Annotated in this window: 108 protein-coding genes; 48 read left to right on the forward strand and 60 right to left on the reverse strand. The window is 64.2% G+C overall.

What is annotated here, in order from left to right; translation table 11 throughout:
- Positions 1-113 precede the first annotated feature (113 nt).
- Entirely contained in the window at positions 114-1,301 is a 1,188-nt protein-coding gene (tyrS, locus tag RMO95_RS11625; protein ID WP_310450798.1) for a tyrosine--tRNA ligase, read from the reverse strand.
- A gap of 130 nt (positions 1,302-1,431) precedes the next feature.
- Between tyrS and RMO95_RS11630 the strand changes: the two genes are divergently transcribed.
- The gene (locus RMO95_RS11630; protein WP_310450799.1) at positions 1,432-2,784 is read left to right on the forward strand and encodes a M23 family metallopeptidase; all 1,353 of its coding nucleotides are present in this window, start codon (positions 1,432-1,434) and stop codon (positions 2,782-2,784) included.
- A 1-nt stretch (position 2,785) separates the two neighbouring features.
- Positions 2,786-3,886: an anhydro-N-acetylmuramic acid kinase gene (locus tag RMO95_RS11635; protein WP_310450800.1), complete on the forward strand. Its 1,101-nt coding sequence runs from the start codon at positions 2,786-2,788 to the stop codon at positions 3,884-3,886.
- 81 nt (positions 3,887-3,967) lie between these two features.
- Here RMO95_RS11635 and erpA read toward each other — a convergent pair whose 3' ends face one another.
- The 9 genes from erpA to queC form a co-directional block, all read right to left on the reverse strand.
- Positions 3,968-4,318: an iron-sulfur cluster insertion protein ErpA gene (erpA, locus tag RMO95_RS11640; RefSeq protein WP_310450801.1), complete on the reverse strand. Its 351-nt coding sequence runs from the start codon at positions 4,316-4,318 to the stop codon at positions 3,968-3,970.
- Positions 4,319-4,392: 74 nt separating this feature from the next.
- Positions 4,393-4,794, reverse strand: a complete 402-nt coding sequence (locus RMO95_RS11645) for a polymer-forming cytoskeletal protein (protein WP_310450802.1) — start codon at positions 4,792-4,794, stop codon at positions 4,393-4,395.
- Positions 4,795-4,838: 44 nt separating this feature from the next.
- Positions 4,839-5,480 carry a DUF6776 family protein gene (locus tag RMO95_RS11650; RefSeq protein WP_310450803.1) on the reverse strand — a complete coding sequence of 214 codons (642 nt, stop codon included), beginning with the start codon at positions 5,478-5,480 and terminating at the stop codon, positions 4,839-4,841.
- Between the two features lie 89 nt (positions 5,481-5,569).
- Entirely contained in the window at positions 5,570-6,607 is a 1,038-nt protein-coding gene (gene argC, locus RMO95_RS11655) for an N-acetyl-gamma-glutamyl-phosphate reductase (protein ID WP_310450804.1), read from the reverse strand.
- Between the two features lie 250 nt (positions 6,608-6,857).
- Entirely contained in the window at positions 6,858-7,250 is a 393-nt protein-coding gene (gene rpsI / locus RMO95_RS11660) for a 30S ribosomal protein S9 (RefSeq protein ID WP_310450805.1), read from the reverse strand.
- A gap of 9 nt (positions 7,251-7,259) precedes the next feature.
- Complete coding sequence (gene rplM / locus RMO95_RS11665; RefSeq protein ID WP_310450806.1) at positions 7,260-7,688, reverse strand: 50S ribosomal protein L13; 429 nt, start codon at positions 7,686-7,688, stop codon at positions 7,260-7,262.
- A 232-nt stretch (positions 7,689-7,920) separates the two neighbouring features.
- On the reverse strand, positions 7,921-8,835 hold the full coding sequence (locus tag RMO95_RS11670) for a hypothetical protein (RefSeq protein WP_310450807.1): 915 nt from the start codon (positions 8,833-8,835) through the stop codon (positions 7,921-7,923).
- Between the two features lie 285 nt (positions 8,836-9,120).
- Entirely contained in the window at positions 9,121-10,221 is a 1,101-nt protein-coding gene (locus RMO95_RS11675) for a YeeE/YedE family protein (protein WP_310450808.1), read from the reverse strand.
- Positions 10,222-10,331: 110 nt separating this feature from the next.
- The gene (gene queC / locus RMO95_RS11680; protein ID WP_310450809.1) at positions 10,332-11,075 is read right to left on the reverse strand and encodes a 7-cyano-7-deazaguanine synthase QueC; all 744 of its coding nucleotides are present in this window, start codon (positions 11,073-11,075) and stop codon (positions 10,332-10,334) included.
- An 81-nt stretch (positions 11,076-11,156) separates the two neighbouring features.
- On the opposite strand from queC, the gene miaB reads away from it, so the two are divergent.
- The 5 genes from miaB to lnt are packed head-to-tail and all read left to right on the forward strand — an operon-like array spanning position 11,157 to position 16,273.
- On the forward strand, positions 11,157-12,509 hold the full coding sequence (gene miaB, locus RMO95_RS11685) for a tRNA (N6-isopentenyl adenosine(37)-C2)-methylthiotransferase MiaB (RefSeq protein WP_310450810.1): 1,353 nt from the start codon (positions 11,157-11,159) through the stop codon (positions 12,507-12,509).
- A 21-nt stretch (positions 12,510-12,530) separates the two neighbouring features.
- Positions 12,531-13,505 (forward strand): PhoH family protein, encoded by a 975-nt coding sequence (locus tag RMO95_RS11690; protein ID WP_409574947.1) that lies wholly within the window; start codon positions 12,531-12,533, stop codon positions 13,503-13,505.
- Positions 13,459-13,932, forward strand: a complete 474-nt coding sequence (ybeY, locus tag RMO95_RS11695) for an rRNA maturation RNase YbeY (protein ID WP_310450811.1) — start codon at positions 13,459-13,461, stop codon at positions 13,930-13,932. The genes RMO95_RS11690 and ybeY overlap by 47 nt, the downstream gene beginning before the upstream one ends.
- A gap of 2 nt (positions 13,933-13,934) precedes the next feature.
- The gene (locus RMO95_RS11700) at positions 13,935-14,789 is read left to right on the forward strand and encodes a transporter associated domain-containing protein (RefSeq protein ID WP_310450812.1); all 855 of its coding nucleotides are present in this window, start codon (positions 13,935-13,937) and stop codon (positions 14,787-14,789) included.
- Entirely contained in the window at positions 14,786-16,273 is a 1,488-nt protein-coding gene (gene lnt, locus RMO95_RS11705) for an apolipoprotein N-acyltransferase (RefSeq protein ID WP_310450813.1), read from the forward strand. The genes RMO95_RS11700 and lnt overlap by 4 nt, the downstream gene beginning before the upstream one ends.
- Here the strand turns inward: lnt and RMO95_RS11710 are convergent.
- Entirely contained in the window at positions 16,270-16,584 is a 315-nt protein-coding gene (locus RMO95_RS11710) for a hypothetical protein (protein WP_310450814.1), read from the reverse strand. The genes lnt and RMO95_RS11710 overlap by 4 nt on opposite strands.
- A gap of 132 nt (positions 16,585-16,716) precedes the next feature.
- Between RMO95_RS11710 and glyQ the strand changes: the two genes are divergently transcribed.
- From glyQ to gloA, 7 genes are all read left to right on the forward strand, one after another.
- Entirely contained in the window at positions 16,717-17,700 is a 984-nt protein-coding gene (gene glyQ, locus RMO95_RS11715) for a glycine--tRNA ligase subunit alpha (protein ID WP_310450815.1), read from the forward strand.
- Entirely contained in the window at positions 17,697-19,775 is a 2,079-nt protein-coding gene (gene glyS, locus RMO95_RS11720; RefSeq protein WP_310450816.1) for a glycine--tRNA ligase subunit beta, read from the forward strand. Before glyQ ends, glyS begins: the two co-directional genes overlap by 4 nt.
- Before the next feature lie 95 nt (positions 19,776-19,870).
- Entirely contained in the window at positions 19,871-20,404 is a 534-nt protein-coding gene (gene gmhB / locus RMO95_RS11725) for a D-glycero-beta-D-manno-heptose 1,7-bisphosphate 7-phosphatase (RefSeq protein ID WP_409574948.1), read from the forward strand.
- Entirely contained in the window at positions 20,404-21,132 is a 729-nt protein-coding gene (locus RMO95_RS11730) for a lysophospholipid acyltransferase family protein (protein WP_310450817.1), read from the forward strand. Before gmhB ends, RMO95_RS11730 begins: the two co-directional genes overlap by 1 nt.
- Positions 21,129-21,644, forward strand: a complete 516-nt coding sequence (locus RMO95_RS11735; protein ID WP_310450818.1) for a YgjP-like metallopeptidase domain-containing protein — start codon at positions 21,129-21,131, stop codon at positions 21,642-21,644. The genes RMO95_RS11730 and RMO95_RS11735 overlap by 4 nt, the downstream gene beginning before the upstream one ends.
- Before the next feature lie 8 nt (positions 21,645-21,652).
- A complete protein-coding gene (locus RMO95_RS11740) occupies positions 21,653-22,396 on the forward strand; it encodes a SprT family zinc-dependent metalloprotease (RefSeq protein ID WP_310450819.1) in 744 nt (247 codons plus the stop codon).
- A gap of 11 nt (positions 22,397-22,407) precedes the next feature.
- Entirely contained in the window at positions 22,408-22,794 is a 387-nt protein-coding gene (gene gloA, locus RMO95_RS11745; protein ID WP_310450820.1) for a lactoylglutathione lyase, read from the forward strand.
- A gap of 93 nt (positions 22,795-22,887) precedes the next feature.
- On the opposite strand, the gene RMO95_RS11750 is transcribed toward gloA, so the two are convergent.
- Positions 22,888-23,292: an HIT family protein gene (locus tag RMO95_RS11750; protein WP_310450821.1), complete on the reverse strand. Its 405-nt coding sequence runs from the start codon at positions 23,290-23,292 to the stop codon at positions 22,888-22,890.
- A 130-nt stretch (positions 23,293-23,422) separates the two neighbouring features.
- On the opposite strand from RMO95_RS11750, the gene RMO95_RS11755 reads away from it, so the two are divergent.
- A complete protein-coding gene (locus tag RMO95_RS11755; protein WP_310450822.1) occupies positions 23,423-24,205 on the forward strand; it encodes a class III extradiol ring-cleavage dioxygenase in 783 nt (260 codons plus the stop codon).
- 17 nt (positions 24,206-24,222) lie between these two features.
- Here RMO95_RS11755 and RMO95_RS11760 read toward each other — a convergent pair whose 3' ends face one another.
- From RMO95_RS11760 to RMO95_RS11815, 12 genes are all read right to left on the reverse strand, one after another.
- Complete coding sequence (locus tag RMO95_RS11760) at positions 24,223-24,405, reverse strand: hypothetical protein (protein ID WP_310450823.1); 183 nt, start codon at positions 24,403-24,405, stop codon at positions 24,223-24,225.
- A gap of 82 nt (positions 24,406-24,487) precedes the next feature.
- A complete protein-coding gene (locus RMO95_RS11765; protein WP_310450824.1) occupies positions 24,488-25,492 on the reverse strand; it encodes a hypothetical protein in 1,005 nt (334 codons plus the stop codon).
- 109 nt (positions 25,493-25,601) lie between these two features.
- On the reverse strand, positions 25,602-26,477 hold the full coding sequence (locus tag RMO95_RS11770) for an AEC family transporter (protein WP_310450825.1): 876 nt from the start codon (positions 26,475-26,477) through the stop codon (positions 25,602-25,604).
- Positions 26,478-26,482: 5 nt separating this feature from the next.
- Positions 26,483-27,808 carry an ATP-dependent protease ATPase subunit HslU gene (gene hslU, locus RMO95_RS11775; RefSeq protein WP_310450826.1) on the reverse strand — a complete coding sequence of 442 codons (1,326 nt, stop codon included), beginning with the start codon at positions 27,806-27,808 and terminating at the stop codon, positions 26,483-26,485.
- A 202-nt stretch (positions 27,809-28,010) separates the two neighbouring features.
- The gene (gene hslV, locus RMO95_RS11780) at positions 28,011-28,547 is read right to left on the reverse strand and encodes an ATP-dependent protease subunit HslV (protein WP_310450827.1); all 537 of its coding nucleotides are present in this window, start codon (positions 28,545-28,547) and stop codon (positions 28,011-28,013) included.
- A gap of 22 nt (positions 28,548-28,569) precedes the next feature.
- Positions 28,570-29,670 (reverse strand): STAS domain-containing protein, encoded by a 1,101-nt coding sequence (locus tag RMO95_RS11785; RefSeq protein WP_310450828.1) that lies wholly within the window; start codon positions 29,668-29,670, stop codon positions 28,570-28,572.
- A gap of 68 nt (positions 29,671-29,738) precedes the next feature.
- Entirely contained in the window at positions 29,739-30,524 is a 786-nt protein-coding gene (locus RMO95_RS11790) for a metal ABC transporter permease (RefSeq protein WP_310450829.1), read from the reverse strand.
- A gap of 378 nt (positions 30,525-30,902) precedes the next feature.
- The gene (locus RMO95_RS11795) at positions 30,903-31,793 is read right to left on the reverse strand and encodes a metal ABC transporter substrate-binding protein (RefSeq protein ID WP_310450830.1); all 891 of its coding nucleotides are present in this window, start codon (positions 31,791-31,793) and stop codon (positions 30,903-30,905) included.
- A 12-nt stretch (positions 31,794-31,805) separates the two neighbouring features.
- Positions 31,806-33,218, reverse strand: coding sequence for a TonB-dependent receptor (locus RMO95_RS11800; protein WP_310450831.1), 1,413 nt, complete (start codon positions 33,216-33,218; stop codon positions 31,806-31,808).
- A 72-nt stretch (positions 33,219-33,290) separates the two neighbouring features.
- Complete coding sequence (locus RMO95_RS11805) at positions 33,291-33,650, reverse strand: hypothetical protein (protein ID WP_310450832.1); 360 nt, start codon at positions 33,648-33,650, stop codon at positions 33,291-33,293.
- A 30-nt stretch (positions 33,651-33,680) separates the two neighbouring features.
- Positions 33,681-34,883, reverse strand: coding sequence for a class I SAM-dependent methyltransferase (locus RMO95_RS11810; RefSeq protein WP_310450833.1), 1,203 nt, complete (start codon positions 34,881-34,883; stop codon positions 33,681-33,683).
- 27 nt (positions 34,884-34,910) lie between these two features.
- The gene (locus RMO95_RS11815; RefSeq protein ID WP_310450834.1) at positions 34,911-35,804 is read right to left on the reverse strand and encodes a LysR family transcriptional regulator; all 894 of its coding nucleotides are present in this window, start codon (positions 35,802-35,804) and stop codon (positions 34,911-34,913) included.
- A 137-nt stretch (positions 35,805-35,941) separates the two neighbouring features.
- On the opposite strand from RMO95_RS11815, the gene RMO95_RS11820 reads away from it, so the two are divergent.
- Complete coding sequence (locus RMO95_RS11820; protein ID WP_310450835.1) at positions 35,942-36,139, forward strand: hypothetical protein; 198 nt, start codon at positions 35,942-35,944, stop codon at positions 36,137-36,139.
- Positions 36,140-36,145: 6 nt separating this feature from the next.
- On the opposite strand, the gene RMO95_RS11825 is transcribed toward RMO95_RS11820, so the two are convergent.
- Together RMO95_RS11825 and RMO95_RS11830 are read right to left on the reverse strand one after the other, a co-directional pair.
- A complete protein-coding gene (locus RMO95_RS11825) occupies positions 36,146-37,036 on the reverse strand; it encodes a DMT family transporter (RefSeq protein ID WP_310450836.1) in 891 nt (296 codons plus the stop codon).
- Positions 37,033-37,524: a flavin reductase family protein gene (locus tag RMO95_RS11830; RefSeq protein WP_310450837.1), complete on the reverse strand. Its 492-nt coding sequence runs from the start codon at positions 37,522-37,524 to the stop codon at positions 37,033-37,035. The genes RMO95_RS11825 and RMO95_RS11830 overlap by 4 nt, the downstream gene beginning before the upstream one ends.
- Before the next feature lie 59 nt (positions 37,525-37,583).
- On the opposite strand from RMO95_RS11830, the gene purT reads away from it, so the two are divergent.
- Together purT and mutY are read left to right on the forward strand one after the other, a co-directional pair.
- On the forward strand, positions 37,584-38,849 hold the full coding sequence (gene purT, locus RMO95_RS11835) for a formate-dependent phosphoribosylglycinamide formyltransferase (protein ID WP_310450838.1): 1,266 nt from the start codon (positions 37,584-37,586) through the stop codon (positions 38,847-38,849).
- Positions 38,850-38,853: 4 nt separating this feature from the next.
- Positions 38,854-39,921 carry an A/G-specific adenine glycosylase gene (mutY, locus tag RMO95_RS11840; RefSeq protein WP_310450839.1) on the forward strand — a complete coding sequence of 356 codons (1,068 nt, stop codon included), beginning with the start codon at positions 38,854-38,856 and terminating at the stop codon, positions 39,919-39,921.
- On the opposite strand, the gene RMO95_RS11845 is transcribed toward mutY, so the two are convergent.
- The 4 genes from RMO95_RS11845 to rapZ form a co-directional block, all read right to left on the reverse strand.
- Complete coding sequence (locus RMO95_RS11845; protein WP_310450840.1) at positions 39,879-40,490, reverse strand: LON peptidase substrate-binding domain-containing protein; 612 nt, start codon at positions 40,488-40,490, stop codon at positions 39,879-39,881. The genes mutY and RMO95_RS11845 overlap by 43 nt on opposite strands.
- Entirely contained in the window at positions 40,487-41,053 is a 567-nt protein-coding gene (locus RMO95_RS11850; RefSeq protein WP_310450841.1) for a Gx transporter family protein, read from the reverse strand. The genes RMO95_RS11845 and RMO95_RS11850 overlap by 4 nt, the downstream gene beginning before the upstream one ends.
- Positions 41,034-41,471 carry a NusG domain II-containing protein gene (locus RMO95_RS11855; RefSeq protein WP_310450842.1) on the reverse strand — a complete coding sequence of 146 codons (438 nt, stop codon included), beginning with the start codon at positions 41,469-41,471 and terminating at the stop codon, positions 41,034-41,036. The genes RMO95_RS11850 and RMO95_RS11855 overlap by 20 nt, the downstream gene beginning before the upstream one ends.
- 116 nt (positions 41,472-41,587) lie before the next feature.
- Positions 41,588-42,430, reverse strand: coding sequence for an RNase adapter RapZ (gene rapZ / locus RMO95_RS11860; protein WP_310450843.1), 843 nt, complete (start codon positions 42,428-42,430; stop codon positions 41,588-41,590).
- A 138-nt stretch (positions 42,431-42,568) separates the two neighbouring features.
- On the opposite strand from rapZ, the gene RMO95_RS11865 reads away from it, so the two are divergent.
- Positions 42,569-42,847, forward strand: coding sequence for a hypothetical protein (locus RMO95_RS11865; protein ID WP_310450844.1), 279 nt, complete (start codon positions 42,569-42,571; stop codon positions 42,845-42,847).
- A gap of 82 nt (positions 42,848-42,929) precedes the next feature.
- Here the strand turns inward: RMO95_RS11865 and RMO95_RS11870 are convergent, their stop codons facing one another.
- The gene (locus RMO95_RS11870) at positions 42,930-43,502 is read right to left on the reverse strand and encodes a nucleoside deaminase (protein WP_310450845.1); all 573 of its coding nucleotides are present in this window, start codon (positions 43,500-43,502) and stop codon (positions 42,930-42,932) included.
- Between the two features lie 57 nt (positions 43,503-43,559).
- Between RMO95_RS11870 and RMO95_RS11875 the strand changes: the two genes are divergently transcribed.
- The 10 genes from RMO95_RS11875 to RMO95_RS11920 all read left to right on the forward strand — a co-directional run bounded on the left by RMO95_RS11875 (position 43,560) and on the right by RMO95_RS11920 (position 54,774).
- Positions 43,560-43,841 carry an AbrB/MazE/SpoVT family DNA-binding domain-containing protein gene (locus RMO95_RS11875; protein ID WP_310450846.1) on the forward strand — a complete coding sequence of 94 codons (282 nt, stop codon included), beginning with the start codon at positions 43,560-43,562 and terminating at the stop codon, positions 43,839-43,841.
- On the forward strand, positions 43,841-44,263 hold the full coding sequence (locus RMO95_RS11880) for a type II toxin-antitoxin system VapC family toxin (RefSeq protein WP_310450847.1): 423 nt from the start codon (positions 43,841-43,843) through the stop codon (positions 44,261-44,263). Before RMO95_RS11875 ends, RMO95_RS11880 begins: the two co-directional genes overlap by 1 nt.
- A gap of 327 nt (positions 44,264-44,590) precedes the next feature.
- A complete protein-coding gene (locus tag RMO95_RS11885; RefSeq protein WP_310450848.1) occupies positions 44,591-47,071 on the forward strand; it encodes a class I SAM-dependent DNA methyltransferase in 2,481 nt (826 codons plus the stop codon).
- Complete coding sequence (locus RMO95_RS11890) at positions 47,062-48,342, forward strand: restriction endonuclease subunit S (RefSeq protein WP_310450849.1); 1,281 nt, start codon at positions 47,062-47,064, stop codon at positions 48,340-48,342. Before RMO95_RS11885 ends, RMO95_RS11890 begins: the two co-directional genes overlap by 10 nt.
- Positions 48,339-49,889, forward strand: coding sequence for an ATP-binding protein (locus RMO95_RS11895; protein ID WP_310450850.1), 1,551 nt, complete (start codon positions 48,339-48,341; stop codon positions 49,887-49,889). The genes RMO95_RS11890 and RMO95_RS11895 overlap by 4 nt, the downstream gene beginning before the upstream one ends.
- On the forward strand, positions 49,886-50,023 hold the full coding sequence (locus tag RMO95_RS11900; protein WP_310450851.1) for a hypothetical protein: 138 nt from the start codon (positions 49,886-49,888) through the stop codon (positions 50,021-50,023). The genes RMO95_RS11895 and RMO95_RS11900 overlap by 4 nt, the downstream gene beginning before the upstream one ends.
- Entirely contained in the window at positions 50,016-52,280 is a 2,265-nt protein-coding gene (locus RMO95_RS11905; RefSeq protein ID WP_310450852.1) for an HsdR family type I site-specific deoxyribonuclease, read from the forward strand. Before RMO95_RS11900 ends, RMO95_RS11905 begins: the two co-directional genes overlap by 8 nt.
- Positions 52,196-53,131, forward strand: coding sequence for a hypothetical protein (locus RMO95_RS11910; protein WP_310450853.1), 936 nt, complete (start codon positions 52,196-52,198; stop codon positions 53,129-53,131). Before RMO95_RS11905 ends, RMO95_RS11910 begins: the two co-directional genes overlap by 85 nt.
- The gene (locus tag RMO95_RS11915; RefSeq protein ID WP_310450854.1) at positions 53,128-53,847 is read left to right on the forward strand and encodes a SprT family zinc-dependent metalloprotease; all 720 of its coding nucleotides are present in this window, start codon (positions 53,128-53,130) and stop codon (positions 53,845-53,847) included. The genes RMO95_RS11910 and RMO95_RS11915 overlap by 4 nt, the downstream gene beginning before the upstream one ends.
- Positions 53,848-54,543: 696 nt before the next feature.
- Positions 54,544-54,774 carry a type II toxin-antitoxin system Phd/YefM family antitoxin gene (locus RMO95_RS11920; RefSeq protein ID WP_310450855.1) on the forward strand — a complete coding sequence of 77 codons (231 nt, stop codon included), beginning with the start codon at positions 54,544-54,546 and terminating at the stop codon, positions 54,772-54,774.
- A 144-nt stretch (positions 54,775-54,918) separates the two neighbouring features.
- On the opposite strand, the gene RMO95_RS11925 is transcribed toward RMO95_RS11920, so the two are convergent.
- Positions 54,919-55,143, reverse strand: coding sequence for a hypothetical protein (locus tag RMO95_RS11925; protein WP_310450856.1), 225 nt, complete (start codon positions 55,141-55,143; stop codon positions 54,919-54,921).
- Positions 55,144-55,351: 208 nt separating this feature from the next.
- Between RMO95_RS11925 and RMO95_RS11930 the strand changes: the two genes are divergently transcribed.
- Positions 55,352-56,182, forward strand: a complete 831-nt coding sequence (locus RMO95_RS11930; RefSeq protein ID WP_310450857.1) for a diguanylate cyclase — start codon at positions 55,352-55,354, stop codon at positions 56,180-56,182.
- Positions 56,183-56,185: 3 nt separating this feature from the next.
- Here the strand turns inward: RMO95_RS11930 and RMO95_RS11935 are convergent, their stop codons facing one another.
- From RMO95_RS11935 to RMO95_RS12025, 18 genes are all read right to left on the reverse strand, one after another.
- On the reverse strand, positions 56,186-57,115 hold the full coding sequence (locus RMO95_RS11935; protein ID WP_310450858.1) for an MBL fold metallo-hydrolase: 930 nt from the start codon (positions 57,113-57,115) through the stop codon (positions 56,186-56,188).
- The gene (locus RMO95_RS11940) at positions 57,102-57,302 is read right to left on the reverse strand and encodes a DUF1289 domain-containing protein (RefSeq protein ID WP_310450859.1); all 201 of its coding nucleotides are present in this window, start codon (positions 57,300-57,302) and stop codon (positions 57,102-57,104) included. The genes RMO95_RS11935 and RMO95_RS11940 overlap by 14 nt, the downstream gene beginning before the upstream one ends.
- Positions 57,303-57,330: 28 nt before the next feature.
- Positions 57,331-58,245 (reverse strand): hydroxymethylglutaryl-CoA lyase, encoded by a 915-nt coding sequence (locus tag RMO95_RS11945; RefSeq protein ID WP_310450860.1) that lies wholly within the window; start codon positions 58,243-58,245, stop codon positions 57,331-57,333.
- Between the two features lie 6 nt (positions 58,246-58,251).
- Positions 58,252-60,306 carry an acetyl/propionyl/methylcrotonyl-CoA carboxylase subunit alpha gene (locus tag RMO95_RS11950; protein ID WP_310450861.1) on the reverse strand — a complete coding sequence of 685 codons (2,055 nt, stop codon included), beginning with the start codon at positions 60,304-60,306 and terminating at the stop codon, positions 58,252-58,254.
- A 116-nt stretch (positions 60,307-60,422) separates the two neighbouring features.
- Positions 60,423-61,208, reverse strand: a complete 786-nt coding sequence (locus RMO95_RS11955; RefSeq protein WP_310450862.1) for an enoyl-CoA hydratase/isomerase family protein — start codon at positions 61,206-61,208, stop codon at positions 60,423-60,425.
- A 25-nt stretch (positions 61,209-61,233) separates the two neighbouring features.
- A complete protein-coding gene (locus RMO95_RS11960) occupies positions 61,234-62,853 on the reverse strand; it encodes a carboxyl transferase domain-containing protein (protein WP_310450863.1) in 1,620 nt (539 codons plus the stop codon).
- Positions 62,854-63,052: 199 nt separating this feature from the next.
- Positions 63,053-63,655 (reverse strand): 2-hydroxychromene-2-carboxylate isomerase, encoded by a 603-nt coding sequence (locus RMO95_RS11965; RefSeq protein WP_310450864.1) that lies wholly within the window; start codon positions 63,653-63,655, stop codon positions 63,053-63,055.
- The gene (locus RMO95_RS11970; RefSeq protein WP_310450865.1) at positions 63,652-64,302 is read right to left on the reverse strand and encodes a glutathione S-transferase; all 651 of its coding nucleotides are present in this window, start codon (positions 64,300-64,302) and stop codon (positions 63,652-63,654) included. The genes RMO95_RS11965 and RMO95_RS11970 overlap by 4 nt, the downstream gene beginning before the upstream one ends.
- Positions 64,303-64,317: 15 nt before the next feature.
- Complete coding sequence (locus RMO95_RS11975; protein ID WP_310450866.1) at positions 64,318-64,824, reverse strand: GNAT family N-acetyltransferase; 507 nt, start codon at positions 64,822-64,824, stop codon at positions 64,318-64,320.
- A 4-nt stretch (positions 64,825-64,828) separates the two neighbouring features.
- Positions 64,829-65,962 (reverse strand): acyl-CoA dehydrogenase, encoded by a 1,134-nt coding sequence (locus RMO95_RS11980; RefSeq protein WP_310450867.1) that lies wholly within the window; start codon positions 65,960-65,962, stop codon positions 64,829-64,831.
- 404 nt (positions 65,963-66,366) lie between these two features.
- Positions 66,367-67,224, reverse strand: a complete 858-nt coding sequence (locus tag RMO95_RS11985) for a crotonase/enoyl-CoA hydratase family protein (RefSeq protein WP_310450868.1) — start codon at positions 67,222-67,224, stop codon at positions 66,367-66,369.
- Positions 67,225-67,231: 7 nt separating this feature from the next.
- A complete protein-coding gene (locus RMO95_RS11990) occupies positions 67,232-68,428 on the reverse strand; it encodes an acetyl-CoA C-acetyltransferase (protein ID WP_310450869.1) in 1,197 nt (398 codons plus the stop codon).
- A gap of 290 nt (positions 68,429-68,718) precedes the next feature.
- The gene (gene can / locus RMO95_RS23125) at positions 68,719-69,897 is read right to left on the reverse strand and encodes a carbonate dehydratase (protein WP_409574949.1); all 1,179 of its coding nucleotides are present in this window, start codon (positions 69,895-69,897) and stop codon (positions 68,719-68,721) included.
- Positions 69,894-70,325: a thioesterase family protein gene (locus tag RMO95_RS12005; protein ID WP_310450870.1), complete on the reverse strand. Its 432-nt coding sequence runs from the start codon at positions 70,323-70,325 to the stop codon at positions 69,894-69,896. Before RMO95_RS12005 ends, can begins: the two co-directional genes overlap by 4 nt.
- 106 nt (positions 70,326-70,431) lie before the next feature.
- Entirely contained in the window at positions 70,432-70,965 is a 534-nt protein-coding gene (locus RMO95_RS12010; protein WP_310450871.1) for a PaaI family thioesterase, read from the reverse strand.
- Positions 70,965-72,143 carry an isovaleryl-CoA dehydrogenase gene (locus tag RMO95_RS12015; protein ID WP_310450872.1) on the reverse strand — a complete coding sequence of 393 codons (1,179 nt, stop codon included), beginning with the start codon at positions 72,141-72,143 and terminating at the stop codon, positions 70,965-70,967. Before RMO95_RS12015 ends, RMO95_RS12010 begins: the two co-directional genes overlap by 1 nt.
- The gene (locus RMO95_RS12020; RefSeq protein WP_310450873.1) at positions 72,143-72,616 is read right to left on the reverse strand and encodes a PaaI family thioesterase; all 474 of its coding nucleotides are present in this window, start codon (positions 72,614-72,616) and stop codon (positions 72,143-72,145) included. The genes RMO95_RS12015 and RMO95_RS12020 overlap by 1 nt, the downstream gene beginning before the upstream one ends.
- Positions 72,617-72,668: 52 nt before the next feature.
- Entirely contained in the window at positions 72,669-73,088 is a 420-nt protein-coding gene (locus RMO95_RS12025) for a MerR family DNA-binding transcriptional regulator (protein WP_310450874.1), read from the reverse strand.
- Between the two features lie 122 nt (positions 73,089-73,210).
- Here RMO95_RS12025 and RMO95_RS12030 point away from each other — a divergent pair, with 122 nt between their 5' ends.
- The 3 genes from RMO95_RS12030 (at position 73,211) to RMO95_RS12040 (ending at position 76,660) form a co-directional block, all read left to right on the forward strand.
- Positions 73,211-74,296: an MBL fold metallo-hydrolase gene (locus RMO95_RS12030; protein ID WP_310450875.1), complete on the forward strand. Its 1,086-nt coding sequence runs from the start codon at positions 73,211-73,213 to the stop codon at positions 74,294-74,296.
- Between the two features lie 14 nt (positions 74,297-74,310).
- Positions 74,311-76,119 (forward strand): class I poly(R)-hydroxyalkanoic acid synthase, encoded by a 1,809-nt coding sequence (locus RMO95_RS12035; RefSeq protein WP_310450876.1) that lies wholly within the window; start codon positions 74,311-74,313, stop codon positions 76,117-76,119.
- A gap of 91 nt (positions 76,120-76,210) precedes the next feature.
- On the forward strand, positions 76,211-76,660 hold the full coding sequence (locus RMO95_RS12040; protein WP_310450877.1) for a putative toxin-antitoxin system toxin component, PIN family: 450 nt from the start codon (positions 76,211-76,213) through the stop codon (positions 76,658-76,660).
- Positions 76,661-76,750: 90 nt separating this feature from the next.
- On the opposite strand, the gene RMO95_RS12045 is transcribed toward RMO95_RS12040, so the two are convergent.
- Entirely contained in the window at positions 76,751-77,620 is an 870-nt protein-coding gene (locus RMO95_RS12045) for a hypothetical protein (RefSeq protein ID WP_310450878.1), read from the reverse strand.
- Positions 77,621-77,652: 32 nt separating this feature from the next.
- On the reverse strand, positions 77,653-78,429 hold the full coding sequence (locus tag RMO95_RS12050) for a hypothetical protein (protein WP_310450879.1): 777 nt from the start codon (positions 78,427-78,429) through the stop codon (positions 77,653-77,655).
- A 240-nt stretch (positions 78,430-78,669) separates the two neighbouring features.
- On the opposite strand from RMO95_RS12050, the gene RMO95_RS12055 reads away from it, so the two are divergent.
- From RMO95_RS12055 to RMO95_RS12070, 4 genes are all read left to right on the forward strand, one after another.
- Positions 78,670-79,551 carry a DUF3365 domain-containing protein gene (locus tag RMO95_RS12055; RefSeq protein WP_310450880.1) on the forward strand — a complete coding sequence of 294 codons (882 nt, stop codon included), beginning with the start codon at positions 78,670-78,672 and terminating at the stop codon, positions 79,549-79,551.
- A 10-nt stretch (positions 79,552-79,561) separates the two neighbouring features.
- The gene (locus RMO95_RS12060) at positions 79,562-80,929 is read left to right on the forward strand and encodes a hypothetical protein (RefSeq protein WP_310450881.1); all 1,368 of its coding nucleotides are present in this window, start codon (positions 79,562-79,564) and stop codon (positions 80,927-80,929) included.
- A gap of 371 nt (positions 80,930-81,300) precedes the next feature.
- Positions 81,301-82,284: a DmsE family decaheme c-type cytochrome gene (locus tag RMO95_RS12065; RefSeq protein WP_310450882.1), complete on the forward strand. Its 984-nt coding sequence runs from the start codon at positions 81,301-81,303 to the stop codon at positions 82,282-82,284.
- A gap of 30 nt (positions 82,285-82,314) precedes the next feature.
- Positions 82,315-84,609, forward strand: a complete 2,295-nt coding sequence (locus RMO95_RS12070) for an MtrB/PioB family decaheme-associated outer membrane protein (RefSeq protein WP_310450883.1) — start codon at positions 82,315-82,317, stop codon at positions 84,607-84,609.
- Positions 84,610-84,816: 207 nt separating this feature from the next.
- Here RMO95_RS12070 and RMO95_RS12075 read toward each other — a convergent pair whose 3' ends face one another.
- The gene (locus RMO95_RS12075) at positions 84,817-85,179 is read right to left on the reverse strand and encodes a c-type cytochrome (protein ID WP_310450884.1); all 363 of its coding nucleotides are present in this window, start codon (positions 85,177-85,179) and stop codon (positions 84,817-84,819) included.
- A gap of 76 nt (positions 85,180-85,255) precedes the next feature.
- Between RMO95_RS12075 and RMO95_RS12080 the strand changes: the two genes are divergently transcribed.
- Entirely contained in the window at positions 85,256-86,314 is a 1,059-nt protein-coding gene (locus tag RMO95_RS12080; protein ID WP_310450885.1) for a tetratricopeptide repeat protein, read from the forward strand.
- Positions 86,315-86,354: 40 nt separating this feature from the next.
- The gene (locus tag RMO95_RS12085) at positions 86,355-87,323 is read left to right on the forward strand and encodes a ChaN family lipoprotein (RefSeq protein ID WP_310450886.1); all 969 of its coding nucleotides are present in this window, start codon (positions 86,355-86,357) and stop codon (positions 87,321-87,323) included.
- Positions 87,324-87,481: 158 nt separating this feature from the next.
- On the opposite strand, the gene amt is transcribed toward RMO95_RS12085, so the two are convergent.
- The 3 genes from amt to RMO95_RS12100 all read right to left on the reverse strand — a co-directional run bounded on the left by amt (position 87,482) and on the right by RMO95_RS12100 (position 90,295).
- Positions 87,482-88,981 carry an ammonium transporter gene (gene amt / locus RMO95_RS12090; protein WP_310450887.1) on the reverse strand — a complete coding sequence of 500 codons (1,500 nt, stop codon included), beginning with the start codon at positions 88,979-88,981 and terminating at the stop codon, positions 87,482-87,484.
- A 12-nt stretch (positions 88,982-88,993) separates the two neighbouring features.
- Entirely contained in the window at positions 88,994-89,332 is a 339-nt protein-coding gene (gene glnK / locus RMO95_RS12095) for a P-II family nitrogen regulator (protein WP_310450888.1), read from the reverse strand.
- Positions 89,333-89,461: 129 nt separating this feature from the next.
- Positions 89,462-90,295 carry a TorF family putative porin gene (locus RMO95_RS12100; RefSeq protein WP_310450889.1) on the reverse strand — a complete coding sequence of 278 codons (834 nt, stop codon included), beginning with the start codon at positions 90,293-90,295 and terminating at the stop codon, positions 89,462-89,464.
- 311 nt (positions 90,296-90,606) lie between these two features.
- Here RMO95_RS12100 and RMO95_RS12105 point away from each other — a divergent pair, with 311 nt between their 5' ends.
- The 5 genes from RMO95_RS12105 to RMO95_RS12125 all read left to right on the forward strand — a co-directional run bounded on the left by RMO95_RS12105 (position 90,607) and on the right by RMO95_RS12125 (position 97,507).
- Positions 90,607-90,870, forward strand: coding sequence for an accessory factor UbiK family protein (locus tag RMO95_RS12105; protein WP_310450890.1), 264 nt, complete (start codon positions 90,607-90,609; stop codon positions 90,868-90,870).
- An 8-nt stretch (positions 90,871-90,878) separates the two neighbouring features.
- Positions 90,879-92,402 (forward strand): YifB family Mg chelatase-like AAA ATPase, encoded by a 1,524-nt coding sequence (locus tag RMO95_RS12110; protein ID WP_310450891.1) that lies wholly within the window; start codon positions 90,879-90,881, stop codon positions 92,400-92,402.
- A 10-nt stretch (positions 92,403-92,412) separates the two neighbouring features.
- Entirely contained in the window at positions 92,413-94,794 is a 2,382-nt protein-coding gene (locus tag RMO95_RS12115) for a response regulator (protein ID WP_310450892.1), read from the forward strand.
- 36 nt (positions 94,795-94,830) lie between these two features.
- On the forward strand, positions 94,831-95,469 hold the full coding sequence (locus RMO95_RS12120; protein ID WP_310450893.1) for an MBL fold metallo-hydrolase: 639 nt from the start codon (positions 94,831-94,833) through the stop codon (positions 95,467-95,469).
- 196 nt (positions 95,470-95,665) lie between these two features.
- Entirely contained in the window at positions 95,666-97,507 is a 1,842-nt protein-coding gene (locus RMO95_RS12125; protein ID WP_310450894.1) for a hypothetical protein, read from the forward strand.
- Positions 97,508-97,543: 36 nt separating this feature from the next.
- On the opposite strand, the gene RMO95_RS12130 is transcribed toward RMO95_RS12125, so the two are convergent.
- Together RMO95_RS12130 and RMO95_RS12135 are read right to left on the reverse strand one after the other, a co-directional pair.
- Positions 97,544-98,803: an MFS transporter gene (locus RMO95_RS12130; protein ID WP_310450895.1), complete on the reverse strand. Its 1,260-nt coding sequence runs from the start codon at positions 98,801-98,803 to the stop codon at positions 97,544-97,546.
- Positions 98,804-98,842: 39 nt separating this feature from the next.
- Complete coding sequence (locus tag RMO95_RS12135) at positions 98,843-99,739, reverse strand: LysR family transcriptional regulator (protein WP_310450896.1); 897 nt, start codon at positions 99,737-99,739, stop codon at positions 98,843-98,845.
- A gap of 185 nt (positions 99,740-99,924) precedes the next feature.
- Between RMO95_RS12135 and RMO95_RS12140 the strand changes: the two genes are divergently transcribed.
- Together RMO95_RS12140 and RMO95_RS12145 are read left to right on the forward strand one after the other, a co-directional pair.
- Positions 99,925-100,500, forward strand: a complete 576-nt coding sequence (locus tag RMO95_RS12140; RefSeq protein WP_310450897.1) for a flavodoxin family protein — start codon at positions 99,925-99,927, stop codon at positions 100,498-100,500.
- Between the two features lie 26 nt (positions 100,501-100,526).
- Positions 100,527-101,246, forward strand: a complete 720-nt coding sequence (locus RMO95_RS12145) for a pirin family protein (RefSeq protein WP_310450898.1) — start codon at positions 100,527-100,529, stop codon at positions 101,244-101,246.
- A 44-nt stretch (positions 101,247-101,290) separates the two neighbouring features.
- Here the strand turns inward: RMO95_RS12145 and RMO95_RS12150 are convergent, their stop codons facing one another.
- Both RMO95_RS12150 and RMO95_RS12155 read right to left on the reverse strand, forming a co-directional pair.
- Positions 101,291-101,797: a hypothetical protein gene (locus RMO95_RS12150; RefSeq protein ID WP_310450899.1), complete on the reverse strand. Its 507-nt coding sequence runs from the start codon at positions 101,795-101,797 to the stop codon at positions 101,291-101,293.
- A complete protein-coding gene (locus RMO95_RS12155) occupies positions 101,794-102,054 on the reverse strand; it encodes a hypothetical protein (RefSeq protein ID WP_310450900.1) in 261 nt (86 codons plus the stop codon). Before RMO95_RS12155 ends, RMO95_RS12150 begins: the two co-directional genes overlap by 4 nt.
- Before the next feature lie 431 nt (positions 102,055-102,485).
- Between RMO95_RS12155 and RMO95_RS12160 the strand changes: the two genes are divergently transcribed.
- Both RMO95_RS12160 and RMO95_RS12165 read left to right on the forward strand, forming a co-directional pair.
- Complete coding sequence (locus tag RMO95_RS12160; RefSeq protein WP_310450901.1) at positions 102,486-104,597, forward strand: tetratricopeptide repeat protein; 2,112 nt, start codon at positions 102,486-102,488, stop codon at positions 104,595-104,597.
- Between the two features lie 231 nt (positions 104,598-104,828).
- Positions 104,829-105,350 (forward strand): methyltransferase domain-containing protein, encoded by a 522-nt coding sequence (locus tag RMO95_RS12165; protein ID WP_310450902.1) that lies wholly within the window; start codon positions 104,829-104,831, stop codon positions 105,348-105,350.
- Positions 105,351-106,406: the final 1,056 nt, after the last annotated feature.

Here is a 106,406-nt window from a genome sequence, read left to right on the forward strand (position 1 = left end):
AACTCCGCCTTGCTTTCACTTCCTTCAGCGGCTCCGCATGCAGCAGAGAGGGGCGCATTATACGGACCGTTTTTAGTTGGTCAATAGATTACGCAAAAAAAAATCGATGAATCTCAAATAAGGGTCACGCGCGCAAATTTTCGCTTACCCACCTGTAATACAACGCACCCCCCCGCACTCAGCGCCGCATTGCGATCGCCGACTTTCTCGCCATCAATCCTCACCCCGCCGCCATCGATCATGCGCAAGGCGTCCGAAGTGCTGGATGTCAGGCCGGCGGCCTTCAATACCTGCGCCAGCGAGCCTGCCGCAACGCTGATCTCGGGCATATCCTCGGGCAGCACGCCGCGCTGAAACCGCGCCTCGAACTCGGCGAGAGCGGCCTCGGCGTCCTTGGCCGAATGGAACCGGGTCACGATCTCCTGCGCCAGCAATACCTTGACGTCGCGCGGGTTGCGTCCCTCGGCCACTTCGCGCTTGAATCCGGCGATCTCGGCATTGGCACGAAACGAAAGCAGTTCGTAGTAGCGCCACATCAGTTCATCCGAGACCGACATCAACTTGCCGAAAATCTCGGTGGGCGATTCCGCAATGCCAATGTAATTGCCGAGAGATTTCGACATCTTGTTGACGCCGTCCAGTCCTTCCAGCAAAGGCATCATCAAGACGCATTGCGGCGCCTGGCCGTAATGCTTCTGCAATTCGCGGCCGACCAGCAGATTGAACTTCTGGTCGGTGCCGCCGAGTTCGACGTCTGCCTTCATGGCCACTGAATCGTAGCCCTGGCAGAGGGGATAGAGGAACTCATGAATGGCGATGGGTTGGCCGCCGGTGTAGCGTTTGGAGAAGTCGTCGCGTTCCAGCATGCGCGCCACGGTGTGGCGCGCAGCGAGCTTGATCATGCCGGCGGCACCGAGGGGTTCGAACCAGGTCGAGTTGAAGCAGACCTCGGTCTTCTGCGGATCGAGGATCTTGAACACCTGCTCCCGATAGGTATCGGCGTTCTCCAGTATTTGCTCGCGGGACAGCGGCGGTCGCGTCGTGTTCTTGCCGCTCGGGTCGCCGATCATTCCCGTGAAATCGCCGATCAGGAACATGACGTGATGGCCGAGGTCCTGAAAATGCCGCAACTTGTTGATCAGCACGGTATGCCCGAGATGAAGATCCGGCGCCGTGGGATCGAAGCCCGCCTTGACGCGAAGGGGACGTCCTGATTTCAGTTTTTCGACGAGTTCGGATTCGATCAGCAGTTCGTCCGCGCCACGCTTGATCAGTGCCAGTTGCGAGTCGATATCGACCATAGTGAGGTAACCCGGTTTGACGGAAGGGGGATATTTGCTACACTCACGCGACTTTTAGTTTCGGCTGTCGCTCGCTGACGCTTGCATTAGCCTTCTCTGAAACTGCGTTCTCAGTTATTCACCCATCCAATTGCAAAAAAACAAGAGCGGAATTTTAGCGCAACTCCTTGACTACCGAGTCGAACGGCCCGGGCATTTCTGGGTTGGTGCTGGCGTGCTGGGAGTTTCGCTCTTCAGCATGGTCGCCGCTTTCGGTACCGTGAACGACTCCCGTGTGGCGGACATCCCCCGCCAGCAAGTGGTCGAGCAACTGGCTCTGCCGCCTCTGACAGCAGCATCCGACGCCGATCAGAGCTTCCTGCGCGAAGACCGCGTGCAGCGCGGCGATACGGTAATGGACTTGCTGCAGCGGCTCGGGATCGACGATCCGGCTGCAGTCGGTTTTCTGAAAAGCAACACCACTGCCCAAAGCCTGTTCCGCCAGCTCAGCCCGGGCAAGAACCTGACGGTGCGAACCGGACCACAAGGTGAACTGCAGACCCTGGTCTTCCCGCTCAACGGCGGCAAGGACCAGGCCTTGGTGATCGAACGCCGGGCTGCACCGGATGGTGACCAATTCACGGCGTCGGAGCAGCCCCTGCCACTGGAAACCCAGGTGGTCATGAAAACTGCCGAGATTCGCTATTCCCTGTTCGGCGCTACAGACGCGGCAGGGATTCCCGACACGGTCGCGACGCAGCTGGCTGACATTTTTGGCGGCGACATCGATTTTCATCGCGACCTTCGCAAGGGCGATCGCTTTGCCGTCATCTACGAATCAGCGACCTATCTCGGCCGTGCCGTACGCAGCGGGCGCATCCTCGCCGCAGAGTTCGTCAATAATGGCAAGACCTTCCGCACCGCATGGTTCGCCGATCCTGCCGGCAGCGCAGGCAGCGGCGGATACTACACCGCCGACGGCAAGAACATCCGCAAGGCTTTCCTGCGCTCGCCCCTGGAATTCTCACGTATTACGTCCGGCTTCACTTCGGCGCGCTTCCATCCCGTCCTGCAGAAATGGCGCGCGCACAAGGGCGTCGATTACGGCGCTCCGACCGGCACCCGGGTCAAGGCCACCGGCGACGGCGTGGTTGAGTATGTCGGAGTGAAAGGTGGGTATGGCAAGGTCGTTATCCTGCGTCATCAGAATCGCTATACGACGCTTTACGGGCACCTCTCGGGCTTCGCGTCGGGCCTGCGCACAGGCAATCGCGTCGGCCAAGGCGATGTGATCGGCTTCGTCGGCGCCACTGGGCTGGCCAGCGGCCCGCACCTGCATTACGAGTTCCGCGTCAATGAAGTGCATCAGAATCCGTTGGCGATGGCCTTGCCCAGCGCGCCACCCTTGATGCCGCAACAGCTTGGCCTGTTCCGGGAACAAACCGCGGCTCATCTCGCCCGTATTGACCTGATTCGCGGATTCGACCTCGCCCAAGCCGACTGACATGGCATCGGCTGTGCCGCTGGTTGTGGGCTTGATGTCGGGAACCAGCCTCGACGGCATTGACGCCGCCCTGGTCGACTTCTCCCGCAGTCAACCGCGCACGCTTGCCACGTTCTGGCAGCCGTATTCCGACGCTATCCGCCAGCAGGCCCTGCGGCTACAGACCGCGCAACACGATGAAATCCACTCCGCCGCGCTGTTTGCCAACGAACTGGCTCGTTGCTACGCCGAGGCCGTCGGGCACCTCCTGACCAAAGCGGGGGTCGGCGCCGGGCAAGTTGCGGCCATAGGCTGTCACGGACAGACCATCCGGCATCAACCCGCCGCCGGCTACACTGTGCAGTTGAACAATCCGGCGCTGCTGGCCGAATTGACCGGAATTACTGTTGTAGCCGATTTCCGCAGCCGCGACATTGCCGCCGGCGGCCAGGGAGCCCCGCTGGTGCCGGCCTTTCATGCAGCGATATTCGGCGATCCCTCACGGCATCGGGTCATCCTGAACATCGGCGGCATCGCCAATCTGACCGATCTCAATCCCGGGCAAGCGGTGCGCGGCTTCGACAGCGGGCCCGGCAATCTGCTGATGGACGCCTGGATAGAACGCCACAAGGGACTGCGCTACGACGACGGCGGGCAGTGGGCCGAGCAGGGGCAGGTACTTCCCGAACTGCTGGACAACCTCCTCACTGACAGCTTTTTCGCCGCAAGCCCGCCCAAGAGTTGTGGCCGCGATGAGTTCAACCTGCCATGGATCGAGCGCCATCTTGCGGGCAGCGAACGGCCGGAGGACGTCCAGGCGACCCTGCTTGAACTCAGCGCCGTGTCTGCGGTCCGGGCTATCGATCGCTGGTGCGATAATCCCGTCGAACTCTTCGTCTGTGGCGGCGGCGCGCACAATCGGGCTCTGATGGCTCGACTGCAGCATCATCTGACGAATTGCCGTGTCGCCAGCACCAACTCTCTGGATCAAGCTGCCGACTGGGTAGAAGCGCTGGCCTTTGCCTGGTTGGCGTGGCGTACCCTGAACGGCGAAACGGGCAATCTACCCGAAGTCACGGGTGCCCGTGGGCCACGCATCCTGGGCGCCATCTATCGGCACTGATTCCGCACGTGACGGCAGGCGATGACGACAAAAGGCGCGGAGCCCACGGCCCCACGCCTTTTCTTGTCTATGGAACCCGAATCAGGCGGAGAAAGACGACCCGCAACCGCAGGTCGATTGAGCATTCGGATTCTTGATCACGAATTGCGAACCTTCGAGCCCCTCCGAGTAATCGATCTCGGCACCGACCAGGTACTGATAGCTCATCGGGTCGATCAGCAGCGATACACCGTTCTTTTCCATCACGGTGTCGTCATCATTGGTCACTTCGTCAAAAGTGAAGCCATACTGAAACCCGGAACAACCGCCGCCAGTCACGAACACCCGCAGTTTGAGCTCGGGGTTGCCTTCTTCGGCAATGAGTTCCTTGACCTTGGATGCCGCGTTATCGGTGAAATTGAGCGGCGCCGGCATTTCGGTGGGTGCATTCATGGTGTTCTCCTGTGGGTTTTCCGCAATGGAATAATAAGTATGTCCGGAAATTATGGTTTCAATAGTGTCAGGCGTCAATTACTTGCAGCCAGTTTCAATTCCACCGCCTTCGACGGCGCGCCCTCATGCACCAAGCGGCCCTGCACTACGGCCCCGAGATGCATTTCGATCGTACTGTACTCGACATCACCCGTGACCCGGGCGCGCGTCTGAAGTTCCAGGAAATCGCTCGAATGCACCGCGCCGATTACGGTTCCGTTGATAACCAGGTGGGAAACCGAGATCTCGCCCTCGATCCGTGCATGCTCGCTGATCACCAGCGTTGCCGGTTGTCCCTCGCTGCCGCGAACATTTCCCTTGATTTCGCCATCGACACGAAGGCCGCCGGTAAAAGTCACATCGCCTTCCAAAGAAGTGCCGGCACCGATCAAGCTGTCGATACGCCCCTGGGGCTTGTTGATTTTCTTGCCAAACATGACTGGGATCTCCTCACCTGTCTAATGTGTGAATACCGTGACGCTCAAAGCATCACGCTCTGACTGGCTTTCACTGCGCCGTCCTGGATCAGACGCACCTCGACGCGCTGAATTCGCGCACCGCTCGCCACCTTGAATGTGCCTTCCAGGCGCCGGAAGTAGCGAAAGCTGACCTGATACTGGCTGGCAGCGGGATCTCCGGCAACGGGAAATTGCATCATAGCAGTCTCTGCGCCTTGCTGCACGGTTGCAAACAGCTGGATCATACCGTTGAATTCCTTGTCTTTTTTCTCTCCTGTCTGCGCCAGCAGGAGGCGGTAGCGATACTGGCCATCGCCGAGCGGAAGGATCTGCAGCCGACTGATCGCCAGTCCCGAATTCCCCACCTGCCCTCCTGCCAGGCTTTCAAACGTTGCCAAGTCGGACTTGAGGTGGGTGTTTTCCTCTTCCAGGGTCCGTATTTGGGCGGTCAGTTGCTCCTGCGAGGTGCTCTCGATGCGCAAACGGCTTTCGCTGGCATTCGCCACCTTGCGTGCGCTTTCCAACTCGGATTCCAGCTGCGTAATGCGTTCCCGCATTTCGGTGATCTCATGTTCGCTAGCGCCTTGATGAAAACCCGCAAAGCGCTGCCCCGCGTCATAAATCCAGCCGGCCAAAGCCAATGACGCACCCGCGATTGCGACCACGGACAGCGCCCGCCAATACCATGGCAGATGCGTCCGGATTGCAACTCGCGGTGCTGAAATGCCGAAGCGGCTACGCAGCCGCCTCAGCGTCAGGGCAAAACGGGAACTTGCGAAAGACCCGAACATTCGTCCAGACCAAACATGAGGTTCATGTTTTGTACCGCCTGCCCTGCGGCCCCTTTTACCAGATTGTCGATCACCGAGAGGATCACCAGCGTGTCGCCGCCTTGCGGTCTATGCACTGCAATCCGGCAGGTATTTGCCGCGCGCACCGAACGCGTCTCGGGGTGCGATTTCGGCGGCAGCACATCGACAAAAGGCTCCGCGGCATAACGCTGCTCGAACAAGGTCTGGAAATCGTCTTCGCGCGTAATACGCGCATAGAGCGTGGCATGGATGCCGCGAATCATCGGCGTCAGGTGCGGCACGAAGGTCAGGCCGATCTGCTGCTCGGCCTTGCCTGCAGCGCGCGCCAAACCCTGCCGGATCTCGGGCAGGTGGCGATGCCCCGGCACGCCATAGGCCTTGAAGTTATCCGCAGCCTCGGAAAATAGAATCCCTATCTCCGCTTTACGACCGGCGCCGGAAACGCCGGATTTGGCGTCGGCAATCAAATGCCCGAGATCGATACAGCCTGCCTCCACCAGCGGCAGGAAGCCGAGCTGAGTCGCCGTCGGATAACAGCCAGGGTTCGCCACCAGCCTTGCCTTGCGGATCTGCTCGCGATTCACTTCGGGCAGGCCATATACCGCTTCGGCGATCAAATCAGGGCTGACGTGGGTCATGCCATACCACCGCTCCCAAAGAGCGACGTCCTTGATGCGAAAATCGGCTGCCAGGTCGATGACCTTGACTCCGGCATCCAGCAACTGCGCCACCTGCTGCATGGCGATGCCATTGGGCGTGGCGAAAAACACCACGTCGCAATCGCTTAGCGGCGCGTCCTTGGGATCGCTGAAATTCAGGCTCACGGCGCCGCGCAGGCTGGGAAACATGTCGGCAACCTTGGTCCCGGCCTCGCCCCGCGAGGTGATTGCAGTGAGCTCAACGCCGGAATGCTGCGCCAGCAAGCGCAAGAGTTCCACTCCCGTGTAGCCCGTACCGCCCACGATACCTGCCTTGATCATGCCACGCTCCTTGCTGCGAAGAGAAGATGTTAACCCGTAACCGGATACAAACGAAAACGGAGTTTCAAAGGGCGGCTGATGCCGGCTCCATCGGCGTCAAGCGCGGCGGCTTCATCCGGTGGATACCGCCTCCAGCCAGAGGCTGAGGACATATCCCACCAGGGGATACCGTCTCCGCATCCCGCGCGGACATAACTAAAAAGCCGCCCGAAGGCGGCTTTTTGCGCAACAGCGATACGGCCGCTGAAGCTTAGCGCTTCGAGAACTGCTTGCGCCGGCGCGCCTTGCGGAAGCCGACCTTCTTTCGCTCCACTTCGCGCGCATCGCGGGTAACGAATCCGGCGCTCGAAAGAGCCGGCTTCAAGGTCGCGTCGTATTCGATCAGAGCGCGGGTAATGCCGTGACGAACGGCACCGGCCTGACCAGACTCGCCGCCGCCTTCGACATTCACCAGAATATCGAAGGTGGTCGTGTGCTGGGTCAGCTCAAGCGGCTGACGCACCACCATGCGGCCGGTTTCGCGCGAGAAGAACTCGTCGACCGGCTTGTCGTTGACCACAAACTTGCCGCTGCCGGTGCGCAGAAACACGCGGGCAATGGCCGTCTTGCGGCGACCGGTACCATAATATTGGGTGACTGCCATGAGAACTCCTTAGATTTCCAGCGTCTTCGGCTGCTGGGCGCTATGCGGATGCGCGGCGCCGGCGTAGCACTTCATCTTCTTCAGCATCGCGTAGCCCAGCGGACCTTTGGGCAGCATGCCCTTCACGGCTTTTTCCAGGATGCGTCCCGGAAAACGCTGCTGCAGTTTGGTGAAGTTGGTTTCGTTGATACCACCCGGATAGCCGGTGTGGCGATAGTATTTCTTGTCTTCGGCCTTGTTGCCCGTTACGCGCAGCTTTTCGACGTTCACCACGACGATGTAATCGCCGGTATCGACGTGCGGCGTGAAGATGGCCTTGTGCTTGCCGCGTAGCCGGTGTGCAATCACGGCAGCCAGGCGACCCAGCACCTTGTCCGTGGCATCGACGACAACCCAGTCGTGCTGGACCTCATGTGGCTTGGCGGAAAATGTTTTCATTCTCGTGTTCCTTGCTTGCATCGATAACCCGGCCCGCGCAGCAAGGGATGGAATCCGCCCATGCGCTTCTCGGAAAGCCGAGCATTCTAACCAATAGACGAAGCACCTGTCAAATGGGAATTGCTAAAAAGCCCGGCGACTGCGGCCTATCTGCAGCAGACCGCATGATCAAGGCCAAAAGGATGGCCGTTGGTCGCGAAATTGTCTTCGCGCTGCTTCCCTACAGCACGTTTCATTCGGTCTTGACCAGACCGAGCACCGCCGCCGCATTGAGAAAATCGATGATTTCCTCGATCGGCCTGGCAGCGCTTGCCACCACGTGTTCGGGCGCCGAAAGTTTTCCCACCAGACCTTCGGCCAGCCGCGGCTGCCACTCCAGGTGCGGCAGCAGTTTGAAATCCGGCATCTTCTTCAGGCCGACCCGGGTTGCCCGGGCAATTTCCGCCAGCGGCTGCCCCTGGGAGGCGCTCATCACACCCCAGAAGCGCAGGGCCTGGTAGGGCCGCGCGGAAAAACGCCGGCATTCGCCCAGCAGTTTCGCGTCATTGCTGACCTTGATCTGGCACGCGGCAGGATCGGCGCGCCAGAAATCGTGACTCGAGAACCACGTAGGATCGGCGCGGGCGGCCCGCACCCCGGCGTTTACATCGACGAGCAGATCCGGCGCGCCGGGAACACTCACGGCCAGCGGCTGATCGATGAGCAGTTTGGGGATAATCGCTTGGATCGCGCCGATCAGGCTGCGCTCCGGCAGGAATAGCTTGCGCATCGCCCGCGCGGCAACGGCCGACTCGGTCGCACGCTGCGCCGTGGCAGCGGAGGTCGCGGCCCGCTGCGCTGCCTCGGCCAGGACTTCGGCGATCTCATTGGCTCGTGGCGGGCAGTGCCCGAGGACACGGACCCCGGGCGGAGCCTCCTCGCCACGCGAACAGCAGTAAATAAGCAGCAGGCTGTCGCCGAGTCGCCCTACCAGTTCCGCCACCCGCTCCGGCGACAAGCGCCCCAGAAAGGCAATCTGCGCGACTGCCGGATCCTCTACCAACTGCCATGACAGGCCCTGCGTTCTGGCAACCAGCGGCAACAAGGACTTCAGCACCATGAGATCCTTGTCTTCAATCCCGACGGTGGCTATGGATACATCAGTCATTTCCCCTCCTCCCCTCTCGGCGATACGCCGGGGCTGCCTATTTCAGATAGTTGTTTTTATCCTTCCTTACCTTGCTGCAAACCGTTCTCAGGCTGGCGAGAATCGAGAAATCGTGCGGAATCCCATCACCCACTTATTGGAGGCCAGGTAAGTATGGGAAGTTGCTCAAGGAGAGCTACGGAGTTGGCAATGCCGCGAGTGGGAACCGGCCCGGTGCGCAGTCCGGGCCGTGGCAGGGCGCCGCAACTGCCCCGACGCGACATCCGTGAATTCATCGAAGCCCTTTCAGGCTTCCTGCATCATCCGCCAGTATTGATACTTCATCATGCCGGCAGAGCCAGCTATGATCGATATCAACGTCAGCACCGATCCCAGGGCCAGCGTCGAAACGCCGGAAATCCCCTGCCCGATGGTACAACCCATGGACAAGACGCCGCCAATGCCCATCAGCACAGCGCCGACCGCATGATTGGCGAAATCGCCGGCATTGACGAACCACTCGAGGCGAAAACTGCGGGTTATCAGGGCATACAGCAGGGAACCGACGATCACGCCGACCAGCGCCATGATGCCGAAGTTGATCAGCGAGGTATCGGCCGGGTTCATCACATAGCGCGCCAGGTCGCCCATCGGGCTCATGAAGGTGAAGGACTGGGTCTCGACCCGCAAGGGCTTGATGTCGGCAAAATCGGCAAATTCCTTCCAGGCCGCGCCCATCGAACTGCCGGTGACGTACCAGCCGACGATGACGGCAAGGCCTATCACCACGCCGCCCAGAATGTGGTCGGAATTGCCGCGAAAGTCGCGCGAGGAAAAGGCGAAGCCAAGAAGTGCCGCCGCCATGACCACACCGAACGCCGTATTGCCAAGCCCGGTCAGATCCCCGAGAGCCTGGCTGGCTTTGCCGGCGGCCGCCAGGTTGATCGTGGTCGCCGACATCATGCTGCCGAACACTGTGTCGTAGAAATTGGTCCACAACATCGCATAGGCACAGATCGATGCAATGGCCAGAACCACCACGGACTTCAGGTTGCCGCCGCCGATGCGCACCAGCGTCTTGTTTCCGCAACCGGAGGCCAGCGTCATGCCGACGCCGAACATCAGGCCGCCCAGCACGTAGCGCAACCAGGCCAGATTCGGCGTCCGATAGGGCGGGAAAGTGCCTGTACCGATAACGGCCTTGCCCGAGGCTTCAAGCACCACGACGCCGAGCGTGGCCACGGCAATCGCCAGCAACCAGGCGCGCAGGCGCCCCGTGTCGCCCATGTTCACCCAGTCCGAAACGGCGCCCATGGTGCAGAAGTTGGTCTTGTTGGCCACCGCGCCCATGACCATGCCGGTGACGAGCACAATGCCCAGAATCTGCAAATGAATAGTGAATTCCATACTCCTCCCAAAAGCCATCGTCGTGGCTTGATTCTTTTACAAATAGTGAATCATTCTAGGATATCGACCGGGGCATGGAATCAGTCTTCTTTGACCCCGAATAATGGCAATCAATTGCCATCCGCGTAACGGGTCGGGTCGGCCACACCGGCTGCGGCAAAGCCTTCGCTACGCAGGCGGCAGGAGTCGCACACGCCACAGGCGCGGCCCTGCGCGTCAGCCTGGTAGCACGACACGGTGATTGCGTAGTCGACTCCCAGCCGGGCGCCGCTGGCGATGATCTGCGCCTTGCTCATGGCGATCAGCGGCGCGTGCAGCTTGAGCGGCCGGCCTTCGACTGCCGCCTTGGTCGCCAGATTGGCGAGTCGCTCGAATGCGTGGATGAATTCGGGCCGGCAATCCGGATAACCCGAATAGTCCACGGCATTGACGCCGACAAAGATGTTCTGCGCCCCAAGCACCTCGGCCCAGGCCAGGGCCAACGACAGCATGATGGTGTTGCGTGCCGGCACGTAGGTGACCGGGATGCCCGGCTGCACGCCGGCAATCGGCACGGCGATCGAACTGTCGGTCAGTGCCGAACCACCCAACTGGCCGAGATCGAGCTTCAGCACGCGATGCGCCGTCGCCCCGAGAGCCTCGGCAACGCGCGCCGCCGCCTGCAGTTCGGCGCCATGCCGTTGCCCGTAATCGAGCGACAGGCAATGGCAGGCAAAGCCTTGCTCGCGCGCCAGGGCCAGCACCGTGGCGGAATCGAGGCCGCCGGAGAGCAGGACGACTGCGGGTTTTGCTACGGTCGCCGCGCTTGACGCCGGTGTGGCGGGCTGCGACCCACCTTGGAACTTGGTTTTCATGGCGGCGATGGTAGCAAACGGGCGGTGACTGCGGCTGTTCTATAATTGCGGGCCTTCTTCATGTATTTCACGCAACCCACGATGGCAAAGAAAGTGTTCATCCGCACCTTCGGCTGCCAGATGAACGAATACGACTCCGACAAGATGGCCGACGTGCTGGCCGGCAGCGACGGCGCAGTCAAGACGGACAATCCCGAAGAAGCCGACATCATCCTGTTCAATACCTGCTCGGTGCGCGAGAAGGCGCAGGAGAAGGTGTTCCACGATCTGGGCCGGGTCAGGCACCTCAAGCAACTCAATCCGAATCTGGTGATCGGCGTCGGCGGCTGTGTCGCCAGCCAGGAAGGCGCTGCCATCGTCGCCCGCGCGCCCTACGTCGACCTCGTCTTCGGCCCGCAGACCCTGCATCGCCTGCCGCAGATGATCGCCGCGCGGCGGACCAGCGGGCGCGCCCAGGTCGACATCTCCTTCCCGGAAATCGAGAAGTTCGATGCCCTGCCGCCCGCCACCGTCACCGGGACCTCGGCCTTCGTCTCGATCATGGAGGGTTGTTCCAAATACTGCAGTTTCTGCGTCGTGCCCTACACGCGCGGCGAGGAAGTCTCGCGCCCGCTGCCCGACGTGCTGGCCGAGATCGCCGGCCTGGTCGAGCGCGGCGTGCGCGAAGTCACATTGTTGGGCCAGAACGTCAACGCCTACCGGGGAAAGTTCGGCGGCGACACCGGCGACGATGACAGCGACGAAACCGCGGACCTCGCCTTCCTGATCGAGGCGCTGGCCGATATGGAAGGCATCGAGCGCATCCGCTATACGACCTCGCATCCGCGCGAAATGACGCAAAGGCTGATCGACGTGTACCGCAGTACGCCGAAACTGGTCTCGCACCTGCACCTGCCGGTGCAATCCGGTTCCGACCGGATCCTGGCCGCCATGAAGCGCGGCTATTCAGTGCTCGAATTCAAGTCGCTGGTGAGAAAGCTCAGGGCGGCTCGGCCCGATCTTTCGCTTTCGTCCGACTTCATCATCGGCTTCCCCGGCGAAACAGAGGAGGACTTCGAGAAGACCATGCGCCTGGTCGAAGAGCTCAACTTCGACAACAGCTTCTCCTTCGTCTACAGCCCGCGCCCCGGTACGCCGGCCGCCGACATGGCCGACGACACGCCGGCGGAACTCAAGATAAGACGCCTGATGCGCTTGCAGAAAACCATCGAGGCTCAGGCGATGCGGATCAGCGAGGCGATGGTCGGCACGACGCAGCGCGTCCTGGTCGAAGGCCACGCGCGCAAGGACGCCAGCGAGCTGGCCGGGCGCACCGACAACAATCGCGTGGTCAACTTCGCCGGCAACGAACGCCTGGTCGGCCGTTTCATCGACGTCACCATCACCGCCGCCCTGCCGCACAGTCTGCGCGGCGAAGTCGTGACGCACGCCTAGGCGCGCATTCCGCCGAATCGCATGATCGCCCCCCGTGCCCTGAGTCTTGTGCTGCAGCCGCTCGACAACGCGCGGCTGCAGAATCTGTGCGGCGCGCTGGACGAGAACCTGCGCCAGATCGAAGCCGCCTTCGATGTCACCATCAGCCGGCGCGGCCAGCATTGCCGGATCAACGGCGAACTGCCGCAATCGCGCCTGGCCGCAACTGCCCTGCAGCATTTCTACGCACAGGCAAGCGAACCGCTGTCGATCGACGAGTTGCAGCTCGGCCTCATCGAGATCACGCGCAACCGCAATGCGCGGACCCCGGCGCAGCCGAATGCCGGATTGCTGACCCGCAAGACCGATCTGCACGGGCGCACGCCGAACCAGGCCAAGTATCTGAATGACATCCAGGACCACGACATCACCTTCGGCATCGGTCCGGCCGGCACCGGCAAGACCTATCTTGCGGTCGCCTCCGCGATCGATGCCTTCGAGCGCGACCAGGTCAGCCGCATCGTCCTGACCCGGCCGGCGGTCGAAGCCGGCGAGCGGCTGGGCTTCCTGCCCGGCGACCTGGCGCAGAAAATCGATCCCTATCTGCGCCCGCTCTACGACGCGCTCTACGACCTGATGGGTTTCGAGAAGGTGTCCAAGCTGTTCGAGAAGCAGAGCATCGAAATCGCACCGCTGGCCTATATGCGCGGCCGCACCCTGAATCATGCCTTCATCATCCTCGACGAGGCGCAGAACACCACGCCGGAGCAGATGAAAATGTTCCTCACCCGCATCGGCATCGGCGCCAAGGCGGTGGTCACCGGCGACGTGACCCAGATCGACCTGCCGCGCGGGCAGAAGTCCGGCCTGGTCGAAGCCCGACGCATCCTGGCCGAAGTGCGCGGACTCGCCTTCACCGATTTCGACGCCTCCGACGTGGTGCGCCACCCGCTGGTCGCGCGCATCGTCGATGCCTATGAGAAACACGGCAGCACGCGCCCGACACCGACTGCCTGAGTTGCGGCTGGCGGTGCAGTACCCGGGCGGCAAGGACCAGGCGCCGACTCGTCCGCAGCTTCGCCGCTGGGTACGCGCGGCCTGTGCGATACCGGCCGAAGTGACGCTGCGCTTCGTCGGCGACGAAGAAGGACGAAATCTCAACCGCGACTATCGCGGCAAGGATTACGCCACCAACGTACTGTCCTTCCCTTACGAATCGGGCGCCAGTATCAGCGGCGATCTGGTGCTCTGCCTGCCGGTGGTGGCGCGCGAGGCGGAACAACAGGGCAAGTCGCGCGAAGCCCACTACGCGCACCTGGTCGTGCATGGTATGCTGCATCTACAGGGCTATGACCACGAGACCGGCAGCGATGATGCCGAACACATGGAAGCGCTTGAGCGCGAAATCCTGGATGCTCTCGGTTACCCCGATCCTTACGCTTAAGCATGGACCCATCCAGTCGACCCAGTCTGATCGAACGTCTTTCCGCGCTGCTGCTGCGCGAACCCGAAGACCGCGAACAACTCCTTGAACTGCTGCACGGCGCCTTCGAGCGCCATTTGATGGACGCCGACGCGCTGTCCATCATCGAAGGCGCGCTGTCCGTCGCGGACATGGCGGTGCGCGACATCATGGTGCCGCGCGCGCAGATGGACGTGGTGTATATCAACGATTCCCCGGAACAGATCGTCGAGGTCGTGCTCGAAACCGCGCACTCGCGCTTTCCCGCCATCGGCGAGACCAAGGACGACGTGCTCGGCATCCTGCTGGCGAAGGATTTGCTGCGCTATTTCGCCGGCAAGGAATTCGACCTGCGCGACACCCTGCGCCCGGCGATATTCATCCCCGAATCGAAGCGCTTGAACGTGTTGTTACGTGAATTTCGGGCTTCGCGCAACCATATGGCCATCGTGGTCGACGAATACGGCGGCGTCGCCGGCCTGGTCACCATCGAAGACGTGCTGGAGCAGATCGTCGGCGACATCGAGGACGAATACGACTTCGACGAGACTGCCGACAACATCGTCAAGGACAATACCGGCCGCTACCGCGTCAAGGCCGTGACCGAAATCGCCGACTTCAATGCCGCCTTCGCCACGGAATTTTCGGATGAGCATTTCGACACCGTGGGCGGCCTGGTAATCCATCACCTGGGCCGCCTGCCCAAGCGCAACGAAGTGGTCACCATCGACGGCATGCGCCTGCAGATCCTGCGTGCCGACAGCCGCCGCGTGCACACCCTGCTGGTCGATCCGCAGAAGGATCTGCCGCTCGCCGCGCCCCTCGCCGTAGACGAATGACGCAGCGGCGGCCGGCAGTTGCCCTGCTTGCCGCGTTCGCGCTGGGCGCCTTCTGCGTCCTTGGCTTCGCGCCTTTCGACGCCTATCTCGCCGCGTATTTCCCCGCGTATTTCGCCGTATGGCCAGCGCCAACTCTTGCCCTGGGCGGCCTATTCCTGCTCTGGCGCGGCGCGGCCACGATGCGTCAGGCGCTGCTGCTGGGCCTGGCCTGGGGAGCGGGCTGCTTCCTGTTCGGCGTGTCCTGGGTCTATGTCAGCCTCTCGCAATTCGGCGGCATGGCACCGCCGGCCGCCGCCGCCGCGACGCTGCTGTTCTGCCTTTATCTCGCGCTGTTCCCGGCGCTGGCCGCTGGCCTGTTCCAGCGCTGGCGCGGCAACAGCCTGCGCGACGCCTTGCTCTTCGCCGGACTATGGACCCTCACCGAATGGTTGCGCGGATCGCTATTCACCGGCTTTCCCTGGCTCGCCATCGGCTATTCGCAAAGCCCTCCGAGTCCGCTGGCGGGCTGGGCCTCGGTGCTGGGCGTGTATGGCGTCGGCTTCATCGTGGCGCTGGCCGGCGCATTGCTGGCTGCCGGTTGGCGCAGGCCGGCGGCATGGGCCGCGATCCTGCTGCTGCTCGGCGCCGGCGGCCTGCTGCGACGCATGGACTGGACCCAGCCGGTCGGCGCGCCGATCACCGTCAGCCTGCTGCAGGGCAACGTGCCGCAAAGCCTCAAGTGGGATCCGAAGCGCCTGCCACTGTCGGTGGACACCTATCTGCGCCTGGCCAGCGAGCATCCGGCTACGCTCACCGTACTGCCCGAAACCGCCCTGCCGCTGTATTTCAACGAAGTCCCGCGCGACGTCCTGCGCGGCCTGACCCGTCACGGTGACGCCTTGTTCGGCGTCGCCGTCGCCACCACCGATGGCGGCTATACCAACGGCGCCGTGACGCTGACCCCGGATCTGGTCGCGAAGGCCTACGCCAAGCGTCACCTGGTGCCCTTCGGCGAATACCCGCCGCCGGGTTTTGCCTGGTTCTTCCGCTTTGCGCACATCCCGATGTCGAATTTCACCGCCGGTCCGCCGCGCCAGGAAGCGCTGGCCGTGGCCGGGCAGCGGATTGCGCCCAACATCTGCTACGAGGATCTGTTCGGCGAGGAACTGCTCGGCGCCCTGCCCACTGCGACCCTGCTGGTGAATCTGTCCAACACCGCATGGTTCGGCGATTCGCTGGCACAGCCGCAACACCTGCAGATCGCCCAGTTGCGCGCCATCGAAACCGGCCGCGTGATGTTGCGCGCCACCAATACCGGAATGACCGCGATGGTCGCTGCGAATGGCGTCATCGCCGCCGCCCTGCCGCCCTTCGTCACCGCCGCGCTGGTGGTGCAGGCCCAGGGCCGCAGCGGCCTGACTCCCTATGCCCGCTGGGGCAACCTGCTGGCCTTGCTGCTGGCTGTCGGCGCCTGTATGACTGCCTTGCGTCGCCGCAGGAATTAAAGCTTGTAGGCCGCGAGGTCGATGGTGAGGCTGGGCCGCCCCATGGCCTGCAGGGCCGCGCAGAGGAAGCGGCGTGCCTCCGGCGCCAGCGGTTTGTAGTCGGAGGGCTTGAAGTTCATGGCCAGCAAAAGTATCTGGTCGACCAGCAGCATTTTGCCCATCGGGTTCGGCGTTTCCAGTCCCGCTTCGAGAAATGCCGCGGCAATCCAGTGCCGCGCACTGGCAGGATCGAAGGCGGCAAGATCCTCGGCACCGAGAGGAAAATCGTAACGCTCGCCGTTCTTCAACACCACGCTGACTTGATGATCCACGGTACTACTCCTTTGGGCTTTGGTTGCACTGCGCGGATGATACCGGAAGCTGCCGCGCCTGAGCCGGCGGCTTCAAGCCTGTCACGGAAACCCTGTAAAATCGCCCCTTTTGCGAATTTACGGGGATTCCCGATGAACCAAAAACCGACGTTTAGTTCCGACGTCAAAGACCCGACGTTTAGTTCCGACGTCACGCGCGCCCGCGCGCATGAGTCTTCACTGAAAGTCGGCCACGGGCCGACTTTTCAGGAAGTCATCCTGCGCCTCCAGGATTTCTGGAACAAGCAGGGCTGTGTGCTGCTCCAGCCCTATGACATCGAAGTCGGCGCCGGCACCTTCCATACCGCCACCTTCCTGCGTTCGCTCGGCCCCGAGCCGTGGAAAGCCGCCTATGTACAGCCCTCGCGCCGGCCCAAGGACGGCCGCTACGGCGAAAACCCGAACCGCCTGCAGCACTACTACCAATATCAGGTGGTGCTGAAGCCCAGCCCGCCCAACATCCAGGAACTCTATCTCGACAGCCTGCGCGCGCTCGGCATCAACACCTCGGAACATGACATCCGCTTTGTCGAGGACGACTGGGAATCGCCGACCCTGGGCGCCTGGGGCCTGGGCTGGGAAGTCTGGCTGGACGGCATGGAAGTCACCCAGTTCACCTATTTCCAGGAGGTCGGCTCCATCCCCTGCCGCCCGGTGCTAGGCGAGATCACCTACGGCATCGAGCGCCTGGCGATGTATCTGCAAAGCGTGGAAAACGTCTTCGATCTGGTCTGGGCGCCGGGCGTCACCTATGGCGACGTGTATCACCAGAACGAGGTCGAGCAATCGACCTACAACTTCGAACATTCCGACGTGGACTGGCTGTTCGCCCAGTTCTCGAAATACGAATCCGAGGCCAAGCGCCTGATCGCCCTGAGCCTGCCGCTGCCCGGTTTCGAGATGGTCATGAAGGCCTCGCACAGCTTCAACCTGCTCGATGCGCGCGGCGCCATTTCGGTCACCGAACGCGCCGCCTACATCGGCCGCGTGCGTGCCCTGGCGCGTGAAATCGCCCAGGCCTATTTCGACTCGCGCGAGCGGCTCGGCTTCCCGATGCTGAAGGGTACGCCAGCATGAGAGCCACGCTACTGATCGAACTCCTCACCGAGGAACTGCCGCCGAAATCGCTGGCCAAGCTGGGCCTGTCCTTCCATGAGCAGTTGCAGAAGGCGCTGGCCGAGGCCGGCTTCATCGCTGCCGACAATGCGGGCCGCTGGTTCGCCACGCCGCGCCGCCTGGCGCTGCAATTCGACGATTGCCTGGAAAGCCAGCCGGATCGCGTGATCGAAAAGAAGGGTCCGGCGGTGGCTGCAGGAGTTGGTGCTGACGGCACGCCGACCAAGGCACTGGAAGGCTTCATGCGCTCGGCCGGGGTCGAATTCGCGCAACTCGAGAAACTCAACGACCCAGGTGGTAAAAGCGGGGCGGAATATTTCGTCGCCCGCATCAAGAAGACCGGCGGCCGCATCGACGAGCATCTGTCCGGCATGGTCGAGGCCGCGCTGAAGAAACTGCCGGTGGCCAAGCTGATGCGCTGGGGCGCCGGCGAGGCGCAATTCGTGCGCCCGGTGCATGGCCTGGTCCTGATGCATGACGGCCGCGTCGTCGCCGGCGAGGTGCTCGGCCTGCCCAGCCGCAACGTGACGCGCGGCCACCGCTTCATGAGCGTCGGCGTGATCGATATCGCGCACGCCGAAAACTACGAAGCGATCCTTGAGAAGGAGGGCCGCGTCATCGCCTCCTTCGACAAGCGCCGCGCCATGATCGTCGAGCAGCTCGACCGCGCCGCAGGCTCGCTCACCTGGCTGCAGGACGATGCGCTGGTGGACGAAGTCACGGCCCTGGTCGAATACCCCGCCGTGTATGAGGCCAGCTTCGAGCCGGAGTTTCTCGCCGTGCCGCAGGAATGCCTGATCCTGACCATGAAGGCGAACCAGAAATATTTCCCGCTGATGGACGGAGGGAAGTTGACCAATCGCTTCCTCGTCGTCTCCAACATGAAGCTGGCGGACCCGAGCCACATCGTCACCGGCAATGCCCGCGTGGTGCGCCCGCGCCTGGCCGATGCCAAATTCTTCTTCGAGACCGACAAGAAGACGCCGCTCTCGGCACGTATCGGCAAGCTCTCGCGCGTGGTCTATCACAACAAGCTGGGCTCGCAGGGCGAGCGCGTGGATCGGCTGATCAAGCTGGCCGCAAGGATCGCCGGCCGCCTCGGCGCCGACGTCAGCCAGGCGGAACGCGCCGCGCTGCTGGCGAAAGCGGATCTGGTCACCGACATGGTCGGCGAGTTCCCCGAACTGCAGGGCATCATGGGCCGCTATTACGCGCTGGCCGACGGCGAACCGGCCGCGGTGGCGGATGCGATCCAGAGCCACTACCAGCCGCGCTTCAACGGCGACGCGCTGCCGCAAGGTCATGTCGCCTGCGCCGTGGCGCTGGCCGACAAGCTCGATGCGCTGATCGGCTTCTTCGGCATCGGCCAGATTCCGACCGGCGACAAGGATCCCTTCGGCCTGCGCCGCGCCGCGCTGGGCGTGCTGCGCATGCTGATGGAGACACCGCTGCCGCTCTCCCTGCCGGAGCTGATCGACGACGCTGGTGCCGGCTTCGCGCCCGAGTTGTTCACGGGGGATTGGCGTGCCGCCAGCGCCGACTTTTTCAAGGAGCGCCTGCGCCACATGCTGCGCGATGCCGGCCACGATCACCGTGCGGTCGACGCCGTGCTGGCGCTCGACCCCTCGCGCATCGACCAGGTTCCGGCCCGGCTCGCCGCGGTCAAGGCCTTCGCCGCATTGCCCGAAGCCGAGGCACTGGCCGCGGCCAACAAGCGCATCGTCAATATCCTGAAGAAGTCGGGCGGCGACGCCGGTGCGACGGTCGATGTCGCACTGCTCCACGAGGATGCCGAGAAGGCGCTGTTCGCCGCCGTCGAAGCCGTCGCGCCGGGCATCGAAGCCCAGCTCGCCGCCGCCGACTACAGCGCCGCGCTGAAGGCCCTGGCCGGATTGCGCGGCGCGGTCGATGCCTTCTTCGACGGCGTCATGGTCATGGCCGAAGACGCGAAGGTCCGCGCCAACCGCCTCGCGCTGTTGTCGCGCCTGGCCGGCCTGATGAACCGGGTCGCCGATATTTCCCGGCTGTCCAGCTAGGCGATGCGCACAAAACGATATGGCGCGACAAACAAAGCCCGTTTTGCACGGGTGTTTCGCTCTGTCGTCGCGCCTGCCGTGGTGAAAATGAAACCATGAAACTTGTGATCCTCGATCGCGACGGCGTGATCAACCACGATTCCGACCAGTACATCAAGTCGCCGGAAGAATGGAAGCCGATTCCCGGCAGCCTGGCCGCCATCGCGCGGCTGAACCAGGCCGGCTACCGCGTGGTGGTGGCGACCAACCAGTCGGGCGTCGGCCGCGGCCTGTTCGAGACCGATACCCTGATCGCCATCCACGACAAGATGCTGAAGGCACTGACCCAGGTCGGCGGCCGCATCGACGCGATATTCTTCTGCCCGCACACCAACACCGACAACTGCGACTGCCGCAAACCCAAGCCCGGCATGCTGCGCGAGATCGCCGCGCGCTTCAACGCCGACCTGACCGGTGTGCCGGCCGTCGGCGACAGCTTGCGCGACCTGCAGGCCGCTGCCGCCGTCGGCGCGCAGCCGATGCTGGTGCTGACCGGCAAGGGCCGCAAGACCGTCGATGATCCGGCGCTGCCGCCCGATACGCTGGTGTTTCCCGATCTGGCCGCGGCCGCCGCCCACATCGCACGCTGATGGCCGTATTCCGTTCCCTGCTGTTCCTGCTGATCCTGCTGGTGGTGACGCCGCCCTACACGCTGGGCGTCATCCTCTGCCGTCCGTTGCCGCACCACATGCGGCGCCGGACCGTGGTGCCCTGGGTGAATTTCACGATCTGGCTGATCAAGCACGTGCTCGGCATACCCTACCGGCTGGTCGGCGCCGAAAACATTCCGGCGCGACCCGCGGTGGTACTGTGCAAGCACCAGTCGGCCTGGGAGACCTTCGTGCTGCAGGAGGTGTTCAAGGACACTGTCTTCGTCTGGCGCAAGGAGATCAAGTACCTGCCCTTCTTCGGCTGGGCGCTGGCCTCGATACCGATGATCGAGACCGATCGCAGCGCCACCAAGTCCAGCCTCAAGCGCCTGGTCGAGCAGGGCCGCGATCGACTCACCAACGGCTATACCGTGATCATATTCCCGGAAGGCACGCGCTCGCTGCCGGGATCGAAGAACCGCTACAAGGGCGGCGGTGCGCTGCTCGCAGTCGAGACAGGCGCGCCGGTGGTTCCCGTGGCGCTCAACTCGGGCGAGTTCTGGGGCCGCAACGCCCTGTTCAAGCGCAGCGGCACGGCCACCGTCAGCGTCGGCCCGACCATCGATCCCGCCGGGCTGACGGCGAACGAAGTGCTGGCCCGTGCCGAAACCTGGATCGAGGCCGAAATGCGCCGCATCAGCCCGCATCTTTATGGAGCGCCCGCATGAGCGCCGGCAGCCGCAACCCACAACTCAAACTCAAGCTCGACGCCGGCGAAGCCGCGCCTGCCAGCCGCTGGCACGACGGCGCCGAACTGGCGTTTCTCGGCGGCAGCCTGCGCCTGGTGCTCGACACCACGCACAAGGAAGCCGTCTGCGAAGGCGCTGCGCTGGCCCTGCCGCTGCCGCCGCAGGCCACGCCGCGCCAGATCCAGGACCGCGCCGAAGCCTGGCTGCGCGCCGAAGCGAAGCACCGCCTGCAGCTGATCATCGAACAAAAGTTCCTGGAAGGACGCACCGCGCTGACGCCGGCGGCACGGCGTGCACCGCGCCTGGCGCTGTCATTCGCCGCACGCGGCAACTGGGTCGAGGTGCAGGACAGCGAAACGCTGCGCTGCAACTGGCGCCTGATCGAGCAGCCGTCCGCCGTCATCGAGCAGGCGATCGCGCGCGCCATTGCCGCCCTGCCGCCCGAGCACCCGGGCTTCGATCTCTTCGGCGCGCCGCTGGCCACGCACTGAACGGCCCGATGTTTCTCGAACAGCTCAAGCTATTCCGCCTGCCCTCGCCGCCGCCCGAGGCGAAGACGCGCCACCTGCTGATCGGCGGCCGCATCGTCGACTACCGCTTCAAGAGCGGCGCCAAGCGCCTGTCGATGACCATCGACGAACGCGGCCTGCGCATCGGCGCCCCGCATCGGACCAGCCAGTCCGAGATCGAAGCCTTCGTCCAGGGCCACGGCGACTGGGTGCTGAAGAAACTCCGCGAACTCGCCCACGCCACACAGCCGCGCCATCTGACGGTCAAGGACGGCGCGCGCCTGCCGCTGCTCGACAGCGAGGCCGAAGTGCGGGTCCTGCCCGGCGCCAACCGGGTGCGCTGGGTCGGCGAGCTGCTGGTGCTCGAAGCGCGCCCCGAAGCCGACCTGGGCCAGCTGGCAGTACGCGCCTTGCAGAAGCGGGCGCTCACCCATTTTGGCGAGCGTCTGGCCCACTTCACCGGCCGGCTCGATCTGGAAGTGCCCAAGCTCGGCCTGTCCTCGGCGCATACGCGCTGGGGCAGTTGCAGCCGGCATGGCGGCATTCGCGTCAATTGGCGCCTGATCCACCTGCCGACGCAGCTCGGCGATTACGTGGTCGCCCACGAGGTCGCCCACCTGCTGGAAATGAATCACAGCGAACGTTTCTGGCGCGTGGTCAGCTCGCTCTACCCCGAGTGGAAAGCCGCGCGCACGGAACTCAAGCAGCGCGCCGCCTCGCTGCCCATACTTTGAAAGGATCCATCATGCGTATCCTGCACACCATGCTGCGCGTCGGCGACCTCGACAAGTCTCTGGCTTTCTATACCGAAGTCCTGGGCATGCGCCTGCTGCGCCGTCACGACTACCCGGAAGGAAAATTCACCCTGGCCTTCGTCGGCTACCAGGATGAGAAGGACGGTGCGGTAATCGAACTGACCCACAACTGGGGCGTCGATCGCTACGAAATCGGCACCGGCTACGGCCACATCGCACTCGCCGTGGAAGACGCCTACGCGGCCTGCGATGCTATCCGCCAGCGCGGCGGCAATATCACGCGCGAAGCCGGACCGATGAAGGGCGGCACCAGCGTGATCGCATTCGTCGAGGACCCGGACGGCTACAAGATCGAGCTGATCGAGAAGAAGCAATAGGGCGGACGTAGGGCGGACTTCAGTCCGCCATCCACCTTTGGCCGACTGAAGTCGGCCCTACAAGGCCATCCATCCGTGGCGCCTGTGGCGGCCTCAGAGGCGGATCATCGCCGCCAGTTCTTTCAGCTTTTCCAGTCCCGGCTCCTTGCGCGGCCAGGTCAGCTCGACGCCGTCGTCGGCGTGGCGCGGCAGGACATGCAGATGCAGATGCGGCACGGTCTGCCAGCCGGCGGCCCGGTTGGCCTGGAGGATGGTCATGCCGGCCGGGGCGAAGGCCGCCTGCACCGCGCGCGCGATGCGCCAGGCGGCGGCCATCAAGGCCCGCGCGGTGGCTTCGTCGGCATCCATCAAGGTCTCGACCGGCGCCTTGCTGGCGACGATGACATGGCCCGGATTGACCTGGCCGGCATCCATGAAGGCGAACACCAGCTCGTCCTCGTAGACTTTGGCGCAGGGCAGTTCCCCGGCGATGATGCGCGAAAAAATCGTGGTGGTCATGCTGGCTCTCCGCTATCCGATGCGCGATGAGTATAGTCAAATGCGCCCGCCGCGGCGCGTTGCGCCGCGCACAACAAAGTGTTCCGCGCCGCCCGCTGACTGCGGCTCCAGCCCAGGCTAGACTGTGCCCATGCAAGCGATTCCACCCATCTTCATTTCCCACGGCTCGCCGATGCTGCTGCTGGAACCCGGCCGCGCCGGCCCGGCGTGGCAGGCGCTGGCGCAGCAACTGCCGCGGCCGCGAGCGATCCTCGCCGTCTCGGCGCACTGGACGCGGCCGGCGTCGGCGGTCAGCGCCGCCACGCAGCCGGCAACGATCCACGACTTCTACGGCTTTCCGCAAGCGCTCTACGAACTCGACTACCCGGCACCGGGTGCGGCGGACCTCGCCGCGATGGTCGTCGAACTGCTGCCCGGCATCGAGGTGGACCGCCAGCGCGGGCTCGACCACGGCGCCTGGTCGCCGCTGCGCTTCATGTATCCGGCCGCCGACATTCCGGTGATCCAGCTCGCCGTGATGCCACAGGCCGATGCCGAAGCCCACTACCGACTGGGCCAGGCGCTGCGGATGCTGACCCGGCGTGGCGTGCTGCTCCTCGCCTCGGGCGGACTTACGCATAATCTGCGCGACCTGGTTGTCGACGCGGCGGACGGCGCGGCCCTGCCCTATGTCGCCGAATTCCGCCAATGGTTTGTCGATGCGCTGCAGCGGCGCGACCTGCCGGCGCTGTTCGCCTGGCACCGTCAGGCGCCGCACGCGGCACGCGCCCATCCGTCGCCGGAGCATCTGCTGCCGCTGTTTGTCGCGCTCGGCGCCGCCGCCGACCAAGCCGAGCTGCGCAGCGTCTTCAGCGACTGCCAACTGGGCGCGCTGGCGCTGGACGCCTTCGTCTTTGGCGCAGGCGCAGACTGATTTTCGTCTGCCCGTCGTCAGCGATGCGGGCTTTGGTGGTGGCTTGCCGCGCGGCGGGTGAATTCCTTCCTGATCAGGGTATCGACCTCGCGCATCCATTCGTGCAGCTTCAGCACCGCGGGGGGAGACCACAGACCGAGGTCGCCAATTTCCGCATTGAGCCGGTCGATCACGGCATCCATCTGTTCAACGCTCTTCATACGGCCTCCTTGGAACGAAAATTTCAGCGGTCATCAGGAACAGCGGGGCCAGCGTCGTCGGGCGGGGTGCCGCCGCGGCAACTCATTCCGCCGGCAGGGGCATCAGCGGTACGGGCTTGCGCTGCAGTCTGGAAAAATCGTTGCGTTCGATCAGGCTGCGCAGGAAGTCGAAGTTGCGTTGCATCGAGCGGGCATAGGGATCGTCGCCGCCGAAGTGGGCCGCGACGTAGCGGTAGGTCTTGCCGAAATCGTCGTCGAGGCGGGGCCTGACCAGGTGCTCGTAGAAGCCGGGCGTCTTGCGCAGCAAGTCCTCGGGCGTGGGATAGAGGATCACGGTTTCGCCGTCGGGCGAGGTCGTCCGGTCCACGCCTGCCGCGACGAATTCCCGAAACAGGAAAAATCGGCACCGTTCGAGATAGTAGCGCCCGGCGATCTGGCTGATCAGGTCCGAAGTACCCAGCATCTTGCCGAGGTCGACCAGTTGCGGGGACAGTCCGGCCAGGGTATCGCAGGTACATCGCGCAAGATTCGTGGCATGAATCAGTTCGGCGAGTTCCTCGAAGCGGGCGAGCGGCCCCGCGGCGAGATAGACGTGCATGAAATCCACGCCGCGCTGTTCGTGCTCGCGTACCAGGCAGGCACCGTTGATGCCCGCCTCGGACAGGCGACGAATGAAGCCGACATCGTGGAACAAGGCCAGCAGCACGCCCAGAGTTGCCAGCTCGCCCCCCATCGCATGCTCCTTGCCGCCATGCACCGCCTCGTAGCCATCGACCAGGCGGGCCATGGCCAGGGCGGTACTCATCGAGTGGCGCAGGTCGTGGTAAGGAGTATCGCAAGGCAACAGTCCGGCCTGCCGGCCCCAGAAAATATCCTCAAGATCGAGAAAACCGTCGCGCAGGATGACTTCGTCGAAATCCTCATAGCGCCGCGCCAGGATGGTGCATATCGCGTCCGCCACCGCGCCGGGGTTGGCCATATTCACGGTGCCCGTGACGTCGCTTTGATTGACGTCGAACAGCGTGGAATTCAGTTGCGAGATGCCGCTGTGCGGCTGGATTGGAGAGTCCAGGGTGCAATTCCTCAAGGAATCGGATCAGGCTTCATATGGAATCGTACCAGCATTCGCAAGTCTGACCGACTCGGTTAATCGGCGGTTCCCGGCGCAAGAACGCGGATGCGCCCGGACTCTCGAATCAATGCAAGACCCAGGCCAGGGTCAGCGGAATGATCGCCAGCGACGCCATGTTGCCGATCAGCACCATCGAGGCGACACGCTCGGGCTCCTGGTGGTAGCGCTCGGCGAATATGTAATTCAGCACGGCCGGCGGCAAGGCGCCGAACAGGATCAGCATGGCCGCGTCGCGCCCGGTGAGGCCCAGCGCGAGGTTCATCAGCAGCGCCACCAACACGCCGGCCAGCGGCGAGGTGATGGCGCCGATCAGGCTGATCTTCCAGTCGGCATGACGGCTGTCGGTAAGACGCACGCCGAGCGAGAACAGCAGCAGCGGAATCGACACGTCGCCGAGCAGCTTGACGCCCAGCCACAGCGGTTGCCACAGCGGAAACTTCAGCAGGCTGACGGCCAGCCCGGCCAGCGCCGCGGCGATCACCGGCACCCGCCACAGATTCCACAGCCTGGCGCGGTGGTCGAGCATCCAGGTGCCCAGCGAGTAGTGCAGGAAGTTCTCGACGAAGAACAGCACCACGGCGGCCGGCAGCGCCGCCTCGCCGAAGGCCAGCACCGCCAGCGGCAGGCCCATGTTGCCGGAATTCTTGAACATCATCGGCGGCACGAAGGTGTTGGTCGCGACACCCATCATGCGCGCCACCGGCCAGGCCATGAGTCCGGTGCCGAGCACCACCGCGGTGGCGCCGAGCAGCAGCGGCAGGTTCTGCGCGATGTCGAAGGACTTCGAGGCCAGTGCGGCGAACACCAGCGCAGGGACGAAGATGTCCATGTTGAGCTGGTTGGCGAAAGCCATGTCGGGCTTCTTCCAACGGCCGTAGGCGTAGCCGACCGCAACCACCGCGTAGATCGGGAAGACGATGCCGAGGATTCTCTCCAGCATCGGGTTCAGAGCACGTAGCGCGACAGGTCTTCGTTCTTCGCCAGTTCGCCGAGCTTGGCATCGACGTAGGCGCCGTCGATGACCAGCTTTTCACCGCTGCGCTTGCCGGCGTCGAAAGAGATTTCCTCGAGCAGTTTTTCCATCACGGTGTAGAGCCGGCGCGCGCCGATGTTCTCGGTTTTTTCATTCACCTGGAAGGCGATCTCGGCCAGGCGCTTGATGCCGTCCGCGGCGAACTCCAGGCCGACTTCTTCGGTCGCCAGCAAGGCCTGGTACTGCCGCGTCAGGCAGGCATCGGTCTGGGTCAGGATGCGCTCGAAGTCATCGACGGACAAGGAATCCAGCTCGACGCGAATCGGGAAGCGGCCCTGCAGTTCGGGTATCAGGTCCGAAGGCTTGGCGATGTGGAAGGCGCCGCTGGCGATGAACAGGATGTGGTCGGTCTTGATCATGCCGTACTTGGTCGACACGGTGGTGCCTTCGACCAGCGGCAGCAGGTCGCGCTGCACGCCCTGGCGCGAGACCTCGGCGCCGTGGGCCTCGGAGCGCGAGGCGATCTTGTCTATTTCGTCGAGAAACACGATGCCGTTCTGCTCGACGTTCTTCAGCGCCGCGGTCTTGACTTCCTCGTCGTTGATCAGGCGCGCGGCCTCCTCGTCGGCCAGCGACTTCAGGGCATCGGCGATCTTCATCTTGCGCTGCCGCTTCTTGCCGCCGCCGATGTTCTGGAACATGCCCTGGATCTGCTGGGTCAGATCCTCCATGCCGGGCGGGGCGAAGATTTCCATGCTGGCCTGGGGCGCGGCGACTTCGATCTCGATTTCCTTGTCGTCGAGTTCGCCTTCGCGCAGCTTCTTGCGGAACTTCTGCCGCGTGCTGGAATCCTCGCTCGCCGTGTCGCCAGCACCAACTCTTGCGGGCGGCAGCAACACGTCCAGCACGCGATCCTCTGCGGCGTCCATGGCGCGGTCGCGCACGATGCGCATGGCATCCTCGCGCGCGTTCTTGATCGCGGTCTCGGCCAGGTCGCGGATGATGGTGTCGACGTCGCGGCCGACGTAGCCGACCTCGGTGAACTTGGTCGCCTCGATCTTGATGAAGGGCGCATTGGCCAGCCGCGCCAGGCGCCGCGCGATTTCGGTCTTGCCGACGCCGGTGGGACCGATCATCAGGATGTTCTTCGGCGTGATCTCGGTGCGCAGCGGTTCGGCGACCTGCATGCGGCGCCAGCGGTTGCGCAGGGCGATCGCCACGGCGCGCTTGGCGCGCGACTGGCCGACGATGTTCTTGTCGAGTTCGGAAACGATTTCCGCGGGAGTCATCTGGGTCATTTACGTGCGAAACATCCAATAAGAGCACCCACCGAAAACGAGCGCAGCGAGCAAACCAGTCGCCTCCCCCGCGAGGGGGGCGAGGCGGGAATTCGCGACGCATGCGTCGCGCCGCCGCAGCCGGCTGGCTGTGCAAAGCCAGCCGTGGGCCGCATAGCGGATGGGAGGGGGCGGGCCTTGTTGCCGCGATCGAAGTTCTCGATCATTCGAGAACTTCGATCGTGTGGTTCTGGTTGGTGTAGATGCAAAGATCGCCGGCGATCTCCAGCGACTTCTTGACTATTTCCGCCGGCGCAAGTTCCGTGTTCTCCAGCAGTGCGCGCGCCGCGGACTGCGCGTAGGCGCCGCCGCTGCCGATGGCGACGATGCCGTATTCGGGCTCCAGCACGTCGCCGTTGCCGGTGATGATCAGCGAATGCTCGCTGTCGGCGACCGAAAGCATGGCTTCCAGCCGGCGCAGCGCGCGGTCGGTGCGCCAGTCCTTGGCCAGCTCGACGGCGGCGCGCAGCAGGTTGCCCTGGTACTGCTCCAGCTTGGCCTCGAAGCGTTCGAACAAGGTGAAGGCATCCGCCGTGCCGCCGGCGAATCCGGCCAGGATCTGCTCGTTGTAGAGCCGCCGCACCTTGCGCGCGGTGGCCTTGACCACGATGTTGCCCAAGGTGACCTGGCCGTCGCCGCCGAGCGCGACGCTGCTGCCGCGGCGCACGGAGAGGATGGTGGTGCCGTGATATTGCTCCATGGAATTCCTCAGCGGAAAATCATCAAATGACGCGGGCGCGCAACTCGGCGACATCGGAGAATCCGAGCGTCTCCAGATAGGCCGCGACCAGGGTGCTCAAGCCGGAAATGCGCAGCGTCTTGCCCTTGGCGTGGAGACTCGTCAGCACTTCGAGCAAATGCCTGGCGCTGGCGGCATCGATGCGCACCAGGTGGCGCGCATCGATATCGAATTCCTCGCGGCCGGCCAGCGCGGCTTCCAGCGGCGCGAAGTCGGCCGCGGTGGCGCCCAGCAACTGGCCGCTCAGGGTAAAGCCTTCGGCCTTGTGCGGCGGCGTGCTCTCGGGCCGCGGTGCTTCCTCGGCGTGCGCCGGCAGCGCTTCCCACGAGGGCGGCGATACCTCGAAGGTGATCGCGTAGTTGACCGCCGCTTCCTCGAACTCGTCCTGGCGAAATGCCTGCTGATACAACTCCAGCAACAGCAGCCACATCGATTCGTTGCTGCGTTCGCCCGGCACCAGCTTCGCCGCCAGGATCTGCGCCAGATGCTCGGGACTGCCGAATACGAATTCCTTCTTGGCCCGCTTCAGGGCGGCAATCCCGCGCAGCAGCAGCGTGGCGCCGTCGTTGTCGGCATCGACCAGCTTGGCCAGGTCCATGCGCACCAGGGTGCTGGTCGCGGCCAGCTTCATGGTCTGCTTGAGGACTTCGCCGACACGCGCATTCAGCACCCCGCTGAGGGAAACGTGGGCGCGCCCGCCGGTGGTTTCGGCAGCCGTGTGCTCCTCCTCGGCCGGGGCACTCCAGGCCGGCGGCGACTTCTCGAAGCGCCGCGCGAAGGTCAGGGCAAGGGCGTCGAACGCCGGACGGCGGCCGAGCACTTGCAGCAGGTCGAACAGCCCTCCCCAGGCGCGCAGCGCGGCCTCGCCGAGGCCTTCGCCGCTCTTGAGCGCGGCCTCCAGACGGCGCATGGCATCGAGTTCCTGCCCCGCGGCATACATCTCGGCGGCCTCGGCCAGCGCCGGCGGCAATAACGCACGCCGCGGCGGCGGGGCCGGTTCGGCTGGCGGTGCAGGAATTTCAGGTGCAGCAGGCTCTGCCGGCTGCGTATCGAACGCGCCGGGCACCGTGAAATCGAGGGACATCAAATCGTCTTCGTCTTCGTCTGCCACTGCTCTTGGGCAATATCGGCGCTGCCTTTGTTGAAGACCGGTCAGTATAACGCGCCACTTCGGCGCTTGAAGAGGAGCAACCCGGCAAATGCGGCCAGGCAGAGACAAGAAACCACAGTCGCCCCGGCCGGCAGATCGGCATATAGCGAAAGACCGAGACCCGCGGCGTAGGCCGCTGCGCCCACCAGGTAGCCGCTGACGACGCGGCGCCCGCCGTCGAGGGCGCGGGTCGCCACGGCCGGCGCGATCAGGCTGGCGAACACCAGCAGGACGCCGACCAGCTGCACCGAGGCCGTCACCGTGACGGCGAACAACAGGTAGAAACCCAGCCGCGGCCAGCGTTGCGCAGGGCCGAACCACAAGGCCAGGACGCCGAGGTAGAGCACCGCCACCGGCAGCAGTTGTTGCCAGCTGACCCAGAGCAGCTGCCCGGCCAGCAGGTCGCGCAGATGTTCGCCGCCGTGCGGGTGACGCGCCAGCAGCAGGATGCCAGCGGCCGCGGCGAAGACGAAGACGAGGCCGATCAGCGCTTCCTGAATGTCCGGCCAGCGCCGCTCGCACCAGGTCAGCAGCAGCGCACCGGCACCGGCGGCCAGCGCGGCGGCGAGTTGGGCGCCGAGGCCGGGCGGCCCGAAGCCATGCAGCAGGGCGTCGAGATCGGTCAGGCTGGCGGCGACGACGCCCAGGCCCGCCACTTGCGCGATCGCCAGGTCGATGAAAATGATGCCCCGCCGCAGCACGTCGATGCCCAGCACGACGTGCGTCGCCAGCACCAGCAGGCCGGCAGCAAAGGGGATGGCGAGCAGGGTCCAGTCGAGTGTGTTCATCCTAAGCCGGCCAAGCCGGAACCAAACAGGGAAGGCTTCGATGAAGTATCTTGATGCTTGGCCGGAAAAGCAAATTGAAGGCCCGCCCCTCCCTTCCGCTGCGCGGCCCACGGCTGGCTTTGCACAGCCAGCCGGCGGCGGCGGCGCGACGCATGCGTCGCGAATTCCCGCCTCGCCCCCTCACGGGGAGGCGACAGATTGGCTCGCTTCGCTCGAAATTCTTCGCAGGATTCGTCATGACTTGGCCGCTTAGTGACTAATTACCTCGGTTCAATCCGCAGATGACGCAGATTACGCAGAGAGAACAGCAGAGTGGCCAGCGCCCTGATCCATCTGCGTCAATCGGCGAAATCTGCGGATCAAACGTTTCTTGTAGCTTCATTTGACCGCCAGCAGGCGCGCCAGGGTGTCGTCGAACAAGCTGGTCAGATCCTTCGCCTGCGGCGTGCCGCCGACGGTGAAGGGCAGCACGACGATCGGCAGTTTGGCTTCGGCGGACAACCACTCGGCGGGGCGCGCGGAGTTGTATGCGGCCCGTATCACCATGCGCGGACGACTGACAGCGGCCTGCTCGCGGACCTGCGAGAGATGCGCCAAGGTCGATTCGAGGCCCGGCTTGGCTTCCAGCGTGGCGACCTCGCGCATGCCCAGCCAGTCGAACAGGTAGACCCAGGCCTTGTGCTGGGTCACCACCGCCACGCCCCTGAGTGGCGCGGCCGCCTTCTCCCAGCGCGCCAGGCTGGCGCGCCAGCGCTCGCTGAAGGCGCGCCAGCGGCTATCGTAGGCCGCGGCCTGGGCAGGGTCGAGTTCCTTCATGCGTTGCGCCAGGGCCGCGCCGACCTTCAGGATGTTGCGCGGATCGGTCTGGATATGCGGATTGCCGGCGGCATGGACATCGCCGTCGGCCCGGTCCAGCCGCGCCGGGATGTCCTGCATCGCGACGTAGCGCGCCGCTTCGAAATAGCCGCCCTGCCCGGACTGGATGCGGCTGTTGCCGGATTCGCGCTGAATCGCCGGGAGCCAGCCGACTTCCAGGTCGGCGCCGGTGGCGATGAGCAGATCGGCGCTGCGGGCGCGGGCGATCAGCGAGGGCCGCGCCTCGATCCGGTGCGGGTCCTGCAGGGCCGTGGTGGCGGTGAACACCTGGACCTGGTCGCCGCCGATTTCTTGCGCCAGGGCGCCCCATTCGGGCACCGTGGCGAAGACCTTGAGTGCCGCCGCGGCGGGCATGGCCGCCAGCGCGAGCAGAACGAGAATCAGACGTTTCATGATGAAGGCTTCCTAGAATTTGTGGGCGCCGTGGGCGCCAAGACTCATGATGTAGTGCAGCCAGACCTGGTTGTCGGCAAGGCCGGGACGGGTCTGGTCGCGGGCGACCTGAAAGCGGACGCGCGAAAACTCGGAGGGCGAGAAATCCAGCATCGCGGTGTGCCGCTTCGGCTTGAAGCTCTGCAATATCGGCAGGTCGGCAGCGGCCAGCGTCGCGTTGTCCACCAGTCCGATGGCCAGCGTCGCCGCGGAAAGCTGGTCGTAGCGGTAGCCTGCCCGCCAGCGCGGCATGAACTGCCAAATGCCCTGTGCGTAGAAGCCGGTCTGCGCGGAACGGAAGCTGTCGGTGGCGGTGCCGAGACTGGCCGCCGTCGTGTCATAAGTCAGCTCGCCCGCTTCGCGGCGGCGGAACCACTCGCTCTGGAATTTGAAGCCGGCATCCCTGGCGTTGCCCTCGGGTGACCACTTCCAGAGAAAATCCAGTACCGTCGTATTGCTTGTGCCGGAAAAGCTGTTGGTCACCGAGGTGTTGCTACTGTCGACGTCTTCATAGGTCCGCTCGCGCGGCTTGCTGGCGAACAACGAGGCGCCGGCGCGCCAGCTGTGGGCCACGCCCACGTCGCCACCGACATGGGCAAAAACGCTGCCCGACATCAGGCCGTTCTTGTTGCTCTCGCTGGCCGGAAAGCTGCGGGCGCGGCCGAACTCGGCGCCCAGTTCGACGAACAGATCGGTCGGCGCCAGCCACTTCAATTGCACGCCGTCGTAGCTCAGCTGCGGACCGAAGAAAGCCTGGTAGGGCAGCGCCGCATCGGAAAAGTCCCAGGCGTGCGGGTGCTGTTCGTTGGCATAGCCGATGCTGGAAAAGAAGCGCCCGGCCTTGATGCCGAGACCGTTGCCGAGACCCAGGGTCTGGATGTGCGCTTCCTCGACGCCGATTTCGTTGGCCGGCGAAATCGTCGCGAGGAAGGTGCCGCGAAAATGCGGATCGATGTTGGCGCTGATCGCCAGCTCCGATTCGCCCAGGTTCCAGGCGCGCGCCTCGGGATTCAATTCACCGCCCGCGGGCAGCAGGCCCTGGATGCGGCGCTCGCGCCCGGCGGCTCCGGTCGGATCCTGGCGCGGGTCCTGCGAAGTGTTGTTGTACATGCCGGACAGGATCAGCGAGACTTCCGGATTGAAGGCGTTGGCGACCGCGGGCGGGCGGCTCGCTGCCTGGGCCGCCTGGGCCTGGCCGGCGGCGCTCTCGGCCTGCCGAGCGGTATCGGCGAGGCGCTGTTCGAGGGCATGGATGCGCTGTTCGTAGGACTTTCTCATCTGCGCGACTTCCTCGCGCAGGGCTTGCAGCTCGGCATCGGCGGCCGCTGCCGAAAAACTTGCCAGCACGCCGCAGGCGGCCAGCATGGAAATGGATGGGCGATTCATGATTGCTCCAGAGCAAATGACAAAGAGCGCCGCGCGGCTGGGGCCGGCGGCGCAGGACAACGTCAAGAGGCTTTAGAGCGGGGGCGGGGCGCGGCTGCGAAACGCCGCAAGGAAGGCAAGAGTTGGCGCTGGCGCCACGGCGACCGCATGCGTAGGCGCGCTGTCCGCGGCGAACGCCAGGGGCAGGACCGGCGCCGGCGGCGCCAGGTCGGCAGCGGCGAAGGCGATGCAGGTGGTGCATACATGCGACAGCACCAGCGCCGCGCCGTGCTCGGCGTCCTGACCTTGCGCGACTTCAGTTGCCAGTTGCGTGGCCGCCTGCGCAGCCGGCGCCACGGCATGGCCCAGCATGTGGGCGAGCGCGGCCTGCTGGCTGCCGAGCAGCAGCAGCGAGAGCAACAAGGCCAGGAAAGGATTCAGTACGCGACGCATGGGGGCGCTATCAGACCACAGGCCGCGCCATCAATCAAGCTGCAACAGCAGGCCCTTGAGGTATTCGCCCTCGGGGAAGGCCAGGTCCACCGGGTGGTCGGCGGCGCCCTGCAGGCGCTGCACGATGCGCGCTCGCCGGTGGGTAGATGAGCCAACGTCGAGCGCGGCGCCGGCGACGATCTTCTGGAACAGTTCGGCCGAAACGCCCCCCGAACACGAATAGGTCATCAGCAGTCCGCCCGGCGCCAGCAGGCGCATGGCTGTCAGGTTGATGTCCTTGTAGGCGCGTGCGGCGCGATCGGCATGCGCGGCGGTGTGGGCGAACTTGGGCGGATCGAGGATGATCAGGTCGTAGTTCTCGCCGCTCGCGCGCAGATTGCGCAGTTCGGCGAAGACGTCGGCCTCGCGCCAGATCGCGCGCGCCGGATCGAGCTGCGGATTGAGCGCGAGGTTGCGCTGGGCGGTGGCCAGCGCCGGGCCGGAACTGTCCATCGATACCACCTCGCGCGCGCCGCCGGCCAGCGCCTGCAGCGAGAATCCGGCGGTGTAGCAGAAGCAGTTGAGCACGCGCCGGTCGCGCGCCAGTTCGGCGACGCGGCGGCGGTTTTCGCGCTGGTCGAGGTAGAAGCCGGTCTTGTGGCCGCCGACATAGTCGACCGTCATGCGCACGCCGTTCTCTTCGATGATCAGCTCTTCCCCGGCAGCCTCGCCCTGAATCCAGCCGGTCACGGCTTCGAGACCTTCTAGCTTGCGCACCTCGACGTCCGAGCGCTCGTAAATGCGCGCGCAGCCGGTGGCCTTGTGCAGGGAGTCGGCGATGGCGGCCCGCCACTTGTCGGCGCCCGCCGTGGTCAGCTGCACCACCACGGTGTCGCCGTAGCGATCGGCGATGACGCCGGGCAGGCCGTCGGATTCGGCATGCACCAGGCGCAGGCCCTGCTGCCCGGCCAGTTCCGGCAGCGCCGCGCGCCGCGCCACGGCGGCGGCGATGCGGCGCTTGAAGAAGGCGTGGTCGATGGTTTCCGCGGCATCGAAGCTCCAGATCCGGGCGCGGATCTGCGAGGCCGGACTCCAGGCCGCGCGCGCCAGCGGCCGGCCGTCATGCGAGACGACATCGACCGTATCGCCCGGCCGGGCGCGGCCGTCGAGTTGCGCGACGGCGCCGGAGAACAGCCAGGGGTGGCGGCGCAGGACGGATTTCTCCTTGCCGGGATGCAGGATCAGGGTAGCCATGGGATCACTTTCATGGAAATTCGAGGTTCACGCACGAGCCTGGCGCCAGGGCGCGCTGCCGAATTCGGCGACCAGGAAATCCACCATCGCGCGCACCTTGGGCGAAAGATTGCGACCGCTGGGATAAGTGGCAAACAGCGGCACCGGCTCGACGTGGTGCCAGTCGGCAAGTATCGGCACCAGCGTGCCTTGGCGAATCGATTCGGCGACCACGACGTCGGACAGGCGCGTGATGCCGACCCCGGCCAGGGCCAGTTGCAGCACGGTCTCGGCATTGTTGGTGACGACATTGCCGTCCACATGCACCACGCGGATGCCGTCGTCGGTATCGAAGGGCCAGCGGCGCAGGGCAGGCAGGCTGGTGATCCACAGGCAATTGTGCTGCTGCAGGTCGTCCGGGGTGCGCGGCCGGCCGTGCCGCTCCAGGTAACTGGGCGAGGCGCAGATCACCCGTTCCAGGTTGCAGATGCGGCGCGCCACCAGCGAGGATTCGACCAGCGGGCCGATGCGGATCGCCAGGTCCACCCCCTCCTGCATCGCCCCCAGAGGCTGATCGCTGATGGTGATGTCGATCTCGACCGCCGGATGCAGTTCGAGGAAGCGCGGGATCGCGGGTGCCAGTTGATGCGTGCCGAAGGTGGAGCCGCTGTATAGGCGCAGCATCCCGCGCGGACTGGCGCCGGCTTCGGCAACCTCCGCCTCGGCTTCGTCCATGGCGGCAAGTATCGGCCGGGCGCGGGCGTAGAAGGCCTCGCCCTCGGCAGTCAGTTGCAGGCGGCGCGTGGTCCGCTGCAGCAGCCGGGCGCCGAGACGATCCTCAAGCCGGGTCACCAGCTTGGACAGGGCCGATGGCGTCAGTCCCATTTCCCGCGCTGCAGCAGAAAACCCGCCGGTTTCCACGGCACGGACAAAGGCGGTCATCTGAGCAGCGCGATCCATAAGCTATTATGGAATAATATTCATCAATGTTGTTCCTTAATTAGATATTGTATTCATATCAATATGTAATTACATTGGAGGCATGCGGTGTTGCGCCGCACCATTAAAAGGAAGTCATCATGCTCCCCCTCAATTTGGCCACCATCGACAAGGAAGCCCGCCAATTGCGTACTGCCGAACTACAACGCCTTCAAGGCTTGTTCTTCGCGAAAGTGAGCACCTACGGCCATCTGCTGGCCGGCGCTGCCCATTCAGGTCTGACGACGATCAGCACCAGCCTGCGCCACCTGTTCTCCTGGAATCCGCAGGCCCACTGAGGCCGGCTAGATCGCCTTCGGCGCCTGTCGCGCCCCCAGCACTGCGCCGGCCGTGACTGCGGCCAGGCCGGCCAGTGCCAGCAGCGACAAGGGCTCATCGAGCACCGGCACCGCCGCCAGCGCGGACAGGCCGGGCACGACCGCCATCAGCAGGGCCACGGCCTGCGGCCCCAGATGGCGCACCGCCCGCGTGTACAGCAGCATGGCGACGAACACCACCAGCACCCCCTGATACACGGACTGCATCAGGATTTCGGCCAGCGGCGCCTGGTCCAGGGTGCTCGGCAGCAACAACCACCAGATCGGCAGATAAACCACGGCACTGCCCAGCGTCGTGCTCACCGTCGCCGTCAGCGGCGAGACCGGATAGCGGCGCAACAACAGGGTGAAGGTCGCCCATGACGAGGAACCGCAGAGGAACAGCAGGTCGCCGACCACCTGCATGCCGCTGATCTGCGCGCCGTATAGCAGCGTATCGGCGGCCGTCAGCACGATGCCGGCAAACACCAGCGCCAGCGCGATGCGCTGCGGCCGCGAGGGCGCCTGCTTGAGCCACAGCCAGGCAATCACCGCGGTCGCGAAGGGCAGCGCGCCCGGCATCAGCACCGAAGCATGGGCCGCCGGCGCCAGGCGAAAGGCCGAATACACCGCGACCGCATAGCCGATGCCGCCGAACAGCGAGAACAGCGCAATCACCTTGAGCGGCGGCAGGCTCACGCGATGCAGGAAGAACAGCGCGATCAACGCGCCGACGCCGAAGCGCAGCGCGGTGACATCCCAGCCGGTCAGCACGCCCTTGCCGCCGGCCCGCGTGACGAGGATAAAGCCGGTCCAGATGCAGATCGTGGCGACGACGGCGATCCAGCCGGCGCGCGAGGAGGATTGATGCGCCGTCAAGCGAGGCTGCGGTAGCGTCCGCCATGAAAGATCAGCGGCGGCTTGGCCTGGCGTTCGAAGCGCTCGACATAACCGACCAGAATCAAGTGGTCGCCGCCCGGATAGCGCAGTTCATTGCGGCACTCGAACCAGGCGCAGCAGCCGGGCAGCAGCGGCGTGTCGCCAGCGCCAACTTTCAGTTCGATGCCGGCGAACTTGTCGCTCTGCGACTGCGCGAAGCGCTGCGAGAATTCCATCTGGTCGGCGGCGAGGACATTGACCGAATAATGACTGCAGGATTCGAAGACCGCCAGCGAGGGCGAGTGCAGGCCCAGGCTCCACAGCACCAGCGGCGGCTCGAGCGAAACCGAGGCGAAGGAGTTGATGGTGACGCCGACCGGCTGGCCGTCGGCGCTGCGCGCGGTGACCACGGCGACGCCGGTGGCGAAGTCACCCAGGGCATCGCGCAGGCTGCGTGGGTCGAAACTGTATGAAAACGGCTGGTTCATTGGGCTACTCGTCGGCAGGCTCTAAAATCGGGGGAACATCAATTTATCGGGAGCACCTGATGGGCATCGTAAAACGTATCGGCACTCCTCTGTCTCCGTCCGCCACGCGCGTGATGCTGCTGGGTTGCGGCGAACTGGGCAAGGAAGTGATTATCGCATTGCAGCGCCTGGGTTGCGAGGTGATCGGCGTCGATCGCTACGCCGACGCGCCGGGCATGCAGGTCGCGCATCGCAGCCATGTCGTGACCATGACCGACGGCGCCGCGCTGCGCGCGGTGATCGAAAAGGAAAAGCCGCAGCTCGTGGTGCCCGAGATCGAGGCCATCGCCACGGCGACCCTGGTCGAGATCGAGCGCGACGGCGTGGCCGGACATTTTCCGGAATTCATTCCGACCGCCCGCGCCGCGCAATTGACCATGAACCGTGAAGGGATACGCCGCCTCGCCGCCGAGGAACTCGGCCTGCCGACTTCGCCCTACAAGTTCGCCGACTCGCTGGCCGAGCTGCAGGCCGCAATCGACGGAAATGCGGACGGAGGGATCGGTTATCCCTGCGTGGTCAAGCCGGTCATGTCGTCCTCGGGCAAGGGCCAGTCGCTGCTGAAATCGGCGACCGACGTGCAGCAAGCCTGGGATTACTCGCAGGCTGCGGGCCGCGTCGGCGCCGGTCGGGTGATCGTCGAGGGCTTCATCGATTTCGACTACGAGATCACGCAATTGACGGTGCGCGCACTCGGCGCCGGCGGCGTCGATTCAAGCAATGGTGCCTCTGGCGAGGTCGAAACCTTCTTCTGCGATCCGATCGGCCACGTCCAGGTCAATGGCGATTACGTCGAGAGCTGGCAGCCGATGGCCATGACCCCAACCGCGCTGCAGAAATCGCGCGAGATCGCCCGTGCCATCACCGGCAACCTCGGCGGGCGCGGCATCTTCGGCGTCGAACTGTTCATAAAGGGCGACCAGGTCTGGTTCTCCGAGGTCAGCCCGCGGCCGCACGATACGGGCCTGGTGACGCTGGCGACGCAACGCCTGTCCGAATTCGAACTGCATGCACGCGCCATTCTCGGCCTGCCGGTCGACACCAGCCTGCGCCGTCCCGGCGCCTCGGCGGTGATCTACGGCGGCCTGGAGGAAAAGGGCATAGCCTTCGAAGGCGTCGCCGATGCGCTGCAGGTGCCCGAATCCGACCTGCGCCTGTTCGGCAAGCCCGAGAGTTTCAAGAAGCGCCGCATGGGCGTCGCGGTGGCGAATGCCGAGACCACCGACGAGGCGCGGACGCGCGCCAAGCTGGCGGCAAGCCGCGTCAGGCCCGTCCCGGGTAAATGACGGCTTGAACGGATTTGCGCAACGCCTGATCGCCTGGCACAAGCGCCACGGCCGGCACGACCTGCCGTGGCAGAACACCACCGATCCCTACCGCGTCTGGCTGTCGGAAATCATGCTGCAGCAGACCCAGGTGGCGACCGTGATTCCCTACTACCTGCGTTTTCTCGAGCGCTTTCCGCGGCTCGCCGCGCTTGCCGCGGCGCCGGTCGAGGAAGTCATGGCGCTGTGGAGCGGACTCGGCTACTACGCCCGCGCGCGCAACCTGCACGCCTGTGCCCAGGCGGTGATGGGCCGGCACGGCGGCAAGTTTCCGCACGATCCGGATGTCATCGCGGAACTGCCCGGCATCGGCCGCTCCACCGCCAACTCGATCGCCACTTTCTGCTTCGGCGCCCACGCGCCGATTCTCGACGGCAACGTCAAGCGCGTGCTGTGCCGCGCCTGCGGCATCGAAGGCCAGCCCGCCAGCAGCGCGGTGGACAAGCGTCTGTGGGCGCTGGCCGCGGAGTTGATGCCGGCGCGTCAGGGCGCGATCTACAACCAGGCGCAGATGGATCTCGGCGCCATGGTCTGCACCCGGACCAAGCCGCGCTGCGAGGCCTGCCCGCTCAATGACATCTGCGTTGCCCGCGCCAGCGGCCGCACCGCCGAACTGCCGACACCGAAGCCGCGCCGCGAGATTCCGCTGCGCCATGCCACGCTGCTGGTGCTGCAGGACGGCGCTCGCGTGCTGCTGGAAACCCGGCCGCCGACCGGCATCTGGGGCGGACTGCTGTCGCTGCCGGAATTACCGCCAGGCGCCGACGCAGAAGCCTGGGCCGAACAGCGCTTCGGCTGCCGCGTGATCGCCGTGTCGCCAGCGCCAACTCTTGTGCATGGCTTCAGCCATTTCCGCCTGCACATCGCGCCGCTGCTGCTGCGCGTGAAGCCGCATCACTGCGCGATGGAACCGGGCCGACAGTGGCTGGACCTGGCCGCCACCGCCGACGCCGCGCTGCCGGCGCCGATCCGGACCATCCTCGATGCGCTTCACGCGTCGGGCAGCAGGCCCTTGCTTTCGAGAAAGCGATAAATGATTTCCAGGCGGTCGATGCTGTCGTCCATCTCCAGCAGCTTCTGCTTCGCCGCATTGGGGATCGGCAGCACCTCGGCATAGCGCATGCCGAGCCAGCTGGCGTCGAAGAAGCGGTGCGGCAGGGCCGGCGCATGCGGCGCATCGGCCGCCATGTCTTCGACGATGGCGCGCAGCAGCGGCACCAGCCGCGCGTAGGCGCCGGGAATCGGCATGATCGCCGGCGTCGTCGCGATCAGTTCGATCTCGCCGCGCAGCAGGCCGGAATCCTCCACCCAGTGCCGCTGCAAACGAAAGCGTTCGCCGCCCTGGGCGACGATGTCGAGCACGCCGAGCTGCTGCATGTCCCAGTCGGCGATGTGCGCCAGCGTGCCCACCGCGTGCGGCTCGGCCGGCTTGTGGCCGGCGACGGCAACTTCCTCGCCTTTGGCGATCAGGCAGATGCCGAAGGAGGCGGATTCCTTGAGGCAGACCTTGGCCATGTCCATGTAGCGCTGTTCGAAAATCCGCATCGGCAGCCGCCCGCCGGGAAACAGCACGGATTGCAGGGGAAACAGGGGAATGATCATGAGGCGGCTTTCGCGGAAGGCGGCGTGGCGGGGATGGTCACGGCTGCGGCCACGGGTATGGCCAATAAGCGCGCCGCCACCAACCCGTTGATGGTACCGAAGACCAGCGCCGCCGTGGCGAACAGCGGCAGCAGGTAGAACACGCCGTCATGCGGCACCAGCCAGACCCGCGCCAGTGCAATCTGCCCGCCGATGTGGGCGAAGGCCGCCAGCACGCTGGCCGATACCGGGCCGAAGAAGCGCGGCGGCAGGTGTTGCGCCAGCGCCAGCACTCCGAGGCTGCACAAGGCGCCGGCCAGCGCGAGAAAAAAGCCCGGGGCGAGGAACTGGCCGATCACCAGGCTGCCCGCCACCACGCGCAGCAGGCTGACCCAGGCCGCATCGTGCCAGCCGTAGCGCGTCAGCACCACCAGCACGATGATGTTGGCCAGGCCCGGCTTGATGCCCGGCAGCGGACTCGGCAGCGCCGCCTCGGCGACCGTCAGCGCGATCGCCGCCGCCGCGTAACGCGCGATGCGGTAATCGTCGGCGGTGACCGGCAACTCAATAGTTGAGCGTGTCATAGGCGCCATTCTGGCCGCTGCGGCCCGCAAGCTGCAGCGTGACGTGATTCGGCGCGCAGATCGCCACCGCATTGGCTCGCGTCAGCCAGCCCTGCTGCACGCAGTACTGGCGCGGGCCGGGATCGGACAGCACGCGGGCGCGGCCGGGCTGCACCTCGATCACCGTGGTGCCGATGGCGCCGGCGACCGCATACTTGCGCGGAATGTTCAGCGCCAGCTCGGTCACCAGTTGGCCGTCGCGCCTGACGATGGCGCGGTCCGCCACGCCGCCGCGCCACAGCAAGGGGTAGGAGGCCGCCACCAGTGCCGCGGCGCAAACCAGCAGCAGCCAGTCGCCGGGTTTCAGCAGCCGGCGCCAGGGCAGATGGCCGTCGCCCGTCGCATGCGCCAGCAGCTCGCGCAACAAGTCGGCGTGCATTCCCCCCAGCCCCCTTTCCGGGAAAGGGGGTGACGGCGGTTCGCGGTCATCGCCCGCTCCGGGGCCAGACGGACCCGCCTTGGGGCGGCCCGGCGCCGGGTCGGGAATCCGCTCATTCATTCGATCAGGCTGCGATGCCGCACCAGCACCCGGGCCGAATCGCGGAAATGCGCGGCAAGCCTTTCGGCCAGATACACCGAGCGGTGCTGGCCGCCGGTGCAGCCGATGCCCACCGTCAGATAGGAGCGGTTGTCGCGGATATAGGCCGGCAGCCAGTCGCCGATGAAGCGGCGCAGGTCGGCCTCCATGCGCGCCACCTCGGGCTGCGCGTCGAGGAAGCGGATCACCTCGATGTCGCGACCGGTCAGCGGCCGCAGCGCCGGGTCGTAATGCGGGTTGGGCAGGCAGCGCACGTCGAACACCAGGTCGGCGTCGAGCGGAATGCCGTTCTTGAAACCGAAGGACTGGAACAGCAGCGTCAGCCCGGCGCGCTCATCGAGCGCGGCGAACTCCTTGACGCAGGCGCGCAACGCATTCGGCCGCAGGTTGCTGGTATCGATGTGGTGGCCGAGCGAAGCCAGCATTTCCAGCGCCTCGCGCTCGCGCGCGATGGCCTCCCCCAGCGTCACGTCGTCGGTCGCCAGCGGATGGCGGCGGCGCGTCTCGGAAAAGCGCTGGATCAGCACGTCGTCGCGCGCATCGAGAAACACGAAACGCAGCGTGACGCCCTCGGATTCCAGCTTGCGCAATTGCGGCGGCAGCGCCGCTATGCTCGACCCGCCGCGCATGTCCACCGCCACGGCGGCCATGCGGTGCCCTTCCAGCCGCAGGTGCTCGACCAGATCCGACAACAGCGGCGCCGGCAGGTTGTCCACGCAGTAATAGCCGGCGTCTTCCAGCACGTTGAGCGCAATGGATTTGCCGGACCCGGAAAGGCCGCTGATGAGCACGACTTGCATGGGTGAAAGGATAGCGGATTACGGCGGGCAGCGCGTCAATGTAACTGTTGAACCCAGGCCGGACTTTGCGGGGTAATCTAGCCCGAAGCCAACCCTTGCTTGCCGCGCAATTCGTCAGGCTCTTCTGGAGATACTCCCGTGCCCAAGAACATCGTCGTATCCACTGTCGTTGCACTGATTGTCGTGGCCTTGGCGTTCGCGCTGAATCCCTCGCCCGAAAAACACCGCGAGGAGATCAGGAAGGCAGTGGGAGAGCGCAGCCCCATCGCTGCCGTGCTTGGCCTGGGCGCCTTGACCGCATTCGTTTCCACCTACCATCCCCTGGGCGTCGCTTCGTACACCACGGTCAATGATCGGGTTGTCTCGGTTGGGGCGTTCGGAGTGGTCGTCTTCATCGAGCCCTCGAAGCAGAAGTGAGAGGAGAAGTGAGCCATTGCTCAAAGACCCCTGACTTGGCGAACCCACGCCGCCGACCAGGCCGGCGCGGCATAGAACGCCCTCATCCCAGGCGCGCGTTGTATATCGGTCCACCGGCCTTGTGGTAGCTGCGCAAGATCGCGCAGGCCTCGTCGCGCAGCAGGTCGGTCGCTACCGAAATGCCGCGTGCCTGCAGCTCATCGATCCAGTTCGCCGGCCGCGGGCCTTCGTCGAATCCCAGAGCGACGACATCCTCCCCGCGCGCCGCGCACACCAGGTGGCGTGCGCCGGACCAGAGAACCGCCCCCAGGCACATCATGCAGGGCTCGGCGCTGGTCACCAGCTCGCAGGCGGGCAGCCCGGAAGCGCCGAGGTCGTGGCTGCCCAGTCGCGCCTGCGCCAGCGACAGGGCGAGGATCTCGGCGTGCGCCGAGGAACAGCGGCTCGCCACCACGCGATTGACACCCGCCGCCAGCAATCGGCCGCTGTCGCGCTCGAACACTGCGGCCGCGAACGGCCCACCTCCCGCCGCGAGATTGTCCCGCGCGAGTCCCAGCACAAAACGCATACGCGCCTCCGGCGCTGCAAGAACCGTCGGCGTAGCATTCGCCCGCGCCAGAAAGTCGGGCAGCTCGATATGCAATCCAGTATCCATCACTTAATCGTAGCATCAGGGCGCAAAGGTCTCGCGCTACGGGCCAATGGGATTACAGTGGATACACGACTCCGTATATCCGACGATGCCATGATGAACCTGCATATCGCGCGCTGGGGCAACAGCCTGGCCCTGCGCATTCCTGCCGACTACGCCCGCCGCGCCGGCATCAAGGAAGGCGACAGTATTGAAGCCGGCCTGACCGTGGATGGAGGAATTGCGCTGCGTCCCGCCCGCTGGAACCGCAAGCAGTTTGCGCAGGAACTCGCCAGGACACGCGATTCCATGCCGCCGGGAAGTTCGGTGATCGACGAATTGCGGCGCGGTGCGCGCTACTGATGCTTTACGTCGATACCAGCGTGCCGGTTGCGCTGCACACGCCGGAAGCCAAGAGCGGCGCCGTTTCGCGCTGGTATGCCGCTTGCGCCGAGCAACTCGTTTCCGCCGCATGGTGCGTCTCCGAGTTCGCCAGCGCCCTCGGCATCAAGCAGCGCACCGGCCAGATCGACGAAGTCGTCGCGCAAACCGCGCGGCGCCAATTCGAACGCATGTGCGCCGGCGACCTGTATCTGCTTCCGGTGGAAGCCACCACCCTTCATCGCGCAGCGATCCTGTCGCTGGATGTCGCCTCAGGCCTGCGCGCCGGAGATTCCCTGCATCTCGCCGCCGCGCTGGATGCCAAGGCCAAGGGCATGGCGACGCTCGACGAAGTGATGGCGAAGAATGTGAAGCGACTTAAATTCAAGCTGGTTGCGTTCTGACCGGAATTGGATTCGACGCTGCCCCCTATAGCGTCTCAACAGGTTTCAGATTCGGCTCCAGTCGGCCAGGAGCGGCAGTCGCCACCGACAGCTAACCGGAAGGCAAAATGGTGGGGCAGTAGCAGCTTGTCAAGCGATGACAGCGTCACGCAGCATGGCAAACTATTCGCTTTGTTGGTTCCCGGTCGGTGGCAATCATTTTCACAAGAAATAATGCCTCCGGTTTCCAGCGCCAGAAAATTACGCGTCCTTTGTCCGCCGCCCTCCGTAATGTAAAGTTGCGCGCTTGTGCCTAATGGCCTCGAAACGCAAACAACTGCCCCTTCCATGGCCATCAAGAAATCCGACCTCTATTCCTCCCTCTGGGCCTCGTGCGATGCGCTGCGTGGCGGCATGGATGCCAGCCAGTACAAGGATTACGTCCTGTTCCTGCTGTTCATCAAATACATCAGCGACAAGTACGGCAACAGCGACGATTTCGCCCCGCCGGTAACGATCCCGAAAGGCGCAAGCTTCAAGGACATGATCGCCCTCAAGGGCAAGAGCGACATCGGCGACAAGATCAACACCCAGATCATTCAGCCGCTGATCGATGCCAATGCCCGGCTGGCCCGCAGCGACTTCCCCGACTTCAACGACCCCAACAAGCTCGGCGAAGGCAAGGACATGGTGGACACGCTGTCCAACCTGATCGGCATCTTCCAGAAGCCCGAACTCGACTTCTCGCAGAACCGCGCCGAGCACGACGATATCCTCGGCGACGCCTACGAATACCTGATGCGGCACTTCGCCAGCGAATCTGGCAAGGCTAAAGGCCAGTTCTACACCCCGTCCGAAGTCAGCCGCGTCATCGCCAAGGTGATCGGCATCGCGCCCGACAACACCACCGCGCGCACCACCGCCTACGATCCCACCTGCGGCTCCGGCTCGTTGCTGTTGAAGGTGGCCGCCGAAGCCGGCAAGCACATCACGCTCGAAGGGCAGGAGAAGGACGTGACCACGGCCGGCCTGGCCCGCATGAACATGATCCTGCATGACTTTCCGACCGCAAACATTCTCTCCGGCAACACGCTCGCGGCGCCCAAGTTCAAGGACGGCGAGAGTCTGCGCACCTACGACTACGTCGTCGCCAATCCGCCGTTTTCCGACAAGACCTGGAGTACCGGCCTCACGCCTGCCACCGACCCCTACCAGCGCTTCGCCTGGGGCGTGCCGCCCACCAAGCAGGGCGACTACGCCTACCTGCTACACATCGTCCGCAGCATGAAAGGCAAGGGCAAGGCCGCCTGCATCCTGCCCCACGGCGTGCTGTTTCGCGGCAACGCCGAGGCCGCGATACGCGAGCAACTGGTTCGCTCCGGCATCCTCAAGGGCATCATCGGCCTGCCGGCCAACCTGTTCTACGGCACCGGCATTCCCGCCTGCATCCTGGTGCTCGACAAAGAGAACGCCACCGCGCGCAAGGGCGTGTTCATGGTCGACGCCTCCAAAGCCTTTATCAAGGACGGCAACAAGAATCGCCTGCGCGAGCAGGACATCCACAAGATCGTCGATATCTTCGCCCGCCAGATCGATACCCCGCGCTACGCCCGCATGGTGTCCTTAGACGAGATCGCCGATCCGAGGAACTACTTCAACCTCAACTTGCCGCGCTACATCGACAGCAGTGAGCCGGAGGACTTGCAGGACATCGATGGCCACCTGCGCGGCGGTATACCCGAGCGCGATCTCGACGCCTTCGCTGCCGACTGGCAGGAAATGCCCGGCCTGCGCGCCGCCCTGTTCAAATCGCGGCGCCGCGGCTACGTCCGTCTCAAGCTGCCCCTGCCCGAGGTCAAACCCGCCATCCTCGGCCATGCGGAATTCATCGCTTTTCAACGCAAGGTGGCCATGCTGTTCACCAAATGGCGGAAAGCTATCGCCCCGCGCCTTACCGGCTTCGGCGTGAACGACCATCCGAAGGCGCTGATCGAAACCGTATCCGAAGTATTGCTCGCCGCCTTTCAGGCAGCGCCGCTGCTCGACCCCTACGACATCTATCAGCACCTGATGGACTACTGGGCCGAGACGATGCAGGACGACGCCTACCTGATCGCCGCCGACGGCTGGGTCAAGGGCGCGCAGCCGCGCGAGATCGTGCAGGTCAAGGACAAGAACAACAAGCTCGTCTGGCCCGAACCGCACGACTACCTCAAAGGCAAGCGGCGCTTCAAGTCCGATCTGCTGCCGGCGACGATACTGGTCGCCAGATACTTCGCCGCCGAGCGCGATGCCATCGCCGCGCTGGACAACCGGCACGCTACGCTGGAGCAGCAACTCGACGAAATACGCGAGGAGCACGGCGGCGAGGACGGGCTGCTCGCGGAAGCCAATGAGGCAAACGAGGGCGAACCGCTCAAAATTACTACGAAGAGTTTGAAAGCAGCGCTCAAGAAAGTCGGACTAACCCCGGATGATGCCGACGAACGAAATGCGCTGGAAGCTTACGCGGACTTGCTCGAACAGCAGACCGATGCCAAGGCTAAACGCAAGGCCGCGCAAGCCGATCTGGACAAGAAGATCGACGCCAAATACCCCAAGCTCAGGGAGGCTGAAATCAAGATCCTGGTGGTGGACGACAAATGGATGGCGCGCTTGCAAGCCGCCGTGCAGGGCGAACTGGATCGCGTCTCACAGACCCTCACCGGCCGCATTCGCGAACTAGCCGAACGCTACGCCACGCCGCTGCCGAAACTCACCAAGCACGTCGAGGAGCTCGAAGCCTGCGTGAGCCGCCACCTGGAGAAGATGGGGTTCGCATGGAAGTGAGGGAGCCCAGCGCCAAGTATCTCGCGAAGCCGGCCTACAAGCAGACGGAGGTAGGGCTGATTCCGGAGGATTGGGATGTGGGGCCGCTTTCTCGTGTAGCTGAGATAAGAGGTGGTATCGCAAAGAACTCAAACGTTGAGGCTAGTGATCCGATTTCCGTCCACTACCTACGAGTTGCGAATGTTCAGGATGGGTTCTTGGATCTTTCTGAGATGAGCAAGATTCAATTGAGCCGACACGATCTAAAGCGCTACACGGTGTTGCCTGGCGACGTATTGATGAATGAAGGAGGTGATCTCGACAAACTGGGCAGGGGGGCTATCTGGCACGGTGAGTTCAACCCGTGTGTGCATCAAAACCATGTTTTCGTTGTGCGATGCAAACCGGCTTTGCTACCCGACTATCTCAATGCTTGGACGGCAACGAGTTCCGCGCGTCGATTTTTCCTTCTCGCCGGAAAGCAGACTACGAATTTAGCCTCAATTAGCAAATCCTCGCTCGCAGAACTGCCGGTTGCAGTCCCGCCCATCCCCGAACAACGCGCCATCGCGGCGGTGTTGAGCGATGTGGATGCGCTGCTGGATGGGCTGGAGCGGCTCATCGCCAAGAAGCGCGGCCTCAAACAGGCCGCCATGCAACAACTCCTCACCGGCCAAACCCGTCTCCCCGGCTTCAGCGATAAGTGGGAGCTGAAGCGATTGGGAGATGTGGCTGATGCGCTGAAAGGAAGCGGGCTATCCAAAGGCCGGCTAACACTGTCTGGTGCTCGGCCTTGCCTTTTATATGGTGAGCTATTTACAACCTACACAAGAGTGATTCGGACTGTGGTTAGTCGAACGGATTCCTGTGACGGGTGCACTTCTGTTTCTGGAGATGTGCTATTGCCAGGATCTACAACAACCTCTGGCATGGACTTGGCGACGGCATCGGCATTGCTCAAAGACGGGGTGGCTCTGGGGGGAGACATCAATGTCATCAGACGGCGTGGAAATGATTACGATCCGGAATTCCTCGCCAATTACCTGACTAGCGTAATGCGCAAGCAGATTGCTGAACTAACACAGGGCATCACCATTCATCACCTGTATGGCAGGAACTTGAAGGCCCTGACGCTTAAGCTTCCCTCGCTCCCCGAACAAACCGCCATCGCCGCCGTCCTTTCCGACATGGACGCCGAATTGTCGGCGCTGGTGGCACGGCGCGACAAGACCCGCGACCTCAAGCAGGCGATGATGCAGGAACTGCTCACCGGGAGGATTCGTCTCGTATGAAGCCCGTTCGCATCTTCATCAGCAGCGTACAGAAGGAACTGGAACTTGAGCGTGCCGCCGTGGCCGGGTTGATCTCCACCGATCCCTTCCTGCTCCAGCATGGCGTGCCCGTGCTGTTCGAGAAGGAGCCGCCGCCACCCCGGCCGGCCAGCAGACCCTATCTCGCGGCGCTGAAGGGCTGTCAGGCGTATGTGTTGATTATCGCGAACGAGTATGGCGGCGCGGACGGCGAGATTTCCGCGACACACCACGAATACCGGCTTGCGCAGGAATTGAAGCTGCCCACGGTCGTGTTCCTCAAGGGCGCCACGGATGGCGCGCGATCACCGGAAGTGAAGGCGCTGATCGCCGAGGTGAAACAGGAAGGTTTCACCTACAAGCGATTCCACGACCGCGAGGATTTGCGTCCGCTGATGCTGGAGGCGCTGCACCGCATGCTGGCAGAGGCGTTCGCGATTCAGGCTACCCCGGACGAAGTTGCCGAGGGCGAGCAACAGGTGGGATCCGCGTCGCCGTTCGAAACCGCGGTTCTCACCGATGCGTTTGTGACCGGACTGGACCGGGGACTGCTCGACCGCTTCAACGCCAGCATCGCGGCAAACACAGCGGAGCCGCTTTTCCGCTCCGGGAGCGAGGCGCTTCACGCTCGCGGCCTTGCGGTCAGCGCCGGGGCCAGGGATCGGTTTCACCCGACGACCGGGGCGTTCGTCCTGTTTGCGCCCAAACCGGCGAATCGCTTCCCACAGTGCGAGATTCTGGCCGACGCTTACGAGGGGGCGCGCATCACGGGGCGCCCGAAAGGACAGTCGGGCATCAATGCTCCGCTGCCGTTCGCGCTTGAGCAGGCGCTGAAGTTCATCGACGACCACAGCTTTCACCCGCGCCGGGTCGTGGGTTTGAACAACGTGCGCCTAGACGAGTATCCGACGGCGGCGTTGCGCGAGGCGCTGGTCAACGCGGTGGCGCACCGCAACTACGAGGATGCGGCCCGGAAGATTTTCGTGCGCGTGTTCAGCGACCGCATCGAGATCGCCAGTCCCGGTTATCCACTGAAGCCGTTGACGCCCGCGCGCCTGCGCCGGGGCAACTACCGGCCCTGTTCGCGCAATCCGCTGATCGCCCAGACGCTGGCCACGCTGTCGCTGATGGAGCAGCGCGGCACGGGGTTCGCCCGGATGCGGGACGCCATGCTGGACCACGGCCTAGACGAACCGAAGATCGAGCAGCAGGACGGGTTCTTCGTCGTCACGCTGCCCGGCCCGGCGGGCAACTTCGACCGGATCAAGACGCCCGCCACTTTCACCGGCCCGGTCACCCCGGCCATCGAGGCACAACTCAACGAGCGGCAGAAGCGCATCTTCGCCAGGGTGATGGCCGAGGGAATGGTGACGCGCGGCTGGTGCGTGACGGAGTTCGGCGTGGCCAATGACACCGCCGGCCGTGACCTGAAGGGGCTGACCGAGCTTGGGCTTCTGGAACTGGTCGGCAGGGGGCGGGCCGTGCATTACGTGGCCAAAACGACCGGCAATCGACCGACTCGATCATGAAATCGACCGCCACAGAATCGGCCGACAATCGACCGATGGTTTTTGAGAATCGACCGATGGTCATCCGCACCATGACGGCCATTCCCGTTAGCGGCATCGACGCCAGTAGCATCGCCGGAGAAATTCATGGCTGAACAACCTCGCTCCGAACGCAAGACGCAGAATCGCGTCATCGACCTGTTCACCGATAAGGCGCGGCCCGATTGCCTCGGCTACCACTATCTCGGCGAATGGAACAAGCGCGAGAACAACCGTTCCATCGAGACGGTGCTGCTGCGCGATAACCTTGCGGCGCGCGGCTATTCCGCCGCCCACATTGCCGCCGCCTTGCAAAAACTCGAAGCGGCGGCCGACGTCACCGGCATCACGCTCTACCAGGCCAATCTGCGCACTTACCAACTGCTGCGCTACGGAGCGGACGTTCAAGTCGCCGCCGGTCAGCCGCATGACAAAGTTCATCTGATCGACTGGGCCGACCCCTCGAAGAACGACTTTGCGCTGGCCGAGGAGGTGACGCTCAGGGGTGGTTACGAGCGACGGCCGGACATCGTGCTCTACCTCAATGGCATCGCCGTCGCGGTCATCGAACTCAAGCGCAGCTCGGTGGAGGTAGCCGACGGCGTGCGCCAGATATTCACCAACCAACAAGCAATTTTCAACCAGGGCTTTTTCAGCACCGTGCAACTGGTGCTGGCGGGCAGCGATTCGCAAGGGTTGCGTTACGGCACCACCGGCACGAAGGAACAGTTTTTCGTGGCGTGGAAGGACGAGGCTCCCGGCGAGACCGGTGCGACACCCGCCGCCGGAACGCTGCTCGACCGGCCGCTGGCGGCTTTGTGCAACAAGGCGCAGCTGCTCGACCTGATGCACAACTTCATCATCTTCGACGCGGGCCAGAAGAAGGTGCCGCGCCCGCATCAATATGCCGGGGTGAAGGCGGCGCAGGAGCGCATCGCCAGGCGCGAGGGCGGCGTGATCTGGCACACCCAGGGCAGCGGCAAGAGCATCCTGATGGTGCTGATCGCCAAATGGCTGCTGGAGCACGACCCCGAGGCGCGCATCCTGGTCGTCACCGACCGCGACGAGCTGGACAAGCAAATCGAGGGTGTGATGAAGAGTGCCGGCGTGATCGGCGCGAATTCGCCCTCGCCGCGCATCACTTCGCGCGCGGAGTTTGTCGAGAAGCTGGGAGAGACCACGACGCGACTGATGTGCGCGCTGATTCACAAGTTCGACGTGGCCGACCTGAAAGGCCCGGCGCCGAAGGTGCATGGACGTTTCTATGTGTTCGTGGACGAGTGCCACCGCACCCAGGGCGGCGACATGAACAGGCAGATGAAGCGCTGGCTGGAAGGCGCCATTTTCATCGGCTTTACCGGCACGCCGCTGCTGCGCCGCGACAGGCTGATGACGCGGGACGTGTTCGGCACCTACATCCACACCTACAAGTTCCATCAGGCGGTGGCCGACAAGGTTGTGCTCGACCTCAAGTACGAGGCGCGCGACGTGCCGGAACGGCTGTCCTCACCCAAGGCCATCGAAGATTACTTTGCAAAGAAGACCAAGACGCTGAACAACTTCCAGAAGGCGATACTGCGCAAGCGCTGGGCGACGATGGAAGAGCTGATGAGCGCGGGAGAGCGCAAGCAACGCATCATCTTCAGCATCATTCATGACTTCGATACAAAGCCGCGCCTTGACAATGAACGGGGCACGGCGATCCTGGTGGCCGCCTCGATCTACGACGCCTGCCACTACTTCCGCCTGTTCCAGAACACGATGTTCGGCCCCTACTGCGGGATCATCACGTCCTTCGAGCCGAACCACAATGCGATCTCGCGCGAGCCGGCCAACAGCGACGAGCGCTACAAGTTCGACACCTACACGCAGCATGTCCTCAAGAACAAACAGACGACCAAGCAGTATGAGGACGAGGCCAAGCGTCGCTTCATCGAGGAACCGGCGAACCTGAAGCTCCTGATCGTGGTGAGCAAGTTGCTGACCGGTTTCGATGCGCCGAGCTGCACCTACATTTACCTCGACAACGAACTGCACGACCACAATCTGTTTCAGGCAATTTGCCGCACCAACCGACTCGACGGCGACGACAAGAAATACGGCTACATAGTCGATTTCAAGCAACTCTTCGGCGACGTGCAGCAGGCCATCGCGGTGTATAGCTCCGACGAACTGGACATCGACCAGGGCAATGGCGGCGACAACAATGTGCACCTCAAGAACTGGCTGGAAGAGGGCAAGAAGCAACTGGACAATGCCCGGCAGGCGCTCGGCTACCTGTGCGAGCCGTGGCGCTGCCGCGCGAGGTGGAGCAGTACCTGCAGTACTTCTGCGGCTATGGCGACAAACCCGGCGTCAACGCCAACGCATTGACCGAAACTGAGGCGCTACGGGTGTCGTTCTACAAAGCGGTGGCGATCTTCGCGCGCGCCTATGCCGACCTTGCGCAGGACTTGACCGAGGCGGGATATGCCGACGCCGACGCAACGGCGCTGCAAAAGGAGGTCGAGTTCTACGCCGAAATTCGCTCGGCCATCAAGAAGCACTCCGGCGAGGAGCTGGACATCAAGCCCTTCGAGGCGGACATGCGCCACCTCATCAACACCTACATTCAGGCCGACCCGGCGGCGGAACTGGGCGAGTTGGGCGAGATGTCGCTGACCGAACTGATCATCGAGACCGGCATCCACGATGCCATCGCCAGGAAGCTCAACGAGAAGGGCAAGCTCTCGAAAAATGCCATCGCCGAAGGGATTATCAACAACGTCCGCAAGACCATCATTCGCGACCAGCTTACCGACCCGAGGTTCTACGCGCAGATGTCGAAGCTGCTCGACGACCTCATCAAGCAGAGCCGAACGGATACGGCGGCGTATGAAGAATTCCTGCGCAAGGCCGAAGACCTGGTCAAGCGGTTGGCGGCCAGGCAGCCGGAGGACGGCATTCCCGCGGTATTGCATGGCAAGCACGAGGCGACGGTGCTCTTCAACAATCTGGATTCGATTCCGGCGACGAGTTTTCGTTACCCGACCGCCGCTGAAGACAAGGCCGCGCTGGCCTTGAAGATCGACCTCGCGGTGCGCGAGCGTGCGCCTGCCGGATGGTACGGCGACCAGGCGCGCGAGGCGCAGGTGCTGAACGCTTTGTTCCCCCTTCTCGACCGCGACCGCGAGGCCACGCAGGCGCTGTTCGAGATCATCAAGCATCAGCCGGGGTATCTGTGACCGAGAACATCCAGATCGGCAACATCGAGATCGCCGTCACGCGCAAGGCGGTGAAGAACGTGCACCTGTCGGTCCATCCGCCGAGGGGCCGCGTTACGCTGGTGGCACCCACCGGAACCCGATTGGAAGTGGTCCGCGCCTTTGCAATCACCAAGCTGGGATGGATTCGCGACCAGCAGGCGAAACTGCTCGGGCAGGCGCGGGAGAAGCCGCGCAGGTTTATCGAGCGGGAAAGCCACTATCTCTGGGGGCGCCGCTACTTGATGTCGGTCGTCATGAAGGATGCGAAGCCAGTCGTGACGAGGGATCACCGGCGTATCACGCTGACAGTTCGCCCTGGCAGCACGCTGGCGAAGCGGGAACAGGTCATCGAGGAATGGCATCGCACCTTGCTACATCAGGTTGTGCCTGCGCTGATCGAAAAATGGGAAGCCAGGCTTGGCGTGAAGGTTGCCGGCTATTTCCTTCAGCGCATGAAAACCAAGTGGGGCGGTTGCAACCACCGGGCGGGGCACATTCGCCTGAATACCGAGTTGGTCAAGAAGCCCAGGGACTTGCTGGAGTACGTTGTCGTGCACGAAATGCTGCATCTGGTGGAGCCGACGCATAGCGACCGTTTCGTCGCGCTGCTGGAACGGCATTACCCGACGTGGCGGGAAGCGCGGGCGGAGTTGAATGAATTACCTCTGGCGGCGGAGGATTGGGCTGGACGGTAAGCGTATTTCCGGCGACAGCCAGCAAAGTCGGCGCTGGCAGAACGGCGGCAGATGCCGTCATGCGTTGAGGGACGCCCCCAAGGATGCGCACATTGCACCGTACTGGACGGCTGCTTTGAGGCGCCTTTCTTGAGTTGAGGAATGGCTCTTCTGGGCACCCAAGAGCCGTTGGCCCTAAGAAGCCGAAGGATAGTTCCCAGTTTTTTGCTGTCACCAAATCGCGTTCGTAAGGTTCGGGTTTGATTTGTTTTCGGCACGAGCCCGACACGCGCGACGGTTTGCCTTCCCCTCTGACCCGCCGAGCGAGGAAGGTCCGCCGGGGGAAGTCTGGTCGCGTTGTCCGACGACGGCCGCATTTTGGCCGGCTAGTTATTTCCGGCGCGGAGCGCCGGAAGGTATCCAGGCGATTAGCGACCGGCCCGGCGGGCCTTTCGCAGCGAGGGGTGAGCGCGGGGTTTCGCAAGGCCAATTGATTGGCCTTGCGCCGCGCGAACGGGCGAGACTCTGGCGAGCCCTCCGCCGCAGGGCCGGGGAGGCGGGGCGTGCTTCTTTGCCTACTTTCTTGCACGAGCAAGAAAGTAGGTCGCCCGCCGGGGCGAGTCCCGGCATGGAAGTTGAACCAGGCGCGTTATTGGACCAAGTCGAGCGATTCGACTAAATTGAATATCTCAACGTCGATCGAGTGGAGCATGCCCCATGCAAACATTTACCGCCAACGAAGCCAAGACCCGATTCGGGGAAATTCTCGACATCGTTCAACGTGAGCCGATCCGCGTAACGCGCGATGACAGGGTTGTCGGTGTCATGGTAAGCGTGCAGGACTATGAAGCGATGCGCGTCTTTTATGCCGAGCGCCTGCTTAGCGGTCTGCGCGCAAGCGCGGAAGCTGCAGCGGCAAACGGACTGACCGAGGAAAAGCTGGCCTAACTGCTGGCTGATGAAAGTTGAGGACGGCCCCCCATGGCTGTTCGACGCCGGCCGGGCTCTGCCCGCCGGGGCGGATACCGGCGAATTGACATTGCTGCTGGATTCCCGCCTTCGCGGGAATGACGGCAATAGTAGGCGCTGACGCTACGGCGCCATGGTCGGCAATATCCAGCCGTCCCTGACCTCGATGGACCGCGACCGGAGCAGTTCCCCGAGCAGCCAGGAACCGAAATCCTCGTCGGAAAATTCCAGCATGCGCTGGCTGACGCTGTCGAAGAAGGGCACGCTCTTCAGATAAGCCGGCAACTCGTCCTCGCGCAGGCGCTGCAGGCCGAGCAGGTTGAACGTAGCAGGCGGGCCAGCATCCATGCCTCGTCCATTTCAACCATGATTGCATTCTGCCGTGGCACTGGTTCAAGTCTAGCGTGCGGCGCGGAGCACGGCGTCATGGGAATTCAACATCGCCTGATTCTCGCGGCTAAAATTAGCGTTCCGGACCGGTCGCAAAATCATGCCAAACTTCTCTTCTGAAACCTCCGAGTTCATCGACAAACTGGATGCCGCGGTTGAGGCGCACATGAGTTGGACTCGCCGCGTGCTGCGCTGCGCGGTACTGCACGAGTCCCCCGGCGAGGATGTGTTTGCACCCATGGCACACACCCTGTGCGGCTTCGGTCAATGGTTCATGTCCAGCAGGGCACGGTTCCAGAAACTCGATGCGCCGGCCTCGGAAAGGCTCGATGCCGTGCATCAGGCGATGCATGGTGCGATACGCTCGATCTGCGCCGATGTGCTGGCCGGGCGACCGGGACGGGTCGCCGACCTGGATGCTTTTGAGCAGACTCAAAACGAACTGATCGCCTTGCTGTCCGAGTTCAAGACCCAGTTCCTCGCCAATGCCGCGCGGCACGATCCGCTGACCGGGCTTCCCCTGCGCTACGGACTGGAAGTCGAGTTCCTTCAGGTGCAGAAGAACTGCATCCGCAACGGAACCCAGCTCTATGTCGGCATGATCGATGCGGATCATTTCAAGCGCATCAACGACGATTACGGTCACCTGGCGGGCGATGCCGCGCTGCGCCACCTGGCCACTACGCTGAAAGGCGTCATACGCCTCAACGAACCGCTGTTCCGCTTCGGCGGAGAAGAGTTCCTGTTGCTCATGCAATGCCATACGCATGACGCGGCAACTGTCGCGGCGAAGCGCATTGTCGATGCGGTGCGCAATTCGCCCGTGCCGGTCGAGCATGGCACTCCTCTGCCATTGACAGTGACCCTCGGCCTGGCTTGGGTGGCGGACGAGGAAACCATGGCCAGCGCCATCGAGCGCGCCGACCGCGCCTTGTACGCTGGCAAGCAGGCCGGACGCGACCGTTACTGCATTGCCGGGAAATTGGTGGCGGCTTGACGCCTACGGCGCCATGGTCGGCAATATCCAGCCGTCCTTGATCTCAATGGACCGCGACCGGAGCAGTTCGCCGAGCAGCCACGAGGCGAAATCCTCGTCGGAGAAACCCAGCATGCGCTGGTTGACGCTGTCGAAGAAGGGCACGCTCTTGAGATAAGCCGGCAACTCGTCTTCGCGCAGGCGCTGCAGGTCGAGCAGGTTGAAGGTGAAACAGGCGCGCACGGCGTTGCGGCCGACGCGCGTCGAGTCGGCTTCGAAGGATTCCAGTCGCTTGAAGGCCCGCGCCAGGGCGGCATCGAAATCCTCGAAGGGCGCGCCGTGGCCGGGGATCACCGTATCGACGCCGAGCCGACCGATCATTTCCAGCGTGGCGCGCGTGGCCGGCAGGGCGTCCTTCCTGCCCATCAGTTCGCCGAAGATGATGCCGAAGCCGTCCTGCCACAGCGCGTCGCCCGAGATCAGGATGCGCTGTTCGGCGCAGTAATAGACCAGCGCCTCCATGTCGTGGCCGGGCGCCGGCAGGGCCTGCCAGCTCATGCCGCCCATTGCGAATTCGCTGTGGGCCTCGATCACCGCGTCATGGGCGAAACGGTGGCCGCGCTGTTTCGCGGCGTCGAGCAGCAGCGCGTCGGTATCCCAGTCGGTCACCATGCGTTCGATGCCGGCGGGAATCACGATCCTGCAGCCGAACTCGGCCTGCAGCGCCGCGTTGCCGCCGATGTGGTCGGAATGCGAGTGGGTGTTGATCAGGCGGCCGAGGCCGACGCTGCCGCGCCGTGCCGCCAACGCCGACTTTACGAGCGCCACGGTCTGCGGCGCATGGCCGACGTAGCCGGCATCGACCAGCGTGGCCGTATCGCCCTCGAAGAACAGCACGTTGTTCGAGGAGAGCCAGCCGCGCTCGATGACCTGGATAGTCTCAGGCAGCTTCATCGGTCGCAGTCCTGCCGGTGAGCCTGGGGTCGGGCTGGCCGCGGCGTTGCGCCACGGCCGCCAGGATCAGCCGTTTTTCGTCGTCGCCGACATTGGCCCAGCGCGCGATCTCGTCGAGGGTGCGAAAACATCCGGCGCAACGGCCCTCTTCCATTTTGCAGATGTTGATGCAGGGCGAATTCACCATGGCTGGGCCGCCGCGCCGGGCGATTCGATCACGCCTGTGTGGCGCGCTTGGCGAGGATGGCGCGGGCCACGCGCGAAGCCGATTCGCGCTTGAGCTGTTTGGAGATCCAGGCACCGGTGTCGACCAGTGCGTCGAGATCGATCCCGCTATCGATGCCCAGGCCCTGCAGCAACCAGACCACATCCTCGGTCGCAACGTTGCCGGAGGCGCCGGCGGCATAGGGACAGCCGCCGAGGCCGGCGACGGAACTATCGAATATGCCGATGCCCATTTGCAGCGCGGCGTAGATGTTGGCCGTGGCCATGCCGTAGGTATCGTGGAAATGGCCGGCGATCTTCTTCAGCGGAATGCGCCGCGCCACGGCCTCGATCATGTCCTTGGTGCGCTCGGGCGTGCCGGTGCCGATGGTGTCGCCCAGGCTGACCTCGTAGCAGCCCATGTCGATCAGCGCCTGCGCCACGTCGGCCACGGCCAGCGGCATCACCTCGCCTTGATAGGGGCAGCCCAGCACGCAGGAAACATAGCCGCGCACCTTGACCTCGGCCGCCTTGGCGGCCTCGACGATGGGGCGGAAGCGGTCCAGCGATTCGGCGATCGAGCAGTTGATGTTCTTCTGCGAAAACGCTTCCGAGGCCGCGCCGAATACCGCGACTTCCTTCGCCCCGGCCGCCAGCGCGGCTTCGAAGCCCTTCATGTTCGGCGTCAGCACCGGATAGGCGACATCGGGCAGCTTCTCGATGGCGGCGAAGACGGAGGCTGCGTCGGCCATCTGCGGCACCCACTTGGGCGAGACGAAGGCGGTGACCTCGATGCTCCTGAGGCCGGCTGCGCCCAGGCGGCGAATCAGCTCGACCTTGATCTCGGTGGCGACGGGCTTTTTTTCGTTCTGCAGACCGTCACGCGGTCCGACTTCGACGATGCGTACTTTGCTGGGGAGGGTCATACGAGTTCACTGTTGCTTGGCGACCTCGAATTCTACTAGCTCGGCCCCGTCGCTGACTTGATCTCCGACATTGAAACAGAAGGATTTCACCACCCCTGCGGACGGTGCGGCTATCGTATGTTCCATCTTCATCGCTTCGAGGATCAGGAGCGGAGCGCCCTTCTCCAGCCGGGCGCCGACTGCGGCGATCAGCGCGATGACCTTGCCCGGCATCGGTGCCGTGAGCCCGCCCTCGGCGCCGCCGCCGCTGCCGGCGTGGAACAGCGGATCGATCGCGGCAAAGACGAAAGAGAGCCCGTCGATGAAGACGTGGCGCTTCTCGTTGGCGGAGACCACGGTGACATTGATGCGGCGCCCGCCCAGATCGACGCGCAATTCGCCGCTGGCGGCAAAGCGTCCTGTCGCCGAGACGGTCTGGCCTTCGAATTCGAGCGTGAAGCCGTCGCCGACGTAGCCGGCATTGACGAGTTTTTCGACTTCGCCGGCGCGCAGCCTGATCTCGCGCCGTGCATTGCCGTTGAGACGCCAGCCGTCGCGGGCATGCCACGGCGAATGCGGATCGCGGCTCGCTGTCGCTTCGGCGGCAGCGTACTGCTGGTCGCGAATCAGTTCCGCCAGGGCCGCGACCAGCCAGGCTTCGGCCGGCGGTTCGGCGCTTTCGGGAAACAGAAAGGCGCGCTCGCGCTCGATCAAGCCGGTGTCGAGATCGGCCTGGGCGAAAGCCGGACAGGCGACCAGCCGCGAGAGGAAGCCGATGTTGTTCGACACCCCCACCACGCGGTAGTCGGCCAATGCCTGCAGCATGCGCGCGAGGGCGCGTTCGCGTGCGTTGGTGGCAGACCCGTCCCAGACGATCAGCTTGGCGATCATCGGGTCGTAGTGCGGCGAAATCTCGTCGTCCTGCTCGACGCCGGTATCGACGCGAACGTGCAGGGTCTCGGCCGGCGGCGCGAGGTGGATCAAACGGCCGATGGAAGGCAGGAAGCCCTTGTCCGGATCTTCGGCGTAGATGCGCGCCTCCAGCGCGTGGCCGCGGATCACCAGTTGTTCCTGGCGCAGCGGCAGCGTCTCGCCAGCGGCAACTTTCAACTGCCATTCGACCAGATCGAGGCCCGTGATCATTTCGGTCACCGGATGCTCGACCTGCAGCCGCGTGTTCATTTCCATGAAGTAGAAGGGTGGCAAATGAGTGCCGTCCTGCGCATCCACTCCAGCAACTGCGCCCGGAACGATGAACTCGACGGTACCGGCGCCGACGTAGCCGACCGCCAGCGCCGCATCGACGGCGGCCTTGCCCATCGCAGCACGGCGCGCAGGCGACATGCCGGGCGCCGGCGCCTCTTCGACGACCTTCTGGTGGCGGCGCTGCACCGAGCAATCGCGTTCGAACAGGTACACGCAATTGCCGTGGCTGTCGCCGAAGACCTGGATTTCAATGTGGCGCGGGCGCTGCAGGTATTTCTCGATCAGCACATGCCGGTCGCCGAAGGACGACGCCGCCTCGCGCTGGCAGGAGGCCAGCGCATCGAGGAAGTCCTCGCTGCGATCCACGGCGCGCATGCCCTTGCCGCCGCCGCCCGCGGCAGCCTTGATCAGCACCGGATAGCCGATCTGGTCGGCCTGCTGCCTGAGAAAATCGGGGTCTTGATTGTCGCCGTGATAGCCGGGAGTCAGCGGTACGCCGGCCCTTTCCATGAGCTTCTTGGCTTCGGACTTGGAACCCATGGCGCGGATCGCCGACACCGGCGGGCCGATGAAGATCAGGCCGTGCGCGGCGCAGGCCTCGGCGAAATCCTCGTTCTCGGAAAGGAAGCCGTAGCCGGGATGGATCGCCTGGGCGCCGGTGGCGCGCGCCGCGGCGACGATCTTCTCGATCACCAGATAGGATTCCTTGGGCGACGGTGCGCCGATGCAGACCGCCTCGTCGGCCAGACGCACGTGGCGCGCACCGGCGTCTGCCTCGGAATACACCGCGACGCTGCGGATGCCCATGCGCCGAGCGGTCTTGATGACACGGCAGGCGATTTCTCCGCGGTTGGCAATCAGAATCTTGGTAAACATCGAAACTCCTTCAACGCAGAGATCGCAGAGACGCAGAGAAAACAGAGAAGATCATTTCGTGAGTTTCTTTGCGCACTCTGCGCCTCCGCGTCCTCTGCGTTTAAAGCGGCTCACGGTTATGCCATCCACGACGGCTTGCGCTTTTCGAGGAAGGCCGTCATGCCCTCGCGGCCTTCTTCGCTGGCACGCAGGCGCGTGATGCGCTGCGCGGTGTCCTCGATGACTTGCGGCGAGAGCGGCTTCCAGGCTACGGCCGTAATCAGCTGCTTGCACTCGGCGAGCGCGCGCGGCCCGTTATTGAGCAGCGCATCGACGATCTCGCCGACCGCTTCGTCGAGCGCGGCAACGTCGGTGACTATCTCGTGCAGCAGGCCGATGCGGTAGGCCTCGGCCGCGGAGAAACGCTCGGCCGTCAACATGTAGCGGCGCGCGTAGCGCTCGCCGATCGCGGCGATGACATGCGGACTGATCACCGCGGGAATCAGGCCGAGCTTGACTTCGGTCAGCGAGAACTGGGCCTCGAAGGTGGCGATCGCCACGTCGCAGCAGGCCACCAGTCCGACGCCGCCACCATAGGCCGGGCCCTGGATGCGGGCCATGGTCGGCTTCGGGCATTGCGCGAGCTTGCGCAGCATCTCGGCCAGCGCACGCGAATCGCGCATGTTCTCTTCGTTGCCGTAGCCCGCGGCACGCTTCATCCAGTTGAGGTCGGCGCCGGCGCAGAAACTCTTGCCGGTGCTCGAAATAACCAGCACGCGCACCGCCGGATCGGCCGCCATGCGGTCGATGGCGTCGGACAGTTCGGCGATCAGCGCGTCGTCGAAGGCATTGTGCCGCTCGGGCCGGTTGAGGGTGATGATGCCGACGCCGAGGTCGGTTTCGGTAATGATGTTGTTGTACATGGAATCCTCTCTATTGATCCTGCTTTTACATTCTGAACACGCCGAACTTGGTCGGCAGGATGGGTGCGTTGAGCGACGCGGAAATGCCCAAGCCGAGGGTGCGCCGGGTCTGCGCCGGATCGAGGATGCCGTCGTCCCAGATGCGCGCCGTGGCGTAGTAGGGATGGCCCTGGGTTTCGTACTGGGCGCGGATCGGGGCGCGGAAGGATTCCTCGTCCTCCTTGCTCCATTGCTTGCCTGCAGACTCCATGCCGTCGCGTTTGATGGTGGACAGCACCGACGCGGCCTGCTCGCCGCCCATCACGCTGATCCGCGCATTGGGCCACATCCAGAGCATGCGCGGACTGTAGGCGCGGCCGCACATGCCGTAGTTGCCGGCACCGAATGAACCGCCGATGATCATGGTGAATTTCGGCACCTGCGCCGTCGCCACCGCGGTGACCATCTTCGCGCCGTCCTTGGCGATGCCGCTGTTCTCGTACTTGCGGCCGACCATGAAGCCCGTGATGTTCTGCAGGAACAGCAGCGGAATGCCGCGCTGGGCGCAGAGTTCGATGAAGTGCGCGCCCTTCTGCGCCGACTCGCCGAACAGGATGCCGTTGTTGGCGACGATGCCCAGCGGATAGCCGTGCAGCCGCGCGAAACCGGTGACCAGCGTGGTGCCGTAGCGCGACTTGAATTCGTCGAAGCGCGAGCCGTCGACCAGGCGGGCGATGACCTCGCGCACGTCGTAGGGCTTCCTGGTGTCGAAGGGAATCACGCCGGCCAGCTCAGACGGGTCATAAAGCGGTTCCTCCGGCGTGGCGATGTCGAGCGACACGGGCTTTTGCCAGTTCAGGTTGCCGACGATGCGCCGCGCGATCGACAGCGCGTGGTGGTCGTTCTCGGCCAGGTGGTCGCAGACGCCCGAAATCCGCGTATGCACGTCGCCGCCGCCGAGGTCCTCGGCGCTGACCACTTCGCCGGTGGCAGCCTTGACCAGCGGCGGGCCGCCGAGAAATATGGTGCCCTGGTTCCTGACAATGACGGATTCATCGGACATGGCCGGCATGTAGGCGCCGCCCGCGGTGCAGGAACCCATGACGATGCCGATCTGCGGAATGCCCATGGCCGACATGTTGGCCTGGTTGAAGAAGATGCGGCCGAAGTGGTCGCGGTCGGGAAACACCTCGTCCTGCGTCGGCAGGTTGGCGCCGCCCGAATCGACCAGGTAGATGCACGGCAGGCGGTTCTGCTGCGCGATTTCCTGCGCGCGCAAATGTTTCTTCACCGTCAGCGGGAAGTAGGAGCCGCCCTTCACCGTCGCATCGTTGGCGACGATCATGCATTCGACGCCCTTGACCCGGCCGATGCCGGTGACCACGCCGGCCGAGGCAACCTCAGTTGGGCTCTTGGCGCTGTACATGCCGTAAGCGGCCAGCGCCGAGAATTCGAGGAAGGCCGCGCCCGGATCGATCAGCGCATTGATGCGCTCGCGCGGCAGCAGCTTGCCGCGCGCCTTGTGTTTGGCCGCGGTCTCCGGCGAGCCGCCGCCGGAGACCGCGATGGTCTTCTCGCGCAGGTCGGCGACCAGCGCGCTCATCGCCGCGGCGTTGGCCTTGAACTCCTCGCTACGGGTGTTGAGTTTGGATTTGATGACGCTCATGCTGCCTCCGCCGGGCCGCCCGCGCTAGCGCGGGTAAAGAATGGACACCCCCTCCCTGCCTCCCCCGCCACGCGGGGGAGGTGACCAGTCACCCCCGCCCTTGGGGCGGGGGCAGGGGGGTGGGCAGCAATATTTTCCCAAAGGGTGCGCTTGCGCACCCCCTTCCGTGGGAAGGGGGATGGGGGGAAGGTCGTCATTTTCAGAATCCTCCCGTGGCGAGCCACTTTTCGATTTGCGGCAGGCGGTCGACGCCCCAGAAAGCTTCGCCATCGACCACGATATACGGTGCGCCGAACATGCCCTGGGCAATCGCGGCGTCGGTTTCCTGCTTGAGGCGATCCTTGATCTCGGGCGTGGCGATGGCCGCCGCGAAGGCGTCACGGTCGATGCCCAGTTGGGAGACGATTTCCAGCACCACCGGCAGCTCGCTGATGTCGCGGCTATCGACCCAGTAGGCTCGAAACACAGCATGGGCGAACTGCCTGGCCTTGGCGCAGTCCTGCCCGTGCAGCCAGTAGTAGCCTCGCGCGGCAGCCAGCGTGGCAATCGGAAACTTCGGCGGAAACTTGTAGGGGATGCCCATGAATCGTGCCGAGCGGTCGAAGTCGCGCTTGCTGTACTCGCCCTTGAGCGGGATGGTGATCAGCAGCGGCATGTTCGAGGCCTTGAAGGCGGCGCCGAGCATCATCGGCCGCCACTTGACCTTGCGCCCATGCTTCGCCGCGAGATCGTCGATCAGTTCGCTGGCGAGATAGGAATAGGGCGAGGAAAAGTCGAACCAGAATTCGATGGGCTCTTTCATTTGTTTTCTCCTGTTCCCCAGCCGGCCAGCGGATGGCCCGGCATCAGTTGGTAGGGATGCTGCCAGCCCGGCAGGCCGGCGATGCGTTGCGACCAGTCGCGGAGGTTCGGATAGTCGTTCCAGTCCACGCCGATTTCCTCGGGCCAGAAAACGTAGCCGGCCAGGGAAAAGTCGGCGATGGTGGGGCGGTGGCCGACGACCCATTGACGCCCGGCAAGATGGGCGTCGAGGACTTTCCATGCAGTTTCGGCACGGGCGCGAAATGCGGTGAGTACCGCCGGATCGGTGGTCGGCACGAAGTTGCGCAGGTAGCGCAAAGTGGCCGTGTAGCTGGTGAACTTGTGGTTATCGAACAGCATCCAGCGCAGGCTTTCGCGCCGTTCGTCGTTGTCCTGCGGGCCGTAGCTGCCCAGCGCCTCGGCCAGGTAGTCGAGGATCACGCCGGATTGCGACCAGATCCGCCCGCGGTGTTCGAGCAGCGGCACCTCGCCCATGACGTTCAGCGCGCGGTACTCCGGCGTCTTGGTCGCGCCCTTGAAGAAATCGACGAAGCGCGGTTCCCAGTCGGCGCCGGACAAAGCCAGCATCAGCGCCGGCTTGTAGGCGTTGCCGGACTGGGCGAAACAGTGCAGGGTGTATTCGGCCACGGGATTCTCCAATTTTCAGGCTTGCCACTCAAAGCGTTGCTCGTTGACCTCGTAGCCCCATTGTCTTCCGCGTTCCTGGCTTGTCAGGCAGAACCCGTGTTTCTCGTAAAGATGCCGGGCGGCGTCCAGCCCTTCGAAGGTCCATAGATGGACGCGCCGGTATCCGTGCGTCCGGCAGAAGTCGAGAGCGCTTGCCAGCAACCGGCTACCGATGCCTGAGCCGCGCAATTCGTCGGATGCGATGAACCAGCGCAGGTGCGCGCCGTCGGTAGCGGCTTCGCTACCGTCGATCGCGATGGCAGCTTCCGCGCGGCCGCGCCGTACCGCGAGCCAGAGTCCGTCGCGGCTTGCATCGAAGCGCTCGCAGAAGGCAGACAGTTCGCGCGCCACCTTGCTCTCGAACAGCACGCCGAAACCGGCATGGCGGGAATAAAAACTGCCATGCAATTCGGCAATGCGTCCGATGCAGCCCGGCAGGTAGCCGGAGTGGATCGAGAGGTCGGTTCCTGATTCCGCAGTCATTGGATTACATGCCGAGAGAGCGGCCGATGACCAGCCGCTGGATGTCGGAGGCGCCTTCGTAGATCTGGCAGACACGTACGTCGCGGTAGATGCGCTCGACCGGAAAGTCGCTGACATAGCCGTAGCCGCCGTGGATCTGGATCGCGTCGGAACAGACCTTCTCGGCCATCTCGGAAGCAAACAGCTTGGCCATCGAGGCCTCCTTCAAACAGGGACGGCCGGCGTCGCGCAAGCTTGCTGCGTGATGCACCATCTGCCGCGCGACCTCGATCTGCGTCGCCATGTCGGCCAGGCGGAAATTCACCGCCTGATGTTCGAAGAGCGGCTTGCCGAAGCTCTCGCGTTCGTGCGAGTAATGCAGCGCGGCTTCGAAGGCCGCACGCGCCATGCCCACGGCCTGGGCCGAGATGCCGATGCGACCGCCTTCGAGATTGGACAGGGCGATGCGGTAGCCCTGGCCTTCGGCGCCGAGCAGATTTTCGGCGGGGATGCGGCAGTTCTCGAACAGGATCTGCGCGGTATCGGACGCATGCTGGCCGAGCTTTTCCTCGACCCGGGCGACGATGTAGCCCGGCGTGTCGGCGGGCACGATGAAGGCCGAGATGCCTTTCTTGCCGGCGCCCGGATCGGTGACCGCGAACACCACCGCGACCTGCGCGTTCTTGCCCGTGGTGATGAACTGCTTGACGCCGTTCAAGACCCAGTGGTCGCCGTCCAGAACCGCCTTGGTGCGGATCGCCGCCGCGTCGGAGCCGACATGCGGCTCGGTCAGGCAGAAGCAGCCGAGCCATTCGCCGCTGGCGAGCTTCCTCAGGTATTTCTCCTTCTGCGCATCGCTGCCGAAGGCATTGATCGGGCCGCAGACCACCGAGTTCTGCACGCTGATGATGGTCGAGATGGCGCCATCGCCGGCGGCGATTTCCTCCAGCGCCAGCGCCAGCGAAACATAGTCCAGTCCCGCGCCGCCCCATTCTTCGGGCACCACCATGCCGCAGACTCCGAGCTCGCCCAGTGCGCGCAATTCCTCGCGCGGGAAGTGGCAAGTCCGGTCCCACTCCGCGGCCTTGGGCGCCAACTGTTCGCGCGCGAAGTCGCGCAGCATGTCGCGGATCTGTTCCTGTTCCGGGCTCAGTACCATCTCAGTTGCTCCACCATGCTTCGCGCCACCCGCCATGCATGAATCGCCGTGTTGGTTGGCAGAGGGCGGGGGGCGCCGAGGGCGACAGGGGGCCGCCATCGCTCATGTCACCCGAACCGGGCTGCGCCCGGTCCTCCTTCTTTACTTCGCCATGTCGGCCCCCTGCCACCCTCGGCGGGATACGCCCGCGGTTCTCGACCGCCAAACACCCACGGCGTAACCCGAACGGGCCGCTGGGGTGCTCTGCAAAGCGAAGTAAAGAAGGGCGTAGGCAGGGTTTCGCGGAGCACTGCTCCGCGCTGCCGAAGCCGGCTTGCCATGCAGGGCAAGCCGTGGGGACGGATGACATGAGCGGCGCAGAGCACCCCAGTGGCCCGTTCGCGCAAAAGACGCCAAGTTTCATTTCAGTAATCCTTGTATGACTTGCTGCCGGGTATCGGCTCGCCGGAATCGCGCAGGCGCACGGCCTCCTTGTAGCCCTTTTCTTCGGCGTAATGCTTGAACCACTGGCCCTCGGGCGAGTGGCGCGTGATGCCGTCGAACAGCGTGGCGATCATCTGGGTGTTGGCCAGGCCCATGTTGTCGTAGGCCTGGTTGATCATGAGCTTCTGCATCATGAGCTGGTTTTTCGGCACGCCGGCCATGCGGTTTGCAAGTTTCAGCACCGCATCTTCGAGTTCCGCCTCGGGCACCGCGTCGATGACCAGGCCCCATTCCTTCGCGGTCCTGCCGTCGATGGTGTCACCGGTCAAGAGCATGCGCTTGGCCTTTTCGGCGCCGAGGCGATAGACCCACATCGCGGTGGTCGGGCAGCCCCAGACGCGCGCCGGCATGTAGCCGATCTTCGCATCGTCGGCCATCACCACCAGGTCGCAGCACAACGCTATGTCGCTGCCGCCGGCCACGGCGAAGCCCTGCACCTTGCAGATGGTCGGCTTGTGGCTGCGCCAGAGGCTGAAGAAGTCGTCGGTGAAACCCTTCATGGCGCGGTAATCAACCATCGGATCCCAGGGCATCGACTGCGTGCAGGGCGTATCGACGTCGGCCTCGGCGAAGTCCTTGAGGTCGTAGCCGGAGCAGAAGGCGCGACCCGCACCCTGCAGGATGATGACGTGGATGTCGTCGTCGGCATTGGCGCGATCGACGGCAATCCGTATCTCGCGCGGCATCGCCGGCACGATGGCATTGAGCCGCTCGGGACGGTTGAGCGTGATGCGCGCGATGCGCCCCTCGGTCGTGTAGGTGAGGGTCTGCAGGGTCATGGCGGACTTACGCCAGCTCGATGCCGAACGCGGTGGCTTCGCCGCCGCCGATGCAGAGGCTGGCGACGCCGCGCTTCTTTCCATATTTGCGTAGCGCGCCGATCAGCGTGACGATCACGCGCGCGCCGGAGGCGCCGATCGGATGCCCAAGGGCGCAGGCGCCGCCATGCACATTGACCTTGTCGTGCGGCAGCTTGAGGTCGTGCATCGCGGCCATGGTGACCACGGCGAAGGCTTCGTTGATTTCCCAGAGGTCGACGCTGTCGGCGCTCCAGCCATTCTTCGCCAGCAGCTTCTTCATGGCGCCGACCGGCGCGGTGGTGAACAGGCCGGGTTCCTGGGCGAAGGTGGAATGGCCTACGACCGTGGCGATGGGCTTCAATCCCAGTTTGGCGGCGGTAGAAGCGCGCATCATGACCAGCGCGGCGGCACCATCGGAAATCGACGAGGAGTTGGCGGCGGTCACCGTGCCGTCCTTGCGGAAGGCCGGCTTCAGCGTCGGAATCTTTTCCAGCTGGGCCTTGAAGGGCTGCTCGTCCTTGTCGACAACGACGTCGCCCTTGCGGCCGGAGACCGTGACGGGAGCTATTTCCCAGGCGAAGCTGCCGTCGGTGTTGGCCTGCTTGGCGCGCGTGGTGGAGGCCACGGCGAAGGCGTCCTGCGCCTCGCGCGTGAACTTGTAGCTGCCGGCGCAGTCCTCGGCGAAGCTGCCCATCAAGCGTGCCCCGCCTCTCTCGTCCCTTGCGTAGGCGTCTTCGAGGCCGTCGAGGAACATGTGGTCCTTGACCTCGCCGTGGCCGAGGCGATAACCGCCGCGCGCCTTGGGCAGCAGGTAGGGCGCGTTGCTCATCGATTCCATGCCGCCGGCGACCATGACCTCGACGCTGCCGGCGACGAGCATGTCGTGCGCGTACATCGCCGCGCGCATGCCGGAGCCGCACATCTTGTTCACCGTGGTTGCGCCTACCGCCAGCGGCAGGCCTGCGCCGAGTGACGCCTGGCGCGCCGGGGCCTGGCCCTGGCCGGCGGGCAGCACGCAGCCCATGATGACTTCGTCGACCTGCGCAGGCGCCAGGCCGGCGCGTTCGACGGCGGCCTTGATCGCGGCGCTGCCCAACTGGGAGCAAGTCAGTGAATTGAAGTCACCCTGAAAACCGCCCATGGGGGTGCGGACGGCGGAGATGATGACGATAGGATCGGACATGAGGGGCTCCAATAGGAAAGGAAAGAGGTTTCGGTGAAGGCTAACGCGAGCGCAGCGAGGGTTAAGCCGCGCAGCGGCGGCCGGAGCCAAAACCGCCAATCGGAGTGCGAGCGGCGGAGACGATGACGATAGAGTCGTTCATGATGGTTCCTTTTGTCGTGAAAACCTATTGGCCACAGAGATCACAGAGAACACAGAGAACACAGAGAACGCAGAGATAAAGCAAATTCACGGTTCCGTCTTTCTCTGTGAACTCTGTGTCCTCTGTGGCAGGAAGTATGGTTTTACGTTCATTGCAATATAGCGAGCGCCGCTGCGTATCGCTCTGGAATATGCTCGGGGCTGCTGACGGTAAGGCCGAGGTCGCGCATCAGGCCGTCCTTGAGGCCGTAGATCCAGCCGTGGATGGTCAGGTTCTGGCCGCGCTGCCAGGCGTCCTGGACGACGATGGTGCGCGAGAGGTTGATCACCTGTTCCAGCACGTTGAGTTCGCACAGACGGTCATGGCGCTTTTCCTCGGGCAACTCGTCGACCCGCGCCATGTGCTTGACATGCACATCCTGCACGTGGCGCAGCCAGAGGTCGGCCAGTCCGACGCGGTGATGATGGAGCGCCGCGTGCACGCCGCCGCAGCCGTAGTGGCCGACCACCATGATGTGTCTGACCTTGAGCACGTCGATCGCGAACTGGATCACGGAAAGGCAGTTGAGGTCGGTGTGCACCACCACGTTGGCGACATTGCGATGCACGAACACCTCGCCGGGCAAAAGGCCGACGATCTGGTTGGCGGGCACGCGCGAATCCGAACAGCCGATCCACATGTATTCCGGCGACTGCAGGTGGGACAGGCGCTCGAAGTAGTCCGGATCGACCTCGCGCATCTGCCGCGCCCAGGCCCGGTTGAAATCGAACAAGTGGTGCAGGGTCTGGTTATTGAGCTGTTCCTCGGACCAGTTTTCGAGGTCCAGCGCGAGGAACTGCGTGCCTTCGAGCGAGGTCTGGTAGTAGGCCGGCGCCTCCTGGAAGCCCAGTTCGCGGTAAAGCTTCACCGCGATACGCATGGCCGGCAGGGTGTCGAGCATGATGGTGCGGTAGCCGATCTGGCGCGCGGCGCGTATCGCTGCCAGGGCCAGGTCGCGGCCGACGCCGAGGCCCCGGCAGCTCGGCTCGACGTAGAGGCGCTTGAGCTCGCAGACCCCGGCGGCCAGCGGCCGGATGCCGACGCAGCCGGCGGCGCGTTTCTCACCGTTTGCATTGACCTCGGCGTAGAACAGGCGGCCCTCGGGTGCGGCGTAGCGCCCCGGCAGGTTGGCCATTTCCTCGTCGAAATTCTGGAAGCACAGGTCGACGCCGAGCCAGCCTGCGTAGTTGCGGAAAAACTGGCGCACCTGTTCCAGTTCGGCGACATGCTCGGCGCCAAGCACGCGAATCGCCGTGCCGCCAGCGCCAACTTTCACTGCGTCGTTCATGACGTCCAGGGCAGTTCGTAAGCAACCACCAGCTCGCGCGCCTTGTCCGCCGCGGCCTTGGGCAGGTGGCAGCTCTTGCGCGTCTGGGTGTCGAGGTGGATGCCGGTCAGCAGCGTCACGGCCGACACCGTGTCGGTATCGGCGTTGCGCATTTCGTGAAAGAAGATGATCTTCTTGTCGGTGACGTCGACCACGCCGGTGCGTATGGCCACGGTGTCGCCGGCATGCAGTTCGCGCTGGTAGCTGATGCGCTGGTCGATCGCCGCCATGCCGCGATGGTGTTCGCGCAGGAAGGCCGCGCTCATGCCGAGGTGGGACATCAGGTTCCAGGTCGCTTCGTCGAATTTGCCGACGTACCACATGACGTTCATGTGGTTCATGTGGTCACAATGCCACGGATAGACCGTGCCGCGATAGGTTTCAAGCAATGCAGCACGCCCCCCATCCCCCTCGCCGAGCGAGGGGGTGACTGCGGTTCGCCGCTGCGCGGCTCCGGGTTCTGGCTGCGCCGCGCTTAAGGCGGCTCTGCGCGCGTCAGACATTGAATATGAGGCAAGTCGTCGTCGCGTGTGCGTAGAGCTTGCCATCGGCATCGACCAGCTTGCCTTCCGCCGTACCGATCTGCTTGCCGGCGTGGATCACGCGACCCTCGGCGCGCACCGGACCGACGCGGTCGGTCAGGGCGCGGATGTAGTTCACCTTGAGCTCGATCGTGGTGTAGCCCTGACCGGCTTCGAGCGTGGACTGGATCGCGCAGGCGACGCAGGAATCCAGCAGCGTGGCATGAAAGCCGCCATGCACCGATCCGATCGGGTTGTAATGGCGATGCTGCGGCAGGCCCTGGAACACCACGCGGCCTTTTTCGGCCTCGACCAGGAGGAAGCCCAGCGTGTCGCTGATCGGCGGCCGCGGCAGCTCGCCGGCGATCATCTTCTGGAACAGTTCGAGACCCGAGCATTCGCGCAAATTTTCCAGGGTCAGCACGCCGGGGCCGCTGGAGCGGGCCAGCACTTCGTCGTAAAGCTTCTGCCATTCCTCGCGTTGCTGTTGGCTATGTTGGGCGCTCATCACATGGTCTCGTTGTAGAGTTCGCGGCCGATCAGCATGCGGCGGATTTCCGAGGTGCCGGCGCCGATCTCGTAAAGCTTGGCGTCGCGCCAGAGGCGGCCGGTCGGGTATTCGTTGGTGTAGCCGACGCCGCCCAGGGCCTGGATCGCCTCGCCGGCCATCCAGGTGGCCTTTTCCGCCGAATACAGGATCGCGCCGGCGGCATCCTTGCGCAGCGTACGGGCGTGGTCGCCGCGGTCGCAGGCCTTGCCCAGCGCGTAAACATAGGCACGTGTGGCCTGCCAGGTCGAATACATGTCGGCCAGCTTGCCCTGCATCAACTGGAATTCGCCGATGCTCTGGCCGAACTGCTTGCGCTCATGCACGAAAGGCAGCACCACGTCCATGCAGGCCGCCATGATGCCCAGCGGACCGCCGGAGAGCACGGCGCGTTCGTAGTCGAGGCCGGACATCAATACGCGCGTGCCGTTGCCTTCGCCGCCCAGCACGTTTTCCGCCGGCACTTCGCAGTCGTCGAAGAACAGCGGGTAGGTGTTGGAGCCGCGCATGCCGAGCTTGTCGAGATGCTGGCCCTTGCTGAAGCCGGCAAAGCCCTTCTCGACGATGAAGGCGGTCATACCCTTGGCGCCGGCATCCGGGCTGGTCTTGGCATAGACCACCAGGGTGTCGGCGTCGCCGCCGTTGGTGATCCACATCTTCGAGCCGTTCAGGACATAGCGTGCATCTGCCCCGTTTCCTTTGAGCTCGGCGCGCAGCTTCATCGACACCACGTCGGAGCCGGCACCCGATTCCGACATCGCCAGTGCGCCGACGTGCTCGCCGGAAATCAGCTTGGGCAGGTACTTTTTCCGCTGCGTATCGTTGCCGTTGCGACGGATCTGGTTCACGCAGAGGTTGGAATGCGCGCCGTAGGACAGGCCGACCGAGGCCGAGGCGCGGGAGATTTCCTCCATCGCCACCATGTGGGCGAGGTAGCCCATGTTGGTGCCGCCGTATTCCTCGCCGGCGGTCATGCCGAGCAGGCCCATGTCGCCGAACTTCTGCCACAGGTCCGCAGGGAACTCGTTGACGCGATCGATCTCGGCGGCGCGCGGCAGGATTTCCTTCTGCGCGAACGCCCAGACGGCATCGCGCAGCATGTCGACGTCTTCGCCGAGATCGAAATTCAGTCCGAGCATTACTTTTTCTCCTTGGCATGCATGGTCATGAGGGTTTGCTGCATCGTGGCGCAGTGCGTGGCGCGACCGCCTTTGATTGCGTACACCTCGCCGCGCGTGATGACGAGGTTGCGCCCGGTCTTCAGCACCTGACCTTCGGCGACGAGGAACTCGCCGTCGGCCGGTGCCAGCAGATTCAGTTTGAATTCCACGGTCAGCACGTCGGAGCCGGCCGGCATCAGCGTGAGCCCGGCATAGCCGCCGGCGCTATCGACGATGGTGCTGGTGATACCGGCGTGGAAATAGCCGTTCTGCTGGGTCAGGTCGTCGCGGAAAGGCAGGCGAATCTCGCAATGCCCGGGCTTCAGTTCGCCGATTTCGGCGCCGATCAGCGTCATCACCTTCTGCCGGGCAAAGCTGGCCCGCACCGTGGCATCCCAGTCCGGGTTGCGCGGCTCGAAAACATTCCTGGCTGGGCGTGCGGTGTGCGGCATTTCATCTCCTGCCTGAGGCGTGCATGGTAGTTAACGTTGACGTCAACGTCAACTACCCGGGGTGTCGGTTCGGGCGGCGGCCCGAATCCGCCGCGGCGGCATCGGACTTCAGCATATCGCGGCACTGGCGCTCGAAGCGGGCGATTTCCTTGAGCACGGCCTGGATGTCGTCGCGCTGCTGCTCCAGCGCGGCACGGCGCTGGGCCAGCGCGCCGAGGAAGGACAACAATTGCGTGGACTCGTCCTCGGCCGTGTCGTACATGTCGATCAAATCCTTGATCTCGGCCAGGCTGAGACCCAGGCGCTTGCCGCGCAGGGCCAGCTTGAGGCGGGTGCGGTCGCGCTTGCTGTAGATGCGGTTGCCGCCTTCGCGCGCCGGAGAGACCAGACCGTGGGATTCCCAGTAGCGGATGGCGCGGGTCGTCACGCCGAAATCGCGGGCCAGTTCGGTGATGGTTTGAGTATCGTTCATGGTTAGGGGCTCGGATGGGCGCAATGCTGCAGTGCACATAAAGTCCCGAAAATTGGATAAGATGGCAGACCGCCAGTCGGCAAGTTAAGCAGATTTCCCCCATCGATGCAAAGAGACGCGACTTGAACGCTCCCATCGCCTACCCCCACGAAACCGCACCCGCTCCCGGCGTCGCGGTAGCCGTCGCGCCCGGCATCGAATGGCTGTGCATGCCGCTGCCCTTCGCGCTGAACCACATCAACCTGTGGCTGCTGGCCGACGGCGACGGCTATGCCGCGGTCGATACCGGCTTCGCCCTCGACCCGGTCAAGGAAGCCTGGAAGTCGGCGCTCGCCGGCCCGCGGTCTCCACACACCCGGGATTCCGCTTCGCGGCGGGCGAGCGGAATCTCCGGCGGACAGAGTCAAGGACGGCGCCTGACGCGCTGCATCGTCACGCACTGCCATCCCGACCACCTCGGCCTCGCCGCCTGGCTGGAGCAGGAAACCGGCGCCGGGCTGTGGATCGCCCAGGGCGAGTACCTGGCGGCGCACATGATGGTGGAGCAGATCGCCGGCTATGCGATCGGTTCCATGGTCGAGTTCTTCCGCAGCCACGGCCTCGACGAGGCGCGCATCGACGCCCTGGTGGCGCGCGGCAACGGCTACAAGCGCGGCGTACCGGATATTCCCGCCACCTATCGGCGCTTGTTCGACGGTCAGTTGCTGCAGATCGGCGAGCACGAGTGGCGCACCATCGTCGGCCACGGCCACGCCCCCGAGCACATGAGCCTGTATTGCGCCGAGCTCGGCGTGCTGATCTCGGGCGACATGCTCTTGCCGCGCATCTCGACCAATATTTCGGTGATGGCCAGCACCCCCTACGCGGATCCGCTCGGCCTGTTCCTCGATTCCATCGACGGCTTTCGCGCCCTGCCGGCAGACACGCTGGTGCTGCCCTCGCACGGCCGGCCGTTCCGCGGCCTGCATGCCCGAGTGGACCAGCTGCACGCCCACCATGCGGAGCGCTGCGAGGTGCTGCTGGCAGCCTGCGAGGACAAGTCGCGCAGTGCCGCGGAACTGATCGCGGTGCTGTTCAATCGCGAGATCCCGGACCCGCACCAGACCATGTTTGCCATGGGCGAGGCGATTGCCCACCTGAATTACCTTGAGCACGCCGGCAAATTGAAACGTATCGAAGAGAACGGCCTGGTCCGTTACATCCGTTAACCGAAGGAGCCCCGATGTCTGCACCACAAACCCAGCATTTGCCCGACCCCAAGGAAATTGCCAAGACCTACGCCGAAGTGGCCCAGCGTGCCTCGCACCTGATCACGGACCACATGAAGCGTCAGATGAAAAAGGGCGTTTCCGCACCTTCCGATGACCTTGGAATTGCGCAGGCTTTCTTGGACATGATGGCCAAGATGCTGGCCAATCCCTACCAGTTGGCGCAGGCGCAGATGAACCTGGTGTGGGATTATTTTTCGCTGTGGCAGCATTCGACGATGCGCATGATGGGCATGCAAGGCGCACCGGTGGCGCAGCCGAAGAAGGGCGACAAGCGCTTCGCCGACGCGCAATGGGAAGAACATTTCCTGTTCGATTTCATCAAGCAGTCCTACCTGATCACGGCGCGCCACGTGCATGACAACGTCTGCTGCATCGAAGGCCTCGACGATATCTCGCAGAAGAAGGTGAATTTCTTCACCCGCCAGTTCATCGATGCGCTGGCACCGTCCAACTTCGCTATGACCAACCCGGAAGTGCTGCGCGAGACGGTCAAGAGCAACGGCCAGAACCTGCTCAAGGGTTTCAACAACCTGCTGCGCGACATCGAGGAAGGCGACGGCCAGCTGCGCGTCAAGATGACCGATCCCTCGGCCTTCGAAATGGGCAAGAACGTCGCCGTAACGCCGGGCAAGGTGGTCTTCCAGAACGAGATGATCCAGCTGATCCAGTTCAATCCGACCACCAAGGAACAGTACAAGCGTCCGCTGCTGATCATCCCGCCCTGGATCAACAAGTACTACATCCTCGACCTGCGCGAGAGCAATTCCTACATCAAGTGGGCCACCGACCAGGGCCACTCGGTATTCGTCATCTCCTGGGTGAATCCGGATGCCAAGCTGGCCATGAAGGGCTTCGACGATTACATGACCGAAGGCGCGCTGGCCGCCATCGACGCCGTCTGCCAGCAGACCGGCGAAAAGGAAGTCAACATGATCGGCTACTGCCTCGGCGGTACGCTGCTCGGCTCGACCATGGGCTACATGGCGGCCAAGAAGGACAAGCGCATCGCCTCGGCGACCTTCTTCGTCGCCCTGCTCGACTTCTCGATCCCCGGCGAGCTCGGCGTCTTCATCGACGAAGGCCAGGTCGCCAGCCTCGAAAAGAAAATGGAGGAACGCGGCTTCCTGGAGGGCTCGGAGATGGGCACCACCTTCAACATGCTGCGCTCCAACGACCTGATCTGGACCTTCGTGGTCAACAACTACCTGATGGGCAAGGAACCCTTCCCCTTCGACCTGCTCTACTGGAATTCCGATTCCACGCGCATGCCCTACAAGATGCACAGCTACTACCTGCGCAACATGTACCTGAACAACCTGCTGCGCGAACCGGGCGGCATCACCCTGCTCGACACGCCGATCGACCTGTCCAAGGTCAAGACGCCGTCCTATTTCATCTCCACCATCGAAGACCACATCGCGCCGTGGCGCAGCGTCTATCTCGGTTCCACCGCGCTGGGCGGCCCGGTGCGCTTTGCCTTGGGCGGTTCGGGCCACATCGCCGGCATCGTCAATCCGCCCTCGGCCAACAAGTACGGCTTCTGGACCAACGATGCGCGGCCGGAGACCCCGGACGAATGGTTCGAAGGCGCCAAGCAGCACGAAGGCTCGTGGTGGACCGACTGGCAGAAATGGATCACCAAGCTGAACGACGACAAGGTGCCGGCGCGCGACCCGTCCAAGGGCAAGTTCAAGCCGCTGGAAGATGCACCGGGTTCCTTCGTCAAGTTCCGCCTGGACACGCCGAAAAAGAAAGCGTAGGAGCCAGCTTGCTGGCGAAACATGCACCCATCGCGAGCAAGCTCGCTCCTACGGGGACACGGAATCGCGACACTCGGTGCCGGCTTTTTCGATGATCGAGCCGCGGCGCGTCGTGCTCGACACCAATGTCCTGGTCTCGCTCTACGTGTTTGCCGACAGCCGTTTCGCCTCGCTACGCGCAAGAAGCGACAGCGGCGAATGGCAGGCGATCACCAACGCCGCCTGCCTCGGCGAATTCCGCCGCGTGCTCGGCTATCCGATGTTCGCGCTGACGGAACAGCAGCAGTCGTGCGCGCTGGCGGCCTACGCGGCCCGTGCCATTCACCACGACGACTCGCCGCCTGCTGCGGCGGTTCAATTGCCGCGCTGCAAGGATCGCGATGACCAGAAGTTTCTCGAACTGGCCCGCGACAGCGCCGCCGATTGGCTGGTAACGGCGGACAAAGCCCTGCTGCGCCTGGCGCGGCGCGAGCGGCTGCGCGACCTGTTTCGCATCCTCACGCCCGAGGCGGCATTGGCGGAATTGCGAATCGCTGCGTAGGACCCGGAGAGTTGGCGCTGGCCGGCCGGCGCAGCCGAATCCCCGGCGGACAGAGTCCGGCACGGCGCCGACCACGCCGGCAGGCCCCGCTCAGATGCGAATGTAGCGGTACTGGCGGGCTTCGTTCTGGACCGCCGCGACGCCCTCGGCAGTCGGAAAACGCACCATGCAGACGGTCCAGCGACGGCGATCATGGCACAGCAGTTGCGACATCGACTCGACCGGATCGGCCTGGGCGGCGTCAGCCTTGTTGCCGGCACGCACCTGCAATTGCTCGGTGGGACGTTGCAGCCAGGCGACCAGTCCACGCATCAGTTTGTCCGCTTGCAGTTCCTCGCTGGCCAGCACGAGCTTGCCCTTGTCGCCCTCGGCGGACTGGAGGTCGCGGCGGTTCTCGATATTCCATGCGTCGCGCGGCAACTGGCCCTTCTTGCGCAACAGGTCGATATGTTCGCTGAATCTTTTCACCAGGCGGGTCAGCGCCGCGGTGCGCAGTCCCTGCCGCGCACCGGCCTCGGTCGCCGCGAGCGAGCGCAGGGTATGTTCGCAGAAGCCCTGTTTCGGGCTGTCGGACGCCTGGTCCTTCTGTTGGCGCACGCCGAGCAGCGCGAACGACTCCGGCTGTTCGGCGCCCGCAAGAAATGCCAGCGGCTGCCTGACGTCCACGCTGCGACCGATGCCATGGGCGATATCCTGTCGCGCTGAAAACAGCGCGTGGACCAAGGGATGGTGCGTGTAGTGCGCGGCGGAAATGTCCAGCGGACCGGGAATCGTGCCGATCTGTGCATCGAAGTATTCCGCTGCGGAGTTGATCGCCGGCACCAGGCTCGATGCGTAGCCCTCGGCGCCGACGACATCGAAGCCGACAGCGTCGGATATCTGACGGATTACCGGATGCGTCTCGGGAAGCACACAGGCCACTGATTGCGATTGGTGCAGCAGATTGCTGAAGAAACCCATGTCTTCCTTCCCTGGAATGCTCCGCCCGATTTCTATCGGGCTTGAGAACTGATGTAGCGCAGCATATCTTCTTCAAAACGCGCGCGTGCGGCCGCATCGTCGATTTCGCGGCTCAAGGCCGGCACCAATTGCTCCACCGCTGTCGAGGAACGAACTGCCCGATCCACCAAGGCACTCGCGAATGGCCCGATGTCCTCGGCCAGGCGCCGCTTGACGAATGCGACAAACGCCGCATCGGCGCTTTGCAGGCGCCCGCCGGCAGCCGGCGGTGGCGCGACCGTGCGGCCGGAAAAAGCCATCTGGCTCATGCCGTCCGCGGCAGCAGCTCCGCTCATCGCCTGCAGCCGGAACGGAAGATCCGACAACTTGGCGGCGTAGGCCGCGAAGTCCTGCGTCGCCACGAATCCGCCGGCCGCCGGCGCCCGCCGCAACGCGCTTTGCGTCGAGCGGATTGCCGATCCGACATAACTCAGCTCGCCCACCGATTCGGTGCGAAAGACAACACCATAGTGGACCATGGCACGTATCCGCAACGGCGCCGCGGCCGCTTCGAAAGCCGAAACAGCTGCGACGACTCGGTTCAGGATGTCTCCCACCACCAGTTCCGGCGCCAGGGTCAAGGTCAGATTCGGCTTGCCGGTTTCCTGCGTGACAAAACCGAGCGCACGGGCCGCGGCAACGAAGCCTTCAAAGCTCGCAGAAGCCGCCGCATCGACGATATACGCCCCCGCAATATCGAAGGCGATGACCGTGGTTGATACAGGTGCGCTGACTTGCGAAGACACGGCGTCCCAGTCCTCCTTCTCCATTTTTGGCTTCGGCAGCTAAAGCGAATGCTGGCTGGCGCCTGCTGCTACTTTTTCGAATCAGTTTATTCTTAAAATATGACCTTGGCCATATGCAGGGCGGGCCATTCATGATGTCGTAGACTCTGCCCTGACGGGCGATTCTGGCACGGGAACGGCCATCGCGTCCAGCCGCCAGTCTGCAAGAAACCGGCAATACCTCATGCTATCCTTTGCCGCTAAGGAATCCAGCGGAGATCGCGCATGAAGCTGAGGGGAAAATTCAATTCGATGCTGCTTGTCGTGTTCGGGCTGGCGCTGGGTGCTTCCGGCTACTTCTCGTACCAGCAGCTCAACGACAACGCCCGCGACGAAGTCCTGTCGAATGCCGGTGTATTAATGGAGACCATACTTTCGGCGCGCACCTGGGCCGTCAATGAGGTCGGTCCGAATCTGCGCGAGACCGAAGAAGACGAGGAAATGCTCATGATGGGCATCCCCGCCTATGCCGCCAACAAGGTCATGGAGGCCGTGCAGAAGCGCTACCCGGAATACGGCTACCGCGAAGTCGCACTGAACCCGACCAACGTCAAGCATCGCCCGGAGGATTGGGAAGCCCGCATCATCAACGGCTTCCGCAGCGACGTCACGAAGGAACAGGAATGGGGAGTGCGCGAAACCTCCAAGGGCCCCTACCTCTACCTCGCACGACCGATCCAGATCAAGCAGTCCGGCTGCCTGGGCTGCCACACCACGCCGGAAAAGGCACCGCCGAAAATGGTCGCGATCTACGGCGACAACGGCTACGGCTGGAAGCTCAAGGAGATTGTCGGCGCGCAGATCGTCAGCGTTCCGCTGTCGGTGCCGATTGCCAATGCCCAACGCATGTTCACGACCTTCATGGGCACGCTTACCGGGGTCTTCGTCGCCGTCTTCATCCTCCTCAACCTGATGCTGACCGCACTGATCACCAACCGCTTGAGCGAAATGGCGGCAATTGCCGACGAGATCAGCAAAGGCAATTTCGAGATGGGCGAATTCAACGAGAAGGGCAGCGACGAAGTCGCCCAGCTCAGTTCCGCCTTCAATCGCATGCGCCGCAGCCTGGTCAAGGCCATGGAATTTTTCAACAAACAAAGCGACTGAGGCCGGTTCGATGAAGCCGAGGTCTTCCCGCATATCGCTGCGTGCCGCCGCTTTTGCCCTGTGTGCACTGGCGGCATTCGGCGCCCAGGCGCAATCCGGCGCCAACGGCCGCTTGCTGTTCAAGCAGAAGAATTGTGCCCTATGTCATTTCTACGAAGCGCGCAGCATCGCGCCTTCGGTGAAAAACATGAAGGCCGGCATGAAGGGCGATCCGGCGCAAGCCGCAGCCGCTATTTCCGCTGCCGCCGGCCATGCCGGCGAACTCAAATCGATATCCACGGACGAGATTCGGGCCATTGCGGAATGGCTGGCCGCGACCACCTACGCCGAGCAAGCGGCGGCGACAGCTGCAAAGCCGAAACCCGGCAGTCCGGAGGCCAAGGCCCTGGCGAAGAAGGAAGCCGCCGCCAAGGCCAAGGCGGCTGCGGAAGCCAAAGCCCAGGCCAAGCAGGAAGCCGCCGTCAAGGCCAAACAGGAAGCGGAAGCCAAAGCCCAGGCCAAGAATAACGCCGCCGCCAAGGCCAGGCAGGAAGCCGAGGCCAAGGCCCAGGCCAAGAAAGACGCAGCAACCAAGGCCAAGCAGGAAGCCGACACCAAGGCTCAGGCCAAACGCGACGCGGAAGCCCAGGGCAAACGCGACGCCGCCGCCAAACAGGAGCAGGCCGAACTCGCGCGACGGGAAGCCGACGCCAGGGCGCGCAAGGATACCGCCGCCCTCGATGCGATCAAGCGCGAAGGCGAAGAACGGGCCAGGCGCGAGGCCGAAGCACAGGCCAACGCGAAGCGCGACGCCGATGCGCTGGCCGCAAAAAAACGCGAGGCGGACGAGCGTGCCGCCAAACAGGAACTGGAGGCGAAAGCCAGGCGCGAGGCCGATGCGTTCGCATTGCAGAAGCGTGACGCCGACGAACGCGCCAAGCGGGAAGCCGAGGTCAAGGCGAAAGCAGAGACCCTCGCCACGCAGAAACGCGAGGTGGAAGCACAGGCGCAGGCGAAGAAACCCGAGGCAGCCGCCAAGGCGGAGCCCACCGCCAAGGAGGAAACAGCCAAACCCGGCGCCAGAAAGAAAATCGCCTATCGCGACGGTTCCGATCTGCCACCCTGCGAGGCCCCGACCGGAGCCCCGCTCGGCGCCATCGACGAAGCCGGCGCCAAGGCGGTCATCGACCGCGTCGGCTGCCCGCAATGCCACGCCTATGTGCAGAAAAAGACCGGCCCCCCGATGAAACAGATCCATGAGAAATACAAGGGCGACTGGGAATGCGTCGTTGCGCGCCTGACCAAGAACAAGACGCACAAGGAAGAGGGCGTCACCGACGACATGAAGGGCAACGAATTCAAGATCGTTGCCGACTACATCGCCACCCGCGCCAAATAGTCCCCGCCCGGGCCGGTACCCCGCCCGCGGCCATACCGTCGTCATGTTTCGACACCCATGCCGGCGGCGACGGAAACATTCTCCCGTAATTTATTAGCATTGCGGCATAAGCCGTTGTCAAAACTCGGCCTTTTCCCATGCGCCGATCGGCCAAGCCGCGAAAAATACCTTGTTGCAGAAAAGAAACACTATCAGCCTGTCGACATAGCTCGGGGTGTGGGAAATAGCTTGTTTTTAATAAAAAAGTCTGTTTGAATCAGTGACAACGAGAAATTTAGTAATGTAATTTATCAAGATTTACGGAGGATCGTTCTGGTTTGGGGACGAATTCCACCCGCGGATTGCTCAAACGCATCGTCGGAACGAGACATATGAACCAGATAATCAGGAAATATCGCGCAGCGGCGGCCGGTCTCGCTCTCTTGATCGCCAGCGGCCTTGCGGGCATCGCCTCCGCCCAGACGACACAGAAGGAAGACGCCGCACCGACCCGTTCGCGTGCCGATAGCGGCGAGATAAAGTCCTGCGTCGAGTGCCATGAAGGCTTCTATGCGATCGCCCGGACCAAGCACGCGGTCAAGGGCGATGCGCGCACTCCCGAGTCAACCGGCAAGTCGCTCACCGGCAATCCCGAAGACAAGATGTGCAGCAGTTGTCATGGCGATCTCTCCGCGCACCTGAAAACGCCGCGCGTCAAAGGCCTGGTGCCGGTAGTCTTCGGCAAGAAGGGCTCGGCCGAGCCGCAGAACGAGGCCTGCCTCGGTTGTCACCAGTCCGGCTCGCGCATTCATTGGCAAGGCAGCAAGCACGAGCAGACCAAGCAGTCCTGCGCGAGTTGCCACCGCCTACATGCGCCCAAGGATCCGGTGATGGTCGCCGAGACACAGGCCAGCGTCTGTTTCGACTGCCACAAGGATCGCCGCGCGGAACTGCACCGCGTGTCGACACACCCGACCAAGAACGGTTTTTTCTCATGTTCGGCCTGCCACGCCCCGCACGGATCGACCGCGCAACGCGGATCGCTGCAGAAGAATACCGTCAATGAAACCTGCTACACCTGCCACGCGCAGTTGCGCGGGCCTTTCCTCTGGGAACACCGTCCCTCCCAGGACGATTGCACCAACTGCCACAATCCGCACGGCACCAACATCGCACCGATGCTCAAGGTGCGCATGCCCTACCTGTGCCAGCAATGCCACTCGACCGCCATCGGCCATTCCAACGTAGCCTTCGACGGCAGTACCTTGGCGCCTACGTCCGGCAGCGCCCAGCGGATACTCGGCAATGCCTGCGCGAACTGCCACATGAAGGTCCATGGCAGCAACCATCCGTCCGGCGCGCGCCTGCAGCGCTGAGCCGACAATACATTGCCCATAGGTGATGCCATGAAACAGAATATCCACGCGCCGCTTCGCCGCCGCACCGTCGTCCTCGCCGTCGGCGCCGCGCTCGCGTCGCTTGCCGCGGCACCCGCCCTCGCCGACCCGCTGCTGACGATCAAGCTCTTCCGAGATTCCGAGGTCATGTTCCGCGATGCCGACATGTCGCGCTGGGCCGATAACTATGTCGAACTCGGCGTCGGCTACAACTCGAAGGACTCGGTGCGTTTCGGCCAGTTTTCGGGCCTCACCGACAAGGGTGCCTTCCCCATCGCGGGCTTCAACTGGCTCTCCCGCGATCAGGCCAACGATGCACAGTACTGGCAGATTCATGGTGCCAACCTCGGCCTCGACTCACGCAAGTTCAAGGCCGAAGGCGGCGTGCAGGGCCGCTGGGACGCATCGTTCAGCTTCGACGGCCTGAAGAAGTCGCAAACCGAATCCGCAATGTTCATTCACCAGGGACTCGGCACCAGCAACCTGACCTTGCCGGCCAGGGCGTGGGTCACCAATCCGACCACGATGAACCCGGCCTTGCTGCAGCCCTTCGAGATCCAGCACGGCCGCGACATCTACCGCCTCGGTCTGAAAGGACTGCTGGGCAACGAGTGGGACTACAAGGTCAGCTACCGGGAAGACCGTCGCGACGGCACCCGGATGACCGGAATGTCGTTTGCGCCCAGCGGCGAAGCGGCGATCCTGCCCTATCAGATCGACGACAGGACGCAGCAGATCGAGGCCGTGCTGTCCTACACCTCCAAGCTCGCCCAGTTCCAGCTCGGCTACAACTACTCGCGCTTCAGCAACGGCTTGAACGCGTTCACTGTTCAGGATCCGGGCTCGATACTGGGTACGCTGGGGCGTCTTTCGCTGGCGCCGGACAACGACCACCACCAGATCTTTGCCACCGGCGCCTACCGCTTCGGCAAGACAACGCGCCTCTCCGCGACCTACAGCTACGGTATCGCACGCCAGAACGAAGCCTTCCTGCCCTATTCGGCCAACGGCACAACCGTGGCCGCCAGTACCACCGCCGGGCTCCCGCGCAGTTCGCTGGACGGCAAGGTCGTCAACACGCTGCTCGATATTGCGCTGACGACAAAACCAATCGACAAGATGAATCTCAAGGTTGCCTACCAGTATCGCGACAGCGACAACCGGACTCCGATAGCCCAATACGCCTATATCGGCCGTGATGGCGCAGCTGGCGTGCCCGTGGCCGGGGCAACCATTCGCACCAATGCGCCGGTCAGCACTACCGAAAACAAGCTGAGCCTCGAAGGCGACTATGAAATAGCGGCAAAAACGGTACTGCGCGCCGGGCTCGAGCACAGCAACAAGAAATACAGCTTGAGCGACCGGACCGATACCCAGACCAACAAACTGTCGTTCGAGCTGCGCCGGCCGATCTCCGACGAGTTCCTCGGCAGCGTTGGCTATAGCCGCACTCAGCGCCGCGGCGCCGATTACGACAAGAATGTCTACTTCCGCAACACTTATACCGATCCGGTTTTCCAGGCCGGCGCGACCGGCCGGCTGACCAACAATCCCAGCATGCGCTCCTTCATGTATGCCGACTTCAACGAGGATCGCCTGCGCGCAGCCGGCAACTGGACCGTCAGCGAGACGGTCAGTCTGCAAGGCAGCGTCGATGGCTACCAGCAGAAAATGCGCGGCCCGAACTGCGGTCAGTTCTCGGACGCACTGCAGCCGCTGGCTGTCACCGCCGCCCTTTCGGGCACCTGCCTGGGGCGCGAGAGTGCCGATGGCGGCAGCGCGAGCCTCGACCTGCAATACCAGCCCGAGGAAAACCTGACGACCTTTGCCTTCACCAACTTCTCGCAGACCGGCGTCAGGGAAACCGGCAGGGTCTGGTCGCGGGGCAACACTTCGGGTGCACTGGAGACCAACAACTGGAACGGCGACATGATCTACCGCGACCACACGGTCGGATTCGGCCTCAAGTGGCAGCCCGAGGAAAAATGGGACTTCGGCGGCACCTACGTGCTGAATCGGGGCACAGGCATGAGCGGAATCACCACCAACAGCGGCCTGGCTGCCGCGCAACCCGTACCCGATACCTGGAGCCGGCTGCACACGCTGCAACTCTTCGCCAAGTGGGACTACAGCAAGCAGTTGAGCTGGCGCTTCAACTACCTCTACGAAAACCTCAATTCCTATGACTGGGCGCTCAGCGATGTCGGCGCAACGTCCAACGTCAACGTGCTGTTTACCGGCCAACAGGCGCCGCGTTACAGCAACCACGTGTTCGGGGTTTCGGCGGTAGTCAAGAGCTGGTAATTCGGGTCATGCACCAAGCAAACAGGCCGCCATGCGCGGCCTGCTTCGTTTATGTCCACGAGGGACGAGCGGACGGTATCCCCCGGTGGGATATGTCCGCGGCGGACGAGCGGACGGTATCCCCTGGGGGGATATGCCCGCGGCGAGGAACGAGCGGACATATCCCGGCGTTCGGCGGCGGGTGTCGCGCCTGCCTCGATTTCCCGCTTATCCCCGCGACAAGATCCAGTGCACGAGATTCTTCAGGTCGGCGGCGTCCTTGGCCGGCGGCGGCTCGTGCTGTTCGTCGCCGCCGCCCTCGACCGTGACCGACTTGCTGCCCGAAAGATGCTTGATCAAGACAGCTTCGGCATCGGGCTTGCCTTTGTATTTCTGCGCGATTCTTTTGTAGGATGGCGCCTTCTTGGCCTTTTCGACGGAGTGACACTTGAAACAGTGGCCCGCCTTGGCCAGCGTTTCCGCCGCATCCTCGTTTACATTCTGCGCCGCGGCAGGATGCACGACGAGAACCAGCGCGGCCGCCAGAACAGCCTTGCGCAGAATCTCGCCTGAGTAGAGGAATGACTTCATCAATATGTCGTTAAATTTTGATTTAAAGCAATATTACCGCATTGCAATCTGCCTGTCCGTGGCGCTGGGACTGGCCATGGCACCTGCTGGCGATGCCTGGGCGAAAGCCAAGCCGCGTCAGGTCGACGCGGAGGCGGCCAAGCAAAAAGCCAAAACAAACAAGCCGCGCGCCGTTGCCCGAAAAGCCAAGACCGCGGCGCCGGCGCAGATCGATCCGGTCAGCGAACTGGAGGTCATCAGCGGCGAGACCATTGCCCTACGCAAAGCACTGGAGGCCGACCCCGATGACAGCTCGTCGCGGCAGAAGCTTGCCCTGCTCGCGCTACGTTCGGCGCGTGCGGCGGAACGCGCGCTGTCGCGCGGCGACGACGAGCTCTTCAACGCTTACCGCGAGCAGATCCAGACCCGCTTCGCCGACACGCGCCCCGGCCTGGAAACATTGTCGGCGCGCGACATCGGCGCCGCCGAATACGCGCTCGGCGCACTCGCCTTGCACGGCATGCTGGAACAACGCAATGTCGAGCGCGCCTGCGCACACTTTGCCGCGGCGCTCGACAAGGGTTTCGGCGGCGCCAAGTTCCGCCACGCCCAATGCATCGAGGAGAACGACCCGGCGCGTGCCTTTGCGCTGTTGAAGGAAGCCGCGGATGGCGGCCATGTCGGGGCGAACGAGCGACTCGGGCGCATCTGCCTGGAAGCGCAACCCCCGGATGCGCCCTGTGCCTTTTCCCGCCTGGAACGCGCCGCAAACGACGGCCGGGCCAGCGCCAAGTCCCTGCTCGGCTGGATGCATGCCGAAGGCATTGGCGGCAAGGTCGATGCGGCGCGCGCCGCAAGGTATTACCGCGAGGCGGCCAAACAGGGCGAAGCTTCGGCGCGTAACAATCTCGGCGAGTTGTACGAGAAGGGCCGCAGCGTCGCCAAGGACGAAAAAGCAGCCTTCGAGTACTACCTTGCCGCGGCCCAGAGCGGCTTCCCGCCGGCGCAGTTCAATGCCGGCCGCCTCTATGCCGCCGGCCGGGGCACGGCACAGAATCTGGGCGAAGCCCGGCGCTGGCTGGGCGAGGCGGAGAAGGCCGGAATCACCCCGGCACGCGAGATTCTGGACCTGCTGGATCGGCAGGCCGAGAAGTAGCCGGCGGCTGCCCGGCGCCGCTGCTTGCTATGATGGGCCGATGCATTCCCTGCACCTTCGCGCGCGGCCGCGCCTGCTTGCCGCCTTCTTCTCCGTCCTGCTGCTGACGAGTTGCGCCCAAGTCCCGCCCGGGACCCTGCTCGATATGGACCATCCGCTTGCCGGACGGCTCTGGGATGTGGCCGCCGGCCGCTTCATCGACGAAGCCGAACTGCTGCGCCGAGCCGGCCAGGCGGAAGCGCTGCTGCTGGGCGAGACCCATGACAATCCGGAACACCATCGCCTGCAACTCAGGATACTGCAGACGCGGCTTGATGCAGGCGCCCGGCCGGCCCTGCTGATGGAGCAGTTCGACAACGACCAGCAGGCCGCGATCGACGAGGCACGCAAGGCCGGCAAGGATCTTGCACCGCTGATGCGCGGCTGGGACTGGACGCTTTACCGACCGCTGGTGGCGCTGGCCGACTCGACACGGATTCCGCTACGGGCGGCCAACCTGCCGCGCGGTGCGACGCGCCCGGTGGTGCGCGAAGGCTTTGCGACTCTGGCCGTCGGCGAGCAGCGGCGTCTCGCACTCCTGGCGGTCTGGGACGATGCGCGGCAAACCTACATGACCGGCCTGATCGAGGCCTCGCACTGCGGCAAGGTCTCGCCGCAACTGCGCGACGGCCTGGTCCTCGCCCAGCGCCTGCGCGACGCGACGCTGGCCGACTCGGCGCTGGACCAGTTGGATCGGGGCGTGGTCTTCATTCTCGGCCGCGGCCATGCCCGGCGCGACGTCGGCGTGCCGCGTTATCTTGAGGCACGCCGTCCCGGTACCCGCGTGCTGTCGATCGGATTCGTGGAAGTTGGTGCTGGCAACACGGCGCCGGCGCAATACGAGAACGAACGCATCGGCGGCATCGCTCCCTACGACGTCATCTGGTTCACGCCGCGCGCCGAGCGCCCGGACCCCTGCCTCGCCTTCGGCAAGCAGGCCCGGCTCCCGTCAGCTACGCCAACGCCGTAGGAGCGAGCTTGCTCGCGAAAGCCACGCCCATCGCCAGCAAGCTGGTTCCTACGGGATAAAAAAATCGGGCGCCGTGAAGGCGCCCGATCAAGAACCGCAGGAAGAGTGAGGAAGCTCTGCGGCCGCCCCCTCCTGACGAAGGGGGCGAGGGAGACAGGTCAGTTGTGGTAGGCCGACTCGCCGTGCGAAGTGATGTCGAGACCCTCGCGCTCTTCGTCTTCCGGCACACGCAGACCGATGAAGATATCGACGATCTTGTAGCAGACGAAGGCCACGGTACCGGACCAGACCAGGGTCACGCCGACGGCGGTAGCCTGGATCATCACCTGGCCCATGATGTCGTAGTTGTCCGCGACCTTGTTCGCCACGTAGTCGTAGATGCCGCTGCCGCCCAGGCTGGGCGCGGCGAAGACGCCGGTCAGCAACGCACCGAGGATGCCGCCGACGCCATGCACGCCGAACACGTCGAGCGAATCGTCCGCGCCGAGCAGCTTCTTCAGACCATTGACACCCCACAGGCAGATCACACCGGCCGCGAGGCCGATGACCAGGGCGCCGACCACGCCGACGAAGCCGGCTGCCGGAGTGATCGCCACCAGGCCGGAGACGGCACCCGAAGCAGCACCCAGCATCGAGGGCTTGCCCTTGATCAGCCATTCCGCCACCATCCAGGAGGTCGCCGCCATCGCGGTGGCCAGCCAGGTATTGACGAAGGCCAGCGCCGCCGTGCCGTTGGCTTCCAGCGCCGAGCCGGCGTTGAAGCCGAACCAGCCGAACCACAGCAGCGAGGCGCCGATCATGGTCATGGTCAGCGAGTGCGGTGCCATCGAGTCCTTGCCGTAGCCGACGCGCTTGCCGACCAGGTAGGCGCCGATCAGGCCGGCAATGGCGGCATTGATATGCACCACCGTGCCGCCGGCGAAGTCGAGCGCGCCCTTCTGGAACAGGTAGCCGGCAGTGGCCGTTGCCTTTTCCGCGGCTTCGGCCGTGGTGTAGGGATCCGGACCGGTCCAGTACCAGACCATGTGCGTCATCGGCAGGTAGCTGAAGCTGAACCACAGCACCATGAACAGCAGCACGGCGGAAAACTTGATGCGCTCGGCGAAGGCGCCGACGATCAGGCCGCAGGTGATGGCTGCGAAGGCGCCCTGGAAGGCGACGAAGATGAACTCCGAGACAACGACACCCTTGCTGAAGGTGGCCGCCGCCGAATCCGGCGTGATGCCCTTGAGGAACAGCTTGTCGAGACTGCCGAAGAAGGCGTTGCCTTCGGTGAAGGCGACGCTGTAGCCATAGATGGCCCACAGCACGCTGATCACCGAGAAGGTGACGAACACCTGCATCAACACCGCCAGCATGTTCTTGGCGCGCACCAGACCGCCGTAGAACAGCGCGAGGCCGGGGATGCTCATCAGGATGACGAAGGCCGTGGCGACCATCAGCCAGGCGTTGTCGCCGCGGTTGGGCACAGGTGCCGGCGTCGCCGCCGGAGCCGGTGCAGCTTCGGCAGCGGCGGCAGGCGCCGCGGCAGTGGCGGCAGGCGTCGCGGCGGGTGCCGCAGCCTCGGTCGTCGGCTTGTCGTCGGCCCAGGCGCTGGAGGCGCCGCCGGCGATGCCGACGGTCAGGGCCGTCAGCAGAATGGCTAGCAATTTTCTCATTTTGGGTCTCCCTTACAGAGCTTCCTCACCGGTTTCACCGGTGCGGATGCGGATGACTTGTTCGACGTCGAAGACGAAAATCTTGCCGTCGCCGATCTTGCCGGTGCTGGCGGATTTCTCAATGGTTTCGATGACCTGGTCGAGCAGGTCGTCGCGGATGGCCGCTTCGACCTTGACCTTGGGCAGAAAATCGACGACGTATTCCGCGCCGCGATAGAGCTCGGTATGACCTTTCTGCCGGCCGAACCCTTTGACCTCGGTAACGGTGATCCCCTGCACGCCGACGGCGGCAAGGGCCTCGCGTACCTCGTCAAGCTTGAACGGCTTGATGATGGCGGTGACGAGTTTCATGGCTGTTTCCTTTAAAAATTGGAGGAGCTTGGGTAAGTTTTGCCTGCCCGCGAAGCGGAATCCCAGGCATGCAGAGCACATTTCATCCCGCCGGTGCCGGCCGGGTCGCCGGCGGGATTTCGATCAATATCAGAACGTCTTGCTGAAGGTGGCCACGAGCTTGTCCTTGCCTGCGGAGTAAGCATTCGTACCATTGTTGTTCACGAAGCAGTACACATCGTTGGCGGTGGTGGCTGCGGCACCGGTGCAGGAATCCTGGGCGTTGGTGCTGGAATAGGCCAGACCGACCACGCCAAAACCGACATCCTTGGTCACGCCGAGCTTGTAGTCGGAGTAAGAGGCCGGACCGTTGCCCTTGACCTTCTGGTCGCCGACGTGGCCGGTGATGCCCCAGCCGTTGCCCAGGTCGTAGGCGGCGTTGAGTTCGAGGTAGCCGCTTCCGGTCGTCTTGTCGGTAAGTGCGCCCGGATTCTTGGGCCATCCGAACAAAGCACCCGTCGAATGCGAGTACTTCACGGTCAGCCATTTCCACGACAGGGCGCCGTACACTTCCGTCGTATCCTGCTTGAGTTCCTGGACGCCGGTAACCGTCTTGCCCGTGCCCGGATAGTTGTAGGTCAGCACACCGATGTCGTAACCGAAGTCGCCACCGAACGAACCCTTGTAGCCGCCATAGACATCGATTTCCAGGCTGGCGCTGGCACCGGCGACTGCGTCGCCGATCCACGAAATGTTGGAACCCCAGGCCCCCGCGTACAAGCCGCTGGCATGGGCGTAGTCGAAACCGCCCTGCAACGCGGGCTTGCCACGCGTCTGGGCGATGCCGCGATACAGATATTCGGTAGCGAAGCCGACGTTGCCGGTGAAGGTGTGCGGACTGGCCGGCGCGGCAGCCTGGGCCATGACGAGCGACGGAAGGGAAACGAGGCCAGCGACAGCGGCAGCGATCAGGGATTTGCGCATGGTTATGCTCCTTGGAAGAATAGAAAAACTACAGCTCGCTTTATGCAGAGACCGTGCCAGACAGTTATTACATTTATAATCAATGGCTTGATATAAGCTCGCGGTGCCACAGCGATGCCGCCGCACCAAACTGAGCCCCCGGCGGACGCACGGCGCACCGTCGTGGTGCAGCGCCCGCAGCGAGCCCGGCCGGCGGCGTCGCTGTGCTAGACTTTGGCTCCGGCCGTGGCGCTTGGCGCCGCTGAAACCGGCCTGGTCCCAGGCTGAAACCAGAAGACGTTTTCCTCGTCAAACCAAAGCGCTCCTACAACATGCTGAATCCCAAACTGCTCGACGAAATGTCCGCCCGCGTGTCATCCCTGCTGGCGGCGACACCGGCCGGCGATGTCGAAAAGAACCTGCGTGCGGCGCTCGCCGGCCTGTTTGGCAAACTCGACCTGGTCACCCGCGAGGAGTTCGACGTGCAGCGCCAAGTACTGACCCGCACGCGCGCCAAACTCGAAGCCCTCGAAGCGCGTATCGCGGAATTCGAAGCACGCAGCCAGACGGCTCCGCCGGACCCGGCCGCCCGCTAAGGCCGTCGATGTCGCTCGCCGTACTCCGCTCGCGAGCGCTGGCGGGCCTCGCGGCCCCGGAAGTGACGGTCGAAGTCCATCTCGCCGCAGGCCTGCCCTCATTCACCCTGGTCGGCCTGCCCGACACCGAAGTCAAGGAAGCACGCGACCGGGTGCGCGCCGCGATCCAGAATTGCGGCTTCGAGTTCCCGCAGCGGCGCATTACCGTGAACCTCGCGCCGGCGGACTTGCCCAAGGAGTCGGGGCGTTTCGACCTGCCGATCGCACTGGGCATCCTGATCGCCTCCGGCCAGATCAAGGCGGCCAGCCTCGATGCCCACGAATTTGCCGGCGAACTGGCGCTCTCCGGCGACTTGCGCGCGGTGCGCGGCACGCTGGCGATGTGCGCCGCGATCCGCCGCGAAGCCGGGCCGCAGCACCTCACCGCACGCGCCTTCGTGCTGCCGCTGGAAAGCGCGCCGGAAGCCGCACTGATCCGGGGCATGAGCATCCTGCCGGCGCAGAACCTGTTGCAGGTCTGCGCCCACCTCGCCGGGCGCGAACTGCTCGCGCCCTTCGCCGTGCCGCCAGCGCCAACTTTCACCCGTTATCCCGACCTGGCCGAGGTCAAGGGCCAGGCACAGGCCAAGCGCGCGCTCGAAGTCGCGGCCGCCGGCGGCCACTCGCTGCTCATGAGCGGGCCGCCGGGCGCCGGCAAGTCGATGCTGGCGCAGCGCCTGCCCGGCCTGCTGCCGCCGATGACGGATGCCGAGGCGCTGGAGAGCGCCGCGGTGCATTCGCTGGCCGGAAGTTTCGGGCTGGCGCAGTGGCATCAGCGCCCGTTTCGCGCACCGCATCATTCCGCCTCCAGCGCGGCCCTGGTCGGCGGCGGCGGCACGCCGCGGCCGGGCGAGATTTCGCTGGCACACAACGGCACCCTGTTTCTCGACGAATTGCCGGAGTTTCAGCGCAGCGTGCTCGAAGCCCTGCGCGAGCCGCTGGAAACCGGGCAGATCCACATCGCGCGCGCCCTGCGGCGCGCCGAATTCCCTGCCCGCTTCCAGTTGGTGGCGGCAATGAATCCCTGCCCCTGCGGCTGGCAGGGCCATCCCGCCGGCAAATGCCGCTGCACGCCGGACCAGGTTGCGCGCTATCGCGGCAAGCTCTCGGGGCCGCTGCTCGACCGCATCGATCTGATGCTCGACGTGCCGGCGGTCGATGCCGCCGACCTGTCCGCGCGCGGCGACGGCGAGGCCTCGGCCACGGTGCGCGACCGCGTAGCCGCCGCCCGCGTGCGCCAGATCGAGCGCCAGGGCAAACCCAATGCGCAGCTCGATCCGGATGAAATCGACCGCCATGCACGCCCCGATGCCGGCGGCGCGCAGTTGCTGAAACAGGCCATGAGCCACCTGTCCCTCACGGCGCGGGCTTATCATCGCATCCTCAAAGTGGCGCGCACGATCGCCGATCTGGCCCAAGTGCCCGACGGCGCGCCGCTGTCAGCCACCCATATCGCCGAGGCCGTGCATTATCGACGCGGCCTGGCCCACTGAGGAACGCGCGATGGCCCAGCATCTGCCCGCTACCGATCTCACCGCCGCCCAACTGCAGGGAATCCTGCGCATCGCCGACGATGCGATCATCTGTTTCGACGACGCCTTGCGCATCGTCCTGTTCAACAGCGGCGCCGAGCGGATCTTCGGCTGGTCGGCGGCGGAAGCGCAGGGACAGCCGATCGACCTGCTGCTGCCGCATCGCTTCCGGCCGGGGCATGGCGAACTGGTCGAGAGTTTCCGCCAGTCCGGCGACGTCGCCCGCAAAATGGGCGAACGGCGCGCGATTCATGCCATACGCAAGGACGGCAGCGAGTTTCCCGCCGAGGCGTCGATCTCCAAGCTGGAGACGAAGGGCGCCCTGATCTATACCGTGATCCTGCGCGACAGCACCGCGCGCGTGGCGCATGAGCGCGAACTCGAAGCGGCCAAGGAAAAAGCCGAGGCGGCGATGCAGGCCAAGAGCATGTTCCTGGCCAACATGAGCCACGAAATCCGCACCCCGCTGAATGCCGTGATCGGCATGACCAGCCTGCTGCTCAACACCCGCATCGACGACGAGCAGCGCGATTACGCCGAAACCGTGCGCGCCAGCAGCGAAGCCCTGCTGACCATCATCAACGACATCCTCGACTACTCGAAGATCGAAGTCGGCAAGCTGGAAATCGAGCGCTATCCCTTCGACCTGCGCCGCTGCCTCGAAGAGGCCATGGACCTGATCAGTGCCGAGGCCGGCGAGAAGAACATCAACCTGGCCTACTTCATCGACGACAGCGTACCGGCATCGCTGATCAGCGACGCCACGCGCCTGCGCCAGATCCTGGTGAACCTGCTGTCCAACGCGATCAAGTTCACCCATGGCGGCGAGGTCGTGATCACCGTCGCCGGAGCGCCGCTGGACGAGGTCCGCTTCGAGATCAAGTTCGCCGTCAGGGACACCGGCATCGGCATCGCCGAAGACAAGCTGACCATGCTGTTCCAGTCCTTCAGCCAGCTCGATGCCTCGACCACCCGCAAGTACGGCGGCACCGGCCTGGGCCTGGCGATCAGCCGGCGCCTGACCGAAATGATGGACGGCCGTATGTGGGCGGAAAGCCAGATCGGCATCGGTTCGACCTTCTGCTTCACCATCGTGGCCGAAGCGGCCGGTCCGCAGCTGGCCAACAATTTCCTGCAGGAGTACTCCTCGGCGCTGTCCGGCCGGCGCGCGCTGATCGTGGATGACAACAGCACCAACCGCCGCATCCTGGTCAAGCAGGCCCTGACCTGGGGCATGCTGCCCTCGGCGGCGGCATCGGGCATCGAGGCCCTGGATTTCATCCGCCATGGCCAGGCCTTCGACGTCGGCATCCTCGACATGAGCATGCCGGAAATGGACGGCCTGGCGCTGGCCCTGGAAATCCGCAAGCACCGCGATGCACTGTCGCTGCCCCTGATCATGCTGACCTCGGTGGCCAACCAGCGGACCCGCGACGGCACGATGGACAAGGCCGATTTCGCCGCTTATCTGAACAAGCCGATCAAACCCGCGGCCCTGCTCGACGTGCTGCTGCACGCGATGCGCATCACGCCGATCGACTCCATCGACCGGCAGCCGGTGCGCAGCGACCCGAATCTGGCCGACAGCCTGCCGCTCAAGATCCTGGTGGCCGAAGACAACACGGTCAATCAAAAGGTGGTGCAGCAGCTGCTGGCGCATCTCGGCTATCGCGCCGACGTGGTCGCCAGCGGCGTCGAAGTCCTCGACGCGCTGGAACGGCAGAACTACGACGTGATCCTGATGGACGTGCAGATGCCGGAAATGGACGGCCTCGAAGCCACCCGCCGGCTGAAGGCGCGCTACGCGGGCGCAGCCGCGCCGCGGATCGTCGCCATGACCGCCAGCGCCATGCCCGGCGACCGCGAGATCTGCCTCGCCGCCGGCATGGATGCCTATGTCTCGAAGCCGGTCGAACTCGACGACATACGCGCCGTGCTGCTGGCCGTGAACCAGGCGCCGCGGCAGACGCCGCCAGGCGCAGATCCCGACGAGGCGCTGCACGTGATCGACCCGCGCCGGATCTCGGGCCTGCTGGAACTGCAGGACGAGCAGCAGCCGGCCCTGGTCGCCGAGCTGATCGAGCTGTTCAGCAGCGATTCCCCGGAGCATCTGGACGTCCTCGCCGCGGCGATACGCGCCGAGGACAGCGAAGCGCTCGCCAACGCCGCCCATCGCTACCTCTCCAGCATCGAAAATCTCGGCGCCCGGCGCATGCGCCTGCACTGCATGGAGATCGAACGGCTGGGCCGCGCCGGCACGATTGCCGGCGCCAGCCAGGCTCTTGAACTACTCCGGCTCGAATTCGAGGCGGCGCGCACGCGGCTTGCGGCGATCGCCGCGAAGCAACCCTAGAAACCGGCGCCGGCAAGGCGCCCTGGAGCATCCCCGATGAAATACCGCATCATTCCCGTCACGCCCTTCGAGCAGAACTGCACCCTGCTCTGGTGCACCAAAACCATGCGCGGCGCCTTCGTCGATCCCGGCGGCGACATCGAGCTGCTGGTCGATACGGCCGCCCGGCTGGGCGTCACCGTCGAGAAGATCCTGCTGACCCACGGCCACATCGACCATGCCGGCGGCGCCGGCGAACTGGCGCAGCGCCTGGGCGTGCTGATCGAGGGCCCGCAGAAGGAAGAGAGCTACTGGATCGACCAACTGGTGGCGCAAAGCCGCAGCTTCGGCTTTCCGCCGGCGCAAGCCTTCACGCCGGACCGCTGGCTCAACGACGGCGACACCGTCAGCGTCGGCAATGAAACCCTGCAGGTGATCCACACCCCAGGCCACACGCCGGGCCACGTGGTCTACTACCACGCCCGCTCGAAACTCGCCCTGGTCGGCGACGTGTTGTTCGCCGGCAGCATCGGCCGCACCGATTTCCCGCGCGGCGATTACCAGGCGCTGATGGACTCGATCAAGCACAAGCTCTGGCCGCTCGGCAACGATGTCGAATTCATAGCGGGCCACGGCCCGATGTCCACCTTTGGCGAGGAGCGCCTCAGCAACCCCTTTGTCGGCGACCGCGCCTGAATCCTGCCCAACGCTCATGGCTTCGATGAACCGCCCTCACATCTTGAAATGCCTTGGCGTCATAGCACCTCAAGCTGGCAAGTGGGCCCGCCCCTCCCGTCCTCCCCTCGCGGGGAGGCTATTGATCGGCTCGCTGCGCTCGAACCAGACAAGTCGCGCTTGGCGACGTATTTCACGTTAATACCAAGGGAATCCCATGAGCCACACCTGGAAATTCTTCCGCGCCGGCGGCTTCGACCAGGTGCGCATCGATACCGCCGCCGACCTGCTGGCGCTGCGCGAACTCGACCAGAAACTGTGGGTTGCGCTGTCCTGCCCGGTCAAGGGCATCGAATTCGATGCGCGCAGCCTGGCGCTGATCGATACCGACAGCGACGGCCACGTGCGCGCCCCGGAACTCTTGGCGGCGATCGACTGGGCCGCGGCCCGGCTCAACGATGCCGAGGTGTTGGCGCACGGGCTGGCCGGCGTGCCGCTGGCCGCGATCAAGGATCCGGCCGTACTCGCCGCCGCGCAGGGACTGCTGCCCGCGGGCGGCGAACTGGTCTCGGTCGAGGCCGCCAGCGCCGCCGAAACCGAATACTCGGCGCGCGCGCTGGCCGCCTGGGAGGCCTTGGCCAGCAGCGCCGGCAGCACGGTGAAGCCGCTGGGCGAGGCGACCGAAGCCGCCTGCGCCGCCGTCGCCGAGGTCAAGGAAAAGCTCGACGATTTCTTCGTCCGTTGCCGCCTGGCGGCCTTCGACATGCGCGCCGGCGAGGCCTTGAACGCCTCCGACGATGCCCTCAAATCACTGGGCGCCGCCGCGCTTTCCGCGGCCCATGCCGATATCGCCGCGTTGCCCCTGGCAAGAGTTGGCGCTGGCGCCACGGTGCCGCTCGGCGCCGGCAGCGAATCCGGCATCAATCCGGCCTGGGCCCAGCGCATCGCCACCCTGCGCGAGGCCGCCGTGGTGCCGCTGCTGGGCGCCCGCGCGGCGATTTCGGAATCCGACTGGCTGGCGCTGCAGGACCAGCTCGCCGGCTATGTCGCCTGGCAGGCCGCGCGGCCCGTCGGCCTGCCGCCCGAAGCGGAGGCCGTGCGCGACCTGGAGCGGCTGGCGCGCTATGTGCGCGACCTGCTGCCGCTGGCCAACAACTTCGTCGCCTTCCGCGATTTCTACACGCACCAAGGCAAAGCCACGTTCCAGATCGGCACCCTGTATCTCGACGGCCGTTCCGCCGAACTCTGCGTCGCGGTCAATGCCGCCGCCAAGCACGCCGCGCTGGCCGGGTTGTCGCGCATCTGCCTGGTGTATTGCGACTGCACCCGAGTTGGTGATGGCAACGAAGAAAAGCTAAGCATCGCTGCGGCCTTCACCGCCGGCGATTCCGATCAACTGATGGTCGGCCGCAACGGCGTGTTCTACGATCGCCAGGGCCGCGACTGGAACGCCACCATCGTCAAGCTGGTCGAGCATCCGATCAGCCTGCGCCAGGCCTTCTGGTCGCCCTACAAGCGCCTGATGCGCATGGTCGGCGAACAGTTGCAGAAGCTCGCCGCGGGCAAGGCCGCCGCGGTCGAAAGCAAGCTCGGCGCTACCGCCGTCGGCGTCGGCAAGAAGGTCGAGGCGCCAGCCGCGCCGCAAGCCTTCGACGTCGGCAAGTTCGCCGGCATCTTCGCCGCCATCGGCCTTGCCATCGGCGCGATCGGCACCGTCCTGGCCGGCGTCATGAGCGGGCTGCTCGGCCTCAAGTGGTGGCAGATGCCGCTGGCCGTCGGCGGCCTGATGCTGCTGATCTCGGCCCCGGCCATGGTGCTGGCCTGGTTCAAGCTCAGAAGCCGCAACCTCGGCCCCATCCTCGACGCCAACGGCTGGGCGGTGAATGCGCGGGCGCGCATCAACATCCCCTTCGGCACTTCGCTGACGCAACTCGCACAACTGCCGCCAGGCGCCGAACGCGCGCTGACCGACCCCTATGCGGAGAAGGAACAGCCGTGGAAGACCTATGCCGCCATCGCCGCGGTACTGTTCGTCGCCGCGGCGTGGTTAACGCGCTGAGCACCTGAACCGCAGTCCCTCCGGCGCCTGGCGCGTTCAGGCCTTGCCGCCCGGCGGCGGTGCGCCGGTGTGCAGGTGGATCTGGCCGACGAAGAGCATGGCGATCACGGTGGCGCCGATCGCCAGCCAGCCGACATTGCCGTAGCCGACGATGCGCCCCGAGGCGTCGGCGGCGATCATCGCCCCGCCCAGCCAGGACGCGCTGCCCGATGCCAGTTGCTGCACGGCGCCGTTCATCGACAGGAAGGTGCCGCGCAGGCGCGGCTGCACGGCCGAGGTGACGATGGCCATGGCCGGCACCATGCGCCCCGGGACGAAGATGAAGAACACCGTCGACCAGATGATCATGAGCCACAACGGCACAGGCCAGATGTGGGTCTGCACCAGCAGCGGCACCATGGAGCACAGCGCCATCCAGCGGTAAACGCGGATCTTGCCGTGCGCATCGGCCAGGCGGCCGACCAGGCGCGAGGTGAAGAAGGTGGCGGTGCCGCCGAACAGGTAGATCAGCGGAATGTCTTCCTGGCGGATGCCGACATTGGCCGTGACGTAGATGGTGATGTAGGGGATCACGCTGAAGCCGGAGAACATGATCAGGGCCATGAACAGCAGCGCGCGCAGATGGTTGGCGTCGCGCAGCACGGCGGCCATGGCCGCCAGCGGATGGGCGCGCTCGGTCTCGGAGACGGTGGCGCTGGGCAGGTGGCCGCGCAATGCCGGAAGCATCTTCCAGCCCAGCAGCAGGAAGCCGCAGGACAGCGCGGCGATGAAAACGAAGGGAAAGCGCCAGCCGAAATGGTTGGCCAGATACAGGGACAGCGGCACCCCGGCCACGGTCGACAGCGAGAAGGCCGACATGATGGTGCCACTGGCGCGACCGCGCCGCTCGAAGGGAATCAGGTCGCCGACCATGGTCTGCACCATCGAGCCGAGCACGCCGCCGAAGGCGCCGGCCGTGCCGCGCGCCGCCAGCAGCGTCCAGTAGCCCGGCGCCAGGCCGCAGGCCAGCGTGGCCACGGCGAACAGGGCGAACATGGTCAACAGCAGGCGCTTGCGCTCGAAGCGGTCGACGAACATCGCCGCCAGCAGCCCCGTGAAGGCCGCGGAAAAAGTGTAGGAGGAAACCAGCAGACCGAACTCGTGGGTGCCGACACCGAGGTCCCTCATCAGGATCGGCCCCAGCGGCATCATGATCATGAAGTCGAGGATGTGGGCGAACTGCACGCCGGCCAGGGTCAGCAGCAGCATGCGTTCGCGGGCGGGATCGAGGGCTGCGGGCGTTACGGGTGAATTCATCGCGGCGTGTGTTGAAGAGTTGGCGCTGGCGCCACGGCGCTAGGGCCGCCCCAGGGCGCCCGGCGCCTGCAGCCGCGCCCGCCACCATTTCTGCGCCTCGCCTTCGCCTTCGAGGTTCCAGGCCAGCCACAGCGGCTCATTGGCGCGCACTTCGGCGACGTCCCGGGCGACCAGTTGGCGCTGGGTCAGTGCGGCGTCGATGCGGCAGCGCGGCAGGAAGCCGTAACCCAGCCCGGCGATCTGCAGCGCAATCTTGGCCTCGATGTTCGACACGGTGATGCGCGACTGCCCGGAGTGCAGGCCGATGTTGCGCGTCGGCAGCAGGCGCGCGCTGTCGGCGACGACGATCGCCGTGTGTGCGCGCAGATCATCGGGCGTCAGCGGGCGGTCGATACGCGCCAGCGGGTGTTGCGGCGCGACGCAGAAAATGAATTCGATGTCGTGCAGGCGCTTGGCCTGCTGGGCAAAGCCGGAGGGCGGATCGCCGACGGCCAGGATCAGGTCGGCACGGCCTTCGCGCAGGGCCTCCCAGCTGCCGGTCATGACTTCGGTGCTGATGCGCAGGCGCGTGCCGCAGTCCAGCGCCTCGAAGGCGCGGATGTCCTCGACCAGGGCGGAGGCCGGCAGCAGCGAGTCATGCACCAGGCGCAATTCGGACTCGTAGCCGGTGGCGATGCGGCGCAGGCGCGATTCGAGATCGGCGGCGGAACGCAGCAGCCAGCGGCCTTCCCTGAGCAGTTCGCGGCCCACCGGGGTCAGCGTGACGCGCGGCCCGCGCCGCACGAAGAGCTGAAAGCCGAGCTGTTCTTCGAGCTTGGCCACCGTGTAGGAAATCGTCGACGGCACCTTGTGCAGGGCTTCCGCCGCCGCGGCAAAAGAGCCGCCGCGATCGATGGCATCGATGATTTCGATCGCGTCGAGCGTCAGCTTGAGCATGGGGAAGGATTTAACATTCGAAAAATTCGACTATAGCTCATGAAAAGTTTCGTCGCTGAACACCTTGTAATCGTTGATACTCCATCTTATCTAAGTATTCAGTGCAAGCTTGACCCAGCCATTTTCGAGAAGAATTCTAGCAGCGATCATCGGCAACATCGAACATTTAAACCGGAGGAAACACCATGTCCCACGCAGTCATCGTTTATCACAGCGGCTACGGCCACACCCGCAAGCAGGCCGAGGCGGTGCACCAGGGCGCCGCCGGCGTCGCCGGGGCCACGGCGGAGTTGCTCGAAATCAGCGCGGAAGGCGAACTGCCGGCCGACGGCTGGCAGAAGCTGGAAGCCGCCGATGCCATCGTGTTCGGCTCGCCGACCTACATGGGCGGCGCCTCGTGGCAGTTCAAGCGCTTTGCCGACGCCAGTTCGAAACCCTGGTTCGGCTCGAAGTGGAAGAACAAGGTCGCCGCCGGCTTCACCAACTCGGGCTCGATGAACGGCGACAAGCTGTCGACCCTGCACTACATGATCACCCTGTCGATGCAGCAGGGCATGGTCTGGGTCGGCACCGGCATGGCGCCGGCCAACAGCAAGGCGGCCGCCCGCAACGACGTGAACTGGCTCGGCTCCTATGCCGGCGCCATGGCACAGTCGCCGTCCGACTCCAGCGCCGAGGAAGGCCCCCCGCCCGGCGACCTGGAAACCGCGCGCCTGTTCGGCGCCCGCGTCGCCGAAACCGCGGCGCGCTGGACCCGCTGAAGCACCGACGACCGAAGGAGACAGACATGCTCGAACTGCGCAAGGCCTCCGAGCGCGGCGCCGCCAACTTCGGCTGGCTAGCTTCGCGCCACACGTTTTCCTTCGGCCATTATCACGATCCGCAGCAGGTCGGCTTTTCCGACCTGCTGGTGATCAATGACGACCGCGTGGAACCCGGCATGGGCTTCGGCACCCACCCGCACCGCGACATGGAGATATTTTCCTACGTCCTGGAAGGCGCGCTGGAACACAAGGATTCAATGGGCACCGGCTCGGTGATCCGTCCCGGCGACGTGCAGATGATGAGCGCAGGCAGCGGCATCAGCCACAGCGAGTTCAACCACTCGCGCGAGGAAGGCGTGCATTTCCTGCAGATATGGATCGTGCCGGACCGCCTGCGCGTCGCTCCGCGCTACCAGCAGACGCATTTCGCCGACGCCGAAAAGCGCGGCCGCCTGCGCCTGATCATCGCGCCCGACGCCGCGGACGGCGCGCTCGGCGTGTATCAGGACACCCGCGTTTATGCCGGCCTGCTAAGCGGCGCCGAACGCGCGGAATTCGATGTGCCGGCGGGACGCCATGCCTATGTCCATGTCGCGCGCGGCGCGCTGCGCGTCAATGGCATCGCCATGGCGGCCGGCGATGGCGCCCGCGTGCGCGAAGCCGGCCGACTGATCTTCGACAGCGGCGAGGATGCCGAGGTGCTGGTCTTCGACCTGCGCCCGAACGAGCTGCCGGGACGCTGAGCCAACCCGAAAGTCGGCGTTGGCGATACGGCAAGCGCCAGCCCTCATGCGCCCTCGTGTGCCAATGGCATTTGCGCCACGGCCATGGCTTCCTCGACGCTATGTATGCGCCGCATGCCAACCAGCGCCGTGCCGACACCCCGGCCGCTGCGCGAAACCTGCAGCGCCGCGGTGATCAGCGAATGGCCGGGCGTCGCCCTCCGCAAGCGGGCTTCATCGGCTGCCGCGGTTCCCCCACCCTGCATGACGCTGGCACTGGTCATGACATAGAGCCCGAGCGCTTCGGCCGCCTGCAACGCGGGCAAGGTAGCGCGCCCGAGCTTTTGCGTCGGCAGCGTCACCGCCTGATGGTCCCTGATGTTGAACGGCAGTTGAATCACCGCCAGATGGTGCTCGTCGCTTCCCGCCGCATCGCGGGCGGCCGCGACGGCGGTGGCCAGCGACAGATGGCGGGGATCGTCCTTGGCCACACGCAGTCCATCCCAGGTGGCGAGGCCATAAGATCCGATCGTGCCGGCGGCGACGGCTTCTTCGAGCACGGCAAATGTCATTGCCAGCCGCCGGCGCAGCTCTTTTGCCGCCAGTCCGGCGATCGCTTCCTCGGGATTGTGGAGATAGTAGATGTCCAGGGTTTCGAGCTTGAGGTTGAATTGATGGCCGTGTCGAACACGTTCAGGCCGCGGCTGGCGGCGTGGACCAGGGTCTCGACATAGCGCGCGTCGGTGGCCGCCGAAAGGTCGCCCATCCAGGTGCCGACCCCGATGCCGCTGACGGTGACGCCACGGAAGGTCTTGAAAAATTCGGGCAAGGGACATTGCCCGGGGTCTATTCCATTGCTCGCCGTTTCCATCCGCGCCAGTTGCGACGACTACCGCGCTGCCGCCGGGATCGAACTCGCGCACGACCGGGCCAGACGCTGGTCGCCGCCAGGGATTCCGTTGCTGGTCCTGTGGGGCGCCGGAGGCTTCGTCGACCGCAACCACGACGTGCTTGCGCTGTGGCGCGAGAAAGCGGCGATGTCCGCGGCGCGGCGCTCGATTGCGGCCACTTCCTGCCCGAAGAAGCGCCGACTGAGGTGGCGAACTACCTGCGGAAGTTCACCCTCGATTGATAGGGCGAGATTCAGACTTTGATTTTGCGTATATGCTTGGAATCCAAACTGCGAAGTGAGTTGACTCGCGACAATTCTGGCACCCGGTACGGGAACAGCAGAATCTCGGGCGTTTCACTTGAGCGTCAATGCCATGGTCATTAAATCAATCACGGTTCAACACCCACTTACAACAACAGACCGATCATGTGATGCAACAATTGAATCAAGAAACGCAATCCAGCCGCGGTGAGGCATCGGTACAAGCATTCGTCGATGCGGAGGCGCTCAACAACCGCGGCAATGCCTTGCTCGAGCTTGGGCGCGACGAAGACGCCCTTGCCAGCTACGATCAGGCTCTGGTGTTGAAACCTGACTACGCGCATGCATACAACAATCGCGGTCTAGCTTTGCTGAACCTGAAGCGGCATGTCGATGCCCTGGCAAGTCTGAACCTTGCCATCGAATTCGCCCCTGACTTCGCGCTCGCCTTCAACAACCGTGGTTATGTGCTGCAACAGATGGGACGGCAGGAAGAAGCACTGGCCAGCTATGCGCGGACGCTGGCGCTACAACCTGATGATGTCGGCGCGCTTAACAATCATGGCAACGCGTTGCTGGATCTGCAACGGAATCAAGAAGCATTGGCCAGCTACGACAATGCGTTGCGGATCAAGCCTGACTCTGCAGAGGTGCTGAACAATCGCGGCCTTGCTTTGCTGAACCTGAAACGCTTTACCGAAGCGCTGGCAGATTTTGACCGGGCTCAGGAACTCAATCCGGATTTTGTGCTGGCGCATAACAATCGCGGCAACGCATTGCGGGATATGGGGCGATACGAAGAGGCCGCCAGATCTTTTGCTTACGTAGTTCAAATAGCTCCTGACTACGACTACGGACCCGGCAACCTGTTGCATACGCAGATTCTCTGTTGCGATTGGGCGCAGCATGAGCAGAGCGCGCACAGCATCGCAGTATCCGTAGCGAGCGGCAAACGCGTGATCGTTCCGTTTCCCTTCCTCACCTTTTCGCAATCCGCGCCGGCTCAATTGCAGTGCGCCCGGATTTTTGTCGCCGACAAATGTCCCGCATCGCTGCCGCCTTTGTGGCAAGGTCGGCGTTACCGGCACGACAAAATCCGAGTGGCATACTTGTCCGCCGATTTTCACCATCATGCGACCGCATTTTTGATGGCTGAAATGTTCGAGGTGCATGACAAGCACAGGTTCGAGACGACGGCGATATGCTTTGGTCCCGAGGTGAGGGACTCGATGCGCGAACGATTGGAGCCGTCGTTCAATCAGTTTGTCGACGCAGGCGGGATGAGCGATCTCGAGGTGGCGCAACTGATGCTGCAGTCGGAAATCGACATCGCGATTGACTTGAAGGGATTTACCACCAATTGCCGCACCGGCATCCTTGCGCACCGTCCGGCACCGGTCCAAGTGAACTACCTGGGTTACCCCGGCACCATGGGCGCTGACTATATCGATTACATCATTGCAGACCACTATTTGATCCCTGCGGAGCACCAGATTCATTATTCGGAGAAGGTCGTGTACCTGCCGGATTCGTATCAGCCTAATGATCGTAAGCGCGTCATTGGCGTGCGCACACCTTCCCGCGCGGAACTCAAACTCCCGGCGAGCGGTTTCGTTTTCTGCTGCTTCAACAACAATTTCAAGATTGCGCCAGAGATTTTCGACGTCTGGATGCGTTTGCTGAATCAGGTAAGCGGCAGCGTATTGTGGTTGCTGGAGGACAATGCGGCTGCATCGGCCAACCTGCGACGCGAGTCCGAAAAGCGCGGTGTGGCGCCTGGGCGCCTGGTTTTTGCCGCAAGAATTGATATGAGCGAACACCTTGCCCGCCAAAGACAGGCCGATCTGTTTCTTGACACCCTGCCGTGCAATGCCCATACCACTGCCAGCGATGCGCTGTGGGCCGGGTTGCCCGTACTGACATGCCTGGGTGAGACCTTTGCCGGGCGCGTCGCCGCAAGCCTGCTCAATGCCGTTGGGCTCCCCGAGATGATTTGTCACAGCCTTGATGAGTATGAAGCGTTGGCGCTCAGCTTGGCCACGGCGCCTGCCGTGCTGGCTGAAATCCGGGCCAGGCTGGAACGAAACCTCGGCACCTGTCCGTTGTTTGATGCCGATCGCTTCTGCCGTCACATCGAATCCGCCTATGCCACGATGTGGGAGCGATACCAGCGTGGCGATCCGCCGGCGAGTTTCACCGTGCAAGCGCAGGCCAAGTAAGTATCTTCTTCATTCCTGATCCGCCGCAGATGCCCTGCGCCGGGACCGCTTTGCCAATTGAGAACAATGAAAAAATTCAGTCCCAAATCTGATTCCCTGCTTTCTCGCTCAGGCCTCAATGCTGGTTCAGGCGGAGGCGATCGGACGTCCCGATTGAACGTCGGGTGTGGCCGAAACATCCTCGACGGGTGGACCAATCTGGATTCCATGCCCCTTCCCGGAGTGGACGTCGTGGTCGACCTGGACAGGCTGGGATCCGGAGAAGGCGGCAGGCTCCTTCCTTTCCGGGACAGTTCCATCGGCGAGTTTCTGCTATCCCATGTTCTGGAGCACATCCGAAGTCCACTTCCCCTGATGCAGGAACTGTGGCGCGTGGCAAAGCCCGACGCCCTCATGACCATCCGCTGCCCCTATGGATCCAGTGACGATGCCTGGGAAGACCCCACCCATGTGCGCGGCATATTCCTCCAGAGCTTCGGCTACTTCTCCCAGCCTTACTATTGGCGGGCCGATTATGGGTATCGGGGAGACTGGAAGACCGAAGGCATCACTTTATGGGTGGCTCATGCCCACTTCCTCAAACTTCAAGGCTCGAGCCTCGAACCCACCCCGGCGATGGTCGAGGCTGTCATGAGTGAGCGAAATGTTGTGCGGGAAATCGTCGTTCAACTCGTTGCCCTGAAGCCAGCCAGGGAGCCTCTCAGGGAGCTTCAGGAAACTTCCGCCCTCGAAATTCGTGACGCACTCAGTTGATGAAGCGGTACGCCATGTTCGTCAGCTGCCTGCATTGACTCGGTGTATTCCGGAAAACTGATTGCGCAGCGTTTCTCCGGTCTTCACAATTTCATGGCTTGCCACCACCAGGTCCCATAGGGCCGCCTCCGCGAAAGCCGGAACCGGGTCCCATCGGGCCTCCGATGGCCGGCCCGGCACCGGGGCTCATGCCCGAACCGGGGCTCATGCCCGGGCCACCCAAGCCGGGACCACCGATGCCGGATCCAATACTCATGGGATTGCCGCTACCGAAGCCGGTGGCGGGATTTTCGGCCGGTTTGCCGCCGGGTGTCTGATCTACGATTGCCGGCCTTACATCTTTTTCACCGGGATCGGTGCCACTCGCGGCCTTGCCCGTGGAAGTGGCCCCCGCCACGCCAGGCTCAGTAATGCCTGTGGCACTTGTTCCGGTAGCCTTTGCACCTGGCTTCAAACCTCCACCATCCATCTCCGTAGCCGTCGCCCCCGAACCACTTGCGCCAGTACCGCTGGTGCCGGTACCGCTGATACCTGTGCCATTCGTACTTGTAGTACCTGTGGTACCGGTGGTGCCCGTGGTACCGGTCGTACCTGTGGTACCAGTGCCCGCGGCGCCGGTACCGCTGGTGCCGGTACCGCTGATACCTGTGCCATTCGTACTTGTCGTACCGGTCGTACCGGTGGTGCCGGTCGTACTGGTGGTGCCGGTGGTGCCTGTCTTACCGGTGGTACCTGTCCTACCTGTGGTACCGGTGGTGCCGATGGTGCCCGTGGTACCCGTGGTGCCGGTGGTGCCAGTGCCCGCGGCGCCGGTACCGCTGGTGCCGGTACCGCTGATACCTGTGCCATTCGTACTTGTCGTACCGGTCGTACCGGTCGTACCGGTCGTACCGGTCGTACCGGTCGTACTTGTCGTACCGGTCGTACCGGTGGTGCCGGTGGTGCCTGTCTTACCGGTGGTACCTGTGGTACCTGTGGTACCTGTCCTACCTGTGGTACCGGTGGTACCCGTGGTGCCGGTGGTGCCAGTGCCCGCGGCGCCGGTACCGCTGATAC

Source organism: Sulfuritalea sp., from assembly GCF_031426875.1.
GTDB lineage: Bacteria > Pseudomonadota > Gammaproteobacteria > Burkholderiales > Rhodocyclaceae > Sulfuritalea.

Coding starts and splice junctions, on each gene's coding strand:
- tyrS (WP_310450798.1), bottom strand. CDS start 1,301: ATGGTCGATATCGACTCGCAACTGGCACTGATCAAGCGTGGCGCGGAC.
- RMO95_RS11635 (WP_310450800.1), top strand. CDS start 2,786: ATGGCATCGGCTGTGCCGCTGGTTGTGGGCTTGATGTCGGGAACCAGC.
- erpA (WP_310450801.1), bottom strand. CDS start 4,318: ATGAATGCACCCACCGAAATGCCGGCGCCGCTCAATTTCACCGATAAC.
- RMO95_RS11645 (WP_310450802.1), bottom strand. CDS start 4,794: ATGTTTGGCAAGAAAATCAACAAGCCCCAGGGGCGTATCGACAGCTTG.
- argC (WP_310450804.1), bottom strand. CDS start 6,607: ATGATCAAGGCAGGTATCGTGGGCGGTACGGGCTACACGGGAGTGGAA.
- rpsI (WP_310450805.1), bottom strand. CDS start 7,250: ATGGCAGTCACCCAATATTATGGTACCGGTCGCCGCAAGACGGCCATT.
- rplM (WP_310450806.1), bottom strand. CDS start 7,688: ATGAAAACATTTTCCGCCAAGCCACATGAGGTCCAGCACGACTGGGTT.
- RMO95_RS11670 (WP_310450807.1), bottom strand. CDS start 8,835: ATGACTGATGTATCCATAGCCACCGTCGGGATTGAAGACAAGGATCTC.
- RMO95_RS11675 (WP_310450808.1), bottom strand. CDS start 10,221: ATGGAATTCACTATTCATTTGCAGATTCTGGGCATTGTGCTCGTCACC.
- queC (WP_310450809.1), bottom strand. CDS start 11,075: ATGAAAACCAAGTTCCAAGGTGGGTCGCAGCCCGCCACACCGGCGTCA.
- miaB (WP_310450810.1), top strand. CDS start 11,157: ATGGCAAAGAAAGTGTTCATCCGCACCTTCGGCTGCCAGATGAACGAA.
- RMO95_RS11690 (WP_409574947.1), top strand. CDS start 12,531: ATGATCGCCCCCCGTGCCCTGAGTCTTGTGCTGCAGCCGCTCGACAAC.
- ybeY (WP_310450811.1), top strand. CDS start 13,459: ATGCCTATGAGAAACACGGCAGCACGCGCCCGACACCGACTGCCTGAG.
- RMO95_RS11700 (WP_310450812.1), top strand. CDS start 13,935: ATGGACCCATCCAGTCGACCCAGTCTGATCGAACGTCTTTCCGCGCTG.
- lnt (WP_310450813.1), top strand. CDS start 14,786: ATGACGCAGCGGCGGCCGGCAGTTGCCCTGCTTGCCGCGTTCGCGCTG.
- glyQ (WP_310450815.1), top strand. CDS start 16,717: ATGAACCAAAAACCGACGTTTAGTTCCGACGTCAAAGACCCGACGTTT.
- glyS (WP_310450816.1), top strand. CDS start 17,697: ATGAGAGCCACGCTACTGATCGAACTCCTCACCGAGGAACTGCCGCCG.
- gmhB (WP_409574948.1), top strand. CDS start 19,871: ATGAAACTTGTGATCCTCGATCGCGACGGCGTGATCAACCACGATTCC.
- RMO95_RS11730 (WP_310450817.1), top strand. CDS start 20,404: ATGGCCGTATTCCGTTCCCTGCTGTTCCTGCTGATCCTGCTGGTGGTG.
- RMO95_RS11735 (WP_310450818.1), top strand. CDS start 21,129: ATGAGCGCCGGCAGCCGCAACCCACAACTCAAACTCAAGCTCGACGCC.
- RMO95_RS11740 (WP_310450819.1), top strand. CDS start 21,653: ATGTTTCTCGAACAGCTCAAGCTATTCCGCCTGCCCTCGCCGCCGCCC.
- gloA (WP_310450820.1), top strand. CDS start 22,408: ATGCGTATCCTGCACACCATGCTGCGCGTCGGCGACCTCGACAAGTCT.
- RMO95_RS11750 (WP_310450821.1), bottom strand. CDS start 23,292: ATGACCACCACGATTTTTTCGCGCATCATCGCCGGGGAACTGCCCTGC.
- RMO95_RS11755 (WP_310450822.1), top strand. CDS start 23,423: ATGCAAGCGATTCCACCCATCTTCATTTCCCACGGCTCGCCGATGCTG.
- RMO95_RS11760 (WP_310450823.1), bottom strand. CDS start 24,405: ATGAAGAGCGTTGAACAGATGGATGCCGTGATCGACCGGCTCAATGCG.
- RMO95_RS11770 (WP_310450825.1), bottom strand. CDS start 26,477: ATGCTGGAGAGAATCCTCGGCATCGTCTTCCCGATCTACGCGGTGGTT.
- hslU (WP_310450826.1), bottom strand. CDS start 27,808: ATGACCCAGATGACTCCCGCGGAAATCGTTTCCGAACTCGACAAGAAC.
- hslV (WP_310450827.1), bottom strand. CDS start 28,547: ATGGAGCAATATCACGGCACCACCATCCTCTCCGTGCGCCGCGGCAGC.
- RMO95_RS11785 (WP_310450828.1), bottom strand. CDS start 29,670: ATGTCCCTCGATTTCACGGTGCCCGGCGCGTTCGATACGCAGCCGGCA.
- RMO95_RS11790 (WP_310450829.1), bottom strand. CDS start 30,524: ATGAACACACTCGACTGGACCCTGCTCGCCATCCCCTTTGCTGCCGGC.
- RMO95_RS11795 (WP_310450830.1), bottom strand. CDS start 31,793: ATGAAACGTCTGATTCTCGTTCTGCTCGCGCTGGCGGCCATGCCCGCC.
- RMO95_RS11800 (WP_310450831.1), bottom strand. CDS start 33,218: ATGAATCGCCCATCCATTTCCATGCTGGCCGCCTGCGGCGTGCTGGCA.
- RMO95_RS11805 (WP_310450832.1), bottom strand. CDS start 33,650: ATGCGTCGCGTACTGAATCCTTTCCTGGCCTTGTTGCTCTCGCTGCTG.
- RMO95_RS11810 (WP_310450833.1), bottom strand. CDS start 34,883: ATGGCTACCCTGATCCTGCATCCCGGCAAGGAGAAATCCGTCCTGCGC.
- RMO95_RS11815 (WP_310450834.1), bottom strand. CDS start 35,804: ATGACCGCCTTTGTCCGTGCCGTGGAAACCGGCGGGTTTTCTGCTGCA.
- RMO95_RS11820 (WP_310450835.1), top strand. CDS start 35,942: ATGCTCCCCCTCAATTTGGCCACCATCGACAAGGAAGCCCGCCAATTG.
- RMO95_RS11830 (WP_310450837.1), bottom strand. CDS start 37,524: ATGAACCAGCCGTTTTCATACAGTTTCGACCCACGCAGCCTGCGCGAT.
- purT (WP_310450838.1), top strand. CDS start 37,584: ATGGGCATCGTAAAACGTATCGGCACTCCTCTGTCTCCGTCCGCCACG.
- RMO95_RS11845 (WP_310450840.1), bottom strand. CDS start 40,490: ATGATCATTCCCCTGTTTCCCCTGCAATCCGTGCTGTTTCCCGGCGGG.
- RMO95_RS11850 (WP_310450841.1), bottom strand. CDS start 41,053: ATGACACGCTCAACTATTGAGTTGCCGGTCACCGCCGACGATTACCGC.
- RMO95_RS11855 (WP_310450842.1), bottom strand. CDS start 41,471: ATGCACGCCGACTTGTTGCGCGAGCTGCTGGCGCATGCGACGGGCGAC.
- rapZ (WP_310450843.1), bottom strand. CDS start 42,430: ATGCAAGTCGTGCTCATCAGCGGCCTTTCCGGGTCCGGCAAATCCATT.
- RMO95_RS11870 (WP_310450845.1), bottom strand. CDS start 43,502: ATGGATACTGGATTGCATATCGAGCTGCCCGACTTTCTGGCGCGGGCG.
- RMO95_RS11880 (WP_310450847.1), top strand. CDS start 43,841: ATGCTTTACGTCGATACCAGCGTGCCGGTTGCGCTGCACACGCCGGAA.
- RMO95_RS11885 (WP_310450848.1), top strand. CDS start 44,591: ATGGCCATCAAGAAATCCGACCTCTATTCCTCCCTCTGGGCCTCGTGC.
- RMO95_RS11890 (WP_310450849.1), top strand. CDS start 47,062: ATGGAAGTGAGGGAGCCCAGCGCCAAGTATCTCGCGAAGCCGGCCTAC.
- RMO95_RS11895 (WP_310450850.1), top strand. CDS start 48,339: ATGAAGCCCGTTCGCATCTTCATCAGCAGCGTACAGAAGGAACTGGAA.
- RMO95_RS11900 (WP_310450851.1), top strand. CDS start 49,886: ATGAAATCGACCGCCACAGAATCGGCCGACAATCGACCGATGGTTTTT.
- RMO95_RS11905 (WP_310450852.1), top strand. CDS start 50,016: ATGGCTGAACAACCTCGCTCCGAACGCAAGACGCAGAATCGCGTCATC.
- RMO95_RS11920 (WP_310450855.1), top strand. CDS start 54,544: ATGCAAACATTTACCGCCAACGAAGCCAAGACCCGATTCGGGGAAATT.
- RMO95_RS11925 (WP_310450856.1), bottom strand. CDS start 55,143: ATGGATGCTGGCCCGCCTGCTACGTTCAACCTGCTCGGCCTGCAGCGC.
- RMO95_RS11930 (WP_310450857.1), top strand. CDS start 55,352: ATGAGTTGGACTCGCCGCGTGCTGCGCTGCGCGGTACTGCACGAGTCC.
- RMO95_RS11935 (WP_310450858.1), bottom strand. CDS start 57,115: ATGAAGCTGCCTGAGACTATCCAGGTCATCGAGCGCGGCTGGCTCTCC.
- RMO95_RS11940 (WP_310450859.1), bottom strand. CDS start 57,302: ATGGTGAATTCGCCCTGCATCAACATCTGCAAAATGGAAGAGGGCCGT.
- RMO95_RS11945 (WP_310450860.1), bottom strand. CDS start 58,245: ATGACCCTCCCCAGCAAAGTACGCATCGTCGAAGTCGGACCGCGTGAC.
- RMO95_RS11950 (WP_310450861.1), bottom strand. CDS start 60,306: ATGTTTACCAAGATTCTGATTGCCAACCGCGGAGAAATCGCCTGCCGT.
- RMO95_RS11955 (WP_310450862.1), bottom strand. CDS start 61,208: ATGTACAACAACATCATTACCGAAACCGACCTCGGCGTCGGCATCATC.
- RMO95_RS11960 (WP_310450863.1), bottom strand. CDS start 62,853: ATGAGCGTCATCAAATCCAAACTCAACACCCGTAGCGAGGAGTTCAAG.
- RMO95_RS11965 (WP_310450864.1), bottom strand. CDS start 63,655: ATGAAAGAGCCCATCGAATTCTGGTTCGACTTTTCCTCGCCCTATTCC.
- RMO95_RS11975 (WP_310450866.1), bottom strand. CDS start 64,824: ATGACTGCGGAATCAGGAACCGACCTCTCGATCCACTCCGGCTACCTG.
- RMO95_RS11980 (WP_310450867.1), bottom strand. CDS start 65,962: ATGGTACTGAGCCCGGAACAGGAACAGATCCGCGACATGCTGCGCGAC.
- RMO95_RS11985 (WP_310450868.1), bottom strand. CDS start 67,224: ATGACCCTGCAGACCCTCACCTACACGACCGAGGGGCGCATCGCGCGC.
- RMO95_RS11990 (WP_310450869.1), bottom strand. CDS start 68,428: ATGTCCGATCCTATCGTCATCATCTCCGCCGTCCGCACCCCCATGGGC.
- can (WP_409574949.1), bottom strand. CDS start 69,897: ATGAACGACGCAGTGAAAGTTGGCGCTGGCGGCACGGCGATTCGCGTG.
- RMO95_RS12010 (WP_310450871.1), bottom strand. CDS start 70,965: ATGAGCGCCCAACATAGCCAACAGCAACGCGAGGAATGGCAGAAGCTT.
- RMO95_RS12015 (WP_310450872.1), bottom strand. CDS start 72,143: ATGCTCGGACTGAATTTCGATCTCGGCGAAGACGTCGACATGCTGCGC.
- RMO95_RS12020 (WP_310450873.1), bottom strand. CDS start 72,616: ATGCCGCACACCGCACGCCCAGCCAGGAATGTTTTCGAGCCGCGCAAC.
- RMO95_RS12025 (WP_310450874.1), bottom strand. CDS start 73,088: ATGAACGATACTCAAACCATCACCGAACTGGCCCGCGATTTCGGCGTG.
- RMO95_RS12035 (WP_310450876.1), top strand. CDS start 74,311: ATGTCTGCACCACAAACCCAGCATTTGCCCGACCCCAAGGAAATTGCC.
- RMO95_RS12040 (WP_310450877.1), top strand. CDS start 76,211: ATGATCGAGCCGCGGCGCGTCGTGCTCGACACCAATGTCCTGGTCTCG.
- RMO95_RS12045 (WP_310450878.1), bottom strand. CDS start 77,620: ATGGGTTTCTTCAGCAATCTGCTGCACCAATCGCAATCAGTGGCCTGT.
- RMO95_RS12050 (WP_310450879.1), bottom strand. CDS start 78,429: ATGGAGAAGGAGGACTGGGACGCCGTGTCTTCGCAAGTCAGCGCACCT.
- RMO95_RS12055 (WP_310450880.1), top strand. CDS start 78,670: ATGAAGCTGAGGGGAAAATTCAATTCGATGCTGCTTGTCGTGTTCGGG.
- RMO95_RS12060 (WP_310450881.1), top strand. CDS start 79,562: ATGAAGCCGAGGTCTTCCCGCATATCGCTGCGTGCCGCCGCTTTTGCC.
- RMO95_RS12065 (WP_310450882.1), top strand. CDS start 81,301: ATGAACCAGATAATCAGGAAATATCGCGCAGCGGCGGCCGGTCTCGCT.
- RMO95_RS12070 (WP_310450883.1), top strand. CDS start 82,315: ATGAAACAGAATATCCACGCGCCGCTTCGCCGCCGCACCGTCGTCCTC.
- RMO95_RS12075 (WP_310450884.1), bottom strand. CDS start 85,179: ATGAAGTCATTCCTCTACTCAGGCGAGATTCTGCGCAAGGCTGTTCTG.
- RMO95_RS12080 (WP_310450885.1), top strand. CDS start 85,256: ATGGCACCTGCTGGCGATGCCTGGGCGAAAGCCAAGCCGCGTCAGGTC.
- RMO95_RS12085 (WP_310450886.1), top strand. CDS start 86,355: ATGCATTCCCTGCACCTTCGCGCGCGGCCGCGCCTGCTTGCCGCCTTC.
- amt (WP_310450887.1), bottom strand. CDS start 88,981: ATGAGAAAATTGCTAGCCATTCTGCTGACGGCCCTGACCGTCGGCATC.
- glnK (WP_310450888.1), bottom strand. CDS start 89,332: ATGAAACTCGTCACCGCCATCATCAAGCCGTTCAAGCTTGACGAGGTA.
- RMO95_RS12100 (WP_310450889.1), bottom strand. CDS start 90,295: ATGCGCAAATCCCTGATCGCTGCCGCTGTCGCTGGCCTCGTTTCCCTT.
- RMO95_RS12105 (WP_310450890.1), top strand. CDS start 90,607: ATGCTGAATCCCAAACTGCTCGACGAAATGTCCGCCCGCGTGTCATCC.
- RMO95_RS12110 (WP_310450891.1), top strand. CDS start 90,879: ATGTCGCTCGCCGTACTCCGCTCGCGAGCGCTGGCGGGCCTCGCGGCC.
- RMO95_RS12115 (WP_310450892.1), top strand. CDS start 92,413: ATGGCCCAGCATCTGCCCGCTACCGATCTCACCGCCGCCCAACTGCAG.
- RMO95_RS12120 (WP_310450893.1), top strand. CDS start 94,831: ATGAAATACCGCATCATTCCCGTCACGCCCTTCGAGCAGAACTGCACC.
- RMO95_RS12125 (WP_310450894.1), top strand. CDS start 95,666: ATGAGCCACACCTGGAAATTCTTCCGCGCCGGCGGCTTCGACCAGGTG.
- RMO95_RS12130 (WP_310450895.1), bottom strand. CDS start 98,803: ATGAATTCACCCGTAACGCCCGCAGCCCTCGATCCCGCCCGCGAACGC.
- RMO95_RS12135 (WP_310450896.1), bottom strand. CDS start 99,739: ATGCTCAAGCTGACGCTCGACGCGATCGAAATCATCGATGCCATCGAT.
- RMO95_RS12140 (WP_310450897.1), top strand. CDS start 99,925: ATGTCCCACGCAGTCATCGTTTATCACAGCGGCTACGGCCACACCCGC.
- RMO95_RS12145 (WP_310450898.1), top strand. CDS start 100,527: ATGCTCGAACTGCGCAAGGCCTCCGAGCGCGGCGCCGCCAACTTCGGC.
- RMO95_RS12150 (WP_310450899.1), bottom strand. CDS start 101,797: ATGACATTTGCCGTGCTCGAAGAAGCCGTCGCCGCCGGCACGATCGGA.
- RMO95_RS12160 (WP_310450901.1), top strand. CDS start 102,486: ATGCCATGGTCATTAAATCAATCACGGTTCAACACCCACTTACAACAA.